This window comes from Nitrosospira sp. Nsp1, assembly GCF_900100985.1.
Classification (GTDB): Bacteria; Pseudomonadota; Gammaproteobacteria; order Burkholderiales; family Nitrosomonadaceae; genus Nitrosospira.
Window position 1 is genome coordinate 1 of the sequence record NZ_FMUF01000002.1, and the last position, 115,343, is coordinate 115,343.

The 115,343-nt window shown below is 54.2% G+C and carries 100 protein-coding genes, 1 tRNA gene and 3 riboswitches (1 of these 104 running past the window's edge); of the genes, 64 read left to right on the plus strand and 37 right to left on the minus strand.

Annotated elements, in window-relative coordinates:
- Positions 1–99 (plus strand): cytochrome c oxidase subunit 3 (locus BLP78_RS01160; RefSeq protein WP_176752749.1); only part of this gene is annotated, 99 nt, incomplete at its 5' end.
- Positions 100–123: 24 nt separating this feature from the next.
- Here the strand turns inward: BLP78_RS01160 and BLP78_RS01165 are convergent.
- Positions 124–351, minus strand: coding sequence for a twin transmembrane helix small protein (locus tag BLP78_RS01165; RefSeq protein ID WP_371128844.1), 228 nt, complete (start codon positions 349–351; stop codon positions 124–126).
- A 27-nt stretch (positions 352–378) separates the two neighbouring features.
- Between BLP78_RS01165 and BLP78_RS01170 the strand changes: the two genes are divergently transcribed.
- The 4 genes from BLP78_RS01170 (at position 379) to BLP78_RS01185 (ending at position 3,346) form a co-directional block, all read left to right on the plus strand.
- The gene (locus BLP78_RS01170) at positions 379–1,101 is read left to right on the plus strand and encodes an SURF1 family protein (protein WP_090455622.1); all 723 of its coding nucleotides are present in this window, start codon (positions 379–381) and stop codon (positions 1,099–1,101) included.
- Entirely contained in the window at positions 1,070–1,675 is a 606-nt protein-coding gene (locus BLP78_RS01175) for an SCO family protein (protein WP_176752750.1), read from the plus strand. Before BLP78_RS01170 ends, BLP78_RS01175 begins: the two co-directional genes overlap by 32 nt.
- 143 nt (positions 1,676–1,818) lie before the next feature.
- On the plus strand, positions 1,819–2,715 hold the full coding sequence (gene cyoE, locus BLP78_RS01180; protein ID WP_090455624.1) for a heme o synthase: 897 nt from the start codon (positions 1,819–1,821) through the stop codon (positions 2,713–2,715).
- A gap of 7 nt (positions 2,716–2,722) precedes the next feature.
- Positions 2,723–3,346, plus strand: a complete 624-nt coding sequence (locus BLP78_RS01185) for an SCO family protein (protein WP_090455626.1) — start codon at positions 2,723–2,725, stop codon at positions 3,344–3,346.
- 86 nt (positions 3,347–3,432) lie between these two features.
- Here the strand turns inward: BLP78_RS01185 and BLP78_RS01190 are convergent, their stop codons facing one another.
- The 3 genes from BLP78_RS01190 to BLP78_RS01200 form a co-directional block, all read right to left on the minus strand.
- Positions 3,433–4,800: an FAD-binding oxidoreductase gene (locus tag BLP78_RS01190; protein ID WP_090455629.1), complete on the minus strand. Its 1,368-nt coding sequence runs from the start codon at positions 4,798–4,800 to the stop codon at positions 3,433–3,435.
- Between the two features lie 84 nt (positions 4,801–4,884).
- Entirely contained in the window at positions 4,885–5,466 is a 582-nt protein-coding gene (locus BLP78_RS01195) for a BON domain-containing protein (RefSeq protein WP_090455631.1), read from the minus strand.
- A gap of 205 nt (positions 5,467–5,671) precedes the next feature.
- The gene (locus BLP78_RS01200; RefSeq protein WP_256329943.1) at positions 5,672–6,010 is read right to left on the minus strand and encodes a YraN family protein; all 339 of its coding nucleotides are present in this window, start codon (positions 6,008–6,010) and stop codon (positions 5,672–5,674) included.
- A 97-nt stretch (positions 6,011–6,107) separates the two neighbouring features.
- Between BLP78_RS01200 and rsmI the strand changes: the two genes are divergently transcribed.
- The 3 genes from rsmI to sixA all read left to right on the plus strand — a co-directional run bounded on the left by rsmI (position 6,108) and on the right by sixA (position 8,230).
- A complete protein-coding gene (gene rsmI, locus BLP78_RS01205; protein ID WP_090455635.1) occupies positions 6,108–6,983 on the plus strand; it encodes a 16S rRNA (cytidine(1402)-2'-O)-methyltransferase in 876 nt (291 codons plus the stop codon).
- A gap of 290 nt (positions 6,984–7,273) precedes the next feature.
- Entirely contained in the window at positions 7,274–7,513 is a 240-nt protein-coding gene (locus BLP78_RS01210; RefSeq protein WP_025042147.1) for a thioredoxin family protein, read from the plus strand.
- A 264-nt stretch (positions 7,514–7,777) separates the two neighbouring features.
- On the plus strand, positions 7,778–8,230 hold the full coding sequence (sixA, locus tag BLP78_RS01215) for a phosphohistidine phosphatase SixA (RefSeq protein WP_090455637.1): 453 nt from the start codon (positions 7,778–7,780) through the stop codon (positions 8,228–8,230).
- A gap of 32 nt (positions 8,231–8,262) precedes the next feature.
- Here sixA and BLP78_RS01220 read toward each other — a convergent pair whose 3' ends face one another.
- Positions 8,263–10,800, minus strand: a complete 2,538-nt coding sequence (locus BLP78_RS01220; RefSeq protein ID WP_090455639.1) for an NAD-dependent epimerase/dehydratase family protein — start codon at positions 10,798–10,800, stop codon at positions 8,263–8,265.
- A gap of 831 nt (positions 10,801–11,631) precedes the next feature.
- Between BLP78_RS01220 and BLP78_RS01225 the strand changes: the two genes are divergently transcribed.
- Positions 11,632–13,515, plus strand: coding sequence for a potassium transporter Kup (locus tag BLP78_RS01225; protein WP_090455641.1), 1,884 nt, complete (start codon positions 11,632–11,634; stop codon positions 13,513–13,515).
- A 74-nt stretch (positions 13,516–13,589) separates the two neighbouring features.
- Here the strand turns inward: BLP78_RS01225 and BLP78_RS01230 are convergent.
- Positions 13,590–13,666 (minus strand) — tRNA-Arg (locus BLP78_RS01230).
- A gap of 193 nt (positions 13,667–13,859) precedes the next feature.
- On the opposite strand from BLP78_RS01230, the gene BLP78_RS01235 reads away from it, so the two are divergent.
- Positions 13,860–14,438: a c-type cytochrome gene (locus BLP78_RS01235; RefSeq protein ID WP_090455643.1), complete on the plus strand. Its 579-nt coding sequence runs from the start codon at positions 13,860–13,862 to the stop codon at positions 14,436–14,438.
- Positions 14,439–14,558: 120 nt separating this feature from the next.
- Entirely contained in the window at positions 14,559–15,386 is an 828-nt protein-coding gene (locus BLP78_RS01240; RefSeq protein WP_090455645.1) for a symmetrical bis(5'-nucleosyl)-tetraphosphatase, read from the plus strand.
- Here BLP78_RS01240 and BLP78_RS01245 read toward each other — a convergent pair.
- The 7 genes from BLP78_RS01245 to gcvT form a co-directional block, all read right to left on the minus strand.
- The gene (locus BLP78_RS01245) at positions 15,313–16,116 is read right to left on the minus strand and encodes a lysophospholipid acyltransferase family protein (protein WP_090455647.1); all 804 of its coding nucleotides are present in this window, start codon (positions 16,114–16,116) and stop codon (positions 15,313–15,315) included. The two genes, BLP78_RS01240 and BLP78_RS01245, sit on opposite strands and share 74 nt — an antisense overlap.
- An 83-nt stretch (positions 16,117–16,199) precedes the next feature.
- Entirely contained in the window at positions 16,200–17,135 is a 936-nt protein-coding gene (locus BLP78_RS01250; protein ID WP_090455649.1) for a carbohydrate kinase family protein, read from the minus strand.
- A gap of 48 nt (positions 17,136–17,183) precedes the next feature.
- The gene (gene gcvPB / locus BLP78_RS01255) at positions 17,184–18,638 is read right to left on the minus strand and encodes an aminomethyl-transferring glycine dehydrogenase subunit GcvPB (RefSeq protein WP_090455652.1); all 1,455 of its coding nucleotides are present in this window, start codon (positions 18,636–18,638) and stop codon (positions 17,184–17,186) included.
- A gap of 87 nt (positions 18,639–18,725) precedes the next feature.
- On the minus strand, positions 18,726–19,220 hold the full coding sequence (tpx, locus tag BLP78_RS01260) for a thiol peroxidase (RefSeq protein WP_090455654.1): 495 nt from the start codon (positions 19,218–19,220) through the stop codon (positions 18,726–18,728).
- A gap of 59 nt (positions 19,221–19,279) precedes the next feature.
- Positions 19,280–20,638, minus strand: a complete 1,359-nt coding sequence (gcvPA, locus tag BLP78_RS01265) for an aminomethyl-transferring glycine dehydrogenase subunit GcvPA (protein ID WP_090455656.1) — start codon at positions 20,636–20,638, stop codon at positions 19,280–19,282.
- Between the two features lie 60 nt (positions 20,639–20,698).
- Positions 20,699–21,088 (minus strand): glycine cleavage system protein GcvH, encoded by a 390-nt coding sequence (gcvH, locus tag BLP78_RS01270; RefSeq protein ID WP_090455658.1) that lies wholly within the window; start codon positions 21,086–21,088, stop codon positions 20,699–20,701.
- A gap of 43 nt (positions 21,089–21,131) precedes the next feature.
- On the minus strand, positions 21,132–22,166 hold the full coding sequence (gcvT, locus tag BLP78_RS01275; RefSeq protein ID WP_371128845.1) for a glycine cleavage system aminomethyltransferase GcvT: 1,035 nt from the start codon (positions 22,164–22,166) through the stop codon (positions 21,132–21,134).
- Positions 22,167–22,256: 90 nt separating this feature from the next.
- Positions 22,257–22,365, minus strand: a riboswitch (glycine riboswitch).
- Positions 22,366–22,476, minus strand: a riboswitch (glycine riboswitch).
- Between the two features lie 215 nt (positions 22,477–22,691).
- Between gcvT and BLP78_RS01280 the strand changes: the two genes are divergently transcribed.
- From BLP78_RS01280 to gshB, 3 genes are all read left to right on the plus strand, one after another.
- Entirely contained in the window at positions 22,692–24,302 is a 1,611-nt protein-coding gene (locus BLP78_RS01280; protein WP_090455665.1) for an AAA family ATPase, read from the plus strand.
- Between the two features lie 130 nt (positions 24,303–24,432).
- Entirely contained in the window at positions 24,433–25,728 is a 1,296-nt protein-coding gene (gene gshA / locus BLP78_RS01285; RefSeq protein WP_090455668.1) for a glutamate--cysteine ligase, read from the plus strand.
- Between the two features lie 121 nt (positions 25,729–25,849).
- Positions 25,850–26,794 (plus strand): glutathione synthase, encoded by a 945-nt coding sequence (gshB, locus tag BLP78_RS01290; protein WP_090455672.1) that lies wholly within the window; start codon positions 25,850–25,852, stop codon positions 26,792–26,794.
- Positions 26,795–26,867: 73 nt separating this feature from the next.
- On the opposite strand, the gene BLP78_RS15860 is transcribed toward gshB, so the two are convergent.
- Both BLP78_RS15860 and BLP78_RS15865 read right to left on the minus strand, forming a co-directional pair.
- Entirely contained in the window at positions 26,868–28,001 is a 1,134-nt protein-coding gene (locus BLP78_RS15860) for a spermidine synthase (RefSeq protein ID WP_371128846.1), read from the minus strand.
- A gap of 361 nt (positions 28,002–28,362) precedes the next feature.
- On the minus strand, positions 28,363–28,875 hold the full coding sequence (locus BLP78_RS15865; protein WP_256329946.1) for a hypothetical protein: 513 nt from the start codon (positions 28,873–28,875) through the stop codon (positions 28,363–28,365).
- 416 nt (positions 28,876–29,291) lie between these two features.
- Here BLP78_RS15865 and BLP78_RS01300 point away from each other — a divergent pair, with 416 nt between their 5' ends.
- The 4 genes from BLP78_RS01300 (at position 29,292) to BLP78_RS01315 (ending at position 33,149) form a co-directional block, all read left to right on the plus strand.
- Complete coding sequence (locus BLP78_RS01300) at positions 29,292–29,687, plus strand: PTS sugar transporter subunit IIA (RefSeq protein WP_090455674.1); 396 nt, start codon at positions 29,292–29,294, stop codon at positions 29,685–29,687.
- Positions 29,687–29,956, plus strand: coding sequence for an HPr family phosphocarrier protein (locus BLP78_RS01305; RefSeq protein ID WP_025042130.1), 270 nt, complete (start codon positions 29,687–29,689; stop codon positions 29,954–29,956). The genes BLP78_RS01300 and BLP78_RS01305 overlap by 1 nt, the downstream gene beginning before the upstream one ends.
- Entirely contained in the window at positions 29,953–31,680 is a 1,728-nt protein-coding gene (gene ptsP, locus BLP78_RS01310; protein WP_090455676.1) for a phosphoenolpyruvate--protein phosphotransferase, read from the plus strand. Before BLP78_RS01305 ends, ptsP begins: the two co-directional genes overlap by 4 nt.
- Positions 31,681–32,021: 341 nt before the next feature.
- The gene (locus tag BLP78_RS01315) at positions 32,022–33,149 is read left to right on the plus strand and encodes a homoserine O-succinyltransferase MetX (protein WP_090455678.1); all 1,128 of its coding nucleotides are present in this window, start codon (positions 32,022–32,024) and stop codon (positions 33,147–33,149) included.
- Positions 33,150–33,258: 109 nt separating this feature from the next.
- On the opposite strand, the gene BLP78_RS01320 is transcribed toward BLP78_RS01315, so the two are convergent.
- Entirely contained in the window at positions 33,259–33,678 is a 420-nt protein-coding gene (locus tag BLP78_RS01320) for a hypothetical protein (RefSeq protein ID WP_090455680.1), read from the minus strand.
- Between the two features lie 102 nt (positions 33,679–33,780).
- Between BLP78_RS01320 and BLP78_RS01325 the strand changes: the two genes are divergently transcribed.
- On the plus strand, positions 33,781–34,575 hold the full coding sequence (locus BLP78_RS01325) for a PEP-CTERM sorting domain-containing protein (RefSeq protein ID WP_090455998.1): 795 nt from the start codon (positions 33,781–33,783) through the stop codon (positions 34,573–34,575).
- Positions 34,576–34,848: 273 nt separating this feature from the next.
- Here the strand turns inward: BLP78_RS01325 and BLP78_RS01330 are convergent, their stop codons facing one another.
- Together BLP78_RS01330 and BLP78_RS15070 are read right to left on the minus strand one after the other, a co-directional pair.
- Positions 34,849–35,346: a VOC family protein gene (locus tag BLP78_RS01330; RefSeq protein ID WP_090455682.1), complete on the minus strand. Its 498-nt coding sequence runs from the start codon at positions 35,344–35,346 to the stop codon at positions 34,849–34,851.
- A 354-nt stretch (positions 35,347–35,700) separates the two neighbouring features.
- A complete protein-coding gene (locus BLP78_RS15070; protein ID WP_143002861.1) occupies positions 35,701–35,862 on the minus strand; it encodes a phosphoribulokinase in 162 nt (53 codons plus the stop codon).
- 28 nt (positions 35,863–35,890) lie between these two features.
- Between BLP78_RS15070 and BLP78_RS01335 the strand changes: the two genes are divergently transcribed.
- Both BLP78_RS01335 and BLP78_RS01340 read left to right on the plus strand, forming a co-directional pair.
- Entirely contained in the window at positions 35,891–36,091 is a 201-nt protein-coding gene (locus tag BLP78_RS01335) for a hypothetical protein (RefSeq protein ID WP_090455684.1), read from the plus strand.
- A gap of 408 nt (positions 36,092–36,499) precedes the next feature.
- The gene (locus BLP78_RS01340) at positions 36,500–36,907 is read left to right on the plus strand and encodes a hypothetical protein (protein ID WP_090455686.1); all 408 of its coding nucleotides are present in this window, start codon (positions 36,500–36,502) and stop codon (positions 36,905–36,907) included.
- Positions 36,908–37,108: 201 nt separating this feature from the next.
- On the opposite strand, the gene BLP78_RS01345 is transcribed toward BLP78_RS01340, so the two are convergent.
- The 7 genes from BLP78_RS01345 to BLP78_RS01375 form a co-directional block, all read right to left on the minus strand.
- A complete protein-coding gene (locus tag BLP78_RS01345; protein WP_090455690.1) occupies positions 37,109–40,234 on the minus strand; it encodes an error-prone DNA polymerase in 3,126 nt (1,041 codons plus the stop codon).
- A gap of 44 nt (positions 40,235–40,278) precedes the next feature.
- Positions 40,279–41,781, minus strand: a complete 1,503-nt coding sequence (locus BLP78_RS01350; RefSeq protein ID WP_090455692.1) for a Y-family DNA polymerase — start codon at positions 41,779–41,781, stop codon at positions 40,279–40,281.
- Positions 41,782–41,794: 13 nt separating this feature from the next.
- On the minus strand, positions 41,795–42,502 hold the full coding sequence (gene imuA, locus BLP78_RS01355; RefSeq protein ID WP_090455694.1) for a translesion DNA synthesis-associated protein ImuA: 708 nt from the start codon (positions 42,500–42,502) through the stop codon (positions 41,795–41,797).
- Between the two features lie 12 nt (positions 42,503–42,514).
- Positions 42,515–43,144 (minus strand): LexA family protein, encoded by a 630-nt coding sequence (locus BLP78_RS01360; protein ID WP_090455696.1) that lies wholly within the window; start codon positions 43,142–43,144, stop codon positions 42,515–42,517.
- Positions 43,145–43,474: 330 nt separating this feature from the next.
- Entirely contained in the window at positions 43,475–44,725 is a 1,251-nt protein-coding gene (locus BLP78_RS01365) for a Mur ligase family protein (RefSeq protein WP_090455698.1), read from the minus strand.
- A 198-nt stretch (positions 44,726–44,923) separates the two neighbouring features.
- On the minus strand, positions 44,924–46,036 hold the full coding sequence (locus BLP78_RS01370; RefSeq protein ID WP_143002862.1) for a hypothetical protein: 1,113 nt from the start codon (positions 46,034–46,036) through the stop codon (positions 44,924–44,926).
- A 128-nt stretch (positions 46,037–46,164) separates the two neighbouring features.
- Positions 46,165–47,139 (minus strand): polysaccharide pyruvyl transferase family protein, encoded by a 975-nt coding sequence (locus BLP78_RS01375; protein WP_090455702.1) that lies wholly within the window; start codon positions 47,137–47,139, stop codon positions 46,165–46,167.
- A 552-nt stretch (positions 47,140–47,691) separates the two neighbouring features.
- On the opposite strand from BLP78_RS01375, the gene gspG reads away from it, so the two are divergent.
- Genes gspG through BLP78_RS01430 form a run of 11 tightly spaced genes read left to right on the plus strand, consistent with a single transcriptional unit; the run spans position 47,692 to position 57,354 of the window.
- Positions 47,692–48,126, plus strand: a complete 435-nt coding sequence (gene gspG, locus BLP78_RS01380) for a type II secretion system major pseudopilin GspG (protein WP_090455704.1) — start codon at positions 47,692–47,694, stop codon at positions 48,124–48,126.
- A gap of 6 nt (positions 48,127–48,132) precedes the next feature.
- Positions 48,133–49,317 (plus strand): type II secretion system F family protein, encoded by a 1,185-nt coding sequence (locus tag BLP78_RS01385; protein WP_090455706.1) that lies wholly within the window; start codon positions 48,133–48,135, stop codon positions 49,315–49,317.
- A 50-nt stretch (positions 49,318–49,367) separates the two neighbouring features.
- The gene (locus tag BLP78_RS01390; protein WP_090456000.1) at positions 49,368–51,014 is read left to right on the plus strand and encodes a GspE/PulE family protein; all 1,647 of its coding nucleotides are present in this window, start codon (positions 49,368–49,370) and stop codon (positions 51,012–51,014) included.
- Entirely contained in the window at positions 50,995–51,816 is an 822-nt protein-coding gene (locus BLP78_RS01395) for a hypothetical protein (RefSeq protein WP_256329947.1), read from the plus strand. The genes BLP78_RS01390 and BLP78_RS01395 overlap by 20 nt, the downstream gene beginning before the upstream one ends.
- Entirely contained in the window at positions 51,816–52,352 is a 537-nt protein-coding gene (locus BLP78_RS01400; protein WP_090455708.1) for a PilN domain-containing protein, read from the plus strand. The genes BLP78_RS01395 and BLP78_RS01400 overlap by 1 nt, the downstream gene beginning before the upstream one ends.
- Complete coding sequence (locus BLP78_RS01405; protein ID WP_090455710.1) at positions 52,334–52,903, plus strand: hypothetical protein; 570 nt, start codon at positions 52,334–52,336, stop codon at positions 52,901–52,903. Before BLP78_RS01400 ends, BLP78_RS01405 begins: the two co-directional genes overlap by 19 nt.
- Positions 52,900–53,481: a secretion system X translation initiation factor gene (locus tag BLP78_RS01410; RefSeq protein ID WP_090455712.1), complete on the plus strand. Its 582-nt coding sequence runs from the start codon at positions 52,900–52,902 to the stop codon at positions 53,479–53,481. Before BLP78_RS01405 ends, BLP78_RS01410 begins: the two co-directional genes overlap by 4 nt.
- Positions 53,478–55,742, plus strand: coding sequence for a secretin and TonB N-terminal domain-containing protein (locus BLP78_RS01415; RefSeq protein ID WP_090455714.1), 2,265 nt, complete (start codon positions 53,478–53,480; stop codon positions 55,740–55,742). The genes BLP78_RS01410 and BLP78_RS01415 overlap by 4 nt, the downstream gene beginning before the upstream one ends.
- A gap of 3 nt (positions 55,743–55,745) precedes the next feature.
- Positions 55,746–56,246 carry a type II secretion system protein gene (locus tag BLP78_RS01420; RefSeq protein ID WP_090455716.1) on the plus strand — a complete coding sequence of 167 codons (501 nt, stop codon included), beginning with the start codon at positions 55,746–55,748 and terminating at the stop codon, positions 56,244–56,246.
- A gap of 3 nt (positions 56,247–56,249) precedes the next feature.
- Positions 56,250–56,675, plus strand: coding sequence for a type II secretion system protein (locus BLP78_RS01425; RefSeq protein ID WP_090455718.1), 426 nt, complete (start codon positions 56,250–56,252; stop codon positions 56,673–56,675).
- Between the two features lie 13 nt (positions 56,676–56,688).
- Entirely contained in the window at positions 56,689–57,354 is a 666-nt protein-coding gene (locus BLP78_RS01430) for a type II secretion system protein (protein ID WP_090455720.1), read from the plus strand.
- 94 nt (positions 57,355–57,448) lie between these two features.
- Here the strand turns inward: BLP78_RS01430 and BLP78_RS15465 are convergent, their stop codons facing one another.
- Entirely contained in the window at positions 57,449–57,598 is a 150-nt protein-coding gene (locus BLP78_RS15465) for a hypothetical protein (RefSeq protein ID WP_176752751.1), read from the minus strand.
- Between the two features lie 141 nt (positions 57,599–57,739).
- Here BLP78_RS15465 and epsA point away from each other — a divergent pair, with 141 nt between their 5' ends.
- The 5 genes from epsA (at position 57,740) to BLP78_RS01455 (ending at position 73,404) form a co-directional block, all read left to right on the plus strand.
- Complete coding sequence (epsA, locus tag BLP78_RS01435; RefSeq protein WP_090455723.1) at positions 57,740–58,507, plus strand: XrtB/PEP-CTERM-associated transcriptional regulator EpsA; 768 nt, start codon at positions 57,740–57,742, stop codon at positions 58,505–58,507.
- A 308-nt stretch (positions 58,508–58,815) separates the two neighbouring features.
- Positions 58,816–58,897: riboswitch (cyclic di-GMP riboswitch) on the plus strand.
- Positions 58,898–58,948: 51 nt separating this feature from the next.
- Positions 58,949–59,845, plus strand: coding sequence for a PEP-CTERM sorting domain-containing protein (locus BLP78_RS01440; protein WP_090455725.1), 897 nt, complete (start codon positions 58,949–58,951; stop codon positions 59,843–59,845).
- 88 nt (positions 59,846–59,933) lie between these two features.
- Positions 59,934–61,433, plus strand: a complete 1,500-nt coding sequence (locus BLP78_RS01445) for a hypothetical protein (protein ID WP_090455727.1) — start codon at positions 59,934–59,936, stop codon at positions 61,431–61,433.
- A gap of 122 nt (positions 61,434–61,555) precedes the next feature.
- A complete protein-coding gene (locus tag BLP78_RS01450) occupies positions 61,556–63,124 on the plus strand; it encodes a ShlB/FhaC/HecB family hemolysin secretion/activation protein (RefSeq protein ID WP_090455729.1) in 1,569 nt (522 codons plus the stop codon).
- A 71-nt stretch (positions 63,125–63,195) separates the two neighbouring features.
- The gene (locus BLP78_RS01455; RefSeq protein WP_090455731.1) at positions 63,196–73,404 is read left to right on the plus strand and encodes a filamentous haemagglutinin family protein; all 10,209 of its coding nucleotides are present in this window, start codon (positions 63,196–63,198) and stop codon (positions 73,402–73,404) included.
- An 85-nt stretch (positions 73,405–73,489) separates the two neighbouring features.
- On the opposite strand, the gene BLP78_RS15870 is transcribed toward BLP78_RS01455, so the two are convergent.
- From BLP78_RS15870 to BLP78_RS01465, 3 genes are all read right to left on the minus strand, one after another.
- The gene (locus BLP78_RS15870) at positions 73,490–73,621 is read right to left on the minus strand and encodes a hypothetical protein (protein WP_256329949.1); all 132 of its coding nucleotides are present in this window, start codon (positions 73,619–73,621) and stop codon (positions 73,490–73,492) included.
- Between the two features lie 20 nt (positions 73,622–73,641).
- Positions 73,642–74,964, minus strand: a complete 1,323-nt coding sequence (locus BLP78_RS01460) for a glycerophosphodiester phosphodiesterase family protein (protein WP_256329950.1) — start codon at positions 74,962–74,964, stop codon at positions 73,642–73,644.
- Positions 74,965–75,062: 98 nt separating this feature from the next.
- The gene (locus tag BLP78_RS01465) at positions 75,063–77,180 is read right to left on the minus strand and encodes a PhoX family protein (protein WP_090456007.1); all 2,118 of its coding nucleotides are present in this window, start codon (positions 77,178–77,180) and stop codon (positions 75,063–75,065) included.
- A gap of 304 nt (positions 77,181–77,484) precedes the next feature.
- Here BLP78_RS01465 and BLP78_RS01470 point away from each other — a divergent pair, with 304 nt between their 5' ends.
- From BLP78_RS01470 to pnp, 20 genes are all read left to right on the plus strand, one after another.
- A complete protein-coding gene (locus BLP78_RS01470) occupies positions 77,485–79,143 on the plus strand; it encodes a DUF2341 domain-containing protein (protein ID WP_090455733.1) in 1,659 nt (552 codons plus the stop codon).
- Positions 79,144–79,154: 11 nt separating this feature from the next.
- On the plus strand, positions 79,155–79,559 hold the full coding sequence (locus BLP78_RS01475; RefSeq protein ID WP_025041348.1) for an ExbD/TolR family protein: 405 nt from the start codon (positions 79,155–79,157) through the stop codon (positions 79,557–79,559).
- Between the two features lie 3 nt (positions 79,560–79,562).
- On the plus strand, positions 79,563–80,228 hold the full coding sequence (locus BLP78_RS01480) for an energy transducer TonB family protein (protein ID WP_090455735.1): 666 nt from the start codon (positions 79,563–79,565) through the stop codon (positions 80,226–80,228).
- Between the two features lie 23 nt (positions 80,229–80,251).
- Complete coding sequence (locus BLP78_RS01485; RefSeq protein ID WP_090456010.1) at positions 80,252–81,949, plus strand: putative porin; 1,698 nt, start codon at positions 80,252–80,254, stop codon at positions 81,947–81,949.
- Positions 81,950–82,098: 149 nt separating this feature from the next.
- The gene (locus tag BLP78_RS01490) at positions 82,099–82,728 is read left to right on the plus strand and encodes a DNA repair protein (protein WP_090456013.1); all 630 of its coding nucleotides are present in this window, start codon (positions 82,099–82,101) and stop codon (positions 82,726–82,728) included.
- A gap of 594 nt (positions 82,729–83,322) precedes the next feature.
- Positions 83,323–83,667 (plus strand): hypothetical protein, encoded by a 345-nt coding sequence (locus BLP78_RS01495; protein WP_090455737.1) that lies wholly within the window; start codon positions 83,323–83,325, stop codon positions 83,665–83,667.
- 140 nt (positions 83,668–83,807) lie between these two features.
- Positions 83,808–84,572: a complement resistance protein TraT gene (locus BLP78_RS01500; protein WP_090455739.1), complete on the plus strand. Its 765-nt coding sequence runs from the start codon at positions 83,808–83,810 to the stop codon at positions 84,570–84,572.
- A 182-nt stretch (positions 84,573–84,754) separates the two neighbouring features.
- Entirely contained in the window at positions 84,755–85,108 is a 354-nt protein-coding gene (locus tag BLP78_RS01505) for a Spy/CpxP family protein refolding chaperone (protein WP_090455742.1), read from the plus strand.
- Between the two features lie 713 nt (positions 85,109–85,821).
- Positions 85,822–86,385: an anthranilate synthase component II gene (locus tag BLP78_RS01510; protein ID WP_090455744.1), complete on the plus strand. Its 564-nt coding sequence runs from the start codon at positions 85,822–85,824 to the stop codon at positions 86,383–86,385.
- 65 nt (positions 86,386–86,450) lie between these two features.
- On the plus strand, positions 86,451–87,503 hold the full coding sequence (trpD, locus tag BLP78_RS01515) for an anthranilate phosphoribosyltransferase (protein WP_090455746.1): 1,053 nt from the start codon (positions 86,451–86,453) through the stop codon (positions 87,501–87,503).
- 3 nt (positions 87,504–87,506) lie between these two features.
- Positions 87,507–88,346 carry an indole-3-glycerol phosphate synthase TrpC gene (gene trpC / locus BLP78_RS01520; protein WP_090455748.1) on the plus strand — a complete coding sequence of 280 codons (840 nt, stop codon included), beginning with the start codon at positions 87,507–87,509 and terminating at the stop codon, positions 88,344–88,346.
- Between the two features lie 263 nt (positions 88,347–88,609).
- A complete protein-coding gene (locus BLP78_RS01525; RefSeq protein ID WP_090455750.1) occupies positions 88,610–89,875 on the plus strand; it encodes a porin in 1,266 nt (421 codons plus the stop codon).
- A 499-nt stretch (positions 89,876–90,374) separates the two neighbouring features.
- Positions 90,375–91,481, plus strand: a complete 1,107-nt coding sequence (gene hpnH / locus BLP78_RS01530) for an adenosyl-hopene transferase HpnH (RefSeq protein ID WP_090455752.1) — start codon at positions 90,375–90,377, stop codon at positions 91,479–91,481.
- 283 nt (positions 91,482–91,764) lie between these two features.
- Complete coding sequence (locus BLP78_RS01535; RefSeq protein ID WP_090455754.1) at positions 91,765–92,394, plus strand: HpnM family protein; 630 nt, start codon at positions 91,765–91,767, stop codon at positions 92,392–92,394.
- 52 nt (positions 92,395–92,446) lie between these two features.
- The gene (locus BLP78_RS01540) at positions 92,447–95,104 is read left to right on the plus strand and encodes an MMPL family transporter (RefSeq protein ID WP_090455757.1); all 2,658 of its coding nucleotides are present in this window, start codon (positions 92,447–92,449) and stop codon (positions 95,102–95,104) included.
- Between the two features lie 221 nt (positions 95,105–95,325).
- Complete coding sequence (locus BLP78_RS01545; RefSeq protein WP_090455759.1) at positions 95,326–96,105, plus strand: MlaA family lipoprotein; 780 nt, start codon at positions 95,326–95,328, stop codon at positions 96,103–96,105.
- A 217-nt stretch (positions 96,106–96,322) separates the two neighbouring features.
- Entirely contained in the window at positions 96,323–98,263 is a 1,941-nt protein-coding gene (gene shc, locus BLP78_RS01550) for a squalene--hopene cyclase (protein WP_090455761.1), read from the plus strand.
- A complete protein-coding gene (locus BLP78_RS01555; RefSeq protein WP_090455763.1) occupies positions 98,260–99,003 on the plus strand; it encodes a phosphorylase family protein in 744 nt (247 codons plus the stop codon). Before shc ends, BLP78_RS01555 begins: the two co-directional genes overlap by 4 nt.
- A 196-nt stretch (positions 99,004–99,199) precedes the next feature.
- The gene (rpsO, locus tag BLP78_RS01560; protein WP_025041333.1) at positions 99,200–99,469 is read left to right on the plus strand and encodes a 30S ribosomal protein S15; all 270 of its coding nucleotides are present in this window, start codon (positions 99,200–99,202) and stop codon (positions 99,467–99,469) included.
- 122 nt (positions 99,470–99,591) lie between these two features.
- Positions 99,592–101,697, plus strand: a complete 2,106-nt coding sequence (gene pnp, locus BLP78_RS01565; protein WP_090455765.1) for a polyribonucleotide nucleotidyltransferase — start codon at positions 99,592–99,594, stop codon at positions 101,695–101,697.
- 208 nt (positions 101,698–101,905) lie between these two features.
- Here pnp and dksA read toward each other — a convergent pair whose 3' ends face one another.
- Positions 101,906–102,328 (minus strand): RNA polymerase-binding protein DksA, encoded by a 423-nt coding sequence (gene dksA / locus BLP78_RS01570; protein ID WP_025041331.1) that lies wholly within the window; start codon positions 102,326–102,328, stop codon positions 101,906–101,908.
- Between the two features lie 594 nt (positions 102,329–102,922).
- On the opposite strand from dksA, the gene BLP78_RS01575 reads away from it, so the two are divergent.
- From BLP78_RS01575 to BLP78_RS01600, 6 genes are all read left to right on the plus strand, one after another.
- Complete coding sequence (locus BLP78_RS01575; RefSeq protein ID WP_256329954.1) at positions 102,923–103,306, plus strand: hypothetical protein; 384 nt, start codon at positions 102,923–102,925, stop codon at positions 103,304–103,306.
- 180 nt (positions 103,307–103,486) lie between these two features.
- Entirely contained in the window at positions 103,487–103,876 is a 390-nt protein-coding gene (locus tag BLP78_RS01580) for an EF-hand domain-containing protein (RefSeq protein ID WP_090455769.1), read from the plus strand.
- Between the two features lie 11 nt (positions 103,877–103,887).
- Positions 103,888–104,739 (plus strand): HvfB family MNIO-type RiPP peptide maturase, encoded by an 852-nt coding sequence (locus tag BLP78_RS01585; RefSeq protein ID WP_090455771.1) that lies wholly within the window; start codon positions 103,888–103,890, stop codon positions 104,737–104,739.
- A complete protein-coding gene (locus BLP78_RS01590; protein WP_090455773.1) occupies positions 104,720–105,475 on the plus strand; it encodes an HvfC family RiPP maturation protein in 756 nt (251 codons plus the stop codon). Before BLP78_RS01585 ends, BLP78_RS01590 begins: the two co-directional genes overlap by 20 nt.
- A gap of 110 nt (positions 105,476–105,585) precedes the next feature.
- Positions 105,586–106,224, plus strand: a complete 639-nt coding sequence (locus BLP78_RS01595) for a class I SAM-dependent methyltransferase (RefSeq protein WP_090455775.1) — start codon at positions 105,586–105,588, stop codon at positions 106,222–106,224.
- 26 nt (positions 106,225–106,250) lie between these two features.
- Positions 106,251–107,444 (plus strand): BaiN/RdsA family NAD(P)/FAD-dependent oxidoreductase, encoded by a 1,194-nt coding sequence (locus tag BLP78_RS01600; RefSeq protein WP_090455777.1) that lies wholly within the window; start codon positions 106,251–106,253, stop codon positions 107,442–107,444.
- Between the two features lie 169 nt (positions 107,445–107,613).
- On the opposite strand, the gene BLP78_RS01610 is transcribed toward BLP78_RS01600, so the two are convergent.
- From BLP78_RS01610 to BLP78_RS01640, 7 genes are all read right to left on the minus strand, one after another.
- Entirely contained in the window at positions 107,614–108,948 is a 1,335-nt protein-coding gene (locus tag BLP78_RS01610; protein WP_090455782.1) for a DEAD/DEAH box helicase, read from the minus strand.
- A gap of 307 nt (positions 108,949–109,255) precedes the next feature.
- Positions 109,256–110,587, minus strand: coding sequence for an ATP-dependent protease ATPase subunit HslU (hslU, locus tag BLP78_RS01615; RefSeq protein WP_090455784.1), 1,332 nt, complete (start codon positions 110,585–110,587; stop codon positions 109,256–109,258).
- 183 nt (positions 110,588–110,770) lie between these two features.
- Positions 110,771–111,307 (minus strand): ATP-dependent protease subunit HslV, encoded by a 537-nt coding sequence (hslV, locus tag BLP78_RS01620; RefSeq protein WP_090455786.1) that lies wholly within the window; start codon positions 111,305–111,307, stop codon positions 110,771–110,773.
- Between the two features lie 80 nt (positions 111,308–111,387).
- A complete protein-coding gene (xerC, locus tag BLP78_RS01625) occupies positions 111,388–112,296 on the minus strand; it encodes a tyrosine recombinase XerC (protein ID WP_090455788.1) in 909 nt (302 codons plus the stop codon).
- Between the two features lie 21 nt (positions 112,297–112,317).
- Positions 112,318–112,983, minus strand: coding sequence for a DUF484 family protein (locus BLP78_RS01630; protein ID WP_090455790.1), 666 nt, complete (start codon positions 112,981–112,983; stop codon positions 112,318–112,320).
- A 19-nt stretch (positions 112,984–113,002) separates the two neighbouring features.
- Positions 113,003–113,830 (minus strand): diaminopimelate epimerase, encoded by an 828-nt coding sequence (gene dapF / locus BLP78_RS01635; protein ID WP_090455792.1) that lies wholly within the window; start codon positions 113,828–113,830, stop codon positions 113,003–113,005.
- On the minus strand, positions 113,827–114,102 hold the full coding sequence (locus BLP78_RS01640; protein ID WP_090455794.1) for a hypothetical protein: 276 nt from the start codon (positions 114,100–114,102) through the stop codon (positions 113,827–113,829). The genes dapF and BLP78_RS01640 overlap by 4 nt, the downstream gene beginning before the upstream one ends.
- 81 nt (positions 114,103–114,183) lie before the next feature.
- On the opposite strand from BLP78_RS01640, the gene metK reads away from it, so the two are divergent.
- Positions 114,184–115,343: the 5' portion of a methionine adenosyltransferase gene (metK, locus tag BLP78_RS01645; RefSeq protein ID WP_090455796.1), read on the plus strand. 22 nt of this gene lie beyond the right edge of the window; 1,160 of the gene's 1,182 nt are visible here — the first part of the coding sequence; it begins with the start codon at positions 114,184–114,186; its stop codon lies beyond the right edge, outside the window.

Genomic DNA, 115,343 nt, shown 5'->3' on the forward strand with positions numbered 1-115,343 from the left:
CCGGAGAATCATTTCGGCTTCGAGGGCGTTGCCTGGTACTGGCACTTCGTGGACGTGGTCTGGCTGGGCCTGTTCATATTCGTCTACTGGCTTGTATAAGCAGGTAAATCGTACCGCTGGGTATTAATGACTCAGCGGTATGAATCCCAAATAGGTCCCCAGCATGAGCATGGCAAACAGAAAAACTGATAGCCCAACGCGCAGGGTCAAGGACTTAACCGCACGTATGCCGTTTCCTTTATCCTTGATTACGTAATATAGCGCGGACGCCAGACTGCCGAGGATAAAGAGGAGAAATAGAACGACAACGATTTTCAAGGTCAGTCCTGTAGTTATTGGGTCTGAGAACAAGTTTAGCCGAGTTCTGCATACTATCCAATGACTATTTTAGGCTGGCGATTCACGCCGCAATTGTGGTCAACAGTGGCAGCCACAGCCGGTATAGTAATCTTCATACAACTCGGCAATTGGCAACTTTCCCGTGCCGACGAAAAGGAATCGCGGCAGGAACGACTTGATCTTCTTTCGAAAGAACCTGCTGTAGCGGTACCCGAAATTCCGGTCAGGGTCGAAGATTTTCAGTACCGTCAGGTCGAGGTACGAGGCGAGTATGTGCCGGCACACACGATTTACCTCGACAATAAGATATTTCAGGGAATGGCTGGTTACCAGGTAATTACCCCGCTGAGGATAGGTAAAAGCTCAATGCACGTTCTGGTGAACCGGGGTTGGGCACCAGCAAATCGGGACCGTAGTAAATTGCCAGATGTGCGTGCACCAAATGGCGAGGTGGTTGTCTCAGGATTGGCAACGATAGCGTCACAAAAAACACTGGAACTGTCAACGGAAGTTGTATCGGGTAAAGTGTGGGAAAATCTTGACCTTGAGCGTTATCGGCGCGCTACGGGATTGACGTTGCAGCCGGTGATGATATTGCAAAAAGACGATGTGAAGGATGGGTTGGTGCGTCAGTGGGTGCGGCCTGATTCGGGTGCCGCCAAGAATCTCGGATATGCGCTTCAGTGGTTTGCCATGGCGCTGGCTGTACTGATTATCTATTTGGTGTTAAGTGTCAAACGAAATCGCCCCAAAGAGAAATAGACGGACGCTGATCTTACTGCTGCTAGTGTTTTGCGCGCCCATTATTGCTTCTTATGCATTATTTTTCTCGAGCGTACGGCCTGACAGTGTTAACTATGGTGAACTACTCGAAGTTAAGTCCCTGACAGGGAGCGCTTTAAATCAAACTGACCAGACGATTTTTCGCATGCGCCAGGTTCGTGGCAAATGGGCGTTAGTATCAGTTGACTCAGGAAAATGTGACGAACGATGTCACAAAAAATTATATTACATGCGTCAGGTGCGCCTGGTGCAGAATGCCGAACGGGATCGAATTGAGCGGTTATGGCTGATCGATGATAATGAAGTCCCTCCGCCGGAACTCGCAGGTGAGTTTGAAGGCACCCTGTTTATTAATGCGAAGGATAGCGACCTGCTCAAAGCCATCCCTGCGAAGGTTTCCCAGCACGACCATATTTACCTTGTCGATCCTATAGGAAATCTTATAATGCGTTTTCCGAAAGACGTAGATCCTACAAAGATGTCGAAGGACATCAAGCGACTGCTCAAGGTTTCTCAATTGGAACATGCAATGGGAACGGACAAGCGCCACTGAGCTGATATCCGCTGGCGCCGCCGGAACATTGAAACGAAAGCCGAGGTCATTGCAATAGCTGACGAATTCTCGCGATTGCAGCGATCCCTTGAAGTCGGTAAGTGCAGGTATAGTGCCTGCGCCTGAATTAGGAGATGAACATTATGTCTACTACGAGTATTGCCTGGCAACAGACCGCCTCGCGTATGCAACACTTTTATCGGTTGACGAAACCGAGGGTTGTATCACTTATCGTCTTTACCGCGGTTATCGGCATGTTTCTCGCAGTACCCGGTGCTGTTCCGTTAAACGCGCTGATATTCGGTACGCTGGGAATTGCGCTCGTAGCCGGCGCGGCTGCGGCAGTCAATTGCCTGGTTGAGCAAAAGATCGATGCGATAATGAATCGTACACGTGGCAGGCCATTGCCGCAGGGAACAGTTACCTCCCCCGAAACCTTGTTTTTTCTTGCATTGATCGGTGGAAGCGGATTACTCATGCTTCACCAGTTGGTAAATCCGTTAACCATGTGGCTCACTCTGGGGACTTTTGTCGGATACGCGATCATATATACCGTCATACTGAAGCCCAATACACCGCAGAATATCGTCATCGGCGGTGCTTCCGGCGCCATGCCGCCCGTGCTCGGTTGGGCGGCGGTGACGGGAGAGGTGTCCTCGGACGCGCTGCTTCTGTTTCTCATCATCTTCGCCTGGACACCGCCCCACTTCTGGGCGCTGGCGTTATACCGCAAGCTTGAGTATGCAAAGGTGGGAATGCCGATGCTCCCGGTTACCCATGGCGATAAGTTCACGCGCCTGCATGTTCTGCTATACACGCTGATACTCATCGCAGTCACATTGATGCCTTATGCCACGCAGATGAGCGGGCTCATCTATATTACCGGTGCTTTGGCGCTGGATGCAGTATTTCTATACTATGCGGTAAAAATATACCTCGATTATAGCGATCAGCTTGCACGCCGGGCGTTCCGTTATTCGATCTGGTATCTGGCTGCGCTGTTTACGGTACTGCTGGTGGATCATTACATCCGGTTATAGTGGGCGTGTGAGACATTGGCAATTTCATTCGAGCACACTATGGCCAGCGGCGGCAACGCTTCTGGCCGCGCTCCTGCTCATAGCCTGCAGCAACGGCAATACCCCCAAACCGGCATTTCTCTCGACGGATATCACCAATGCCAACTTTGGTGCGGATTTCGACCTGGTCGACCAGACCGGCAAAATGCGTACGCTTGCGGACTTCAAGGGTAAAGCGGTAGTCGTATTTTTTGGCTATACCCATTGCCCCGATGTATGTCCCGCCACGATGGGCAAACTCGCAGCTGCGATGAAAGAGCTCGGTCCCGAGGCTTCGCGTGTCCAGGTATTATTCATTACCGTAGACCCTGAACGTGATACTGCAGCGGTGCTCAAGGAATACCTGTCGGCTTTTGATCCGACATTTCTTGGTTTACACGGCGATGAGCGGGCGACAAAAAAGGTTGCAAAAGAATTCAAGGCCATTTATCAAAAACAGGAGGGAGAATCCCACGGACATCACACCGTGGATCACTCTACCGGTACCTATATCTATGATACGAAGGGAAAGCTTCGGTTATACGTAAGCAGTGAGAAGGACGCCGATGTTTTCGCTCATGATCTTTCCGAGCTATTGAGAACGACAAGTTAGTATAACTATAGCAAAGGCTGATTTAGTCCCGGCTCTCCACATCATGGCGGGTCTGGAATAAACTCAGGCTGAGGCAATTCCACGATTCAAGGGAATAGCTTTCCCGGATTCAGTATATTGTTAGGGTCAAACACGTGTTTGATCGCTTTCATCAATATTATCGTTGGCGCATCGATCTCCTTCCCGACAAACGCGCGTTTTTCGCTGCCCACGCCATGCTCGCCTGAAAGCGTGCCATTGAGCTCGATCACCAGATCGAATATTTCATTCAGGCATTTTTCCGCACGGCTCATCTCATCGGCGCAGTCCGGATTTACGAGCAGATTGACATGAATATTGCCATTGCCTGCATGACCAAAATTAACATTGGCAATGCGATATTTACCGCTCAGTTGCATCAAGCCGTCCAGAAATCGAGGTAGTGCCGAAACCGGTACAACCACATCCTCATTAATCTTCTTGGGTGCGATATCGCGCAGCAACGGAGACAACGTTTTTCGCGCCAGCCATAAACTCGCGGCATCCACTGTTTCATCCGCATGGATGAGTCCCTCATTGCGGCATGCAGAAAGGATCGCCGCACGCGATTCCAAAATATATTGCTCGGACCCATCCATTTCAATCATCAGCATCGCGCTGGCGTTCGGTGGCAGCATATCGGGGAATCGGCCACGTATCAGGTCGAGTGAGCCGGCATCGAGGAATTCGAGCGCGCTGGGTGTCTGCGGCAGCGCCATTACCCGGACTATCGCTGCGGCACAGCTCGCAAGGTCCCGGTAATGCACAGTGAGGCCGCCATAAGCTTGAGGGAGCGGAGTAAGTTTGAGTGTTGCTTCCGTAATAACGGCCAGCGTACCTTCCGAGCCTATTAAAAGTCGCGTGAGGTCATAACCCACCACGCCCTTGGTGGTATAGCAACCTGTCCGGATTATTTCTCCCGCGCCCGTAACAGCTTTGAGCCCCAAAACGTGATCACGTGTCGTCCCATATTTGACGGCGTGTGGCCCTCCTGCGGAGGTCGCCAGATTTCCCCCTATGCTTGAGTAGCCCGCACTGGACGGATCAGGCGGCCAGAAGTAGCCATGAGGCTTCGCCGCTTCCTGGATCGACTGATTGATAACGCCGGGTTCCGCCACAATCACACGATTGGCGGGATCGATGTTGATAATGCGTAGCATCCGCTCCAGGGATAACGCCACCCCGCCCTGCTCGGGAAGACTTCCCCCCGAGGTTCCGGTGCCGCGTCCGCGCGGCGTTAGCGGAACCTTAAAGTCGTTACAAAGCGCCACTACCGCCTGCACTTCGGCGGTGGTAACCGGAAATACCACTGCATCCGGCGGAAAAATCTTTCGCGTGTTGTCATACGCATAGGCATAACAATCCACCGGGTCGGTATATACCCGATCCGGCGGAAGCAGACTGCCAAGTTTGGTAATGAAACCAGGCGCAATCACAAGGGACCTCTTATCACCCGTCGGCTCCGCTTTCCCATCCTAAAAAAGTACGGTATCTTGCTCGGTCAAGCCTTTCCAAAAAACTTAATCCAGGTACTCAAAAACTTTCACAACCTTGCGGACACCACTTGTAGATCGTGCAATGTCAACCGCACTGTCTGCTTCCCTGGCTTTTACAAGGCCCAGCAGATAAACCACAGCATCTTCAGTAACGACTTTAACGTGATTGACCTGAAACTCGCCGCTATCCAGAAAACGTGCTTTGACCTTGGACGTGAGCAATGCATCATTACTGCGGGAACCGAACGAACTCACGTCACCTACCGCTATCTCATTGGTGATTTTCCGTACGTTCTCCACACCCGTCACCAGTTTTCCAATCTCTTTTTTCAATCCTTCGGTCGGCGCCTCGCCTGTAAGCAGCACGTTACGATTGAAGCTGGTAACGTTGACATTAACATCCCTGCCCATCTTCTCGCTGATCCGCCGGCCGCTTTTAAACTCGATCCCCTCATCCTCCACGAACATACCACTGGTACGCCGGTCCTGGGATACCGCCGCGCCCGCGCCGACACCCGACACCACGCCGGCCGCAACCAGCACCGCACAGCCTGAAAGGAAGGGAAACAACAATATCAGCAACCACTTCAAATTCCGATTAAGCATTCATACCTCTAACAAAAATATATAACCGCATCGGCATCATGCGGCCCGGTTCCAGCAATTTTCAAGCAAACTTTCCTGCTTCACCCAGAAAAAACAAAAAAGAGGAACCTGATTCAATCAAAGTCGCGCGTCCGAGCCGCAATCATATCAGTCCCATCGATAATGCAAACGAACACGAGCCGTTTTCATCACGCATGGTATGCTGCTATTCTCCAAAAGCGTTCCTGATCCATTCAATCTCCTTACCGCCACGGCCCGATAGTAGTACCGCATCGAAACGGCACGACGGTTCGAACTTCAGGCCAGCGAGATAGTGGCGCGCGGCACATAGCAATTTTTTCTGCTTCACAAAAGTTATGCTGCTCGCCGCGCCACCAAAGGCCGGATTCGTACGCATGCGCACCTCGACGAACACCAATGTCGTACCATCCTGCATGATGAGATCAATTTCGCCAAAGCGGCAACGGTAATTCCTTTGGAGCAAAACGAGATCATGGCGCCGAAGAAACGCTTCCGCATAGCGCTCCGCCTCGTTCCCATTCAATTTGAATGCTCCATAAATGCACCGCGCAGTTATCCAGATGCCGATAAAGATATATTTTACAATACCCCGCATCCCAGCAACCGCCAAACACCGCCAAATGCAATCAAAGGAATTACCCGCGCCGGGCACGTTATATATAGTGGCTACACCGATAGGAAACCTGCGCGACATCACCCTGCGCGCGCTGGATATCCTTTCGGCAGTGGATGTGATTGCCGCAGAGGATACCCGTACTACCGCCAATTTACTGAGGCATTATTCGATAAGTAGAAAGATGATGGCCTTGCACCGCCACAATGAAAACGCCACGGTAGAAAAGGTCGTCAATTTGTTGTCGCGCGGACAAGCAGTGGCGCTCGTTACCGATGCAGGCACCCCGGGAATATCCGACCCTGGGGCCATTCTCGTTAAGCAGGTGCGGGAACAGGGACACAAAGTAGTCCCGATCCCTGGCCCCAGCGCGGCAGTATGCGCTCTCTCGGCAGCAGGAATCACCACGGCCCAGTTCCTGTTTTATGGTTTTCTCCCCGCCAGCGGCGGGCAGCGGCGGCGGGAGCTGGAAGCGTTGAAATTACAGCCATACACCATCATATTCTACGAGGCGCCCCACCGCATTCTCGAGTGTCTGACCGACTTGGCCAAGATGCTGGGTGACCAACGCCGAGTCACGATTGCGAGAGAATTGACAAAATTATTCGAGACCATCCACAGTTGCGAGCTCGGCGACGCCCTAGTCTGGCTCCAGGCTGACACCAATCGTCAAAAGGGTGAGTTCGTACTGCTGGTATCCGGCGCAGAAGCACCGAACCCGGCGGAATTGACTGAACAGGCCCAACATATACTGAAGCTATTATTGCGCGACTTGCCGCTAAAGCATGCGGTAACGCTATCTGCAGAGATCAGCGGCGAAAGCAAAAATACGCTTTATTCGCAGGCTCTTTTACTACAACGGGAGAAAAATCAACCAGAATAGCCACAGATGCCTCCAATGCCAGTAACCGCGCCCTAGCGGGGCTTATGCGGACACATCAGCGTGAACCAAGGGGGGTCAATCAATAATCCGGGTATCTGATCGAGCGTGCGCTACCTGATACTTCATCCGTTCCGGATGTGCCGTCAACGAGCTCAGGCTGAGCATAATCCTGATGAGGCTGGCGCAAGGTTGGGGCAGCGACTATAATACCCGGTCGCATGGTTACATCAACTGGTTCTTGCGAACGTGGGTAGCCCCCACTGACATTTAAATTTTTTGGAGAGTCGACTATGAAAACACCTGCTACCTTTTATCACGCTGGCTGTCCCGTATGTGTCGAAGCCGAGCGGCAGATTGCGGACGCTCTGGACACCGACCGTTACGAGGTTGAACTCGTGAATCTCGGCGAGCAAAAGGATCGTATCGCGGCTGCTGAAGCGGCTGGCGTCAAGTCGGTGCCCGCAATTGTCATCAATGGCGCACCTTTCCACATCAACTTTGGTGCACCGATGTCGGCATTGAAGTCCTAATTGCCGGGAATGGCGGGCAAACTGCTCGCCATTTGCAGGACCTTTTCCCCTTATAAAATAAGATATACATTACTTCCCACCGCTCCGCCCAAGCCCACATTCCCCGTATTTCCCCTCCCCTGGGCGCCCCTATCTGGCGAACACCGGAATTTTTTAAAAATCAGTAGCACGGCCGAGCATACGTTGACGGTATAAAGTCGAGTTTTCTTCTATACTGAGAAAATATCATCGGTATTATCATGACCACCAACTACAGGAGGAACAATGGAACTCATCCTATGGCGCCATGCTGAAGCTGAGGACGGTACTCCGGATAGCGCACGAGAACTGACCGACAAGGGGGTGAAACAAGCGCGCGCGATGGCGGAATGGCTGAAACCAAGGCTACCCAAAAACACACGAATGATAGTCAGTCCCACTGAGCGGACCCAGCAGACTGCCGCCGCACTTGACGAAGATTTTGAAACCGTCAAAGAGATTGGACCCGCCGCGTCGGCGAAAGCAATTCTTGCAGCCGCCGGTTGGCCGGATGCCAAAGGCGCAGTCGTGGTGGTGGGCCATCAGCCCACGTTAGGGGAAGTCGCAGCCTTACTTATATCCGGCGAACCCGCGGGATGGCCCATGCGGAAGGGTGCGATATGGTGGTTCAGTCATAAAACAAAGGAGGGTGCCGAGGAAACGGCGTTACGCGTCAGCATTTCACCCGATATGTTATAACGCGGTTCGCCGCTGACCTTCAAAAAAGAAGCTCACGCCGTCTGCCCGTCTCGATGTTTGGATGGGCCGATAGATATCCACCGGTCCCACGCCCCATAATGATTTTTGATTGGAGCGAGAGGCAATGCAAGCAGAATCAACAGTACGCCAGCAATAACACCCGCTGCACTTGCAAGTCCGGAATACCCCGTCAACACCCAGGGCGCCACGGTCAGCCAGGCGCCAAATAAAATATTGACAAAGCGTAACGGCAGCGCCACTTCACCCAGCGCCATGATCGAGAACGTAATTACAAGCGATCCGATCACATGATCGCTGTTGGCAGCTTCCGCCTCAGTGCCGAAAATTACCCGCGTAAACATCAATGAGATGCCGATAACGATGCTTACTGCCATTGTCCACGTAAAGTGAATCCCGGCTGACAGCATCTCGCGCAGCACGATCATGGGCGGTGCGTCAAAGCGGCCTGAATCATCGGTACTGCCGTTTTCAATCGTATCTCCATGCCACAATACATGCCATAACGACTTCCCCTTTTGTCGGCGCTCTTTCATGAATTGTAGTGTTGCGAGGATTTCATCAAACGAATACGGAATCTGCAACAGCATGGCTGCCGAGGCGGCGAGGCATAAAGTGCACCAGGTACCAATAATAATCGGTTGAATAATGATGAAATAAATGCTGACCGCGCCCAGTGGCACAATCAATATTCCGAAAAACAGTACCATCCATGGCATTGTTCGCCAACGTCGCTTATCCCCGATAATGCCGCTGACAATTTCCAATACATAAACCGTGGCGCCCAAGCCGGCATCCGCGACCGGCCACGCCTCGGACACCTCGGACGTAACGATACGCTCGGTGCCGGCGCCAAAGAACGGATCCCATGCATTATCAATATGGCCCAGCTGAAAAGCGGCCATATAGCGCGACAGGAATAAACCCACGAAGGCCAGCGCTATGATCGGAATCCGATGAATCATTTTAGACGGATTATCGCTCCATCCGGGAGGCGCATCCGGACCAGTCATTCGTGCGACCGGGCTGACACCCGATGCCGAGGGTACTCCTACCGCAAAAATAATGACGAGCGCACCGACCAGAGTGTCGTTGGCATAAGCTGCCGCGCTTGGCGTCCAGAAAACGAGCGGGGCCAGCAGTAGCCACATACCCAGAAGTGCTGTAATCCAGCGAGCCCAGCCGTGGTCGCGCGAGAGTGATAGCAAAGCAAAAATCACGATCAGCAAGCCCGTAACGACATCGCTCGCAGTCACCCAGGTAGCGGACAGCGGAAGCCCACGTCCTGAAGGTGCGGTGAGCACCTCGGCTATCATCCAGGATTCCGCCAGTCCGAAGACGAACGGACTTGATATCAGCCACGATCCAAGCGCTACATTGCCAAAGTGACACCACAAAGTGCTCAGGTGTTCGCTGCGTTCCTGCCCCACGTTATCGTCAATTAGCTTCTTACTCGGAATAGAGCTATTTTCAACGTCTTCCAGCCATAACGGCAGAGGAATTTTATTGCGCTTGTACCACTCTGCTGGGCTGAACTCCAGATGGCCGATAATTTCCGGCAACGTTTCGCGCAACGTATGCGTGGGGCGCCAATTCAGCAGTGTTTTGGCACGAGAAATATCCAGCTCGAAGTGATCGTCTGACAAAGCCACCATGAACGGTTTGACGAAGGGCTCGATTCCGCGATCAATACTATCGGGAACCACGTCTTCCATTTTGTTCTGAAGCCACGCACCGGCAACTGCCACCGTTTTCGGAACCTGATGCGTGCTCCAAGGCTCGTGATGAATCAGTTGTCCTATCAGGTTTTGCAGCCCTTCATAACTCTCTGTAGCCGTCTCCCCGATTAATATCGTGGCTTCATGGGGCAATTGCGAGCGCCGCTCGACGGCCTGTTGAAATGCGCGCCCTACATCGTCAATATGAATAAACGACTGGCCATGGCTGGGGTCGCCGGGAAATACATGGCTCTGCAACTGTCGTTCATAGATGCGTTGAATCTGGGTACTCAGGCTGGGTACTTCACTCCAATCGGTATAGACGCCTGCCAAGCGAAATATCACGAACGAAATATGCCCGTGATGAGTACGTACCTCGTTTTCTGCCGCTACCTTGGATTTGGGGTAAGGCCATTTTGGCTCAAGCGCATCGTCTTCCGCGATCGGCAGGCCCGGTTGCGTAGGCGCATGCACCAGCATAGTGCTTGCGTATATGAATTGTTCGACGTCGAAGGCCTGAAGGGCTTTTAACAGCCGCCGTGTCCCCTGGATGTTGACTTCATCATATAGCGGATTCGGCTTATCGGAAAAATCGTAAAAGGCAGCTAGGTGGATAACGGACGCAATTCGCTGGCCGTAGCGCTGACGCAATAGTTCGCACCCACTGGACATTGCCTCATCGGATGAAATATCAACGGTAATGCAATCTGTATCCGTATCGCATTTCTGCTCAAAACCGATAATTGTATAGCTATCGCCCAAGGCCCGTGCAATTGCCTTACCGATTCTGCCTTCCGACCCGGTAATAAGAACAAGTGGTTTCTGGATAGACATGGGATTTTTTTTCCATTCTCAAAGCATGCATCGGCAGCCTTTACCATCACGCTTCTCACCTGCCTGCGCCTGTTAACCGTTCTGCGGGAAAGTGTGTATAGATGGTCCGGCTTCCCGGTCACGCCCTATCAATATACGCAACTGCAGTACCACCGTTGAGGCATTGCTCCGTTATTTCGTGAATATGTTTCCAAAAAGAACCGGGGCTCGTGAGGATTAGCAGCGGAAAGCTGTTGAGAACCAGAACCCGCTGAAGATATCGCGATCAAATCCCCATGCTTATCAAGAAATCCTGATTGATCGGAGCATCAGCCGGTTCAGCGCTTCTGATGGAATAAAGTATAGGGGGATAGGACCACCTCTATCGGTACGATAGCTCACACAGAGATACCGCTTATTACTTATCGATTAGCTGGACAGGAATTGCGATCGGCGATCGTGGGGAGTCTGATAGCGACAAAGTCGGGAACATTATGCTTCCTCGCAACGCCGGTAAAATTTTGCTTCAAGGTACGGCAACAGGCGGGTTGTGCCGGCTGCATGCGGGTCGTGTACAATGCATCAACGTGCTGGGGCGGTCGGTGGTGATCATCAGATGGTGATCATTAAATCATTTACGTCCGGTATCGAACTGTCGAACCGGTTATCGGTGCGTTAAATTTAGGCTTGTCCAAAGGCGTCCGAATTTAACTAACGTATACCTACCTTTGTGCTTGCAAAAAAGCCTCCTTTGGTTTCGTGGCTTTTTGCTTACATACGACTTCCCACCCACTGCTTTTTTCTCATCAGGTGACCGTGCATTCCGGTGCACCGATCAAGACTAGCCAAAATATGGAACCAAAAAAAACCGTCGGCCACCAATCCCTGGGTTTGCTGAGCCTGGCTGCGCTGGGCGTCGTTTATGGGGATATCGGCACAAGTCCCCTATACGTCATGAAGACTGTTTTTGACCCTGTCCACGGACTTGCGGTCAACGAAGGCAATGTAATCGGCGTCATTTCGCTCATTTTCTGGACGCTCATGATTGTGGTCTCGCTCAAGTACATCACATTGATCCTGCGGGCGGACAATCATGGGGAGGGCGGCATCATGGCGTTGCTATCGTTAGCGAGCTCATCGGTCGCGGGTCGTCCGCGGCTGCGCAATTTCCTGTTTCCCATTGGCGCGTTTGGTGCCGCGTTATTCTTCGGCGACGGCGTCATTACCCCGGCTATCTCGGTATTGAGCGCCGTGGAAGGACTGGAGGTTGCAACTCCCCTTCTCAAACCCTACGTACTTCCCATAACGTTGATTGTGCTGATCGCACTTTTTTTGCTGCAGCAGCGCGGCACAGGAGGCATCGGTACCCTATTCGGACCGGTGACGCTCATATGGTTCACTACCCTGGGATTGGCCGGCCTGGCCAACATCGCTGTTGCGCCACAGATATTGGCAGCATTTAATCCCGTTCACGCCTTCGCCTTTTGCCTCAACAATGGCTGGTTTGCGTTTATTGCTTTCGGCGCCGTGGTGTTGGCGGTAACGGGCGGAGAGGCCCTCTATGCCGATATGGGACACTTTGGACCAAAACCGATACGTCTGGCATGGTATGGGTGCGTCCTTCCGGCACTCACATTAAACTATCTTGGGCAGGGAGCACTTGTGCTCTCGAATCCGCTGGCAATCGCCAATCCTTTTTTCCTGCTTTTTCCCTCCTGGGCGCTCTATCCTGCCGTAGGGCTGGCGACCGCAGCGACGGTGATCGCATCGCAGGCCGTTATTTCCGGGGTCTTTTCGGTGACCAGACAGGCGATACAGCTGGGATTCCTGCCGCGCATGCAGATCAAGCATACTTCGGATCGAACGATCGGCCAGATCTATATTCCCTTCGTCAATTGGACGCTGCTGGCAGCCGTGATCATGGCGGTACTCGGGTTTGGCTCGTCATCCAGTCTTGCGTCCGCCTACGGTGTCGCCGTGACCGCTACGATGGTAATTGAAACCATACTTACTTTTTTCGTACTTCGTTATGCCTGGAATTACCCTTGGCTGCTATGCGTTCTGGCGACCGGATTCTTCCTGACGATCGATACGGTATTTTTTGCCGCCACCATTCTCAAAATCGCTCAAGGGGGCTGGTTTCCACTCGCAATTGGAGCGGTTATCTATTTTGTCATGGTTACGTGGAATCGCGGGCGTCACATTCTGCTTGAGCACTTGCGCTCGGCTGCAATACCACTCATGCCGTTCCTCGAGTCACTGACTGCGCACCCGCCGGTGCGCGTTGCGGGGACGTCGGTTTTTTTGACGGCCGATCCGGATGGAGTACCCCACGCGCTATTACATAACCTCGCCCATAACCAGGTCTTGCACGAACGCGTAGTGTTTTTGACTGTAACGTATATCGAAACTCCCTGGATTCCAGCAGACGAGCGAATATCGGTAAAGCCACTAGTGGAAAACTGCTACCAGATTACCGTTCGATACGGCTTCAAGGATGAACCCAATCTGCCATATGCGCTGGAATTATGTGAACCCCATGGGCTTGTGTTCGAGCAACTTAAAACGTCGTTTTTTCTTAGTCGCGATATCGTGGTACCCAGCCCCGGGGCCGGGATGGCAATGTGGCGGGAGCGGGTTTTTGCAACCATGGCGCGCAACGCCAGCAATGCGGCCGAATACTTCAAGCTTCCTGCAAATCGTGTTCTTGAGCTGGGCGCGCGGGTTGAGATATAACGGGTTTCAGAATGACTTACCCGGCAACCAGCGTGCACGAAGCGGGAAGAAGAAACGCAGGATGGTTCCAGGAATGGCGCGCCCAACACGATTCGAACGTGTGACCCCCGCCTTCGGAGGGCGGTACTCTATCCAGCTGAGCTATGGGCGCTAATGTAGATAAGCTTATTGCTCAAAGAATCTCGGGTGATCCTCCACCTTTGATGGTGACGTGCTTCACGAAGAACCAATCCAAGACCCGGGCGATAGAATAGCTTTTTTTAAACCCTACGTCCAACGTAACAAATCACTTTTTGCTTCGGTAGGCATGAACCTATACAATAATCACTTTACTTGGAGTTATCGTGAGCGCCGCTGAAGACGAAGAAGAGCATTCCTCGATTATCAAAACACCAAAACAATTGATGGTGGTCGTTCTGGCCGCTTTCGTGTTTCCTGTTCTGATTATTTGGCTACTGGGGAAATATGTTACCGGAGATATCCCGATAGACCAAAACAGCCCCGTTTTTTCAAATGAAGTGGTGGCGCAACGCTTGAAGCCGGTGGGCGAACTGGTGCTTGCGAGTAACACCGCGCAGCCTGACGTGCAATCTGGGGAAGGAACCGGCGAGCCGGCGAGCGCGGTAACTCCTCCCCCGGCAGCGGATGCAGTAGCTGCTCCAGTAGCGGAAGCGGGAGGCCCGGATAAAATAAAGGCAATCTATACTGCCAGCTGCGCTGCGTGTCACACCACCGGCGCGGCGGGCGCTCCCAAGCTTGGCGATAACTCCGCATGGGGTCCCCGCATCAAGGCTGGCGACGAGGCGCTCTACAACAGCGCGCTCAAGGGCAAAAACGCGATGCCTCCGAAAGGCGGAAATGCCAGTCTCTCCGATGCCGACGTGAAAGCAGTAGTCGATTATATGGTGAGTCAGTCAAAGTGAATCTCTGAGCAATTTGCGATAATAAGATAAAGGGCGATAGGTAATTACATATCGCCCTTATTTTTATGAAGGATTCCCGCGCACGTGCATTGATCTGCCGGGATTATTGATTCCGTAAATATGGCAACGTTCGCGATCGGTGATTTACAGGGTTGTTATCGGGAGTTTCAGGATCTCCTCGAACTGGTTCGTTTTGACCCTGCAGAGGACAAGCTGTGGCTGGTAGGGGATATTGTCAATCGGGGTCCGGATTCTCTGGCTGTATTGCGCTTTGTCAGAGGGCTAAAAGATGCGGCGATAATGGTCCTGGGCAATCATGATCTCCATCTACTCATGGTGGCCGAAGGATGCGTCAAACTGCATCGGAACGACACACTGAACGATATTCTCGGCGCGCCTGATAGGGATGAGCTGCTCCACTGGCTGCGGCAACAGAAGTTGCTCCATGTGGAGGGTAGTTATGTCATGGTACACGCGGGTTTATTACCTTCCTGGAGCGTCGCGCAGGCCTCGCTTCTCGCGAAAATAGTGGAAACTGCGCTGCGTAGTCCGGATTTCCACGCGCTTTGCCGCAATATGTATGGGAACCAGCCAGACCATTGGGACAGTAGCTTCGAAGGTTATGAGCGTCTGCGAGTCATTATCAATGCCATGACGCGCATGCGTGTGTGCACTGCGGATGGAAAAATGGATTTCGGCTACAAGGGTTTGATACAGGGCATTCCGGCCGGTTATCTGCCGTGGTTCGATACCCCAAATCGCGCCAGCCAAGAGGCAACTATCATCTGTGGACATTGGTCGGCGCTGGGGCTGCAAATCAGGGACAATTTGATAGCGTTGGATACGGGTTGCCTCTGGGGCGGAAGCCTTACCGCTATTCGCCTTGAGGATCGGCGGATTTTTCAGGTGCCTTGTGCGGCAGGGGAAGGGATAAGGCATCTGCAATAGCCTGTTCCGCACCTCGCGCGAGTTCTCGCCGGTTTTTCCCGCCACTGTCGATCGGGTCGGCAAAAATCAGTTCCAAGTCAATCCACGGTTGCCTTAACATCTGCCGTAACGATTCCAACAGCGAGATTTTGACGTATGGCACTGCCCTGCTGATTTTCCCTGCTGTGTCCGTATAACGTATCGCCACTGGATAAACCAGGGCTGCAACCATGATTGCGGGCTGCAACAGCGATGCATGAAAATGTCGAAGCAAAGTACCATCGCTGGTAGTGCCTTCGGGGAATACCGCAACCCGATCGCCAATTGTTAACGCATCCCCGATATGTTCATTTATTCGGGCAGTATCGCGGCGTTTTGTGCGTTCAATGAACAACGTGCCCACGTTACGGCTCAACCAGCCGAATAGGGGCCAGTCACGAATTTCAGCTTTGGCTACAAAACGTGCGGGACATACAGCGATGAGAGCATGCACGTCCACCCAGGAAACATGATTCGCCGCCAACATCACGCGTTGCATTTCGGCGCCAGGGGGGGTACCACGACAGCGCAATCGGATACAAAGGATCGCGAGCAATCCAGCGCACCAATTTTGCGCCATACGTCTTTGTGCCGACTGACCAAGATGTGGGTAAATCGCGGATTGGATCAGACCCGAAACGATATGCAACAACAGGCGGACGGAGCGAAAAACCTGTATCAGCCGGCTATTGGTATTGATTTCGTTTTTCATGTCATTATTATTGCATCAATAATGACATGTGCCTCAGTAGCAGCGCCAGGTACTTTTTTCAGGCGGTTTCATTGCGCCTTCCGTTATAGAATGCGGCTACCGAAAATTTCAAAATATCGCTGATCTATTTCATCCCGGGTGAAGCTGTGATTCTGGCCACCGCGTTGGGCAATTTTCAACGCGCCCATCAGCGAACCCAGTTGCCCGGTGCTCTGCCAATCCAATCCATTGGTAATTCCGTAAAGCAGGCCTGCGCGAAAAGCGTCACCACATCCGGTGGGGTCCACCAGTTTATCCGCCTTGACGCTCGGAATATCGATTTGTTGACCATCAGAATAAATTACCGACCCTTCACCGCCTTTTGTGACAATAAGTCCCTTTACCAATTTTGCCAGCGCTTCCAGCGTACATCCGGTACGCTCACGCAGCAATTGGCCCTCATAGTCGTTAACGGCTACGTAATCCGCCTTGTGGACAAAATCCAGGAGCTCTTCACCGTTGAACATGGGTAATCCCTGACCCGGATCGAACATGAATGGAATGCCGGCTTCGTGAAATTCCCGTGCGTGCTGCATCATGCCTTCCCGGCCATCCGGGGCAACGATGCCCAAGCTTGCGGATTTTGCGTCCGCTACGTGATTTTCATGAGAAAAATTCATCGCACCTGGATGAAAAGCGGTTATCTGGTTATCCGCCAGATCGGTTGTAATGAATGCCTGCGCGGTAAATATACCCGGAACGCGGCGTATATGAGTTTGCACAAGATCCAGGCTCGTCAACCGGTATGCATACGGCTGATAGTCATCCCCAACGGTCGCCATAATGAGTGGCTTGCCACCTATCATTTTCAGGTTGTAGGCAATATTCCCTGCACAGCCGCCGAATTCCCTGCGCATATCCGGCACCAGAAAAGCTACATTCAGAATATGGATTTTCTCGGGCAGGATATGGTTCTTGAAATGATCGTTAAACACCATAATGGTGTCGTAGGCAATAGAGCCGCAAATGAGTGTATTCATGAGCCTGGGGGACAGTGAGAGTTTGCGTGCTTCAGGTTGGGATGAACATTAAGCGCTGTGCTGTTTCCATACCAGATCCAGCTCCCGCGCGGCTTTTACGTCGTCCAGCCTGCGCACGGGGGTTGTATGAGGCGCATTTTTTACCAAATCGGGCTGAGTGTGCGCTTCTTCCAGGATTTCTTTCATGGCTGCGACAAATGCATCGAGCGTTTCCTTGGATTCGGTTTCAGCCGGTTCGATCAGCATGCATTCCGGCACCAAGAGCGGAAAGTAGATGGTAGGGGCATGGTAGCCCTTGTCCAGCAGTCGCTTGGCCACGTTCATCGCGGTTACACCGGTGTTTTCCTTCAGGTCTTTCAATGTGATGATAAACTCATGGCTGGCCCGGCGGTTCGGATAGGCAATCTCGAAACCTGCCTTGCTCAGTTCCACCATCAGGTAATTGGCATTGAGCGCAGCGAACTCCGCCACGCGATGCATTCCTTCCGCGCCGAGCAGACGCACGTAGATATAGGCCCGGAGCAGCACGCCCGCGTTGCCCATGTGAGCCGAAAGCCTGCCGATGGATTGCGGTATCTCTTTTTCCGTGAGCCAGCGATAAAGTCCATTCTCGAGCGCTACCACCGGTACGGGCATGAACGGCAATAACCGAGGGGCAACACCGACGGGGGCCGATCCCGGGCCGCCGCCGCCGTGAGGTGTCGAAAAAGTCTTGTGCAAGTTGATGTGAATGACGTCGAAACCCATATCGCCGGGCTTCACCTTGCCGAGTATGGCGTTCAGGTTTGCGCCATCGTAATATAGCAAGCCACCCACCTGGTGGACGATTTTGCTCATCTCAGCCACGTTTTTTTCGAACACGCCCAGCGTCGAAGGGTTGGTCAGCATCAACCCTGCCGTTTGCGGACCCACCGCCGCCTTCAGCGCGTCCATGTCCACGTCGCCGTCTTTGTCGGTGGGTATTTCCACCACCTTATAGCCGCACATGACCGCCGTGGCGGGGTTGGTCCCGTGCGCCGCATCGGGAACGATGATTTCAGTGCGGGCGGAATCGCCGCGCGACTCATGATAAGCGCGGATCATCGATATCCCGATCAATTCGCCCTGTGCCCCCGCCATCGGGGTAAGACATACTCCCGCCATGCCGGTTACATCTTTCAGGATTTCCTGAAGCTCGTACATGCAGGCAAGAAATCCCTGACCGGTACTTTCCGGCGCCCGCGGATGCCGCGCCAGAAATTGAGTCAGCATCGCAAGCGAGTTGCATGCTCGAGGGTTATATTTCATCGTACAGGAGCCAAGCGGATAGAACTGCGTGTCTATCGAGAAATTCTTTTGCGACAAGCGGGTGTAGTGACGTACGGCATCCATTTCAGACACTTCCGGCAGCAGCGGCGGCGCCTTACGCAACAGGTTCTCCGGGATGCCGGCTATCTCCGCGCTTATTGCCGGGGATTGGGAATAATTGCGCCGACCGGGGCGTGAGTGTTCAAATATCAACATAGTGAAATCCGATTCTTTGCAGTAAATACTTATTGAAAGTGGGGCCCGCCAATATGGGCCGCCTCATCGTGTCGTTGGTATCCGGGCCTATTGCAGAGCAGCCAGGGCTGCGTCGTAGTTGGGCTCATCCTTGATTTCAGGCACGAGCTCGGCATGAATCACCTTATCGTTCTCATCCAGCACCACGACGGCCCGGGCAGTGACTCCAGCCAGGGGACTATCGGTAATCGCCACGCCGTAATTTTTCATGAATTCGGAACCGCGCATGGTCGAAAGCGTTACCACTTTGTCCAACCCTTCGATATCGCAGAAGCGGCTCATTGCAAAAGGCAGGTCGGCAGCGATTATCAGCACCGTCGTATTGGCCATGTTACTGGCCTTTTCATTGAACTTGCGGGTCGACATGGCACAGACCGGGGTATCCAGGCTGGGAACAATGTTGAGTACTTTTTTCTTGCCGGCAAAATCAGCTAGCGTCACATCCTTCAGATCCTTGTTTACCAGCGAGAACGCTGGTGCCTTTTCACCGATTTTCGGAAAATTACCTTCAACTTTAATCGGATTGCCGGCTAACGTAACCATATTGTTGCTCCTTGTGTGAGGGCGATATCGCTTCGCGTGGTTGAGAATCAACTGACAAGTTACAAATTATCGATGGCGTGCATCAACTTCTCGGTGTAATTTTCCAGATCAGCAGATGTCTTGGTCTCCGTGGCGCATACGAGCATCGCATTGCCAAGCTCCGGGTAATATTCGTCCAGATTCAGCCCGCCCAATATCCTCTGGCTTTTTAGCGCCTGCAGTACATCCTTGGCTGGCGCGGGTAGGGAAACCACTGTTTCGTGAAATAACGGCCCACTGAAAATTCTTTTAACGCCCTTGCAGCTCTCCAGTTTTTCCAGCAATGCCAGCGTATTCGCATGCGACTGCGCCGCAATGCGCCGCAATCCTTCCGGCCCCGTCAGGGATAGGTAAATAGTGGCCGCGGTGACCATCAATCCCTGATTGGTGCATATATTCGAGGTGGCCTTGGAGCGCCGGATATGCTGTTCACGTGCCTGCAGCGTCAGTACGAAACCGGTCTTGCCATCCACGTCCGTCGTGCGCCCGATAATGCGTCCCGGCATTTGGCGCACCAACGCCTGCTTGCAGGCCATGAAGCCGAAGTAGGGCCCACCGCTCGAAAGTGGAATGCCCAATGGCTGGCCTTCACCCACCGCAACATCGGCGCCCTTCTCGCCCCATTCGCCGGGGGGCGAGAGTATGGCGAGCGCCATGGGATTGACCACGGCAATAGCCAATGCGTTTTTGCTGTGCGCCCAATCGGTGAGGGCATCGACCTCTTCGAGCACGCCGAAAAAATTGGGCTGGGGAATGACCAGCGCGGCAAATTCTTCCTTGCCGAACTCGTCCAGCGTTTCAACCAGCACTTGACCGGTTTGCTTGCAGTAAGGTAGCTCAACAACGTCGATACCCTGGTTTTTGACGATGGCCCGCACCACGCTGCGATAAACGGGATGAACGGTCATCGGTATCAGAATACGACGTGAGGATTTGTGAGAGCGGACCGCCATCAATGCCGCTTCCGCCAGCGCGGAGGCGCCGTCGTACATGCTTGCATTGGACACATCCATACCCGTCAGCGACGCCATTATCGTCTGGTATTCGTAGAGCAATTGCAGCGAGCCCTGGCTGGCTTCAGCCTGATAAGGGGTATAAGAGGAGTAGAACTCGCCGCGAGTGGTTATCTGCCATACAGCGGCCGGGATATGGTGCTCATAAGCGCCGGCACCTATGAAATTGAGATACCGCCCATCCATCTCGGCCCGTTCCAGCATCAGCCGCGATATTTCCATTTCGCTCAAGCCGGGGGGCACACGTTTCAGGCTGCCGGTTTTGAGGGCTGCCGGAATTTCATCGAACAGGTCATCAATGGCGTTTGCGCCGATGCTCGCAAGCATCGCATTTATATCTTCTTCAGTATGGGGAATGAACGGCATATTTTTTCCGCGAAATCATTAAGTAAACGGTAAACCTGGTAAATAACCTCGAGTCATTTATCAGTCGCCCTCGGCTTCGAGTAGTTTCTGATACGCTGCATAATCGAGCAGATTATTCAGGTCGCCGGCATTTTCCGGCTTCAGCTTGAAGAGCCAGGCCGAGTAAGCGTCCTGATTTATCTTCTCGGGAGCCGATTCAAGCTCGGGGTTGACAGCGGTCACTTCTCCTGCAAGGGGCGCATACACGTCAGCCGCCGCCTTTACCGACTCGACAACGGCACATTCTTCTCCCCGCTTGAGTTTGCGTCCAACGTCCGGCGTTTCCACGAAGACCATGTCGCCCAGTAACTCCTGAGCGTGCTGGGTAATGCCGATGGTTACCGTGCCATCATCTTCGAGCCTCACCCATTCATGGGATTTGGTGTACTTCAGATTGTTTTGGGTATTCATGTCTTCACTCCAGAATTAAATGACAACCGCGTTGCCGCCAATATCAAACCAGGATTTTGCCATTTCGCACGAACGGGTATTTCACCACCTTCGCTCTCAGCATCTTGTCCCGCACCACGACTTGCACTTCATCTCCGGCAGATACGCTTAAAGGCAGGCGTGCCAATGCGATGGATTGCTCAAGCGTGGGGGAAAAGCCGCCACTGGTAATTTCACCTTCATTCTGATCGGGGCGAGTTATCACTCTCTGGTGACTGCGCAATACGCCACGATCCAATAATATCAAACCGATGAGCTGCTGTTTTACCGGCTTTTCCAGAAGTGCCTGCTTACCGATAAAGTTACGGTCGCTTTTCAACTCAACCGTCCAGCCCAACCCTGATTCCAGCGGATTGGTCGTATCATCCATATCCTGGCCGTAAAGGTTCATGCCCGCTTCAAGCCGTAGCGTGTCGCGTGCACCTAATCCCGCCGGCGCCACGCCCACAGCATGGAGCGCATTCCAGAATTCTACGGCATCCACCGCCGGCAGCATGATTTCAAAGCCGTCTTCGCCAGTGTAGCCGGTACGGGCGATAAAATATTTATCAAAAAAAGTTGCCTGGAACAGCTTCAGGTTCTCCGTTTCCGCCTGAGATCCCGCGATGACTTGCCAAACCCTGGCACGGGCCTCAGGTCCTTGCACCGCAATCATGGCGAGGTCACGGCGCGGAATAATTTCAAGTCCGGGCGCGATCTCATCACGCCGCGCCAGCATCCATGCCAGATCCTTGTCGGCAGTGCCGGCATTGACGACCAGGCGGAAATGCGATTCCGTCAGAAAATAAATGATGAGATCATCTATTACTCCACCCTCGGGATTCAGCATGCAGGAATAGAGTGCTTTGCCGGACTGCGTCAGTTTGTCCACATTGTTGGCGACCAGCTGCCGCAGGAAATCACGTGCGGTCTCACCCTTGATATCAAGGGCCAGCATATGAGATACGTCGAACATGCCCGCACCACCGCGCACCCGGTGATGTTCGTCAAGCTGGGAGCCATAATGCAGGGGCATATCCCAGCCGCCAAAATCAACCATCTTGGCGTTCATGTCGCGGTGAGTTTGATTAAGGGAAGTTGCTTTCACAGATCGATACCTCAAAAAAAAGGGTGAAGTCACGTCATATGACTTCACCCCTCTGTCCTTTTTACCTGAGAGATTACGGAATATTTGTTTCTCTACTCCGTCTGCCCCTTCGGTGGCCAACTCAATGCCGGCGCTCTCCAGATTGCCTTCTCGCAAGCGGTTCTCAGGGATCAGGATCGACCTGCTCCACGCCTGGGCGATTCCGGGGGGTTGCGCCTTCGGCGGCGACGATGAAATCGGCGCACTCTTCCGCTTGGATATAAATAAACGGCAGACTCGAACTATACTCCAGCAGTCGGGATCAAGACAAGGCATATCACATGGCGGAGCTGTTCCGGTCTGTGATTCAAAATAAGCGAATCAATGTGTTTTGACTTTAAAATGGTATCTTATTCAAGCCCGGCAGCGATTAACTTCAACCTTTGTACGGACGAAGAAGCGATTTGTCCATGATAACGGGGCTTTCTGAATGTGAGGATGAAAATGTATCCTGGCCACCCTGGGCTTTCTGAGCAGCCCTTTGCCGATTCATCGGTCACCGATTTTTTTTACGAAGGAGCCAATCGGGGCGCGACTCTGGATGCGCTCTTTTATGTGCTTACCCATGGTGAGGGGGCGGAGGGTGTCATTCAGGTCATCGGCGAGGCCGGCAGCGGTAAAACCACGCTATGTCGATCATTGATAAAACGATTGCCTGCACAAATGCAAGCTGTCTATCTCGCCAAGCCGGATTTTTCGCGAGAGGAACTTCTCCATTCAATCAGAAATGAATTGAATGCCGGAGTCGCTGAAAACACCACTGCCGCTGTGCAGACCCCTGTTGCGATAGAAGAATTACAACGTGCGTTGACCGAAAAACATGCCACCGGTGGGCAGGTCGTGTTACTCGTGGATGAGGCGCATACCCTGCCTGCGGACGCGCTTGAAGAGGTACTGGCGCTGCACGACCTGGAATCGCCTCACCACAAATTGCTTCAAGTCGTCCTGTTTGGTCAGGTTGAACTTGAAAACAGGTTGGCTTTGCCATCGATGCGCAAGCTTAAGAACCGAGTCACTGGTCACTTTGCCTTGCAGCCTTTCAATACCAAAGCCGTGGAAGAATATTTGGCGCAGCGCGTGCGGGTGGGGGGCTATCACGGCCCCGACGTCTTCTCGGCTAAGGCGTCAAAATTGATTTCGAGGGCTTCCGGCGGGCTCGTTCGCCAGTTGGACATTCTGGCGGATAAGTCCCTGCTGGCAGCATCCATCGCCGGAACTCGTGAAGTCGAAGCGCATCATGTTGAAGCAGCCATCGAGGATCTGGGAATCAAGCGCGGCTCCAGTGGGGGAAGCCAGCGAAATTGGCGGGTTTTTCTGGGCCACTGCACAGTCGATGCGATCGCCATATTTTCCACGGTCGCTGTCGTAATGCTGGGCGTGCTGGGCTGGCAGGATATTCGCTCCCCTTCATCGGAGATTACCTCGTTGGTTGCTTCGATGCCGGTTGAACCAAAAACGCCGGTACCTGTTTCAATTCCCACACCCGGTCCCGTATATTCCACCAATTCCACAGTGACCACAGCAGTTCCCCCCAGTATTTCCCCCTCAGTTTCAGCGACTGCAACAGCGCCTTCCGGCATTTCCCCTTCAGTTTCGGTAGTTGCCTCTAACCCTGCACCTTCCGAGGCTACAACAGGGATAGCATCTTCCGCAGAGAGTAAACCCGCTGCTGAGATCGGGCAGCGCAGCACGGCCAGAACGCATATTGCCGGTGTTGAGCTGGCGGGAAATGCATTGCTGGAGCAGCGAATTGAAGCGACAACCAACACCATGCGCAAGACGGATAAGAATTTCTATACGATCCAGTTATTCGCCACCGACAATATACAACCCGACCGTATGGAACGATTTCTGATACGTGCCCGGAGTCAGGTTGATTTATCCGATCTCTATGTGCATCCGGTAAGTAACGGGAATCAGGCCAAATTTATCGTCACATATGGCATTTATCCCAGCCGTGACGAAGCCGATGCGGCAGTGGCAGGACTTCCAGAGAAATATCAAAGCTCGTTTCAGCCGGCCTTGTATGCCTTGAGCGAGCTCCACTGATCCTCGTGTTCGTATGGAAATTCCCAATGGCCCGTTTTCAATATCCGCGGCGCGGCTGTTTCCGATAGCGACGGGCACGGTAATACCTGATGCTACAATGGTAATTGTCCGCTAAACATCAATCTTACTCATGCCCGCCCCCTATCTTGCCACTGCCTTGACCGGCCCGATCCTTGATCTGGAGACAGGCATCATCAATGCCATGCCTGCCATCGAGCACTGGTTGAGCAATGCGTGGCAGAAGCATACAGTGCCGTTTTATTGCTCCGTGGATTTACGCAACAGCGGGTTCAAGCTGGCACCGGTGGATACCAACTTATTCCCCGGCGGTTTCAACAATCTCAACCCCGAATTTTTGCCGTTGTGCGTACAGGCAATGATGGCGGCGGTTGAGAAAATATGTACCGGTGCGCGCAGCGTGCTGCTGATCCCGGAAAACCACACGCGCAATATTTTTTACCTGCAAAACCTGGCAGTTTTACAAGCCATCCTGCGCCATGCCGGCATCGATATTCGCATTGGTACCTTGTTACCGGAGATTACCGCGGCTACCGTGATCAACTTGCCCGATGGCGGCAAGCTTACGCTGGAACCGGTCCAGCGCAGAGGGGATCGCTTATCGATAGAAGGCTTTGACCCGTGTGCCGTGCTTCTCAACAACGATCTCTCGACAGGCATACCGGCAATTCTGCAAAATCTCGAGCAAACCGTCGTTCCGCCCCTTCGCGCGGGATGGGCGACCCGACGCAAGTCTCAGCATTTCACAGCTTACGACTACGTGGCGCGAGAATTCGCCGACCTGATCGGCATCGACCCGTGGCTCATCAATCCTTATTTTGCCGCCTGCGGCAAGATCAATTTTCGTGAAAAGAAAGGCGAAGACTGCGTCGCAAACACCGTAGACGAGATCCTGAGCGACATTCGGGAAAAATATGCGCAATATGGCGTCAAGGAAGATCCGTTCGTCATTGTCAAGGCCGATGCCGGCACTTATGGGATGGGCATCATGACTGTGAAGGATGGCGCCGAGGTCCGCGCACTTAACCGCAAGCAGCGCAACAAGATGGCGGTCGTGAAAGAGGGCCTGCAGGTGACGGAAGTCATGGTACAGGAAGGCGTATACACGTTCGAGAGCATTAATGAAGCGGTAGCCGAACCTGTAATATATATGATCGACCGTTACGTGGTGGGCGGATTCTACCGGGTCCACACCAGCCGTGGAATCGACGAGAACCTCAACGCTCCAGGTATGCAGTTCGTGCCGCTAGCCTTTGAGGATACCTGTCTCATGCCGGATCGTGAAGCCCGGCCAGGCTGCAGCCCCAACCGATTTTATGCTTATGGGGTGATAGCGCGCCTGGCGTTGCTCGCGGCAGCGCAAGAGCTGGAAAAAAGCGAAGCGCGAACCGAGGTCTTTGTCGCTTAGTGCGGCGCCATAACTCCTTCTTCAACTATTTCATCAGAACACTGAGCATGCAGGCGCATCTTGGAAAAACCGATTCGCCTTTGCATGCTGCCAGCTAGCGTAACCGACGGGTTCATAATTCATGAAAATCGCCTTCATTCTCGATCACCTCGATTCAATAAAAACATATAAAGACTCGAGCTTTGCAATGATGCGCGAAGCCGTTCTCCGCGGCCATGACCTGTTTGCCCTGCAGCAGGGCGATCTGGTCTGGAAAGGCGGCGAGACAATAGGACTGGCGCGAGCCCTGGAATTAACGAACGAGACTGATAAAGGACGTCCATGGTATCGGACGGACGAACCGGAAGAAACGCTGCTGCAGGAATTTGACGCCGTGCTGATGCGCAAGGATCCGCCGTTTGACATGGAGTATGTTTATAGTACCTATCTGCTGGAGTTGGCTGAAGACCACGGCGCTCATGTCATCAATAGCGCAAGAGCAGTGCGGGACCATAATGAGAAGCTCGCGATAGCGAAGTTTCCCGAATACACCGTGCCTACGCTGGTGACAAGGCAGGAACACCTGATTCGCGATTTTCTTGCTGAACACCGCGATATCATCCTCAAGCCACTGGACGGCATGGGCGGTGCGGGTGTGTTTCGCATTCACAGCGCCGATCATAATATAGGCGTGATAATAGAAACCTTGACGCACTACGGTACACGCACGATCATGGCTCAGCGTTACATCCCCGAAATCACCCAGGGAGACAAGCGTATTCTGCTGATAGCGGGAGAGCCGGTGCCCTACACACTCGCACGCATTCCCAAGCCGGGCGAGACCCGCGGCAATCTTACCGCAGGCGCCAGGGGCGTGGCGCAACCGCTTACGAGACGCGACCGGGAAATTGCCGAAGCATTAGGTCCCGCACTATATGATAAGGGCTTGATGCTTGTCGGACTGGACGTAATCGGTGACTATCTTACCGAAATTAACGTCACCAGTCCGACAGGGATGGCGGAAATCGCGGACCAGACCGGCTTCAACGTGGCAGGGATGATGTTGGATGCGATTGAAAAAGCATAGTCGTAAAAAAGGAATCCGGCCTGCAATCCACCGCTACACTTGGCCTCCTTAGCCTGCTAAGGAGAATATTGTTCTATTTGAGCACGTCGAACAGGTTGTTGAAATCGTCAGTCCAGGTAGCAAGGCCGAAGATCGGTTTAATCGGACTCGTAGCTTCGCGAATAGGCTGCGGTTGCAAGGCTCGTTTATCCTTGGCAATCAATACCCAATCGGTTTCTGGTAGCGATGAATTCTTGGCTTCGTCATGAATCAGTACCGAATATAACCCGTGATCCGCAGCGAGTTTTTGCACCACGGGGGCAAGCGATAGGAAAGTATTGGTAACGTGAAAGGCAATGATACCGTCCGGATTCATATGGCGTAGATAGATTGCCACCGCCTCGCCCGTAATGAGGTGTATAGGAACGGAATCGCCTGAAAAGGCATCTACCGCAAGCACATCGAATCCTTGGGGTTTCTCTTTTTCCAATGATAAGCGCGCATCACCTTGCACAATTTCGATGCGAGCCTTACTGTCGCTGATAAAGGTGAATTCGCTTCGGGCTAGCTCGATCACCTGGGGATTGATCTCATAAAAGCGATAAACATCCCCAGGCTGGCCGTACGCTGCAAGCGTACCTGCACCGAGACCAATCACGCCTACTTTTTTTCCCGGCGATCTGGTGTATGCGATGGCGAGCCCGATTCCTGCAGTGCGTCCGTAGTAGGTTGTGGGTTCTAACCTGCGATTCGGGGTCAGATACTGTCCACCATGTTTTACGGCACCATGACGGAGCTCACGGATATTATCCACCGGATTTTCGCTGATTTTATCGAAGGTCAGCAGGGTTCCATAAAAACTGCGTTCCATCTTACGAGTATCCTTGAAATCATCGGATACCTGAGCAAAGAGAAAATATCCGCATAGCAATGCAAGACAGGCAGCACCGGCAGTCAATAGCTTGCGCTCGTGGAGGAGAAAAAGCGCCGATAAGGCAATAATGATGAATCCGATGCCTAATTCATAATACGCGGGAAGGATACGTGGGGCGACGAGCCCGACCGTGATTCCGCCTAGTGCGCCTCCAAAGGAAATCATAAGGTAAAACCGCGTCAGGTATTGGGGTGCGGGCCGCATCCGGGCCAATTCTCCATGGCAAAACATACAAAAAAAGAATAGCCCTACTGAATATAAAGGAATGGCCACTTTCACGTCGTAACCAATCATGCTACCCAAACCATAAGCACAGGTTGCAAGAAATACTGCGGTGGGGATCAAGAAATGGGAGCGAACATACCACCGGTCACTTTCAAAGCAGAGAACAAAGGTGAGCAAATAGATAGTGAGCGGCAGGAGCCACAGGAAGGGGATGGCGGCGATGTTCTGGGCGATATGGTTGGTAATCGCAATCAGAAGCCATGAGCCTGTCGCGGACAGACCGAGCCACGACAGATAGTCGCGCAGGCGTGGTTTCCATCCGCTTTCATGTTTATGGCTCAGAGCAGAAGCTTCTGCCGTCAGGACCTGGGCGTGGCGAAAAAAATAGAAAGCGGAAGCAGTACAAAGGAGTGCAAATAGCGCATACACATCAGACCACGCATAGGCCTGTAAATGAAGGGAAGTTCGCGGCTCGATGAGGAATGGGTAGCTTACCAGGGCCAGCAATGAGGCAAGGTTCGATAATGCGAAGAATCGATAGACGTGAGTACCGATGAGCGTACGAGTCACCCAAGCCTGAATAAGTGGCCCGGTAGTCGATATCAACCAGTATCAAAAGCGCGGGGTCTTCCGAACCGGTGGGCTTCCATGACGGATCGGGTATGATGGGCAAGAAGACCAGGCTTACAGCAAGCAAAGCAATGTGGAGTGTTACCTGATAGAGAGGCTTGAGATGCCGCGTTATCCAGTCGGAGTACGCATACCCCGCTAGCAGTACTACCTGAAAAAATACCATGCAGGTCGCCCAGACAGCAGCCGAACCGCCAAACCATGGCAGAATATGCTTGGAAATGAGCGGTTGAATCAGGAACAACAGGAACGCGCTGGAAAAGATGGTGACGGCAAAAAGCGCCATCGTTATCGATTTTTGTGCTGAATTCATGCGCCATTCCTCGCGGAAATCGGAGACCACTCATAAAACCTTACAGTTGCGACCTTGGTCCTCAGCCTCATACAGCTTATACAGCCCGGTTTCTGCCCTCCGTTCCCGCAGGAGATATCGTCATACAGAGATATTGGTCATACAAATCAATGTACGTCGTTTTACTTTAGTCGATTTATTACAAGTTTGTTGAATAATCCTGGTCAAGCGGAAGTGGGCTTAAAAAGGGCGACCAATCTGATGCCAAGCCGTCGTTTCCCCGCTCATTTCCGATGCATCGAGGCTATCGAGGCCGGGGGACGAATCTGCCGATAATTCTCAGATGGGCAGGCTCTACATCCGGTCAGCCGCGTGATGCCGACAATGCTAGAATGGCAAGTCACCCCTCTTAGCATTTGTCAACAGCAGGGCAGAACATGATCGGAATTTTAATTATCTCGCACGGCAATTTGGGTGACAGCCTTATCCATTGCGTTGACCACGTCATGGGTCAAAAATCCGAGCGGTTGACATACCTGAGCATTACCGTTCGGGATGACCCCGACGTCGTCGTGCCCAAAGCGCTGGAATTGGTGAAACAACTTGATCGCGGCGATGGCGTGCTGGTGTTGAGCGATATCTGTGGCGCAACGCCATGCAATATCGCCAGCCGGCTCGTTAGGCTCGGCAGTGTGGAATGCCTTGCTGGGGTCAATCTGCCGATGCTGATACGAGCGCTTACCTATCGCAACGAACCGCTCTCAACCGTAGCGGAGAAAGCGCTATCCGGCGGCAGAGAAGGCGTCATGCGTATTGATGCGGGACCAACATAATGCAATACCAGGAGGTCAAAATCCTGAACAAATTGGGTCTTCATGCGCGTGCTTCCGCGAAGCTCACTCAGTTGGCCTCTCGATATCGCAGCGAGGTCTGGCTATCGCGGGACAGCCGTAAAGTTAATGCGAAAAGCATTATGGGCGTGATGATGCTCGCTGCCAATCAGGGTGTCATTCTAGGCATTGAAACCACCGGTACGGACGAGGCCGAGGCCATGCAGGCGCTGGTGAATTTGATCGAGGATGGTTTCGGGGAAAGCGAATGAGCTTTGTGCTGCACGGAGTGGGCGTTTCCAGCGGCATTGCCATAGGACATGCATATCTCGCTTCGCACGCCGCACTGGAGGTGGCGCATCACATCGTGCCGGAGGATCAAGTCAGCAATGAAATATCTCGGCTCGACATCGCATTCAATGGTGTCCGTGAGGAGCTTGAAGCACTGAATGCTTCCGTGGTCAGCGGCCCCGCCACGCCGGAATACGGCGCGTTTCTTGAATTGCACCGGATGATTCTGGACGATCCCACTCTCTCCACCGCTGCTAAAACTTATATTGCCCAGAACCAGTGCAATGCCGAGTGGGCCATTACCCAGCAGATGGGCGTATTAATGGCGCAGTTTGAAGAAATTGAAGATCCTTATCTGCGCGAACGCAAGACCGATGTGATCCAGGTAGTCGAACGCGTGCTGAAAATCTTGCTGGGGCATCCGGGTTACGTTCCGATCCCATTGAAGCATGATGGCGACAGCATTCTGGTTGCCCATGATCTCAGCCCCGCTGATGTGATTCAGTACAAGCAGCACCGTTTTACCGCGTTCCTGACCGATCTGGGGGGCTTGACTTCGCACACGGCCATTGTGGCACGCAGCCTCAACATCCCTTCTATCGTTGCGCTTCATCACGCACGCGGGTTGATCCGCGACAATGATGTTCTGATCGTGGACGGCACTCTGGGTGTGGTAATAGTGGGCCCTGACGAGCATGTGCTGACGGAATACCGGCTTCGCCAGAACGAACTGGAGCTGGAAAAGCAGAAACTGAAGCGCATCAAGGCGACCCCCGCCACGACCCTCGATGGTACCGCCGTGGAATTGCAAGCCAATATAGAACTACCTCAGGATGTCGAGCAGGTAAAGGAAAACGGAGCCACCGGCGTTGGCCTGTTTCGTAGCGAATTCCTGTTTCTCAATCGCGATAGTTTGCCCGGCGAGGACGAACAGTTCGAAGCTTATCGTACCGTGGCGCGAAAAATGCGGGGAATGCCGGTAACGATACGCACATTTGACCTGGGCGCCGACAAGAATCTCGACAATGCAAAACGCGTAGCTGCCAATCCGGCATTGGGATTGCGCGCTATTCGCCTATGTCTTGCTGAACCTCAAATGTTCAATACGCAGTTGCGTGCGATTCTGCGCGCTTCCCGTTATGGCCAGATTCGTATTCTGGTGCCGATGCTCTCCAGCGTTTCTGAAATTGTCCAGACATTGCAATTGCTGGAAAACGCCAAGCAAAGCTTGCGCCAGGAAAAAATTCCGTTCGATGAGAAAATTCAGATAGGCGGTATGATAGAGATTCCCGCCGCAGCGCTATGCCTCGATGTTTTCATGCGCAAGCTGGATTTCCTGTCCATCGGAACCAACGATTTGATTCAGTACACGCTGGCCATAGACCGTGCCGATGATTCTGTGGCGCACCTCTACGACTCGCTGCACCCTGCGGTGCTACGGTTGGTGGCTCACATCATACGCACCGCCAACCGAACCGGAGTACCGGTGGCGATCTGTGGCGAGATCGCGGGAGACATCTTATTTACCCGGCTTCTGCTTGGTTTTGGGCTGCGGACGTTTTCCATGCACCCGGCACAACTGCTGACCGTGAAAAGAGAGGTATTGAGAAGTAATCTGCCTGATATCATACCGCTTGCGCAAAAAATACTTAAAGCCGATGACCCGGAGCGAATTCAAGGGTTGTTGACAAAGCTGAATGGCTGATTTATACCTGCAAGAGATTCATACCGATCCAGATAAACCGCTTACCGGCTACGCATGAAAATAAACTGGCGCGAGAGGTGGAGATTATATGTACGGAAACATTTTTGCTGAATGGAAAGCATACTTACAGCGACGCGTAATTGGCGGCAGGTTAAGTGTGCCTGCCGGCTACCGATAGTGTTAATACATGTGCTCTGTTAACCTTCCAGGTCATGCTGAATTTTTAGCCGTACGATGCAGGAAACCGATGTCGGTATCATTTATTCTACTAGGCATGTCACGGAACATGTATTTGCAGACCGTTAGCCCTATACAATTCTGCTGACGATCCTTTTACGTTAATGCAAGATTCCGATTCAATTGACATCGTCGCTCCGCAAACCGCGCGTTTCGACACACCGCTGCATTTAAAAAGCGGACCTGTGCTCGAGAATTACGAGTTGGTTTATGAAACCTACGGCCAGCTCAATGCAGCCAAATCCAATGCTGTCCTGGTTTGCCATGCACTCTCCGGTAATCATCATCTTGCGGGGGTTTACGCGGACAATCCCAAGAGCGGTGGGTGGTGGAATAATATGATCGGTGCGGGTAAATCCATCGATACGGACAAGTTTTTCGTAGTGGGAGTCAACAACCTTGGCGGCTGCCATGGTTCTACCGGACCTGCCAGCATCAATGCAAGGACCGGCAAATGTTATGGCGCGAATTTTCCGTTAGTGACAGTGGAAGATTGGGTAAGAACACAGGTGCGATTAGCGGACTACCTGGGCATCGATCAGTTCGCCGCAGTGGCGGGCGGCAGCCTCGGCGGGATGCAGGCGTTGCAATGGACGCTCGATTTTCCGGACAGGGTGCGGCACGCGTTGATTATTGCCGCTGCGGCAAAGCTGACTGCGCAAAATATCGCTTTTAACGATGTAGCGCGCCAGGCCATCATCACCGACCAGGATTTTCACGGCGGAGATTACTATTCGCACGGTGTGGTGCCGCGGCGGGGTCTGCGGCTCGCACGCATGCTGGGGCATATTACTTACCTATCGGATGACGCGATGGCGGCAAAGTTCGGGCGTGAGTTGCGTAACGGCGCGCTTGCATTCGGTTTCGACGTGGAGTTCGAAATAGAATCCTATCTCCGTTATCAAGGGGATAAATTTGCTGACCAGTTCGATGCAAATACTTATTTGCTGATGACCAAGGCACTGGATTACTTTGACCCGGCGCACCAGCACAACAACGATTTGAGTGCGGCATTTCGCGCCGCCAAGGCGAATTTCCTGGTGTTGTCATTTACCACTGACTGGCGTTTTTCGCCAGAGCGCTCCCGCGCCATTGTCAGGGCATTGCTGGATAACGAATTGAATGTCAGTTATGCGGAAATCACGTCCAGCCATGGCCATGATTCCTTCCTGATGGAAGATCGCCATTATCACAAGCTGGTGCGTGCTTATATGGACAATATTGTCATATAAGCCGGTTGGGGCGGCTCATATCATACGAATCAGGATCGAGGCGGTGCCTTTGAGGGTGCCATAGTAAAAGACCAGTGGCTGATTGCGTCTTTTGGTGAGCCACCCTGGGTCAGGGGCCATAAACATCAACTCCGCCCGAATAGTTGGCCAGATAGACCCTGCCACTCGGCATTCCACCCACGTCTCCCGTATTCGGCGATGCCGTTTCGTCGCTCGATGCCAGGAAAGTCAGGGTAAGGTTCGCATTCACCTTCCAGGCGCGCAGACTCGCATTCTCCCCCCCAGCAGAACACCATCCACCCTTGTACCGGCGACTTGTAGACCACGGGCGTCGAGTGCCGGTGTGCGTCTTGCCGTCGAACAGCTTGTTGAGCCGGGTCATGTCGATTGGAGTCGGGCTGACGTCGAAGCCGGGGAAGAATGTGAACCAGCCGATATATTTTGCCTTCGCATAGTTGCTGGCGATCTTCGCTATCGCCGCGCCTGTATTGGCCTGCGACAATTTGCCGCATGCGGCAATATGCCACATTGATTTATCGATATGGATAATGAATACTCAGCCGCATCGGTCCCGCCCACGGGCATGCCGATGCTAATGACATTTAATATCATCCATGAACAGGGACTACACATGAAAAAAAACCTCAGATATGCACTTTTTCTCGCCGGCATGACTTCCCTGCCGGCATTGGCTCACGTCGGTTATACCGGCCGCAACTTCGGCATTTTCGATAATACTTATGCCATATCCAGCATATCGAATCAGGCGGTTACCGGGAATTACGGCTGGATCGACGGCACGGATGCGGATTACGGCGATGCGCATAAAGCACTGGCTTACCGGTTTACTTTACTGAGTCCGACAGATGTGGCGCTCTCGTTCGCTAGCCAGGTTTACACCGCGGCAGCGAGTGCTGCTCCCGTGCTCGATGGATTGACGCCCGGTTTCTCGCTCTATCAGGGCCTTGCGCATGTTGCACCGATCGGAGCGGATTATGATTCCTCGGATATCTCAAAAGCAAACCGGCCCGCTGACACCGAAGGCTCGTTCAGAGCATTGAATGACTGGAAAATCGGCAATGCGCCTGATCCGGTAAAAGATTTACCCGCTGCCCTGAGCTTTTTTAAATATGTTGGCCATGCTTACGACGGAACGGGAACGATCCCCGGATTCGACGGTGTAGCGGATGGCAAGGTTTCGCATACTTTCATGAACCTGGCCGCAGGTGATTATTCGGTGTTCGTGGGAGGGTCGGATTATCTGGCTCAGGATATCGCCAATCCACATCTTCTGGATAAGTATGGCGTTACAGGCACCTTGGTGGCAGGCGTGGTACCTGAACCGGAAACCTACGCCATGCTGCTGGCGGGCCTGGGGCTGATGGGTACTGTCGTTCATCGGCGTAAATCGCGACAGGCTCTGTAGATGAGCCGCATGACAATTGTCTTGATACAACCGGGCTTTCCAGTCGTTACTAATCCCGCTTTTGTTGTTCAGGTTCAGCGCGTACTTCGAGGAGTTCGTTTTTTTAATGAATGAAATACATCCGATACCGACTCGGCCTTCGATTCGGCGTCGGACGCGTTGTTTTAACGCGAAGAAGATCGGCCAATAACGCGCAGCGGGTCAGTCGCCATCCCGCAGCGCGTTGTCGAGGCAGCTTATGCGACCATACCACCGGCTTTGCCGCGCTAAAAATTATCCGGCATACGCACGCCTTAGTTCGTCAATATCCATCTTCTTCATATGAAGCATTGCTTCCATGGTCCTTTCGGACTTTTCCGAATCGGCATCATTCAGCATCTCGAGTAGAACGCCGGGAACAATTTGCCATGATGCGCCGTATTTGTCCTTCAGCCAGCCGCACTGCTGTGCCTTTTCGTCTCCGCCTTCGGACAGTTTCTCCCAGTAATAATCCACTTCTTCCTGCGTGTCACAATTGACCTGAAATGAGATGGCTTCGTTGAATTTGAACGTTGGGCCACCGTTAAGCGCGGTGAATGCCTGTCCATCGAGTTCAAATGAGACGGTCATTACTGTTCCCGCCGGTTTTCCGTGGATTTCATATCCCGCCTCTCCATAGCGAGAAATGTTCAATATCCTCGAATTCCGAAAAACACCGGTATAAAACTCAGCCGCTTCTTCGGCCTGATCATCGAACCACAAACATGGGGTAATCTTTTGAGTGTTTTGCATGGTATTTCTCCAAGGACTGGTCGTTTGTGAAATCCTGATATCGACAAGGCCGAGCTAACAGGATTGATATCATTCCGGCGATCAACCGGTTACAAGTTCCAGCCTATTTAACATGGAGACTTGTAAAGCCAGAAGCTGGCGTGGTTGCGAGCTTTCCCTTTCCAGGTATAGGTGTAGCGGCCCGATAACATAAATCGCAGGAACATCCGTTTTTCGGGATCACATTCGGTGAGAACATCGGAGCACTCTGGCCCACATTAAGTGAGAATGAGACCACATTAGTTGAGAACAGCCCGATAACATCCGCCAGGAATCACATTAGCCGAGAATGGGAAAAGTTACCAATATTCCATATTATAGTGGTACGCCGACAGCGAGCAATTGATCGTGGAGTTCCTGGGTTCGCTCGGGCGGTAGCTGCCCGTTCAGGAAAGCCCGGATTTCCTTTGGTTTGGCGGTGAGTATGTCTGTCAACTGCTTGACGTCGTAACCGTTGCGCGTCAGGCGTGCCTCCATCCAGGAAGCTCACCGCGCGGCCGAGCGCATGATCCAAGCGGAAACCGAGCGCGACACCATCCGCAAGGAGGCCGCCACCGCCCGTGAGGAAGCTGCCAGACTGCGCGGCCAGGTGGAGGTATTGCAGACTCAAGCCGCCGACCTTATGCGTGCCCTGGCGGCGCTTCACGCCGCCGAGGGCGAGGCTAAGCCCGCAACGCCGCCGGTTAAGGGAAAGAAATCAGAATAAGCGCAGGCATGCCGAGGACCAACAGCCGGCCTAGGCGAACGAGACCGCAAGCACTTGCCGAGGGCGCTTCGGCCAAGCGGTTTTAGAGTCAGCTTCGTATAGGCTACCTCGCTCTATCTCCGCCCATCCTTGGATGATCATCTGTGGAGCAGATTCATAAGTTGGGCGATATAAGTCTTTGTCATTTTTGTCAAGGCAGCGGAAGGTCACATCGTGTAGTAGTCCCCATTCAACCGGACACGGATGAATTGGGGGCTACTACACGTCTATCTTGAGGCAATACGCGGTTGCTATCTAAAAAGGAGCCACTTTCTTCGGATTTGCAAGCTGCATATTCTTACAGCTATCCAACTCACCCATTCAAGCGCTTAATGCTGTCGTTTTAAACAACAGAGGAGTGAATAACTTATGTCTCCAGTACCTAAGGTAATAATCACCAGCGAGAGTCTTGCGATTGAGGCTGGCCCAGATATGTACTGCTATGCCCAAGTACCAAATATCTCAAACCCACATCAGCAATGGCGGCTTATTTACTACCCTGAAAAAGATGCTGTCGCGCTACTAATTGATATTAATAACACCACATTTGCGCTTAGTGCACTATCTGGTGAGAAATACCCGAAGTTGCGCCAGTTCATTTGGGACGACAGTTACCTTTGGAGGGTTGCTCCTCTAGGTGGTAATTTAGGTATTCCTACCGTGCGTGATCAGTCTCATTGCTTAACGTGGGAAGGCACAAAATGGGCGCCAGGTACTAAATTACAATACTGGCAGTGGCATGATCAAGGCAATCAAAAATGGAAAGTAACGCGGTAAGGTGCGGTAAGCTGTCATAGGGTGTGGTGAGGAATGGATTGCACCGTTCCCGTATGCGGAGGGAGGGTTATTAGGTGTAGCGGCCCGATTTATGTTATCGGGCCGCTACATATAGGCATACAACTTGTGTACGGCTTTTGCCAATTCCAATTGAAATATAGTCGTCGGGAGAAGCGCTTTCGAGAGAACCGGATTCATGGGTTAATGAAAGTCCCGGCTCTCCACCATGAGATTGCCCAGCAAATGGCTATGGTCTACCAGCCGCTTGGCAATCAGATGTTTAACTTCGCCTTCGCGTTGCCACACCCCATACACCGTTAAAAGCCTTGAGTTTAATATTTCACGGCGTTGTTTCCGCACAAGCTGGCTCCATACCACGACGTTCGTTATCCCGGTCTCATCTTCGAGCGTAACAAAGACCACGCCGCTTGCCGTTCCAGGACGCTGACGGCAGGTCACAATGCCGGTGGTTCGCACCAGCCGCCCCGTTGGGAAATTGTCCAGCTCCAATGCCGAATGTAAATTCATCCTGGTCAACTTTGGCCGCAACAAGGCAAGGGGGTGTCTGCGCAAAGTGAGCTCCGTGCTGACGTAATCAGCCGTAATTTCCTCTCCTTCACGCGCAGCGGTAATATTGGGTAGCGTTTCCTTCACGGGGGCATCGCGCATCAGATCCAGTTGTTTTATGTGAGACGCCACCGCCCATAAAGCCTGCCGCCGATGACCCGACAGCGCGTGCAGCGCATCGGAGTGGGCGAGGGAGCGCATCTCGGCGGTATTCAAGGACGCGCGACCTGCCAAATCGCTCGTATTTTCAAATGGTGAGATTTTTCTTGCCTCAACGATATGCCGGGCAGTTTTAATGCCGATCCCATTTACCCTATTCAGGCCCAGCCGGACAGCGAGTTGAAAAGGTTCATCCATCTGTTCTTCAAGCGTGCAATCCCAGTCACTGATTGTCACGTCCACCGGCCTGACTTGAACGCCATGCCGCTGCGCATCCTGGATTAGTTGCGACGCGCTATAAAAACCCATGGGCAAGCTGTTCAGCATGGCGCACAGGAAGGCAGCGGGCTCGTGGCATTTGAGCCAGGCCGATACATAAACCAGCAGTGCAAAGCTTGCGGCATGAGACTCCGGAAACCCATATTCGCCAAAACCCTGGATTTGGCGGAAGATCCGTTCAGCAAAATCGAGGGTGTAGCCTCGGCTGGTCATTCCTCCGATTAATTTCTGATGGAAAGAACCGAGCTCCCCTTTTCTTTTCCAGGCGGCCATGGAACGCCGCAACTGGTCTGCCTCGCCCGGAGTAAAGCCAGCGGCCAGCACTGCCAGTTGCATCACCTGCTCCTGGAAAATCGGGACGCCGTAAGTTCGCTCCAAAGCGGTTTTGACTTCCTCGCTTGGATAGCTCACCGGCTCCAGCCCTTGACGGCGCCGTAAGTAGGGATGCACCATGCCTCCCTGAATCGGCCCCGGACGAACGATGCCGACCTCTATTACCAGATCGTAGAAATTCCGCGGCCTCAAGCGCGGCAGCATGGACATCTGTGCCCGGGATTCGATCTGGAAAACACCGATGGTGTCGGCTTTGCAGATCATGTCGAAGGTGGTTTCATCTTCCGCCGGGATATCCTGCATCTGGAATGGCTTGCCGTGCCGTATGGAAACCAGATCGAGCGTGCGGCGGATGGCCGATAGCATACCCAGTGCGAGCACATCGATTTTCATCAGCCCTACCGCTGCAAGATCGTCCTTATCCCATTGGATGATGCGGCGATCCGGCATGGCGGCATTCTCGATCGGGACAATGCGGCACAGCCTGTCGCGGGTAATGACAAAACCGCCTACATGCTGCGATAAATGGCGTGGAAACCCATATAAGGCCGGGATCAATTGAATCAGCTTTCGGATGACGGGACTATCGGGATCGAAGCCGTTTTCAATGAGCCGCGTAGAAATATCCGAGGTCTTGTCCCACCAGGCAAAAGAACCGGATAACCGTTTGATGCGTTCGATATCGAGCCCCAGCGCTTTGCCGATGTCCTGGACCGCCGAGCGTGTACGGTATGTGATTACCGTTGCCGCTATCGCCGCACGATCCTGGCCATACTTCCGATAGATATGTTGAATAACCTCTTCCCGGCGTTGATGCTCGAAATCGACATCGATATCGGGGGGCTCATTACGTTCTTTCGAAATAAACCGTTCAAACAGCAGGCTGCTGCGTTCCGGATCAATCTCGGTAATACCCAGGCAATAGCAGACCGCCGAATTGGCCGCCGATCCGCGTCCCTGGCAGAGAATGCCGCGCGACCGGGCGAACTTTACGATATCGAATACCGTCAGGAAATAGGGCTCGTAGTTCAGGTCGGCGATCAGCTTCAATTCATATTCGACCTGTTTCCTGACTTTGACCGAGGCGCCTTCGGGAAACCGTCTTGCCATGCCCTCCTCGACTACGCGTCGAAGATAGGCGGCATACGTCTCGCCGGTTCCTGCTAGTTCATCAGGATATTCATAACGCAACTCGTCCAGCGAGAAAGTACAACGCGCCGCGATCGAAACGGCCTCCTGCAAGAGTTGCGGCGAATAGATTTCCGCCAATTGCAATCTTGTACGCAGATGCTGTTCCGCATTAGGCTGGAGAGAATAGCCGCATTCGGAAAGCGGCTTGCCGATACGAATGGCCGTCATCGTATCGTGAAGAGGTTTGCGGGAACCGTCATGCATGGTGACATCGCCGGCGGCCACGAGCGGTATCCTTGTGATAGCCGCAGCCTGCCGTATTCGTTCGAGCAGGTGATCCTCGCCGGCATGAAGCAATAGCTCGACAGCAGCCCAGCAGCGGCCAGGAAATAGCGACAGTGCCCAGTGCATGTCATTTACCAGACAGGTTTCTGTTTGAGTAGAACGAGGAATCAATAAAATCAGACAATCTCGCAACTGGGCAAGATGAGGCGCATCAGGACAGCTTTCAAAATCCGCGCGGCTTATACGATAAGCCCCTTTCCTGTCACGCTGTCTTGCCAGCGTTATCAGTTCGCATAGATTGCCGTAGCCTTCCCGATTCATGGCCAGGCAGACCAGCCGCAGCCCATCCTCCAGGATAAATTGGCTTCCGATCAGAAGAGGTAGGCCGGTTTTTTTTGCTTCGGAATGGGCTCGGACCACCCCCGCCATGGAACACTCATCCGTTATGGCCAGTGCGCTATAGCCCAGTCTTGCCGCGCGTTCAACCAGCTCTTCCGGAAAGGAAGCACCTTTCAGAAAACTGAAACTGGAGCAGCAGTGCAGTTCAGCGTAGGAAGGAGGGAAAGAATACATGTTCAGAAATAACTCAGAATGCCCGGGATAGAGGCAAAGCCGATTTATCCAAATAGCCCCTGCAAATACCAGTCTTTTTTCTTATTTTCCCTTGCTGGGTCGTGCTCGCAGTAAATCCATAACAATTGGCCAAGATTATTTTCCGCAATAAAATAGTCGCGTGTGATCGCGCCATCGTCCCACCAGCCTGCCTCGATTCGCTCCGGTCCTGAAACTAATTTCAATAGCGATCCGTAAACCGGCCGCTGGCGTTGCAGCTTCAGTTCCAGCGGTGTTTCCACTAACCAGGCGGGACGGATTAATTCCGATGAAATTCTGTTCCGATGCGTTCCCCGGCATGAAAATCCACCTATTCCTGAAGCATCGAATCTTTGGCTGCATTCCGGCCGATAGTCGGAGACAATTTCCAGACTCGTGATGGCTTGCGGCCCCAGGCGGGAGGAAAGTTTTTCAATAAACCGGCTCAATGAAGTCGCTTCCGATTGCGCGGTCGGGAACAGTTCCAGATTGGCCTCCATTCCCGTTGTTATTTCGTCCGCTATCAGCTCCAATCCACAAACCGGAACCATCAGTTTTGTACGCTCCAGGCGTTCACGGAGCAGAATCATTAAATGACCGGGATCATTACTTTGCTCGGAAAGCCGTATGTTTATGGGCGTGGATCGATGTGGCTGCCGGAGAGAATATTCATGGTGCAGAATGAGCGAGAACGCTGAAACCGCTGTATAGCGTGAAGCCAGCCAGCCGCACATTTGCTCGATCATCCGCTGTACGGGAAGCAGCAACATGCCGGCATTTTCAACTTGCGCCATTAATTCCATCTTTCGCTGGAAATATTCCGGTGCTTCAAACCATTTTTGAGGGTCTGGCGAGTCGCCGTAAGCCTGATCCAGTTCCATCAGAAGATCCGTGCCAAATCGACGCGCCATTCCTCCACGTGGCAATCGCCGTAAATCAGCCAGTGTTTTGCAGCCTATGCCGCGAATGACTTCAAGATGAGCCTGGGCCGACTCCAGCAAACTGACGGGCAGGAAGTCGAGCAATAAGTGGAATTTAGCCCCCGCGCCATTGATGACGGTGTGCGGTGGCGTGGACTGTGCGAGAAGCCATGCTCCTTTGGCAGTGGGAGCCGCGCCCACGCAGAGTTGCAAGCCTTGTGCGGTCACTGCCCGATTGAGTAATCGGCACAATTTTTTCAGGCCGCCAAACAGCTTCAGGCTTCCGGAAACCTCCGCGATCAGGCCGCTGCATTGCAGCACAATATTGGGGGTGAAACGCAAAGCGGCATATGCAGCTTCCTGCAACGCTTTCATTTCTTCATTTGGGTCATGCTCCAATACCACCAGGTCGGGAAAAAGAGACAGGGCGCTTGCCAAGGGTTGATGAGCCGTTACTCCCCATTGTTGCGCCGGCTCATTGGCCTGCTGGATATAAGCCTGATTACCCTTGCGAACAGTCACCGCCATTGCGGGGATCAGTGCGGCAGGAAACCGGCGTTCAATCCAGTCGAGCGATAATGTTGGACAATGCAGGGCGATCCATAACATTTTGATTCAAGGCTCAACAATGGGCTAAAGCAGGTCCGGATACAGCGGAACTGGAGAAGGGCTTTATCTGAGGGAGGACGATGTAAATGGGCAGGACAGCCGGAGCACCCCGTCGTTTCAGCAAGCGCACAGAAAGCGTATGCTGCGCTACCGGACTGAGCCATATTCTAAGCGGGGCCGCGGAGGGTTCGAATTGCGCGCTCACCGGTCTGAACAAGAAAACCAGGCTGGCAACAGTTCGCGCGATGACCTGTAATCTGCGCGTCGTTTGCAGGCTGGATTCGGGCAGCCAGCCGATAACAGCGCCGAAAGCGGCGCTTTTGATCCCTTGTTCAAGTACCCATAATCGCTCGGCCGGTTTGTCGACTCTGGCAATTACAATACGCCGACTATCAATATGCAGGTTCTCCCACGCATGCATATAAGGAACATAAGGCGGACCAACCAATAGAATATTCTTCCCATCTCCGGTGATCTGTTCAAGCGGTCGCCCCAATAATCTGATTTCTCCCAGTCCTTCTGCCGGTAGCAGCAATTCCGTCAGATTGCGAACAGGCCATCCCCCTCCGGGCAAAGCTTTATCCAGTTCACTGAAACCACTGGAAACAACCGGATCCGCTGAAGATCCCGATGGATCGCCCCGCCATATCCTGTTTTTGAATCGAGCTTCGATTTGCGAAAGCGATAGCGGCGCAGAGGGTGAGGAAGCAAGCATCGACATGGCGCAGTTCCATTAACCACGGCTGGGACCGAGGTGGTGGTTGCCGGCAGTGGGGGCTTTTCGAAACAGGCCAACATAAAACCCGTAGATTTCCAGTTTCTGCTCGGGCCGGATAGGCAGGTACTCCTTGCTTCGCCTATCATTACGCGCTTCCAGGTAATAGCCTTCCTTGTCCCTGGCCAGAACCTTGAGGGTGAATTCGTTATCCACGATAGCCAATACGACCTGGCCAAGTGAAGCTGAATTGCTGCGTTCAATAACCACCATGTCGCCTTCGAGTATTCCCAGATCGATCATCGAATCGCCCTTGACGGGAAACAGGATGGTTTGAGAAGGTTTTTCGATAAGATAATCGTCTATGCGCAATAATTCAGGCTGAACGTCGGGAGCCTCTTGAGGCAGCCCTGCACGGACCGTATGCCCGACCGCTCGCTCGAAAAAGCGAGGCCCCGGACGCAATCTCCCGCCCGGACCATTTTCCAGAAAACCCTCTTCTTTTAAACGCTGGACGATCCGGTGTGTCCAGGAACGGGCCTTTCCGTTCCATAGCACAGATAATTGAGTTGTCGAGGGAATGATTCTTTCCCGGACGTAGTAATCCTGAAGCTTGCCAAGATAAGAAGAAATGTCGAGTTGCTGCATGGCGAGAGCTGAATAGAGAACGATTGTTCTTATTATAGAGAACAATCGTTCTCTATTCAAGTTGCTCCATATTTGCTGTTTTTCTACCCCAAACTTCTGCAATAAGGCAGCAATGTTCGCATTCAAGAATAGAGCCGGCGACAGGGTTGATTGCGGCTTTAATACATAAATCTGAATTGGCTTACGTCCGCCGAAAGGTGGGCTGGGACGACGATATCCCGTTAGACTTTAGATATTGCTGCTGAGCGAGCAATTGGGCTTAAGTAGACCAATGACCCGAGTAGGATATTGCCGACACGGGCGTGAACATGCCCATGTAGGGGAGGCGCTTCAGGGATTTAGCAGAATCCGGTCACACCTGAAACATTCTGTCTTCATGCGGCAGTCGTTATTCCAGCAAGCAACTTTTTTATCGTAGTCTATGGCAACTCGCTCCAGGTGATCGATGTATGCTGATCCCTTCAGGAGTATTACTTCCCCGGGTATCATGGTTTGGCGGATCAGATCACGTAACTCCACAATGTTTGACACAAATTGAGCACGTCCCGCTATCAAATCTCCATCCTCCGGTCTTGCGTGAGAAGCCTTGTCCCCAAAGAAAATTACTCTATCGGCCAATTCCCGGGCGAGTTGATAAGCGGGTTTATAGTGGGTAAAAATCCCTTTCTTGGATTTATCGGAAACGGTTCCAAGTACGATTGTTCTTCTTGGCGCCTGTGGAAAGTGACTTATCGTTTGTAAAGCGAGGTTTAGTGTCTCAAATGGTGCTTTCGTTGTATCACAGATAAAAACAGGCGCATTCGGACTGGAGTGTAGAGAGCAGCGTCCTTCTGTCTGAGTAAAAGTTTTACCGCGCTGGGCCAATGAAGACAGGGAAATGCCAAGTTGGTGTGCACAAGCAATAGCTCCCAGCACTGGCGTGATAAAGTGTAGTCCTAATAGCCCCACATCAAATTGGGCGGATTCTTCTCCATGATGGCATTTGAATTGTAAGCGTCCGGCAGCTGAAATGATCAGGTCTGTGGCACGATAATCCGACTCTTCTGATCTCCCGTAGGTAAATACTTTTGCTCTGGACCTCGAGCGCATATCAAGAACCCGGGGATCATCCGCATTCAGAAATACCCGCCCATCCGGCGGAATATTTGATACCAGGCAGCTTTTTTCCCGAGCGATCTCCCCGATGCCATGAAAGTTTGTAATATGATCGCCTGCAACTACCGTCACTATTCCAAGCTGTGGCTGGATATATCCACAGGCGGCATCTATCGCCCCCTGCTTGTCTCCGCTGATCTCGAAGACTGCGTATTTGATATTTTTTTCAAGCTTTCGCATGCCTCCTATGATTGAGGGAAAGGTATTGTCGAATGCGGATAAAGTGCACTTGTCTTTTTCACTTAGCAGGTGATGAATAAAGCGGGCTGTAGTGGTTTTGCCGCCGCTACCCGTTATCCCTACAAATTTTGTGGAGCCCATTTTGGAGCGCTTAAGAAGAACGAATTTCTCCATTTCCTCGCTGGATGGACGCTTTCCTGATTTCAGTAATGTTTTAAGCTTGAACCACTTGTAATCCAGAGCCATACCCAATTACCCTACCCATGATTTTTGAAAATGAATTCGTTGCCGTTTTCTATAGTCATAATGCACGGGTGACAGCAGGTTTGCTGATATGGATGAGCAATTTTCGGGAACCTGTGATTTGTAAACCTATGTGGCTCGGGACAATCGCAACAATGTACAGACCTGCCTGCCTCGATTGATCGCAATGCCGGAAAGCTTTCAAGCATCTGCTGTATCACGGTTAATAATTTCTTCTGACCGCTGAATCAGCTTACGCAATGCTCTATCAACGGGCGGATCAAGATGTCCCGCCAGCTCTCTTCGAAAATTAAGCGATAAATCATCCGTTATTGGAGGCAAAGCCTCAATAGCTTGAACCAGCGGTATATCTTCCGGCAAAGTATCGAGCTTGAAATCAGGGGCATGCCAACTCAAGGTCATGCGCAGCAGGACGCATTTATGGCAATAACCGCAGTTCCCAAGTGATGTCGGGTGTTCCCAGCATACGCGTAGATGGCGCTTCAGAAGTGGCTTGGCAATAACATGATTCACCAACCGCTTTATCTTCTCTGATCGAGAAAACTCATATCCTATGCTTTTGACCGAAAGTCGGCTGGAAGACCAGTAAGGATCGAGATCAGGGTGCGAACCCCAGGGACCCAGATGATCTTGGTCATGGCTCGATGAAATAAGCAAGGAACCGATGCGTTCTTGCAGGAGATGCCCTAAAAACGCAACCGCACTCCCATGGGAGTGTTCCCAGGATAATCTTCGAAAAAGACGATGCCTCCTGAGATCAGTCTCGATCATTGTCCAATCTTTACCCGTTGCCTCGGCTACTGCGGCTAGGGAATTACACATCGGTGCAAGGATATCTTTTCTTTCTGGCGGGATATCGAATCCGGAAGCCAGAATTAAAAGATCGGGTGCCGGATCGGCAAAAAAGCTGGAGTAAAACGAATCAACCCCTAAGCTGAACGCCAACCCGACCCCCTGGCTTGGCCGACCGGGGTTACCGGGTGCAAAGTCAGGCTGAACTGCCCCATAATCCCACCACGCATTTACCTGGTCGAGTATGCGTTGCGTATTCTCCAGCCATACCGGGTCGCACGACTCCCCGACAAGACGTCTGCCCATCGCGACAGTAGGCAGCAGGAAAGCAGTACCCAGTGCCTCCGGGGATAGAACAAGTTTCGTGCGTTGACTTCGGATACGCAGAAAATTACCGTCTATCCTGGTGCATAAATCATTGCCGTGCTTTATAACCCCTGGCATATGAACAGGGATATCGAGAAAACGCGCTATCCGATCACGCAGTTTTGACTTGGGCATAATAATAGGGGTTATTACCTGGGGAATTGAGCAGACGCACGCAAGCATCGTGAAGCTGGATAAGACAGCCCGCCCTCTCCTGGCAGCTTGCCATCATTCCTCTTCCGGAAGAGGATTATTCTTCGGTTTTATTCAACGCTTTTCGCTCGGTAATCCACGATACTGCTCGACCCGGTCCACGCAGCGACATAAGAATAATTCTTGCCATAAGAGTTATTCAAGACCGTATTCGGAATCCCCATCAGACAAGACAGGATGTGGGCATGCAACCGGTCAGTCGTAACCACCTCGAATCTGCTGAAAAGATCGATCGCCTCGCCAACCAGTTTCGTTGCGTATTTGATCCACAAGTCCATCTCAAGGGACAGGATACCCGAGTCGAGGTGCACCCGGTGCAAGGCAGCCAGCACTCCCCGCATCATCCGAATCCAGGTATTTTTATGCCTGACCAACTCCCGCCAGTCAGCACGCATATCAAAATCGACAACCTCGCTCCCTGCGGACTCGACATCAGCTCTCAATAGCGCGAGACGATGGCCCTCGCAATGCCGGGCTTGTTGTATCGGCCATAACTGATGCGCCATATCCGGGAGAAGATAAACATGCCGCGACATGGGAGCCGCCAGTTCAAATGACTTATGGTCCCTGACACAAATATGGAGATCGGGGTGCTTTGCAAAAATCCTGCAGCATTGCGCATACGCATCCGGGGAACGGAAGTGAATGGTCTGTGGGAAGATAATTATCCTGTTCCCTGGCAGCTTCTCGACCACATGTTGGCGCATCTGCTGCGGCCCTGCGTAAAGATCGCCAAGATTACCGCCGCCCTGGAATACGATCACATCCCCGGCTCTTGCCCAGCTTGGGCGGTAGGTAAAATACGCCGCCTTCAGACTTATCTTCAACTCATGGAGCGCGAAGAAACGGAGCGTGCCCAGCATGATCAGCAGGTCACCTATGTTCCTGTGAACAGGTAAATCGACGTAATGAACCGGAGCTGTCCCAATCAAGCCGGCGAGGACATGGTGCTTACCCGCCAGAGAGTGCATTAATTCAGCATGAGGTGCATCGTTCATTGTTTTTATCTGTTCGATTAGAGTCATCCCTCCTTGATCAATTCCCTGTTGAATATCTCGACATAATAGTTACCCATCGGCTGCCAGACCGGCTGAAATCCTTCCGCCTCACTCTGAAGCTCAAGCAGAAGGAGCGCAACGCACGCTATCGTAAACGGGACCGCACACCAGAAATGCCTTATCAGCGCGCCATGGATTGCGAGAGTGTAACCGAAGAGGCCAAGTCAAAACTGCGAACACTGCACGAAATACTGAACCCATTTGATCTGAAACAGCAGATCGATGCCAAATAAGTTACATCTTTTCCATGGTCCCAAGTTACCTCGGTTATGAGGCAACGATCTGACCTTCGGTATCCTTTTGTGATGAGGAAACGCGTTGAAATCTCTGCGGAGCATAACAGTGCCGGGAGATCAAGGATCAGGCTTGTAAACACCGTCAATACGCCGCCCGCGGCGCTTCGTTTCTAGTCCAATCGCTTCAGCTATCCCGTCATTTCCCTGTAATGGATTTGTCATGTAAGACGCTTACACTTCGTATCGTTTTGCAAAGTCTACTAATGGATTCGAGGATACTGAGATGAAGCGTTGGCGTATCCAGCGGCGTACGCATGCGGCATATGGATTCACACTGCTCGAGTTGCTGGTCGTAATGGTCATTATAGGATTGCTGGCCGGCTATGTGGCGCCCAAGTATTTTTCGCAAGTGGGCAAGTCCGAAATAAAAGCGGCTCAAGCCCAGATTGATTCCCTGGAAAAGGCGCTGGATCAGTATCGCCTGGATACCGGTCACTATCCAGCTACCGAACAAGGACTGATCTCTCTGGTGACGCGTCCTACCAATGAACTGAAGTGGCAGGGGCCTTACCTCAAGAAGATGGTGCCGCCAGATCCCTGGGGGCGACCATATGTCTATAAATATCCGGGCGAACGCTCGGAGTTCGATTTGTATTCCTATGGCAAGGACGGTCAACCCGGCGGTACGGGTGAGGCGGTCGATATCGCGAACTGGTAGGCTCGGATGCACTACGAAGTGAAGGCCGTACTTGTTGGACAAGGCATGGTATTACTGAAACTCGAGGCGGATAGCGAGAAGGATGCCCGTCTCCAGGTAATGGCGCAGGGCGGCATGGTTTTGGACATACGCCGGCGGTTTACCGGTTGGATACCGAAACCCGGACTACGTTTTCCACTGGCGCATTTCAGCCAGGAGTTGCTCTCCCTGTTGGGGGCGGGGCTCAGCCTGGTAGAGAGCATCGAGACGCTGTCGGAAAAAGAGCAGGACGCCGGCGTACGTAAAATCATGGGCGAACTGCTTGAGCGACTTTATGAGGGCATGACTTTCTCGCGGGCATTGGAACTTTATCCGCAGGCGTTCCCGCCTCTTTACGTCGCCAGTGCGCGCGCAAGCGAGCGCACTGGCGATCTGCCTGAAGCCTTGACGCGTTTCATGACTTATCAGGCGCAGGTGGATCTGGTCCGCAAGAAACTGATTGGCGCCTCCATCTATCCGGTTCTCCTGCTGGTGATAGGGCTGCTGGTGGCAATGTTCCTTCTGGTTTTTGTGGTGCCGAAGTTCAGCGCTATTTATGAGGATCTCGGATCCGATTTGCCGTGGCTCTCCGTACTTCTGATCCAGTGGGGGCATTTCGTGCATGACCAGGGATGGCAATTGGCGGGTGTGGTGACAGTCACGCTAGGAATTGCCACCTACAGCCTGACGCGGCCGCTGTTCAGAATATGGGTGTCGCAACAATTATGGCGCATTCCGGCCATTGGAGAACGCATGCGCGTTTATCAACTTGCCCGGTTTTACAGAACGCTCGGTATGCTGTTGCGTGGGGGTATTCCGGTGGCAAAGGCGCTGGAAATGGTAAGCGGTCTGCTACAGCCGCATTTCAGGCCAAAAGTGCACGCGGCCGCTGCCAGTATCCGCGAGGGAAAAACGATCTCCAGTGCGATGGAGGCGGAAGGACTGACGACGGCCGTTGGCAGCCGCATGCTGCGGGTCGGGGAAAGAACCGGTTTGATGGGGGAAATGATGGAGCGAATCGGTAATTTTCATGATGAAGAAATTGCGCGCTGGGTCGAGTGGATGACGAAGCTGATCGAGCCCTTGTTGATGGCGGTGATCGGTGGCGTGATCGGTGGAATCATCATCCTCATGTATATGCCGATATTCCAGTTGGCGGGAAGCATCAATTGAGCTGCGTGATTGAATCCACGTTACAGCCATCGGCATTGCAGCCGATCGATATGCGCCAGCTTGGCGAGGCACGCCGGGAAGCGTCGAATCGGGGTGTTTCAGTCATGGCGGTTCTGGAAGAAGCTTGCAGCTATGCACCAGGCCAGTTCGTTACGGAACTTGGCAGGCTGCTCAGGATGCCCGTGTTGACAATGGAGGATCTGCGGACATGCGATCCCGTATTCGAGATGCTGTCTTTTAACGAAGCGGTCACGCAGGAGTGCGCGTTGTTCCGGCGGGAAGAAAAATACCTTCTTGCTGTCGGTAATCCATTTTCGCCCAATCTGAGAGCATGGGCAGAAGAATGTATCGATGTCGCAGCCACGTGGCATCTGGTGCATCCCGCCGATCTGGCCGCCTTTTTTGCGCAACAGGAAAAAACGATGCGCGCGATGGATAGCGTGCTTTCCGCGGCGGAGCGCAGTGCGATACAAGTGGGAGAGGAAGATCTTTCGCTCAAGACGATTAACGAGGGTACCAGTCCGGTGGTGCGGCTGGTTCACTCCACGTTATATGACGCTCACAAATCCCAGGCAAGCGATATTCATCTCGAAATGGGGATGGGCGCCCTGTCGATCAAATACCGGATCGATGGCGTACTGACGCTGATCGGCGTGATGCAGGGCATGGAGCTGGCGGAACAGGTGATTTCCCGCATCAAGGTAATGTCCGATCTGGATATTGCCGAGCGTCGCGTACCGCAGGATGGCCGCTTCAAAATTTCCATCCAGGGGCGGGAGATTGATTTTCGTGTATCGATCATGCCGAGTATTTTCGGTGAGGATGCGGTGCTGCGTATCCTCGACCGGCAGGCCCTTGCCGATCATGTCGAGGGGTTGACACTCGATCATCTTGGTTTCGATCAGGACACGATGGCGAGTTTGCGCCGCCTCAGCGCCGAGCCCTACGGCATGTTATTGGTGACCGGTCCCACCGGGAGCGGCAAAACGACGACGCTTTATGCCGCAATTTCGGAAGTCAATGATGGTCAGGACAAAATCATCACAATAGAGGATCCCATCGAGTACCAGTTGCCGGGTGTGCTGCAGATACCGGTCAACGAGAAAAAGGGTTTGACCTTCGTGCGCGGTTTACGCTCGATCCTGCGCCACGATCCGGACAAGATCATGATCGGCGAAATCCGCGATCCCGAAACGGCGCAGATCGCAATACAGGCCGCGTTGACGGGGCATCTGGTGTTTACCACGGTCCATGCCAATAGCGTATTCGACGTGATCGGGCGTTTTGCGCACATGGGCGTGGATCCCTACAGTTTTGTTTCCGCCTTGAACGGAATCGCCGCGCAAAGGCTGGTTCGTCTGCTTTGTACGCATTGCGCGGTGGAAGAGCGCCCGGACGAGCGGTTGATTGCCGAGTCGGGCATTGATCGCGCTGGCGCGGGCACCTTCCGGTTTCGTACGGGTAAAGGGTGCGGCCAGTGCCGCGGCAGTGGATACCGCGGACGCAATGCAATCGCAGAGATGCTGGTGCTGAATGATGAAATCCGCGAACTCATCGTAGCGCGGGAACCCATACGCCGGATAAAGGAGGCCGCGAAGCGAAGCGGTACCCGTTTCCTGCGTGAAGCCGCGCTAGCGATGGTGATGAAGGGGCAAACGAGTTTACAGGAGGCCAATCGTGTCACCATTGTTGCGTGATCGGATACAGGTTTTTTTTGCCCCCGATCGGATTGACCTGGTGCGATCCTTCCGCGGAATAAAGCCGAAGGAGGACCTCAGGCTCGTGGCGCCTTGCGAACGCGAGCCGAGCTTGCCTGCCTGGGAACCGCCCCTCGGGCAATTGGAGCAGATGATCGAAGATGCTGCTGGCGTAGACATGAGCATCACGATTTCCAACGATCTTGTGCGATATGCCGTGGTATCGGCACAGACGCAAATCGCGAGCCCCAGTGAACTGTATGCATACGCGGCTTTTCACATGCGCGAGGTGTACGGAGAGCGCGCAGGGACATGGGCGCTCAGCATCAGTGCCTGGGATCCGTGTGGCGGGGCCGTCTGTGCCGCGATCGAGCGCAATCTGCTCGAGCGATTGGGGGACATCGCCATCCGGCGCAAGGTAAGGTTGAAAAGTATAAAGCCTTATCTGACGAGCGCATTCGATCAATGGCGTAAACGGTTTGATGGATCACAGGTGTGGTTTGCCCTGATCGAAACCGGGCGTCTTTGTGTTGTCTTGCTGTCGAATGGCGCCTGGCACCGCATAAGCAATCGAAGGATGCTGCATCGCCCCGAAGATGAACTGCTTGCGGCACTGGACCAGGAAGCGCTCCTTTTCTCGCGACAGAAAGAAGAGGTCCAATCGGTCTATCTGTTTGCACCGGAGCATCCCGAAATGAGACTGCCGAGCGACTGCGGCTGGCAAGTTGTCCCCTTGCTGACGGAGGGTAAGCCTGCGCCACCGGATTACCCGTCTGCCCTGATTTTCGGCAGGGGAAACTGATGCGCAGCTTGAATCTGAATTTCCCGGATGGCGGACAGGAAGCGCGCAGCGCCGGATTTATCGTGTTGCTGCTGGGCATAGCTGCTTTGACAGGTGTGCTTTACCAGTTCAAAGCGGCCATGGAAGAGGTGGCCTACTGGGATTTGCGCATTGCGGGCATGGATCGCCGGACGCAACGAAAAACGCTGCCGCAGGGTGCATCCACACCCGGAGGCCGGGAAATAAAACAGGAAATAAAAAGAGCCAACGCAGTACTGAGTGAGATTGATTTGCCCTGGGAGGCTCTCTTTGATTCTGTCGAATACGCGACCGGTCACGACGTGGCTCTGCTGTCATTCCAGCCGGATGCCTCCGGCCACACGATGCTGATTGGCGGCGAGGCAAAAAATATGCTGGCGCTGCTAGATTTTGTCGGCGCCCTGGAGCGCGAACCGGTTCTCAAGGATGCGTATCTGCTCAAGTATGAAATCAAGCGGGAAGATCCGCAGCAGCCGGTTATTTTTTCCCTGACGGCATCATGGATCGAGATTTCCTGAGGAATACCTTGCTGCGAGTGCGCTGGCAGACGGCGCGACTCGGTACACCCGGAAAAATAGGTTTCGGATTGATGATCTTTTCAGTCGTTTTTTTCATTGTGGCAGTTTTGCCGCGCCGCGCGGAATCGAGCGCACTGATGGACAAAGCCGAAGCGATGAAAGTGCTTATGCAAACAAAACCTGCAATGGCACCGGGCAGAAAAATACAAGGCGATGAGGCGCTGCAGGCTTTCTACGCCTTTTTTCCGCATATCGATTCCTCGCCATTCTGGATCAAGGAACTGGTGCAGGTTGCGGGGCAGCACAATGTAGAGGTCAACGGGAGCGACTATCGCATGGTCCGTGAAAAAAACTGGAAGCTTGCACGCTACGAAATGGCATTGCCCGTCCGTGGCAAATATTCCCAGGTACGTGGTTTTGTTGCCGATGCCTTGCGTGCCGTGCCTGCAATGGCCCTGGTGAATATCGCCATCAAACGTGAAGGTGTGGACTCCGAATTGCTCGAAGCAAGTCTCAAATTCAACCTCTATCTGAGCGAAGACAAGAGATGAAAGGAGCCGTGCAAGGACGCACATTGTGGCTGGGCGGCGCGTTGTTGGCAGCGCTCCTTTCCGCCCAATGGGTGAGTGGAGAAGAGGGCCACTCGGACACGACCCAACCCGCGTCTGGAGAAACCCGCCCGATTTCGGTGCAAGGCGGCGCTTCCGCGGATCGCGCGGATTCGGGGTCATCGGCATCCGGAGAAAGGACCCTCCAGGAGGGACTATTCACGAAAGATGAATCCGGTCAATTGGAACTCGAGCGGTTGGAACGTAGAAAATTCGGCGCACAGGCAGGTGATATTTTCACCCGTAAATCATGGATACCGCCGCCGCCAGCCATGAAACCCCAACCGCCATCGCCGCCGCCCCTATCGTTCAAATATCTCGGCAAGGTAACGGAGGGAGATGAAACGCGAGTGTTTCTTTCTCTTTCCGAACGTAATTATGTGGTCAAGGCCGGGGAAAACATCAACGATCGATATCGGGTGGAAGAAGTCAGCGATCACGCGATCATCCTGACTTATCTACCCCTTAACATAAGACAGACTCTTGTCACCACCAGTGGAACGGCAGGAAATTTCCAATGAGAGCGGTTGGATGCATCATGACCGTGCTGATGTTGGCCGGGCTTGCCGGATGCGCTTCGGACAAGGCGTTCGAGGAAGGGAAACGGCTTATTGCGGAGGGCAAGATGACACCGGGCCTGACAAGTCTGGAACAGGCCGCGCGCGAGGAGCCGGACAATCTCGAGATCCGGACGGTGTTGGCGCGCCAGCGTGAGGCGGTAGCCGGACGTCTGTTGACCGACGCCGACAATGCCAGGCTGTCAGGCAAACTGGATGCCGCCCAACAGGGATACCATGACGTGCTTGGGATAAACCCTCGAAACGAGCGTGCACACGCAGGCCTGGCCGCGCTGGACGTGGAGCGCCGCCATGCAGCCAAAATCAAGCACGTCGAAACGTTGCTGGCGCACCACAATCTGTCCGGGGCCGAAACCGAGATTCAATCGGTACTCCAGGAAAACCCCATGCAGCGAGATGCCCGTCGGCTCATGAAGCAAATTACCGAGGAACTGGCGGGAGAAAAAACAGAGACGGTATTAAAGACCGACTTCAAACAGTCGCTGACCCTGGAATTTCGTGATACTCACCTGAAATCCGTCTTTGAAATCATTGCCCGCACCGCAGGGATCAACTTCGTTTTCGACAAGGACATCAAACAGGATACGAAAATCACGATTCTGATCCGTAACAGTAATATCAACGATGTACTCAAGCTGTTACTCATGACGAATCAACTCGCTTACAAGGTGCTCAACGAAAACTCATTGCTGATTTATCCCAACACGGCGGCCAAGCAGAAGGAATACCAGGAGTTGATGGTGCGCGGGTTCTATGTGGCAAATACCGATGTGAAGCAGATCGTCGCCATGGTCAAGGGATTGGTCAAAACAAAAGATATTTACGTGGACGAGAAGTTGAATCTTTTTGTGATGAAAGATACGCCGGAGGCAATCCGTCTGGTCGAACGACTGGTTGCGTTGAACGATCTGGCCGATCCCGAAGTCATGCTGGAAGTCGAAGTGCTTGAAATCGCCCGTAATCTCTTGCTCAATCTTGGCTTGCGCTATCCCGATTCAATCAACGTCAGCATGCTCAATGCGGCCGGCGCCGCCGCCGGCCTTCCGAATCCCATACCGCCTTTCCAGATCAACAGTGGCGGGATCAATGGCAATGGGTTCAGCATCGACGGATTAACCGCGGTTATTACCAACCCGGCAGTCTTGATTAACCTCAAGCAACAGGACGGGATTATCAACGTGCTTGCCAATCCACGCATCAGGGTGAAGAATCGTCAGAAAGCGAAGATTCTCATTGGCGATAAAGTGCCGGTGGTTACCACGACCGCTACCGCCAACGTTGGTGTTGCGTCATCGGTGAGTTATCTCGATGTCGGGCTCAAACTGGATGTCGAGCCTATCGTTTCGCTAGGGGACGAGGTGTCGATCAACGTCAGCCTCGAAGTAAGCAATATCGTCAAGGAAGTACCGATAACCAACGGGGGGCTTGCCTATCAGGTAGGCACACGCACCGCAACCACGACGCTGGCGTTGAAGGATGGGGAGACACAGATTCTGGCAGGCCTGATCAATGACTCCGAGCGCACCACTTTCGACAAGATACCGGGGCTGGGTGATTTGCCATGGGTCGGCAGGTTGTTTTCGAGCCAGAACCATACTCGCAACAAGACAGAAATCGCTTTGCTCATTACGCCGCGCATCGTGCGCAATATTGCACGCCCATCGAGACCGGATAGTCAACTTTCATTTGGTACCGAGAACGCCGCAGGAATGTTTCCGGTAACCATTGCCAAGATGGCGCCAAGATCGCTTGCGATGTCGTCTTCTTCCTCAGCGGTCGTAGTTGCCAGACCCGTTGTCCGGCCTGAAGAGCCATCCGATGAGCCCAAGGCGGAGCCTGCCCGTTCTGTCGCCCAGACTGTACCAGTCCTTACCCTGATGGCACCCACGGAGGCATCCCCCGGCAAGGAATTTACGGTAAATATAAGCCTTGCGGGTGGCGAAAGCATGCCAGCCGCGGAACTGGAACTTAATTACGATGCGAGTGCGCTCGAAGCGCTGGATGAAGGGGCAAAAACGGGGGCGCGGCTGTTGCAACTGAGCAAGAGCGAAGGTGCTGCGGCAACTGCCGAGGTGCGGTTCAAGGTTATCGCGGTGGAATCAGGCTCAACCCGGATCACTGTCCAGAATCTTTCATTGCCGGGTGAAAGCGAAATGGCGGCACAGGTTACCCTGCCGCCCGCAGCGAACATCGATATCCGGTAAGGCATGGCAAACGGCAGCTTGACAGCGAATCCATCATCCAGTCGGGGTTTCACGCTGGTTGAACTGATGATCGTCATGGCGGTCATGGCGGTGCTGGCTTCCGCGGCCATGCCCTTATACGAACTCACCTCGCAGCGCGACAAGGAAAAAGAACTGCGAACAGGGCTGAGGCAAATACGGGAAGCCATCGATGCATACAAACGGGGGGTAAACGATGGACGTATTGCCCGGAATGCTGATGAATCCGGTTATCCGCGCAAATTGGAGGATCTCGTCGCGGGGGTGCCCGATGCGAAGGATCCGGAAAAGCGCAAAATCTATTTTTTACGTCGATTGCCGCGTGATCCCATGACCACCGATTCCGGACTTACCGACGCCGGCACCTGGGGTAAGCGTGCTTATGGAAGTCCACCGGATAGTCCTCAGGAAGGAGACGACGTTTTCGATGTGTACTCACGTTCGCAACAGGCTGGTTTGAACGGCATTTCCTATGACGCATGGTGAATTATGCAGAGAATACGGCCGACGGAGAAAACAAAAGCCAACGCGACGCTACCGATCAACCGGAGTTGCTCCGGTTTTACCCTGGTCGAATTACTGGTAGTGATGGCGATTATCGCCACTTTGCTCAGCATCGTGGCGCCAAAATATTTTAATTCACTCCATCGATCCAAAGAAACGGTATTGCGGCAGGATCTGAACATCATGCGCGATGCCATCGACAAATTCCATGCCGATACCGACAGCTATCCCGGCACGCTGGTCGAATTGGTGGAGAAACGATACTTGCGCAACATTCCGGTGGATCCGCTGACGGAGAGTGCGGAAACCTGGATCGTGGTTTCCCCTCCCGGTGATCTCGATGGGGTTTATGACGTGCGCAGCGGTTCGCCTGAACAGGCAAACGATGGAATCTCTTATGAGGCGTGGTAAGCGAGAGTGAGGCATGCGCGGGGAAAGCGGTTTTACCTACATCTGGATGCTATTCGCGGTCGCATTGATCGGTATCGTGGTGGCCGGCGCAGGCCAGATATGGCAAACCGAAGCACGACGGGAAAAAGAAGTGGAGCTCATGTTCGTCGGCGAGCAATTCAGGCTGGCGATAGGGTCGTACTACGAGAATTCACCGGGGATGCCCAAGCGCTATCCTGATTCTCTGGACAAATTGCTCGCGGATGATCGCTTCCCGATAATCAAGCGGCATTTACGCAAAATCTTTTTTGATCCTGTGACAGGCGTTGCCCAATGGGGGCTGATCAAGCAGCCAGGCATGGGAATTATCGGCGTGCACAGTCTCTCGACCCGGAAGCCATTCAAGCGAGCTAATTTTCAGGAACGCTATGCCACTTTCGCGGAAGCGGTAACTTATCAGGATTGGAAGTTCATTTATTTGCCAGGAGAAGCCGGCGGATCCCCGCCGCAATCGGAATCACAGCCCCAGGCAGACCCACAATCACAGCCCCATTCTCAGCCGTGGAACGAACCAGGGCGAGACTTTCAACCCCGGGCGCAACCGGAACAATCACCACTCCCGGTTTCTCCCGATCCATCGGCTGAAGCCGATCCCGTTCCCCAGCCGCCAGGTTTTCCTTCCGGAAACGCACAGTACTAACAACCTGTCGGACTTGAAGAATCGCAGCGAAATATGAACCGCCCCGACGCTTTTGCAGCTGATTTCCTTTGAGTCCGGCAGGCTACCAGTCATGTCATGGGCCGTGATGCCGTCGGGCAATGCCTATGGAATTGACGACGATTCCCGCCAACAATTTTCCATGCCGCGCAAAAATGACGTCGTCACAGGCTGTTGCCTGCGCAAGCAAGTGGGCATGATCCTTTCTGCCCAGTGTCATGTTCATCTATTTGACACGCTTCCTTAATTATCCCGTCATGCAACATGCTGAGAATGAGCGGGCTGCCGAGGTTGAACAAGAACAGCGGTGCCAATATCGTTGCCGGGCATGCGGCACAAATAAAAATCAAGGCACGGGAGCCGGTATATGAGGAGCATTACGCTGACAGAGAGAGAAACAGAATATCTGTTTCGGATTATTGATTCATCGACAGCTATTTCCTTGCGTCATCAATTTTTCCTGTGGGCCCAAGGCGAGGTGCAAAGTCTTTTACCGCATGGCATGCTCATATGCATATTCGATGAAGGATCCGGCCAGTCGGTCAGCATGGAAAAATTCAGCCGTACCAGCATAAACGATGCTACGTTTTCCGAGCTTTGCCGGCCGGATGGCGGTGTCATGACCCGCGTCATGTCGGCATGGGCCGCAGGCAAGAACCAGCCATTCCTGCTGTGTCCACAAAACTCGAACGGCATTGCATACAAGCTTTTCGCAAACGACCTCAAGCGTGACAATCTGGAACGCATCGCAGCGCACGGCATGTTCGATGTCAATGGCCGGGTCCGGAGTCTGTTCGCCTTTACGCAAATTTCCTGTGCATTAACCGAGCGTCACGCCTATTTTCTCGAACTGCTGATGCCTCACATGCATATCGCGCTGGTACGCATGCTGTTCCACGAGCGCGATTGCAAGCACGGCGTTACGATGGAAAAAAGCAGGAAGCTCATCACGGACCGGGAGACGGAAATCCTGCGCTATGTGCAAATGGGCAAGAACAATCTCGAAATTTCGCATTTGCTCGATATCAGCCCGCTTACCGTCAAAAACCATGTTCAAAAAATTTTGCGCAAGTTAAATGTCAACAACCGGGCTCATGCAGTAGCCAAGGCAATGGCGTTGAAACTCACGCTTTAAACGGCACTTCGCAGGGGTATCGCAGCTTCCTTCCCTGCCCCTTCTACTCAGCGCGCCAAGTTCCGGTTCCTGCCGCATAGTCCGAACGCTTCATGAAAAGCCGGGCGAACTCCCTATCAATCGTCATATGGCATCTCTAGCATTGGGACCGGCAAGACCAGGTGTCGACGACGGTTAAGCGTGGCTGCCACGCACAGAAAAAATGGACAAAAAGTACTACAAAAACCACGGAATCGTTTCACGCGCGCTTCACGATGGCTGCATATAGTGGCAAGGGTTCGGTAACAGGCGCAAGCGCTTGAGCCGTTCAGGAACAAAGCCAAACCTGTCGCGAGGCGGGGACGGAAAGCTGCGGGTCTACGCACAAGCGGAGGCAGCCGGGTTGCTCCAATAGGTTGATCTGAATGTTTGCAACATTAACTATTTAGGGAGTATTCGGTAATGAAAATGAATTTCAAGCTTGGCGCACTCGCAGCCGCCGTCATCATGGGAGCCTCGGCGCCGGCCTTTGCCTTCATGGAGGGCGGCGCTGGCGGCAATGGCGAATTGCTGCTCAACGTGCGTTACTACGGCGGCACATCCGCCACCTCCGGCGGCGACGACATTTCCGCCTTGTTCGATCTCGGCATGCGGATGGACGATATGATCGCCGCCAATGGCCAGGCCGGCTTTAGCAAGGCTTGGGATCTTACCACCGGCACCTACGGCGCTTCCTGGAACCAGTTGTTGAGTTTCGCTAGTCCCGCCAACGCAAGCCGTATCGAGTTCAGCGTCATCGCTCTGGATAACACCGATTACGACACTGTCGGTGGGAGCCGTTATCTGAGCACCATGAATGTCGAGAAAGTTCCAAGTCTGACGAATGCCAACCTGAAGGGGTTTCAGAATATGGAACAGTATATCAATGTCAACAACAGCCGTGATACCCACGCCACCGATGCCAATGGCGCCAGTGTCGCCATGCCGACCGATCCATCCAATACTTTCTTCGGTGCTATTGGAGGGTCGGGGCAAGGTGATAACTGGGTGGCAAAAACTACGGTCGATACGACCCAGTCGTTGGGCACGGAACAGAATTTCTGGTTTCTGACCACCGGCCCTGCTGGCTCCACGGGCCCTGCTAGCCCCTTCGGCCAAGCTGTCAAGACCCCTTTCGGTGTGGACCTGAATCACGACGGCGTTATCGGTACGGGCGAGTTTAGCAAATTTACCCTGAACGAAGCCGGTGTTCTCAGCTTCTCGGCGGTAAGCGCCGTGCCTGAAGCGGATACCTGGGCCATGCTGCTGGCAGGCCTCGGAATGCTCGGCATGATGGTTCGCCGCCGCACCGGGGTCTAGGATTTTCTCTGCCTGCCCATGTCCCCGTTGGAGAATCGGAAAGACACAGGCTCATTGGCTGTACCAATCAGTTTAAAAGGATATCAAGATGAAAATGAATCTGAGCAAGATCGCTGTGGCTGTGGCTGCGCTTGGCGCCGCCCAGGCCGCGTTCGCATTGACCCCCGCCCAGGTCAACGCAGGCCCCACCACCTACGTGTGGCTGTCCGGCGCGTCGGCCCCCACCAATGCCGTGTTCCGTAGCGTAATGGCGCTTTGCAATGGCTTGGCCGGCAACGGCGGCGCAAACGACGCACATATGTATCTGGAAGGCGCGGGTACCGAGCCCGGCAAGAGCAGCGGCGACCGGGTCGCCTATGCCTGCACCATGAGTTCAGCCGCGGGTTCGCTGGCGGGGAAGAAAGTGGTGGTGTATCACACTGTGGAAGGCGGTTCCTTCAACGCCTACGCTCCGCACCTGAGCATGGCGGGTGAGCCGAATCCCCATGGTTATCTGCCGGGCAACCTCAAGCGCGTCAATGACTTGAAATCCCTGGGTGCGGGTGGCAAATGTGCGGCCGGTACCCCTGCAATCACAAATGTCACGCTCAACGGGGTGGCTTACCCCATCGGGCGCTACAACAATTGTAGCGACACTATCAGCAAAACCTTCACTGCTTCGCTCAAGGGCGATGCGGCGGGCAAGCCTGGGGAAAGTTACCCCGATGGCGGCTTTTCGGATACCGAGTATCTGATCAACCGGCAAAATCTCGATATCGGGCTTGACCTGGGCGCAATCGGCGGTGAAGTGGCCACGAACGTCGGCCAGGCTTTTGGCGTGGCGGTGAGCTATCCGCTGTACCACCAGTTGCAGAAGAACGACGTCGCCAGCGGTATACTGGCTTCGACCTGCGACGACGGTTCTCCCACCGCCCCTGTTCTCACACCCGCCTCCTGCCAGCCCAACCTTCCAGCCCAGCGCTATAGTGCTATCGCCAACAGGGATACGGTTGGTAGCGTGGACGGCAGCCTGTTTGGCGGACCCGCGGGTTCCATCGTCAATCTTGTCCGGCGCGTTCCCACTTCCGGCACCCAATCCGCTTCGAACATGCGTTTCCTGGCCAAGCCCTGCTCCACCGGATTGTCTGTAGGTTCGCTGGAGCCCGCTCGGGCGATAGGCAGCACACCGACGGTAGTGATAACCGAGCAATCCAGTACCGGCGGCGTGAAGAGTGCATTGAATACGGCAACCGGCGCGGGCCAATTCGCCCTGGGCGTGGTATCCGCGGAAAATACCCCGGCGCCCACCGCCACGGCCGACCGCTGGGCCTTCGTCAAGCTGGATCGCGTGTCACCCAACTCCGATGCCCAACAGCGCGCGGAGGCGATGGATGGTTCTTACTCCTTCTGGTATGAACTGGCGGCATTTACGGCCGGGGGCTCGGTCAGCCCTGCCAGCGCTGCGGGTACGGACCTGATCGCCGCGGCCGCCGCCACCCTGGGGGAAAGCGATCTGAAAGGTATCTTCGCCACGCCGGCCGCCGGTTCAAGCGGCCCCACCTCCAAGGGCGCGCGTCTCGGCAACTCCTGCCAGCCTGCAATCCAGTAGGCATCGCGCTCTAACGGCGGTGCAACGCTGCCGGTAAGTTGTTCGGGACAACCCATTCCGGGTTGTCCCATTTGTATTTATGTAAAAAAGCGGTTTGAGCCCAGCTTGTGAATATTGATCGAATGTGGCGAACAGTAAATAAAGTATTGCGGGTGTACTGCCTGTTTTGTCTTGTTGGATGGATGCAGGCATCCCATGCGCAGGATGCGCAATTCGATGTGTTCGAATACCGGGTCGAAGGCGCGACATTGCTGCCTGTCACGGTGGTGGAACAGGCGGTTTATTCTTACCTGGGTGAAAATAAAACGCTGGCGGATGTGGAACAGGCGCGCGATGCGCTGGAACGCGCCTATCACGACGCGGGTTATCTGACGGTGCTGGTCAGTATCCCTCAGCAAAAGGTAGAGGACGCAGTGGTCAGGCTGGCAGTAACCGAGGCGCCGGTGAGGCGTATGCGCGTGGTCGATTCGCGCTATTTCAGCCCGGCTGATATCAAGGCCGCGGTGCCTGAGCTGGCCGAGGGGAATGTGCCAAACTTCAAGGAAATGCAGAAACAGCTTGCCGGCTTGAATCGCTCGGCCGATCGCAGGATCACGCCGGTATTAAGGGCTGGCAAAACACCCGGCACCGTGGAAGTCGATCTGAAAGTGAAGGATCAGTTGCCGCTGCATGGCAGCGTGGAACTGAATAGCCGGCAGATCCCGAATACGACGCTGACACGGCTCAGCGCGAACCTGAGCTGGGACAACCTGTGGCACAGGCAGCATAGCCTGGGGTTGACCGGGCTCATTACGCCGGAGAACCCGGACCAGAGCAAGGTATTTTCCGCCAATTACACGCTGCCGCTGGAATCCGGCGGGTTTCTCGCCTTATATGGCATCTATTCCGCATCCACCGTCGCCTCGCTGGGTACGCTCAATGTGCTTGGGAATGGCATGATATTCGGGGGACGCTACATCCTGCCGCTGCCGGGCGGCGCGAAATTCTTCCATACCGCAACATTTGGGATGGACTACAAGGATTTTACCCAGAAAATCAATCTCATTGACGGCGGCAACTTCAATACGCCGATCAGTTACATGCCTTTCACCGTGGGCTGGGATGGCACCTGGATGGGAGAGGGGCGTACTACCAAACTGGGGCTGTCGTTGAATTTCCACGTGCGCGGACTGGTGGGAAGCGAAACGGAATTTGCCAACAAACGCTTCAAGGCGCATTCGAACTACTTATTTCTGCGTGGTAATTTTTCGCATACCGAAACCATGCGCCAAGGCTGGGGCGTGACCGGTCGGGCGACCTGGCAGATTGCGGCGCAACCGCTTATCAACAATGAGCAATCCATCGTGGGCGGGATAAGCACGGTGCGTGGCTACTATGAAGTTGCCGCATTGGGCGACGATAGCGCGACCGGGCAGCTGGAAGTTTTTACCCCCGACTACGCCAGCTATCTGCTGGAGGCACTGAATGAGTTTCGCCTGCTGGCTTTTATCGATGGTGGAACCGTGCGTGTGCAGCAGCCATTGCCGGGACAGAAGGACCGGTTCGATCTGGCGGGCACCGGGATGGGTCTACGGATCAGAGGGTGGGACAGCATATCGGCCGACTTTAGCTGGGCCGTCGCGCTGGAAGAAGCCGGCAGAACGAAAGCGGGAGATAAACGTGTGCATTTTCTGGTCCGGCACGCATGGTGAAGCATGAATGACCCATACGAGAACCGGCTACATAAAGCCGCACGGCAGGCCATCTTTGAAGGAGCTGACGGATGAATCGCAATATATACCGGTTGATTTTCAACCCGGCTTTGGGAATGCGGGTTCCCGCAGCGGAAACGGCGCGTAGCCGTGGCAAGGCGGCAGGCGGGAAGGTGTTGCTCCTGACGGGACTTTTGCTGGCCGCATCCGCGCAGGCCGAGTTGCCGGTGCCCTGCGGGGGCGGGTGCGGCGCGGGAGTGCCGGGCTTTGTCACCGCAGGTCAGGCGAGCTATCAGGACCATGGTCATCAGGCGGTGATCAACCAGGTAGGCGAAAAAGCGATCCTCAACTGGGAAACGTTTAATGTCAGCCCCGGACATTCGGTACAGTTTCAGCAGGTGGAGAGCCTTGCCGCGCAGAATCTGGTGCAGGGCGCGAATTTCACCACCCTGAACCGCGTCTGGGACAGCGACCCCAGCGTCATAGCCGGCATTCTCACCCAGGCAGCCGGACAAAATGCTAACGTCATTCTTGTCAATACAAACGGAATTGCCTTCATGGGCTCATCGCAAGTGAACCTCGGCAGTTTTACCGCCAGCAGCCTGGATATTCACGACAACTTCATTCTTAACGCTTTTCTGACCACGCAGAAAACGGTCCCCCAATTCGAAGGCGCGGGCGGGTTCATCAAGGTATTCGAAGGCGCGCGCATTACAGCCGGGAGCCAGGGACGGGTGATGCTGATCGCCCCCACGGTGATCAACAAGGGCACGGTGGAAGCACCTGACGGGCAGGTGATCGCCGCTGCCGGCATCAAGGTATTTTTACGTTCGGCGTCCGCCGAACCGGTGGATGCCAATGTGCGCGGCCTGCTGGTTGAAGTGGAGAGCCCGGCCGGCCTGGGAGATTTCGACACGGCCAACACCGATATCAAGGATGGCGTTCTGGATGGCCGGGCCGTGTCGTTGAAAGAAGGCGCGCTGGACAAACTCGGTCACGTCACCAACCTGGGTGAACTGAGCACGCCGCGCGGCAACGTCACCATGGTGGGGTATGCCGTCAACCAGAAGGGTATCGCGCGGGCAACGACCTCGGTAACCGCCAACGGTTCGGTTTATCTGCTGGCCAAGGACGCCGCAACCGCGCAGGATAATTCGACGCGCGCGGGCCGCGTGGTTCTTGCCGGTGGCAGCCTGACGGAGGTGTTGCCGGAGGTGTCGGACAAGACCGGTCTGGTGGATGGACTGACGGGTACGGGCCTCGTGCTCCCATCTCAGGTGAGGGTGCTGGGGCAGGACATACGGATGGAAAACGGGGCAGTAATCAATGCACCAGCGGGTGAGGTGAATTTTATCGCCATCGATGATCCCGGCATGGTCGTGAATAATGATCCGTTCAAGCAGCAATTTAATTTGCCTGCCTCCGGCACGGCGCGCATTCATATCGCCAGCGGTGCCCGCATCAGCGTATCCGGACTCGAAAACGTGCAGGTTTCCACGGCACGTAACGGCGTGGAAGTCGAGTTGCGAGGGGACGAATTGAAGGATTCCCCGGTGAATCGCGACGGTCCGCTGCGTGGCCAGAAGGTTTATGTCGACATCAACCGTGCCCTGAACAACGCCAATACAGGCATGCCCACCCTGATCGCCAAGGATAGCCTGCAATCCTATCAGGCGCGTCTCGAGCGCACCGTCGCAGAGCGCTCGACCCAGGGCGGCACAGTGCGCCTGAACTCGCTGGGTGAAGCCATCATCGAATCCGGGGCGGTGGTCGATCTATCCGGCGGTAGCCTGCGCTATACCCCGGCCAGCGTACCCACCACCCTCGTCATGTCTCGCGGTGTAACGACCGATATCGCCAGTGCGCGTGCCGATGTGCGTTACGACGGCATTGCCACCCGTTACATCCAGAATTTCGGACGCTGGAACGTAAAAGAGGTGATCGATCTGGGGCAGAGCTACAATTATGACCCAGGCTATACCGAAGGAAAGAATGCGGGTGCCCTGGAAGTAATCGGTCTGCGCGCCATAGCGATGCAGGGGGAAGTTCAGGGCCGCACCGTTGTCGGCGAAGTGCAGCGTGATGCAGGTGTCATGCCAGCCGGCGCCCGCCTGACCCTGGGCACCGGGGCAGTTACCCATGCCACCAGCACCGGAGATGACTATAAACTAAACCAGTTGGTCGAGCTGAGCAGTACCGGCGCCACGCTGCCGGATGGGTTCAGGTTTGGTGATGCGCTTTCACCCGATCTCGTCAATACCCTGCGTCTCAGCCCGATGCTGCTGGGCAGGGATAAGGTCGCCAACCTGGAGATTTTCAGTAATCAGGCGGTAGCGGTGCGCGAGGCGTTGCGTACTCCGCAAGGCGGCAGCATAAATATTACCGCACAAGGATTGACGGTCGATGCAGATATCGTGGCGCCGAGCGGTTCGATTGTGCTCGATGCGCGCAGGAACGACGTCAATATCGCTTCCGGCCCTGTGGATATGGTCGTGGCCGATGGCGTGACACTTTCGGCACGAGGCGCCTGGGTGAACGAATTGCGCGGTGTCCCCGCGGGCTCGGGCGAGGTTGCGCTGCCGCATGGCGGGGAGATCACGCTCTCGGCTTCCGATAATCTCGCCCTGGGGCACGATACACTGATGGATGTCACCGGCGGCGGCCGGCTCAAAGTCGATGGCCGAGGCAAGGTCATTGCAGGGAATGGGGGTGAAATCAGACTGTCGGGCAATGCCTTGTCGGGCCTTGGCGACAATGTGCGCGGCCATGGCCTCGGCGGTGGCGGCACGCTCATTGTTTCCAGCAACAAAATACAGATAGGCGGCACGCCGGACAATAATTCCGGCACAGTGAATCTGGATACGGGATTTTTCGAGCGCGCGGGTTTTGCCAACATCAATCTTGCCGGAATCGAGAATGTGACGTTATCCGAGGGGGTGCGGATCAAGCCGACCGTTCTCAGCCTGGAACTGCTGCCCGAATATACGCTACGGCCGAGCGGTAGCCAGATCGAAGGTTTCAGCCACAAGGTTAAACTAGATGATCTGGTGCGCCAACCGGTAAATCTGAGTCTTGTAGTGAGAAATCCCGACGAGCAGGGGGCGGCCGATCTGTTGATCGGCGCAGGCGCGCATATCGAGGCGGACCCCAAGGCTGAAATCATGCTTGCCGCCGATCGGCTGGTGAACATACAGGGACGGATCACCGCTCCCGGCGGCAGCATTACGGCGACGCTCGATCACAGCCACGAGTTCAACTTCAATGCCGGCAACGGTATCTGGCTGGGCAAACAGGCCGTACTCGACGTATCCGGGGCGGCGCTGACCTATCTCGACAACCAGCGGTTGACGCAGGGTGAAGTGCTGAGTGGCGGCAGAGTAGCCTTGAACGCGCAGTTCGGCAATGTCGTAACCGAATCGGGTTCGAAAATCAACATTGCCGGCGCCGTGCCGGTCCGGCTGGATATTCTGAACGCGGCCGGAGGCCTGGGGCAGTGGGTGGGCAGCGACGCCGGTTCCGTCAGCATCGTTGCGCGTGAAGGCATATTGCTCGACGGGGGCATCATGGCGCGGGGAGGCAGCGCGTCGAATCGCGACGGCACGCTTGATATCGTCCTGGGGCTTGTGGATGTGAGTAATCCGCAGGACAAAGGATTTCCCGCCGGCGAGCGCGTATTGAGCCTGGCGCAGACAGTGGCGCCTCAGGCAGGCGGCCTCATTCCGGGCGTCGCTCTCCCCGCCGGACTTGGACGGCAGGCCCGGCTGGGCGCCACGGCATTCGACGCAGCCGGTTTCGACCGCATTGCGCTGAAAAGCCTGGATGCAATCCGCCTGGAGAACGACCTGAACCTGGGCGCCAATCGAGACCTGCCATTGAAAGAGCTGGTGCTCGATGCGCCGCGCATCGAGACAGCGGGAGGCGAAGCCGCGCTGAAAGCGGAAACCATCCGGCTGGGCAATTTCGATGTGGTGCTTCAGGATCGGGTGAATACACCGGTTGCGGGCACCGGCAACTTCAGGGCTGACGCGCAGTTGCTGGAGCTCGCGGGCAATCTCAGCCTGACCGGCATGGGGCGTTCCGAATTCAGAGGCGCTCGGGAAATAAGGCTTTCAGGGGTGAGCACAGGCGCCACACCGCGTCCGACAGCCGTGCTGTCGAGTGCGGCCGATCTTGTTTTTCATGGTGCGGTGGTTGCTCCTACGACCTATAGTCAAGTCGATATTCAGGCGCCAGGGCAAACGGTCACATTCAGCGGCAATACTACGCAGCCGCCGCAGCCGTTATCCGCCTTGGGCAGCCTTGCGATAACCGCCGCGAATATCATCCAGGGCGGCAATATATGGGCGCCGTTCGGCCAACTGGTTTTCACTGCTGCCGATACACTTGTTTTCAAGGACGGAAGCCTGACTTCCATCGCTGCCGTTCCCGGTAGCCTGATTCCGTTCGGCATGACCGTGAATGGCCGTAGCTGGTTATACAGGCCGGACTCACAGGATATCCCGCAGCTTGCATTGGCTGAAAAATCCATTCGTACCCAGGCGGCGAATATCGACATGCAGGCGGGCGCCACGGTTCATCTCGCGGGTGGGGGAGATTTGCAGTCTTACGAATTCAGCGTGGGACCGGGAGGGGCGCGCGACATTCTGAACGATCCGGGCATCTATGCCATCCTGCCGGGCTACGCGAGTTCCTTTGCACCCGGCGACAGGCAGGAAAACACCGGTTTCGATCGCACGGCAGGCGATGCCGTCTATCTTTCCGGCATACCCGGGCTGTCTGCGGGCACCTACACGTTACTACCTGCCCACTACGCACTGCTGCCCGGCGCTTATGCGGTTCGGCTCAACCCGGACGTATCCAATCTGCTGCCGGGGCAGGCTTACAGTAGACAGGACGGCATTCAGGTTGTGCCGGGCTATGTAACGGACAGCCGCGCAGCATCGGGCGGCCCGCGTGATGCGCTGTGGAGCGGATTTGAGGTGCTGACCCGCGATCAGGTTTTGCAGCGGTCGGAAATTACGCTTACCCGCGCGTCCGATTTTTTTGCAAACGACTCCAGCCGTCCGCAGGACGGGGGTCTGCTCACCCTGGAGACCACCGGCGGCTTGACGCTGGATGCCATTTTCAAACTGGCCGCAGCCGAAGGCGGCCGCAGGGCGGCAGTGGATATCAGCGCGCCCGACATTGTTGTCACCAGCGGCAACCCATCGGGAATCGATCCCCTGGCCACCCGCATCGAGGCTGCTACACTCAACGCCATGGGCGCGGCCAGCCTGTTGCTGGGCGGCACGCGCAGCGCAGGTGTCGCGAACCCTGCCACCGGCGGCACTACGATCGACCTCACGGTTGGCGCGGATAAGGTGACATTGGCCAATGACGCCGGTCACGCCCTGAAAGGCGATGAAATCATCCTTGCGGCGAAGGATACCCTCACGCTCAAAGCCGGCAGCGCCATCGAAGCGCAAGGCAACGCGATGAGTGCGGGTGGAATGCGCAGCTATAGCACCGATGGAAACGGAGCGATGGTGCGGGCGGCTTCCACGGTCGCCGGTTTTTCGCGTAGCGGCAGTCCGGATCAGTCCCGGGGTACGCTGATCGGGGAAGCCGGCAGCATCATTCATGCATCGAATTCGATTACGCTGGATGCCACCCATCAGAATACGTTCGCGGGCACCCCCGTTTTTGCGGATGGCAAAGGTAATCCGGTCGCTGGAAATTTGTCGATTGGCGCAGCACGCGTTAATTTTGGCGATGCACCGGCAGGTTCCGACGGCCTGACTCTCGGCCAGGGCGAGCTCGATGGGTTGAACAGTCTGAATTCACTGACGCTGACGAGCTATAAGACATTCGACCTGTATGGAGATGTCAGCATTGGTGGGGTAAACGCGGACGGCAAACCGACACTGCAAGCCCTGAATCTGCAGGGCGCCGGGCTGGCCGGCCTCGACAATGGCGATAAAACCGCACATCTGCGTGCGAACAGCATCGTGCTGTCAAACCCGGCGGCAGCGGCCTTCACACCCGGCGGAGCGCTCGACAATGGCATGCTGGCAATACAGGCGAATAAACTGGTGTTGGGCGAAGGCGTCAAAGCCATCCAGGGATTTTCCCAGGTTGATGTCACGGCGACCGAACTGATCGGACGCGGTACCGGCAGCACCGATATCGGCGCCACCGGAAACACGAATCTGAACGTGGCGCGGATCAGCGGCGAGCAAGGCGCCGATCAGACGCTGACTGCAGGCGGCAGGCTTGATGCCGCTATGAGGGCGCCCGATCGTGTTCTTGCGGCGATAAACACGCTGGGTGCGAAGTGGGCGCTGTCGGGTACGGAGGTGATGTTCGATACCCAGGCAATTCTCCCATCAGGACAGCTCAAACTTGCGGCGACCGCTGGAAATCTGGTGCTGGGCGCAAATGGCGAATTGAACGTGACCGGCCGGCCGGTGGTTTTTTTCGATGCGATCCGTACAGCACAAGGCGGCATGATCGAATTGGCAAGCGATAACGGAGACATACTCGTGCAAGACGGCGCGCGGGTGAATGTATCCGGCGCTGAGGGCGGCGATGCCGGCAAAGTAATCATGCGCGCAGCCAATGGTACCGCGAACATTGCCACGAGCAGCCTGCAGGGTTCGGCCACGGCGGATAGCAGCGGCGCGAGAGGCGATGGGGCGCGTTTTGAGCTGGATGTGGCGATGCTGCCGGATTTCTCCACACTTAATACGGCACTCAACCAGGGTGGATTCGATGGCGCAAGAACGCTGCGCGTGCGCACGGGCGATATCCATCTGGCGGCAGCCGATACAGTCAAGGCAAAAGAAATACACATCGCGGCGGATGGCGGCAAATTGGATGTGGCCGGCCACATTGACGCCTCAGGCAAGGATGCGGGCAGTATCGATCTTTACGCGAGGAATGACGTGACCGTGCTGGCGGGCGCCAGGCTCGACGCCTACGCAACGGATTCGAATAGAAGTGGCGGCGAAGTTGAGATCGGTACGACGGAAGGCAAGCTGAACCTGGTCGCGGGAAGTGTGGTGGATGTGCATGGCGGCAGCGGCAGCCAGCCCGGCGAAAGTGGCAAGGTATTGTTGCGCGCCCCCCGTTCGGGTGCAGGCGATGAGGTGGGAGTGAGTGCCATCGACAGCAGTATCAGCGGAGCCGGATCGGTCGTGGTGGAAGCGGTAAAGGTGTACGACAATATCACTACGCTCACCGATACCGGCACAAGTAGCGGTACAACGCTGAGTCTTGCCACAGTGAACGCCGATAACACCAGCTTTGCGTCCCACGCTGGCGCGATCGCATCGCGCCTGGGCAAGACCGGCGATACCCGTTTTCATGTGCGTCCCGGTGTCGAGGTACGATCGGCAGGGGATATCACCCTCAGCAAGGACTGGAACCTCGGCGTAAGCCGCGCGGGTGGCGAACCCGGCATGCTGACCCTGCGTGCCGGGGGCAACCTCAGGATTAACAGCAATCTGTCGGATGGATTCAACGTCGCGACCCCATTCAGCAGCGGTACGACCCCCGCAACCCTGCTCGCGGGAGATTCCTGGGGTTACCGGCTGGTTGGCGGAGCGGATACCGGCGCCGCCGACCCGCTGGCAGTGAAGGCGGGCGGTGGCGATATCACTCTGGCAGCAGGCAAGCTGATACGCACCGGCACGGGAGATATCCGCACGTTCGCCGGACGCGACATCAAGCTTGCTGACAGCAAGGCGGCGATATACACCGCTGGGCGCGTGGCGGATGTGGCCGGTGGTTTTATTACGCCTGCCGATGCCCAGTTCAGCCAGGGCGGGGGAAGCATCGGCATGACGGCAATGGGCGATATCATCGGATCGCCGTCGGCGCAACTTTATTCCAACTGGTTATTCCGCCAGGGCCGGCTGAATGAAACCACCGGAGCGTATACGCTCCAGCCTGCCTGGTGGGTGCGCTTCGATCAGTTCCAGCAAGGCGTCGGCGTGCTGGGCGGCGGCGATGTCACGCTGACCGCAGGCGGCAGGATCCAAAACCTCTCTGCCAGCACGCCGGCCCAGGCGCGCATGACGGCCATGGCACCGGATGCAGGCAGGCTGGTGCAGACGGGTGGCGGTGACGTGCGGGTGGAAACCGGCGGCGATCTGCTGGGTGGGCAATACTATGCGGATCGCGGAGATCTGGTAGTGAATGCGGGCGGCAGGATAGACAGCGAGCAGAACGCGAATGGCAAACCGCTCTACACTATCCTGGCTTTAAGCGACACGCAGGCGCGGGTGCGCGCGCAAGGAGATGTCAACATTCATTCCGTGCTGAATCCGCATCTCGTGATTCAGGCCACCGGCAGAGGGACGACATTCAATCTCAATGCCAGCGCGCCCAGTTCCACCAATCCGAGCTGGAGCCTGTTTTCGTCTTACGGCGAAGACAGCGGCGTGCATCTGCAGAGCTTGGATGGAACGGTGACGCTGCACAACGATACCAGCGTGCTGGCAAATGCTTACCGGGCGCCGCTGAGTTTTAATGTATCCGCCAATACCTATACGACTGAATTGTTGTCCATCCTGCCGCCCAGCCTGTTGGTTACGGCGTTTCAGGGAAGCATCGTCCTGCCGGATACGCGCACAACGGTGCTGAGCCCCGCAGGGCGCGGGAACCTGGAGCTGCTCGCATCGGGTTCCGTCAATATTCATACGCCGGTTGTCATGAGCGACCGGGATCCGGCACTGATCCCGACTGCGATCAGGCCGGGTATAAAACCGAATCAGTTTCCGCTTTCCACCGTGAGCCCTGCCGACCGGGAACTTGTCCATGCCGCCACGCCTGTCCATGCGGGCGATACGCGGCCGGCGAGAGTCTACGCCGTTGCGGGTGATATCCAGGGTAATTTCAATGAACTGACCCTCGACCTTGCCAAGGCGTTTCAGCTCCGTGCCGGGCAGGACATACGCGACGTGGGCATCGTTGCGCAGCACGTCAACGCGGGCGATCTCAGCCGCGTGGTGGCGGGCAGGGATGTCGCCTTCACCTCCGGTAACGACCGGACAGACAATGCCAGGATATGGGTGGGCGGTCTGGGCCGGCTGGAGGTGACCGCGGGACGAAATATCGATCTGGGGACGTCGGCGGGGATCGTCAGCCGCGGCGATCTCGACAATGCGCAACTGCCCCGCGGCGGCGCCGATATTCATGTCGCAGCGGGAATGGGCGCACAGGGAATCGATTATACCGGCGCTGTCGACCGACTGGTAGCTGAACTGGAAAAGGCGGGCGGCAGCCCGGATGACGCCCTGTTGTGGCAGGCGCGCTGGCTGGTGGGGAACGATGCCCTGAGCGGTTCCGATGCGCTGCAAGCAGTGAAAGCGGTACAAGCGCTGGATGGGGAAGCCCGGCACGGCTTGGTGCGCGAGATGATTTATTCGGCGTTGCTCGTTACCGGACGGGACTCGAACAATCGCGAAAGTCCTTATGCCGCCGACTATGAGCGTGGTTATGCGGCGCTGGAACTGGTGTTCCCGGGCATACGGGAACAAAACCCGGACGGAAGCTTCAAGAATTATCAGGGAGAGATCAACTTGTTCGCCAGCCGCATCAAGACCGAGCGCGGCGGCAACATCGAGTTCATGGCACCGGGAGGAGGCGTGATAGTTGGCCTCAGCAATACGCCGGAAGTACTGATAAACACAGGCAACGATGTGTTGGGCATGGTGGTGGTGGCTGACGGCAACATTCGCGGCTTCGCCCGCAACGACATCCTCGTGAATCAGTCACGCATCCTTACCGTAGGCGGTGGCGATGTCCTGCTATGGTCGAGCGAAGGCGATATCGATGCCGGTAAAGGCAAGAAGACCGCGGCCGCGGTGCCGCCGCCGGTCGTCAAGGTGGATGCGCAGGGCAATGTAACCCAAGAACTGCAGGGAGCTGCATCAGGCAGCGGGATCGGGGCGCTTTCCAGCGGCGGCGTAGCCGCAGGGGACATTGATCTGATCGCGCCCAGGGGCACGGTGAATGCGGGTGATGCCGGCATTCGGGCAGCCAACCTCAATATCGCCGCACAAGTTGTGCTGGGCGCGGATAACATTTCCGTATCAGGCACTTCCACCGGCACGCCGGTAGCGGACGCCAGTGCAGTCACCGCCACCACCTCGGGTGCTACATCGCAAGGAGACGATGTGGCGAAGGCGACCGCTGCGTTATCGCAGAATCTGTCGGATGCCGCACGAACATCCGACGAGATGAGGAAGCTTAAACCTACCTTTATTTCAACCGAGGTGATCGGCCACGGGGAGTAAGGGTGCGGCAACATGCCGCTATGCCGACGCACAAAACGCCTGGCAGCCTGCCGGACTTAAAGAAAATCGGCTGCAAAATCTGCCCTCATCCAGTCACTTTTTCGCTGCGATTCTTTAAGTCCGACAGGCTGCCAGTGACCACGGCGTTCTTGTACGGAAATACCAGTTGGCCGGGACCTTGCATGGCGCATATCCGGCCGGTATCAGGCAGACACATCCGCTATCCGCTATCGGCGATCAGCGAAGGTTCATACAATTGGCATAGTAGCTCACGGTTGCCGGCCAGTCGCTGAAGATGCCGATAATGCCGATATCCTTCGCAAGCACGTCCAGCACTTTCATCACATCGCCTTCGCGCGTGATCGCCGAATCGAAAGTCTGATAATAAAAACCGTTGTCGCCATCCGCCAAAATTCCCGAACGTTCCAGCGTCCAGGTAATAATGTCGAGTCCCGCAGACTTTGCCTGTCCGGCGTACCTGGAGGGCACGATGTTGCCGCTGCCATCGGCAGCCATCAGGGCAAACAGGGGCGGAGCAACGATATTGATGCCCTCGGCCTTGTATGCGGCCAGTTGCGCGGCCTGGGGCAGATCGGCGACGACGATGGCATCGTCAAGATAAACCGCCTGTTTGCCGAACCGCGGTTCATTGGCGATCCAGTAGCGTATGTCGCGGATATCGAACGACTGGACGTAAACATTCCGGGGATTGACATCCGCAGCCTTGTATTCGTCGATCATCTGTTGAGCGTAGTCCTGCTGTGTGTAGTCGCCCACACCATCGCCATCGCTGTCGTAAGGCATCGCCATGCCGGTGCTCTTGAGCTCAGGCATCATTTTTACGCCCAAGTCCGTGAACAGTCGTATGCTTTCTTTATGGGTAAGGAGAGTTCCGCTGGCGGGGCCGGCATACAGGCCCGTACGCCAACCCGGGATGCCAGCCAGATATTCCGGGACACTCCTCGCTACGGGGTTGAAGCTGTCCATTTTGCCTTTGAGACTTTTGAATTCGTCCACGGTGAGATCGCTGGTGCAACATCGAGCGGACGCCTCCCGAACAAGATTTCCCGAAGCATCGAACTGAGCGGGTGTGAAAGGCTCGCTGCATTTTTCCGCCAGCGGTGTATTGAGAATATTGGTCGTCGTATGCAGGTCGCATTGCGAATGACTGCAGACCAGTTTCTTGTCCCGAGTAAAGGTTACGTCGCACTCCACAATGCCCGCGCCCATGCGTGCGGCTGCCTCATAAGACTCTTTCGTATGCTCCGGAAACTGCAGGGCCGCGCCACGGTGGCCAATCGAAAAATCGGTTTTACGGAATGGTCCGTTGCCGCAGCACTGCAGCCTGCTCTTGAGTTTGCCGGGCTCCATGTCTTCGACGAGGAAAAAAGGACGCGGGCCGAGCTGGATATTCATGCCGCCTTCCGTCTCGCGATCATGGCGGGCGCTTTCTCCTCCGTTATCGCTTTCGCCCGCTGATGCAGGCGCGATAACGATGGATAGTGCGGCCAGCATGAAGCGTGTTATCAATGCCGCCAAGACGAAATTGTGCGAGGGCATGCCGGGCTCGGTTTAGCGGGCGAATTTTTTGGTCAGTGCGGGTGCTGCCTCGAATATGGAGTCGCGATTACTCAACGCTCAGCAGCCTTCACAAGGGATCAGGAGCCGATCACGCCGCCGTCATCCTTGGTGATGACCACTACGGCGGAGCGTGGTTTCGATACCAGCTGGCGACCGCTGGCTGTGGTCGAGCCGTTGACCCCGCTATCGGGCCAGGTTGAGTTTTCGGTAAAATTATCGCTCCAATCCTCACCAGGGTGCTGAATCCCCAGGAACATGGTTTTTCCGTCCGGGGTTGTAGTCACACCGGACACTTCGCAATTTTTCGGGCTGGTGAGAAAGCGCCTGGTTTCTCCGTTGGCGGGGTCGGCACACATCATCGCATTGCCACCGATATTGATCCAATCACCCGTGGCATCGCCGGCCTGGTCGGTCTGAATCCACAGGCGTCCATCCTTATCGAACCAGAGACCATCCGGAGAGCCGTAGTCATCACCGTGGATGTTGCCGGCATAATCGTCATGACCGGTCTGATTGTAGCTGGCGCCAAGGTTTCTGTTCGCTCCGCCGCCAACCTTGTCGCCGCACTGCACGAAGACATCCCATTTGAAGGTGGTGGCGGTCAGCTTGTCCATGTGCTCACGCCAGCGGATGATATGGCCATAGATATTATCGGGGCGGGGGTTGACCGCATCCACCGGGGGATTGGCACGTGCGACGGTACTGGTGCCATCGGGCGCGTTGCTGGAAACCGGGCTGTTACCGCGACGATTGTTATTGGTCAGAGTGAGGTAAATTTCCCGCGTGAAAGGATGCGCAGCGGTCCACTCGGGCCGATCCATCATGGTGGCGCCGACGCGGTCGGCAGCCTGGCGGGTTTTGATCAGCACCTCCGCCTGACTGTTGAAGCCATTCTCCGGCGTCAGCCCATTCATGCCCCAGATCAGGGGTAACCAGGTCCCGGACTCGTCGCCATCGAACCTCGCCACATATAGCGTGCCCGAATCCAGCAAATCACGATTGGCCTGGGGATTTTCAGGGCTATAGGTTTTACTGCAAACAAACTTGTACACATATTCGTTGCGCTCGTCATCGCCCATGTAGACCGCGACCCGGTTTTCGTCGTCAACGACAACCCACGCGCCCTCGTGCTTGATACGGCCAAGGGCGGTACGCTTGACAGGAATGCTATAAGGATCCCAGGGATCGATTTCAACCACCCAGCCAAAGCGGTTGGGTTCATTGCAATGGAGATCGGCGCGGAAGCGCTTGTCCACCTCGTGCCAGCGATAGCCAAAGCCTCCCTTCACAATGCCATAGCGATTCTGGCTGGCGAGAATGTCGGCTTTCCGAGCAGGGTCGCTTATGCCCGCAACGTTTCCGGTCTCATTGGAAAAGTAACTATTCCAGTTCTCCTCGCAGGTCAGATAGGTGCCCCACGGCGTATAGCCATGGGCGCAGTTGCTGAGCGTGCCCTGTACATTCAGACCGGCAGGATCGGCGGAGGTGGTCATCAGATCGTGTCCCGATGCGGGACCGCTAAGCCTGCAGAGTGTATTGCCAGTAATGCGCCGGTTGAAGGGAGACTGGGATACGACCCCCCAGGCACCCTTCTCCCTTTGGACCGTGACAATGCTCACGCCATGAGCGGCCTGCTGGGCGCGCACCATTTCCAGCGTCAAAGAAACAGTTTTATACGATGATGCCGGCTTGATGTTATTCACCAGGGCCGGGTCGCAATACTCGTTGCCGGCCACGAGCAACCCGCGCGAGTTGCCGAGGTTACCCGGGAACGGAGAGAAATGTATCCCATCGGAATGAGCACCGAAGGAGTGCAACTGGGTCGCCTCGTCCATTGCATCCACGGTATCCCAATGGGACGCCGCGGTGAGGGAATCACCCCAGGCTACAAGTACCTTGGCGCTGTATCCGCTCGGAACCGTGACCGCGTCGGTCATGGGCGCAATATTGGCTGGAACCGGCGTGAAGCCGATGCCGTTCCGGATAGAGGAAGCGGCCCGGGCGTGGTAGCCTCGTCCGTCGAACCAGCATCCACCGAATAACGAAAGCATGGTTACGCCGAAGGACCCCTGGAGAAATCCCCGCCGGGAAAGTTTGCGCGCGTCAATCAGATTCCGGATGGACTCGTTGTCTGATTCGTTGCAACTGGTCAAACCGGAGTTTATGCTCCCGTCGGGATGTAAAGCGCTGGTCATGATGTCTCCTTTGCCGATGAACGGTTTCGATTGTGGCTGTGCTGTCGGCATGGATACCGTACATGGGCTATTTTCATCATCCAATGTTACAAAAGTTATATTGTCATTCAGACAAAACTCATACCTGATAGACCAGACCCCACCGCGCCGGTTTCATCGCCTGCGCCACTGCTTTCCCGCAACCCGCTCCGTTTCCAACTGTTTTGCCGCCGTCGTATGATGATCCGTTCGGACCATATCTCTGCCTAATGGCTGTAATCTGGTGCATGGATAATCGCTGATTATTTTATTCAGGCGGATATCCATGCGCGTCCTTGCGCTTCTTCTTGCTTTCGTGTTGTGTAGCTTCTCGCTGTCCAGTCATGCCTGGTGGAACGATGGATGGACGGCGCGCAAGAAAGTCACGCTGACGAGCGCGGCCGGAGAAGTGGCGGATGTACCGGTACTCATCCGCTTGCATACAGGAAACTTCGATTTTTTTTCGGCGAATGATGACGGTAGCGATCTGCGCCTGGTTTCCGGAGATGACAAGGCTGAACTGAAATTTCATGTCGAAAAATGGGATAGCGCGAATCAGCTGGCGTTGATCTGGGTGAAGGTACCCAGGCTTTCCGCGCAGACAGAGCTTTTTCTCTATTTCGGTAATGAGAATGCGGCATCCGCGGTAGACCCCAAAGGAACGTACGATGCCAGCAGCGTCATATACCATTTTGCCGAGCCGGAAGGGAATCCGCGGGATAGCGGTCTCAACGGTCTGCATGCGCAATCCTCTGTACAGCGGGTTGCCGCGTCGTTCTCGAACGGCGGCGCGGGATTCGACGGGTCGCAAACCCTGACGTTGCCCCCGGTGAATGCGAGCACCGGGTACAGCTTCTCGGTATGGATCAAGCCTTCGTCGCTCAAGGGCACGCTATTCCAGTCCGACAATGTCAGCTTGGTGCTCGAGGGCGGCCTGGTCAAAATAAAGTCGGGTGCGGCAAGCGTTGCTTCAAGCACGGCGCTTGGCGCAGGCCAATGGCGCCACCTGGGATTCACGGTCGCGGACGCACTGCGCGTATATGTGGATGGCAAGCTGGCGGGCGAGTTGCCGGGTGCCGCGTTACCGTCGGGAAGCGTCGTGCTGGGCGCCGGCTTTACGGGCGAAATGGATGAGGTGCAAATATCCGCGATCGCGCGCAACGCGGAATGGATGGCGGTGCAGGCGGCACAAGGGCCGGATGGCAAGCTTGTCACGATGGGCGAGGAAGAGACCGCCGAAGGTGGTGGCGACGAAGCTTCGCACTTGGGCATCATCCTGAAATCGTTGACCGTGGATGGATGGGTTGCGATTGGACTGCTGGCGGTCATGCTGGTGATCGCGATCTGGGTGATGTACAGCAAAACGGTCTATATCAACCGTGTGGATAAATCCAACAGCCGTTTCATGGACAAATTTCGTGAGCTTTCCACCGATCTGACGACGATAGATAAAGCGCAGGGACTGGGGAAAGACTTCAAATATTCGCCGCTCTACCGCATTTACCACATCAGTGCGGTTGAATTGGCGCATCGGTTCGATGACACCGATGCAGCGCATCTTTCCAAGTCGCTGTCGCCGCAATCGCTCGACGCGATCCGTGCCAGCCTCGACGCGGGGTTGGTGGAGGAGATTCAACGCATGAACAGGTTCATGGTACTGCTGACCATCGCTATCTCCGGCGGACCCTTTATCGGGTTGCTGGGTACGGTGATGGGGGTAATGATCACATTTGCGGCGATTGCCGCCGCCGGGGATGTCAATGTCAACGCAATCGCACCAGGCATTGCGGCGGCGCTGGCTGCAACGGTGGCCGGCATGGGCGTGGCGATCCCTTCGCTGTTCGGCTACAACTATCTGGCTTCGCGCATCAAGGCCACCGTATCAAGGATGCATATTTTCGTCGACGAGCTTGTTACCAAACTTGCCGAAAACTACAGTCGCTGATCGGGATTGTCATGAAACTTCAGGAAGACAACGAGCTTTACGACGAAATCAATGTCGTGCCCATGCTGGATCTCGCCTATGTGTTGCTGGTAATTTTCATCATCATGACAACAGCATCGGTACAGGGAATAAAGGTCAATTTGCCCAAGGCCAGCAATTCTCCCAGTCTGGCCAAGCCCCAGACCAAGGCGATCACGATCAACGAAAGCGGGCAGATTTTTCTGGATGCCTATCCGGTAACGCTGGATGAATTACGAACCCGGTTGGGCGAATTGAGAGCTGCCAATCCCGAGCTGCCGGTCGTGGTCAAGGGAGATACGGTAGTGCAGTACGGCAAGGTAATGGAAGTGCTTGAATTACTGGGGCAACTGGATATTACGCAGTTGGGCCTTGTCACCCAGAGACTGGTGAAGTAGTGCATGGAAGAATCAAGCGAAGACCAAAGGCCGGCCTGGGTGCGCTGGGGCGTCGTTTTACTTGTCGTGAGCGGCGCGGTCACGCTGGGATTGTGGCTGAAAGATTTTCTGGGAAGTGACCAGCCGCCGCCGAAGCCATCGCTTCAGCAGATCACCTTGATCAAGCCGCCACCTCCGCCACCCCCTGAGCAAAAGCCGCCGGAGCCTGTTGTAAAGGAAGAGATCAAGCTTTCCGAGCCCGATCCTGAACCAATGGATCAGGCGGATGAACCGCCGCCAGGGCCGGATCTGGGTGTGGATGCGGAGGGAACCGGCAGCGGCGATGGGTTTGGGCTCGTAGGAAAAAAAGGCGGGGCCGATTTGATCGGTGGCTCCAAAGGGAATCCATGGGCCTGGTATGACGCCATAGTGAACGATGCGCTGAATTCCGCTTTTCAGGATGCGTTGGCGCGCGAGAAGGCGCTCAAGGACAAAAGCTACAAGGTGGTGGTGAAGGTGTGGATCGATGCCGGAGGGAAAGTGGCGCGAATTATGCTGGTCGATAACACCGGAGATGCAAAGGTTGATGAGTTACTCAAGGATGTGCTGCAGAACCTGCGGGCCATGCGAGAGGGTCCGCCTGCCGATATGCCGCAGCCGTTGAAAATACGCGTGACCTCGCGCGCCTGATGGGTCTGGAGAAGAAAAATAAAATGAAGATCCTTATGATGCTCTCGGCTGCCGTCGTGATAGCGGTATTTGCGAGCGGCGCCCAGGCAAGAACCGAGGAGCGCCAGAAGGTCGAGATTCTGTATGAGACCACCTTGAATCTGATCCATCTTCTGGTTGAGCAGGGCGTGATCAAGCGGGAGGCGGCTAACGAAATGATCCGAAAGGCGGAAGAAAAAGCCAGGGTTGCGCAGCAAGCCCAGGAAAAAGCCTCACCACCCGCTGTCGAGGGACCGAAAAAGGGTGAGGTGCGCGTTACTTATGTGCCCGAACATATCAAGAAGGAAATTCGCGATGAATTGCGCGACGCGGTGGTGGGACAAGCCAAGCAGGAAGGTTGGGGCGATGTGAATGTCGTACCCGAGTGGGCTAGCCGCTTCAAGCTGGAAGGAGACATACGCCTGCGCGAACAGGCCGACTTTTACGCCAGTACCAATGCGCCCGCCGCTAATTTTCAGGCCATTGGCCAGCAGATCGACAATACCACCGAGGACAGCCTTCACCGCGAAAGGCTCCGCATGCGTCTCGGCATTAATGCCAACGTCACTCGTGGAGTGGATATGGGGTTGCGCTTGACCACCGGTAATATCAATGATCCCGCGACGACGGGGAGCATACTGGGAGGGCCGTTATCCATGGGATCTCCCACATCCACCCTTCAGACGCTGGGAACATTCAATAGTAAATTCGGCTTTGTGCTGGATCAGGCTTACCTCAAGCTCTCCCCCTGGGACTGGATCACGGTTAAAGGTGGACGTTTCCCCAATCCCTTTTTCGTCGGCACCGTGGGAGACGTATACACCGGCACCATCAGGGACGTGCCTCACACGATACCGACGGCCGGGGTCATACATACCGATCTGTTATGGGATGCCGACCTGAACTTTGAAGGTCTTGCGATCAATCTTCATCCGTGGCTCAAAGAAAACAGAACCATGAAACCGTTCCTCAACGCAGGGATATTTCCCTTGCAGCAAATCAACCAAAGCGAGACGGTCAAGGCTAAGGATAAATGGTTCTACGGGGCTCAGGCGGGCGTGGAATGGATCCCGGACGAACTCGACACTAAAGTCAGGGTTGGAGCCGCTTATTACGACTACCGCAATATCAGCGGGGTCCGCAACCCGGCCTTCGGAGATACCCTGTTCAATCAGACGGCCACCCTGTTCCGGCAGAAAGGCAACAGCCTCTTTAACATCGATAACGATGGGGATCCCACCACCAACCTATGGGCCCTGGCAGCGGATTATCGCATCGCCAACGTCACCATGGTGGCTGACTACTCCCGATTCAAGCCCATCCACGTTGTTGGAACCGTGGACTATGCACGGAATGTGGGCTACAACCAGAACAGGATATTCACCCGTACCGGGCAGAATATCAAGCCCGAAACCGATGCCTATCAGATTCGCTTGACGGTTGGCTACCCTGTTATCTCGGAGCGGCACCAATGGCAGATCTTCGGCTTCTATCGTTATTCGGAGCGGGACTCGATGCTGGATGCCTTTACGGATTCCAATTACCTTTTGGGCGGTACCAATCATAAGGGCTACACCATCCATGGTTTATACGGCGTGGCCCATAACACCTGGTTTGGACTTCGATATAACTCTTATAACCAGATTAGCGGCTTGCCGCTGGGCATCGACTCGATCAATCTGGATCTGAATGCCAGGTTCTGAAGTGCGCGACCGTATGACGGCGATACAGCGCTGTCATTGTGGGCATGGTGGATGTGGTGCGTTTTGCGGCGGCGAACTTAGTGCCTTTATTACGTGGCGTTTGTTTCATCGGTGATCATCGTTTCGTTGCAACCGGGAAAGGTTCCTGTATGAATAACGGTAAGGCAGTGGGTTTGCGCTTGTTGTGCCAGGTAATAGCTGTCGCGCTTCTGGCGACCTCGTGGCCATCCGACGCCATCGCTGCCAATGATAAGGATCAAAAAAAACAGAGGCAGGCGCTACGACGCATGCAACAGCAATTAAGCGAGATCCAGCAGCAACGATCGGCGTTGGACCAGGAGAAGACAATGCTGGAGGAAACGTTAAAAAAAACCCGCGATGAAACCGAATCTCACAGGCGATCCGCCGCGAGTGTTGCCGCCAAAATCCCTCGTCTTGAAAAAGACCTCGATGCGGCAAGCACGGAAAGAAAGGAATTGCGCTCCCAGCTTGATGAAGCGACCAAGCGGAATGAAGAATTATCCGGTCAACGGAATCAACTGGAACAGGACCTGAAGAATTCCACAACCGTGCTCGGGAAGCAAAACGACCAAAGGAAGCTCTGTGAAAAAAATAATGACGAGCTTTATCGAATAGGCCGGGAACTGGTCGATTGGTATGGCGGCAAGGGGACCTTGAACGCCATCCTGGAGGTGGAACCTTTTACTCAGATCAAGCGCGCCGAAATGGAAAATCTGCTTGAAAACTATCGCGACAAGATTGAAGACCAGCATTTGTAACTTCACTGAGTCATTAATTCATGTACAGAATCGACCGGCGGATTCGATGATTTGATCGGCGGTTTTATGCCAGACGAAAGGAGTCGGTGTTGGTTATAGACCGCAAGATAATCGCGGATGGCGCGCAAACCAGGTGCGCACCGACGGGGTTTTTCCTTCGCCGGCACACGAGTACGTAAAGAAAAGCCTTGATCTCAATACCTTCCCTTCCTGATAAAGGAGCCACCGGTTTTAACGCGACAATCACGTTTCCCTCTTTAGTCCCCGGGCACCGCTTTGTTTAAAGAATCTGTTCCGGCATTCTTTTTCAGGAATTTGATAATGCCGCGGAAGGGTTAATCACAGTGTTAATTTCTTGATCTTAGCAATTAATCGACCTATCGGTGGACTGGAACAATTCCGCCGTTCCGGAACCGGAAATCTACGCTATGTTGGCTGGATTAATCGAAACATGGAAACGACAAAGTAAGTAAAAAAGTAGAGTTGCTTGTTCGAAAAATTACATTGCGCACTTGCTGTAAATAAAAAATTTACGTTCCAAAAAAACTTACTTATACTCAGCAGTAGGGATATTAATCAGATTGGAGACATGAAATGGTAACCACGGGTAATAAGAACGTTTTCTACGGGTTTCTGCTTTTTGCTTTCACACAGAGCGCTGTTGCATGGTCACAGAATCTGGAGGAAATCCAGAGGCGATTCAATGAGGAAACAATTTCCAAGCCCTTTATTGTTCCGGATGATGCGAGCCTGACAGCATCCCTCAAAGCTGCGACGGAGAGGGGAACGCCGACCAAATCTCCTGCCTATGTTGTGCCCAACATGCCGTTGCTCGGCGGGTATGGTTACGGGGGGTATGGTTATGGCGGTTATGTTCGCCCTTATTATGGCGGACTTTATGGAGGGGGCTACAGCCCATTCTACGGAGGCTGGTGGTAAAATTTTCCGGAAGTATGGATTCATCGGGAAGATCCGTGTAGTTCAATAGCATACTGGCGGCAGTTGAATAAGAAAAATAATAAATGCTTTCTTATTAGCTCAGTCCGAAGTAATTTAGTCATTAATAAAAAGGGGAGAAAATGAGTTACTTGAAAGGTAAAGGTATTACGCTGGCCGGTTTCATGGTGTTTTCGATGATATTAAGCGGTTGTGCCGCCGTGCATACGTCAATAGCCAAAAAGGATCTGGACGTTCAAACAAAAATGAGCGATACCATTTTTCTTGATCCAGTTGAGCCGGATCAAAAAGTTATTTATTTAAATGTCCGGAATACGTCCGACAAGGCAAACTTTGATATCGTCGGTCCTGTTGCAAGAGTGCTTGAAGGAAAAGGCTATACCATTACCAATAATCCGAAAGCGGCCCATTATTGGCTCCAGGTAAATGTCCTGAGCGTGGACAAGGCCAGCCCAACAGCTGCGCAAGCTGCTTTGGGGGCGGGCTATGGCGGCAGTATTGCTACCGGGGCTGCAGTGGGCATGGCAACGGGCGGCGCGCTGGCCGGTTGGGGGGGCGCCGGTATCGGCGGATTGGCCGGTGCCGCGGCTTTTGGTATCGTGGACACTGTCGCGAGTGCCGCAGTGAAGGATGTCATGTTCATGGCCATTACCGATGTTGAAATCGCCGAACGGGCCGAGCAAGGCGTTGTCATTCGACAAGATAATCAGCAGGATGCCAAGCAAGGGATCGGCGGATCAAGAAGGCAGTCATCTACCAAGGTCAGCAACATGAACAAGTATCGCACTCGTGTTGTCAGCACGGCCAATAAGGTAAATCTGGTGTATGACGAAGCGGCCCCGGATTTGACGAATGGATTAACGCGCTCTATTTCTGGACTTTTCTAGTTTTTCTGCTGGAGTGACTTCAGTTACGATGATCGTAACCAAAGTCGCTCCTGTCTCCGCCAGCGCTCGAATCATATCCACCTTTCTTTATCGGGAACCGCCTGATTCCGGTCAATTCGGGCGATTACTCCACCATAAGTCCATAAGTAAATAATCACCATATAAAACCAAGAGAAATAATAATGAATAAAAAACTGATAAATATCTCACTGGTTTTGGGCCTTCTTTTGACTCCTGTTGCCAGCCATTCTCAACAAAACGACACGGCATCTGCTGATAGGAAAAAAGGAATCGAGCACATGAGTAAAGAGCTGGGCTTTAGCGCAGACCAGCGAACCAAGGTTGAAGTCATTTTCGATACGGAGAGAAAGAAAGTCGATGCTATTTTCGATGAGGAAAAGCAAAAATTGCAAAAAGTGCAGCAGGAAACGCGGTCAAGTCTCCAAGGAGTGCTCACGCCGGAGCAGATGAATAAACTGGATCAAAAGATGCGTCAAAATGCTCAGCGCGATCCAAAGAAAAAAGCAGGATCGTGAAAACCGGGCTCTCGAAAATTGAGGTTTGAAACGTGGAGTGTCGAGACGAGGCGGTTCCGCATTTCAAGAAGATCGACGAGACTCCTTCAAGTAGGTACATGACCTGCTCCTTTCATTTGCTTCATAACGTAGTAGAGTCCGATTCTCAGGAAAGCAGTACCCAGCGCCTCTGGGGATAGAACAAGTTTCGTGCGTTGACTTCGGATAGCAGAGAATTACCGTCGATCCTGGTGCATAAATCATTACCGTGCTTTTAACCCCTGGCATATGAACAGGGATGTCGAGAAAACAAGCTATCCGATCACGCAGTTTTGGCTTGGGCATAATAATAGGGGGTTGTTACCAAGGGAATTGAGCGGACGCCAAGCATCGTGAAGCTGGATAAGCCAGCCCGCTCTCTCCTGATAGCTTGCCGTCATTCCTCTTCCGAAAGAGGATTATTCTTCGGTTTTATTCAACGCTTTTCGCGCGATAATCCACGATACTGCTCGACCCGGTCCACGCAGTGACATAAGGGCCGTCCCTGAAATACATGGATACGGATACCTTTGGTATTTTTATTCCCCATTCTTCGGTCATCTCATCTTATCCTTGTCCGGTCGTTGCGGAGCAGGGATAATATCAAGTTCTCTTCCATGCTCTTCTCCTATGCCCGACATGAAAAGGCGAGACATAAAGGATTTTTATCTATTTTCCCAGGATAAGTTTCCATAATGCTGTTGATGATCGACAATTACGATTCTTTCACCTACAACCTGGTACAGTATTTTGGCGAACTGGGCGAGGAAGTGAGGGTGTTTCGCAATGATGAAATCACATTCGATGAAATTGCGCGGCTAAAGCCCGCGCGCATCGTGATTTCACCGGGTCCCTGCACGCCAGATGAAGCAGGCATATCGGTATCGTTAATTGAGCATTACAACAGTCAAGTTCCCATACTGGGCGTCTGTCTGGGTCACCAGAGCATAGGACAGGCTTTCGGCGGGAAAATCATCCACGCCAGACAGCTCATGCATGGCAAAACGTCGCTTATCTTTCACAGTGGCGCCGGCGTATTTCGTGATTTGCCAAACCCGTTCACCGCGACTCGCTATCATTCGCTGGTCATAGAGCGCGAGAGCCTTCCAGCGTGCCTTGAAATCACTGCATGGACTGAAGATGGGGAGATCATGGGCGTGCGCCACAAGACTCTGCCGGTCGAAGGCCTGCAATTTCACCCGGAATCCATCCTGACGGAATACGGACACCAGTTGCTGGAAAACTTTCTGAGCCAATAAGGGCAATCTGAATGGCCTTTGGATAGGCCATGTGAAGCGGATGCACTCCGGAAAAGGAAGGATTTATGAAGCCTCAAGAAGCGCTGGCCCGCATCATCGAACATCGTGAAATTTTTCACGATGAAATGCTTTCACTCATGCGGCAGATCATGCGTGGCGAGTTGTCACCCGTACTGATCGCTGCTATCGTCACCGGACTGCGGGTTAAGAAAGAAACCATTGGTGAAATCGCCGCCGCGGCACAGGTGATGCGCGAATTTGCTACCCGCGTGGAAGTAGCGGATAACCGGCATCTCGTGGATACATGCGGGACCGGAGGCGATGCCGCCCACACTTTCAATATTTCAACTACCGCGGCTTTTGTCGCGGCGGCTGCGGGGGCACGGGTCGCCAAGCACGGTGGGCGCTCCGTCTCCAGCAAATCGGGTAGTGCGGACGTGCTTGAGGCTCTTGGTGTCAACCTCAACCAGACCCCTGGTCAGGTAGCCGAAGACATAAAGGAAATCGGCCTCGGATTCATGTTCGCTCCCAATTTTCACAGCGCCATGAAACATGCCGCACCGGTGAGGCGTGATCTGGGCGTGCGCACCCTGTTTAATATCCTGGGGCCGCTGACCAATCCTGCCGGGGCAAGAAATCAGTTGCTGGGCGTATTTCATCCCGATCTCGTCGGTATATTGGCTCGGGTACTGCAGCGCCTGGGCAGCCGCCACGTGATGGTGGTCCACGGCAGAAATGGGCAAGGTGGATTGGACGAGATCACCATCGCCGGCGAAACCTGGGTAGGTGAACTCAGGCACGGCGAGGTGATTGAATATACTATCAAACCCGAAGATTTCGGCATGAGTACCGCTGCCATTGAGTCGATACAGGCACAAGATAGTATTCAATCCAGAAAGATGTTGCTGTCGGTGCTGGATAATCAACCCGGCCCGGCCCGCGATGTCGTATTGCTCAACGCAGGCGCGGCGGTCTACGTTGCCGGTGTAGCGGAATCACTGGAGCAAGGTTTGGAAAAAGCCCACGTCGCGATAGAGAGCGGTGCAGCCAAGGCAAAATTGCTGGAGCTGGTCGAATTCTCAAATCGTGAAAATCGGAATGAAGCTTCCCGGGTTTAGTCTATGGTCGACATTCTGCAAGAGATTTTAGCCGTCAAGCAGCAGGAGATCGCTGCCGCAAAGGCTGTGAGGCCGCTTGACGAATTGTATCGCGAAGCCGAGGCCGTGCCCCATCCCAGGGATTTTGCCGGGGCACTCCGCAATAAGATGGGTGCCGGGTTGCCGGCGGTCATTGCGGAAATCAAGAAAGCCAGCCCCAGCCGAGGTGTCTTGCGGGAGCAGTTCGACCCGGCTGCCATCGCGGCCACCTATGCGAGACATGGAGCAGCCTGTCTGTCGGTATTAACCGATAACCGGTTTTTCAGCGGTTGCGCGGAGTATTTAAGGCAGGCCAAGGCCGCTTGTGATCTGCCGGTATTGCGCAAGGATTTCATGCTGGATCAGTATCAGGTGGTTGAGGCCCGCGCGATGGGAGCGGATTGCATCCTGGTTATCGTGGCGGCCTTCCGCAAGGCTTCTCTCATGACTGGAGAGTGCCGGCAAGAGACGGAAATAGTAGCTCGGATGCTCGAGCTTGAATCGCTCGCGCACGCGCTCGACATGGGGGTGCTGGTTGAGGTACATGACGGTGCGGAGCTGGAGCTCGCGTTGCAATTAAGTTCCTCCCTGATCGGCATCAACAATCGCAACCTGCATACGTTCGAAACTCGCCTGGACACTACGCTGCAATTGCTTGATCGCATTCCGCCCGATCGCATTGTAATAACCGAAAGCGGCATACTCGTACCCGCCGATGTCGTGCTGATGCGCAATCATCAGGTCAATGCCTTTCTCGTGGGCGAAGCTTTCATGCGCGCCGATGATCCGGGGGCGGAGCTGGCGCGACTGTTTGGGCAGGATTGACACACAAGCGTTACGGTTTACCATGCCCGAACCGGCGCTTACCTTTTACCTGGATCGCGAGCCGAACCTTTTTGTTGCAAAAAAGCAACACATACATCTTCCATACTTCGAAAGTCTCGTTATTTCCTTGCTAGCCGTTGCTACGTTAGGCACAATCTCTCAACCCTCTCATTCAGAGAGGTCCAAGCAGCGGGACACTACATCACCGAAATAGGGTCGGTGAGAGGCACCCCACCGTTTCAACTTTAAAGGAGATTTTCCATATGAAAAAGAAACTGATTGCACTGGCTGCTGCTGGTGCACTCGCGGCCCCGGTGGTTGCATCCGCTCAGGGGACGAACGTCACAATTTTTGGCCGGGTACAAGCTGAATACAGCCTCGTCGATTTTGCTAGCCAACCCAGCCAAGGATCGCTGCAAGACAACTCCCGCTCATCACGTTGGGGTCTGCATATTACCGAGGATCTCGGCAATGGATTCAGGGCAAATGCCCGTCTGGAAATGGGCTTGAACGCCGGTTCCGGCTCAGCCACCACACCTCGTGAGCAATGGGTGGGTCTTTCCAGCAACCAGTGGGGTGATGTCAAATTTGGCCGCGTTCAATCTCCCTTCAAGGACTTCGCCGGTGGTATGACCATTGATCCGTTTGCGTACACCACGCTGCAAGCCAACGGTGCCGGCGGTACCATGTCTGCTGGCGCCAACGGTATGGGTTCCGGTGCAAATGGCTTTGTCAACAGTGCCATCCGCTACGACTCGGCAACGATAGAGGGTTTCTCTTTTTCCGGCCTGCTTATGCCGGGTGATGCAAACACGCTCGATCCCCTGCAATCCGGCAGCCTGATTGCTGGTTTCGCTCCGGGTGGATTGGGCAGCCAAGGCAATACCGGCGGTAGAAACGGTGAGTTCGACGGCCAGGCTGCTGCCAAATATCATGCCGATTTCATGGGCATGGGGTTTGATGTGTTCGGTGGTTACTCCAGGGACAATGCCAATGGAGTACAAAAGAGCATCGGCCTCAAAACGGAAGAAGTATGGCGAGTTGGTGCTTCATGGGCCTGGGAGAACTTCAAGCTCAGCGGCCAATATGAAAATATCAACAATGCAATCGGCTCCGCCACTTGTACCACAGCTGCTGCGCTGGTAGCGAATCCGCTCGACGCCGCTGGTAGCGGCACAGGACAGTGCAATTCCGCAATGAACTGGGGTGGCGATGGCAACATCTGGTTTGCAGGCGCGCAATACAAATGGGGCAACACCACTTTGGTAGCTCAAGGCGGTATGACCAAAGCCCACGCGGGTGGCGTCAATAATGCAGCAGCACGCAAGGCTGATAGCTTTACGGTAGGTGCAATCCATAATCTGAGCAAGCGCACAAGCGTGTTCGGTGGTTATCAGCACGTGTATGTGAGCAATCCGAATGGTTCAGATGCAAATAATCTTGGCACCTCTACTGTCAGCTACGCTGCTCCCAGCTATGCAACAGGTAGTCGTGCTACCTACACGATTGGCATCCGTCACAATTTTTAATTGAAACGAACCAGTTGAGAATGGGGCGCCTAGGCGCCCCATTTTTTTCCTTCTTTTATGGAATCGGCTCCTCCCTGAAAATCGAAGCGGAAGGGGATCGAGCATAGCGAAAAACCGCCATTACGTCCGCGTTGAGGGTTGTTCGGAGCCTCATTAGACCCTGAAAATGTTGTGTGTTTAGTTTGAAAAATATCCGTGCTAATATGCTGTTGTAACAAGAATGTAAGCGAAAAAAATGACTGGAACCTGATCTGTCGCAGGGCGCTTCGATGTAGCGGAATGAACAGCTTTTTGACCCGGAATGCATGATGGGTCAGGGGTTGGAAACCGGAGTACTGGCGAGCAACTTGCAAGTATGCAAGAGTGGGATATGGGATCGTCCGGAGATCAGAACGTATTCTGACTATCAAGTTCGGTATGGGAAAATAACAGAAAAAACTGGGCACTTATTGCCTGTGGCTATCAATCGGTTTTATACAAGTTTTTGGAGGGTTTACTCATGGGAGTTCCTTTACGTCAACAAATAGCTGTAGGCACTTATCTGCTCAAGCAAAAGTTGAAAGGGGTAAAAAAATATCCTATGGTTCTGATGCTGGAGCCTCTGTTTCGTTGCAATTTGGCTTGTGCAGGCTGCGGTAAAATAGACTATCCGGACCACATCCTGGACCAGCGGCTTTCTGTTGAACAATGCATGGAGGCGGTTGATGAGTGCGGTGCGCCAATGGTATCCATTCCCGGGGGGGAGCCGCTGATACATAAGGAAATGCCGCAAATTGTTGAGGGTATCATTGCGCGGAAGAAGTATATTTACCTGTGCACGAATGCGCTCCTGTTGAAGAAAAAGATGGACGACTATACGCCGTCGCCTTATCTGACTTTTTCAATCCATCTGGATGGCCTGAAAGAGCGGCATGATGCTTCGGTTTGCCAGGATGGTGTTTTTGACCGGGCAGTTGAAGCCATAAAAATGGCGGTGGCAAGAGGGTTCAGGGTCACCGTAAACTGTACCCTGTTCCAGGGCGAGACGCCCGAGGATGTTGCCGAGTTTCTTGATTATGCCATGGAGCTAGGTATCGAAGGCGCAACCATCGCGCCGGGATTCAGCTATGAACGCGCCCCGAGACAAGACATCTTTATCAAGGGGAAGGATACCAAGAATCTATTTCGAGGTATCTTCAAGTTGGGCAAGACGCGGAACTGGAAATTGAATCATTCCTCGCTTTATCTTGATTTTCTTGCAGGTAACCAGAATTATCAGTGTACCCCTTGGGGCAATCCGACGCGCAACGTGTTCGGATGGCAAAAGCCTTGCTACTTATTGTCGGATGAAGGATATGCGTCCAGTTTTCAGGAACTGCTGGAGGACACCCCGTGGGAAAAATACGGTAACAGTAGCAATCCCAAGTGTGCCCAGTGCATGGCCCATTGTGGCTATGAGGCGACCGCCGTTGAAGATATGTTACAGCATCCGGTGAAGGCATTACTCACCTCCCTCAGGGGTCCGAGAACCACTGGTCCGATGGTGGCTGAGTCCACACCTAAATGGGCGTCCGAAAAACTGAAATCTCCAGCAACACTCGCTGGAATTCCTGTTAAGGTAGAATGATAAACCAGGGTTATTGTCGTGCCCTTAAAGCCCGCACGCCGGCTTTAAGGGCACCGGAAACCCGGTTTCCTCATGATGACTCGCTGTCCACAATGAGTCCATGGGGCGCGGCCTTTATCGACGCTTGTGACTCCCGGCCTTAAACAGATGGGGCAGCCATGGCAGGTTTAATCCAGTCATGGTAGCGCCCAGCCCATCGGGTATAACGTTTGGCCGACTGATCAGGCCTCACTTCGGCGCTACGGCGTATAGCGCGATTAGCGTTGCTATAAAGGTTGTCAATATGAAAATCCTGCGCGCCATTACGTCCGCTTTGAAATTTCAGGTGATAGCAGTCATGTTGCTGGCTGCGCCTGTATCCTGGGCCGAGACCCAGGATACCTCCAGCCCGGAACAGGTAGTGAATGACCTGCACGAGTCGCTTATCAAGGCGATGCGAGAAGGGCCGAAACTCGGATATGAAGGTCGCTATGAATTGCTGGCCCCTGTTATTGATCGCACCCACGATCTTGATTTTATCGCCCGCACTACGCTAGGGGCTAACTGGACTCAACTGGATGCCGAGCAACAGCGCACGTTCAAGGACATTTTCCGAAAGCTCAGCATTGGTACCTACGTGGGTTGGTTCAAAAGTTACGAAGGTGAGCGGTTCGAATTTATAGAGCAACAATCGATGCCGCGGGATCAGATAATGGTACGCAGCAAGCTTTTTTTACCGACCGGCGAGCCCGTACGTTTCGACTATATCCTCCGGAATGGGAAGGATGGATGGCGCATTGTCAACGTCCTGGCTGACGGCGTCAGCGATCTCGCACTGAAACGGGTCGAGTACCGTGCTATCCTCCAGCGTGATGGTTTCGCGACACTCATCGACATGCTCAAGAAAAAGATCATCCTGACCGAGCAAGGTTAAAAAAAACCTGGGCAGCACCGAGGATTGATCGTCCTAAATTGCTTCCTCAAGGATGGCCATACCAACCAAAGCTTCTCACAGCCGCATATACGACATCTTCGCGCGCTGGTCCACACTCTCTTACCAATACGCCGCCTGGATTCTTCTGGGGGCTTTGTTGGTCACTGTCGTATGCGGATTTTATGTTTCGCGTAACCTCGGTATAAACACCGATACCACGGACATGCTCTCGGAGCATCTGCCGTTTCGCGTCAATATGAAGCACTACAACGAGACGTTCCCGCAGGACATGGAAACCCTGCTGGTGGTGCTGGACGCTCCCACGCCCGAGCAGGTATATCTGGCAACCGAACGTCTTGCCGCACAGCTTAAAAAAGATACCGCCAGTTTTTACGATGTCTACACGCCTAATGTGGACGTTTTTTTTGAGCGTAACGGCTTGCTCTACGAAAGTATTCCCGAGCTGGAACAAATCACCGATCGCCTGGCCGCGGCACAACCGCTCATAGCGCATATCTCCGAAAACCCCACCTTGTCGTCTTTTGCTTCCGTGCTTGCCCGAGCCGTGGACGAGTTGCGCGAGGGACGCAGCATGGAGCTTCAACCCGTGCTGAACGGGATAAGCGCAACTTTTGACGCACGGCTCAATGGATCGCCCCGGGCCTTATCGTGGCAATCACTGTTCAACGGAGAACCGCAGAAGAATAAGTACCAGCAGTTGATCGTAGTTAAACCGAAACTTGATTACACGCAGCTATCACCGGCGGAGCAGTCCATCGCAGCCCTTTATGCAGCAGCAAAAGATGTCGGCGTGTCGGAAAATGGACCGGTTCGGTTGCGAATTACCGGCGAGGTAGCGCTGGCTGAGGAGGAGCTCAACAGCTCGCTGCGCGGAATGGAGTATGCCGGGATCATTACATTTGTAATGGTCGCCATCGTGCTCTACTTCGCGATGCATAATGCGGGGCTGATAATTAATGTGCTCGTTTGCCTGACGATGGGTTTGCTTCTTACCGCAGCGTTTGCCACTGCGGCGGTCGGCCACCTGAATCTGATCTCTATCGCATTTGCAGTGCTATATATCGGCCTGGGGGCCGATTTTGCCATCCATTTTCTGCTCCGATATCGTGAGATCCTGGAAAGCGGTACTTCGCCGGCCGAAGCCATGCACCTGTCCGGTGGTGATGCCGGGGCGGCACTGACCGCGTGTACGATCACCAATGCCATCGGTTTTTACGCATTCATGCCTACCGATTATAGCGGGGTCGCGGAATTGGGGATCATTTCCGGTACCGGCATGGTGATCAGTCTGCTCGTTACCCTTACCATAGGGCCCGCTCTGCTACGTTATTTTCCCAGGAAGTTGTCAACCAAAGCCACCACAAAGAGCTCAGTGGGGAAAGTGCTTGAGCTATCCTTGAAGTGGCACAAGTTGACTTATGCCGTCACTTTCGTCGCTTTGGTTGCTGCTCTTGCAATACTGCCTCGGGTAACATTTGACTATAACCTGCTGAATATGCAAGCGCAGAATGGAGAAGCGATACGGACATTCAAGGAACTTCTTCTGGACGTCGACAATTCCCCCTGGCATGCGACTGCATTGGCCCGCGATCGAAAAGAAGCAGAACGTCTGGCGCAGCAGCTGGCCAAGCTTCCTGAAGTAACCAAGGTGGTCACCATCTTCGACCTGGTGCCAGCAGAGCAGGAAGAGAAAATTTCGCTTATCGAGGAAATGGCTCTTACGATGGGACCGATAACGAATACAACGCAGGCTCGGCCGATGGGCGGTGAAGCCCAGGTAAATCAACGTAAATCCTTGGATACGCTGGCCGCCACATTGGATCGATTTATTGCCGAGCGTCCCGATCATCCCGCATTGGCAAGTGTTCGTGCTCTCAAAGCATCTCTTGCCGCTCTGCTTGTCCGACTCGATGCGGCGAGTGCCGACGAGAGGAGTCACTTGCTGCAGTCAGCGGAGGCCGATCTTCTGACTACACTGCCATCCGCTTTGCAGAGCTTGCGGATTGCTACCGAAGCTGTCCCATTTGGCATGAAGGACCTGCCGGAATCGCTAAGCAGCCGGTGGGAAAGCCGCTCGGGCGAGTACCGGATCGCGGTTTATCCGGCTGAAGATCTTAACGACAACGATGCATTGCGGCGTTTTGTGCGTTCGGTGCAACAAGTCGCGCCGAACGCCACAGGGGCGCCCATGGTGAGCCTTGAAGCAGGTGAGGCGGTGGTGCAGGCATTTATCCAGGCATTCCTGCTGGCGCTGGCGGGGATTGTCATCGCACTGCTGATAATATTGCGCAGCATGAAGTATACCCTGCTGGTGCTGACCCCGCTTTTGCTGTCCAGTTTATTCACTGCCGCGTTCACCGTCGTGTTGAATGTACCGTTCAATTTTGCCAATATCATTGCTTTGCCGCTATTGCTTGGTCTCGGTATCGACAGTAGCCTGCACATGGTGCACCGAAGCCTGAATAACGAGATGGTGAGCGAAGTCTTGATCCACACCAGTACCGCAAGGGCTATTTTCTATAGCGCCTTGACTGCACTGGTCGATTTCGCAAGCCTCATGTTTTCGTCGCATGAAGGTACCGCCAGTATGGGAATAATGCTTACCGTGGGACTGACTTTTACGCTCCTCTGCACCTTGGTAATACTGCCGATCTTATTGAAGGCGCCCGCTCAAAGCATCAAGGTATGATCAAACCTGATGCCGCTGGCGAATGAGTCCGGGAATGAGGATGAAGGGTTGAGAGACCTGTTACCGCCTCTGTCCCGGCGGGCTTATTCTCCCTTTGTTTACGTAAGCGAAGTTATACGCTAAATTGTCATTTATTGTTTATACTCCCGACTTGGAGCGACCGCTGCATTATTAAAGTAGCAATGCCTGGAGATTAGCAGTCATGCCTATCTTAACTGATCATGATACATAACTACCGGACAACCGTTCTGCTGGCAATATGTGCCGTATTGTTCGCGGGATGCGCTACCACACGAACGAGCGACTCCGGTATAAATCCGATTGATCCTAACGAAGAAACCAATCGCAAGTTTTATAACTTCACGGATACGATCGATCGAAACCTGCTGGCGCCAGTTGCTGATGTTTATATAAAATACATACCTGACCCCATGGTGCGTTCGATTGGAAATTTCTATGACAATCTCGCGTATCCGAACGTTATCCTGAACGATTTTCTGCAAGGAAAAGTCCGTCAGGGCTTCCAGGACAGCCTCCGTTTCGTCGTTAATTCAACGGTCGGCCTGGGCGGCTTCTTCGACATGGCGGCGCCCATGGGCTTGCCGCAACATGACGAAGATTTTGGGCAAACACTTGGCGTATGGGGTGTCAATACGGGATCTTATCTTTTTGTTCCTTTGATCGGCCCCAGCACCTATCGTGATGCGCCGGGAATACCTGTAAGCGTTTTCAGCAACCTTTTATTTTATGCGGGCACCTTCGCCAGTAGCGCTATCGTAGGTCCCGTCACGGTTTTAAGCATTATCGATAAAAGAGCAAGGTTATCCGGCCCTATGCGAGTGCGTGACCAGGCGGCGCTGGATCCTTATCTATTTGTGCGAGAGGGGTTTTTGCAACAACGCAAGCATTTGATTTATGATGGAGACCCGCCGCCCGAGAGCTACGAGGACCCGATGGACGAAGACCTCGGGGACGTTCCAGAAGCGGCGGCATCACGCTGAAACCAACGCTCGCAATATGCTTGATTGGCTTGAGGACCGGCCAACATCGATCTCATCGTAAGGCATTTCTCCCTCCCAAGCATCAAACGCGCGTAGCGGCATGGCGCATAGCAAATCCATGCAGAACACAATTTCATGAATTTCTTTCGTTATTTTCTTATCATATGGATGGATTGCATCCTGAATTCCGCCAGAAATTCGACTTGGGTAAAAATTAGTGAATAGATTCGGAGGTACCGCCACATTGTCATCTCAACAGGTTAGCCCAGCCAGCAAGACGTCGCTGGAAGATGGATTGACAGCAGCGCGTGATGCGTTGCTGTCGCTACAGAAACAAGACGGTCATTGGTGTTTTCCGCTGGAGGCAGACTGCACGATCCCGGCGGAGTATGTATTAATGATGCACTTCATGGACGATGTCGATGTAGACCTGGAAGTCAGGCTCGCCCGATTTATCCGTGAAAAACAGGATCTCGATCATGGTGGCTGGCCATTGTATTATGGAGGCCATTTCGACCTCAGCTGTACGATCAAGGCATATTATGCTTTGAAGATCGTAGGTGATTCGCCCGATGCGCCGCACATGACGCGCGCCCGCGCCGCCATTCTAAAACATGGAGGGGCCGCACGGGCGAATGTGTTCACTCGCATACTGCTTGCCATGTACGGTCAACTTCCCTGGCGCGGCGTTCCATTCGTGCCGGTGGAGATCATTTTGCTGCCTCGCTGGTTCCCTTTCCACCTGAGCAAAATTGCTTACTGGTCTCGTACCGTTACAATACCGCTGTCCATTCTATGCAGCTTGAAGGCGCGTGCGGCGAATCCGCGCAAGATTCATGTCCGTGAACTGTTTACGGTACCTCCGGAGGAAGAGCGTGACTATTTTCCGGTTCGCACCCGTCTCAACCGCCTGTTTTTAATAATTGAGCGTACCGCTTCGCTATTCGAGCCGTTCATTCCACAGGCCCTGCGCCGTATTGCAATACGGCGAGCCGAACAGTGGATCGTGGAGCGGCTAAACGGCGAGTGTGGTCTGGGAGGAATTTTTCCTGCCATCGTGAACGCCGGCGAGGCACTGGCATTGCTGGGCTATGCCTACGATCATCCCTATCGGGATCAATGCCGCCAGGCGCTACGCGGGTTGCTGGTGGAGGAAGGCCAACGTGCCTGGTGCCAGCCGTGTACGTCGCCCGTGTGGGACACCGTCCTTACCTGCCTCGCCATGCAGGAAAGCGCCGATGTGGATCAAAAGCCCGTCCGTGAAGCGCTCGACTGGCTCATCCCCAACCAGATACTCGATGCGCCTGCGGATTGGCAGGAAGACCACCCCAACTTGCCAGGCGGTGGCTGGGCCTTCCAGTATGCCAACCCGCATTACCCGGATCTGGACGACACCGCAGCCGTGGCGTGGGCGCTATACCAGGCGGATCCTCTAGCTTATCAGGGGAGTATAGTACGCGCTGCGGACTGGCTTGCGGGAATGCAGTCGCGCGACGGCGGTTTTGCGGCCTTCGACGCCGACAATACCTATTATTATCTCAACGAAATACCATTTGCCGACCATGGCGCATTGCTTGATCCGCCGACCAGCGATGTCACTGCGCGTTGCACCGGTTTTCTCTCATTGTATGGTGAACCCAGGCATAAGCCTGTCGTGGAACGAGGCCTCGCCTATCTGTTTCGCGAGCAGGAACCCTGCGGAGCCTGGTTTGGGCGCTGGGGAAGCAATTATATCTACGGCACCTGGTCAGTCATGGAGGCGTTCCGTTTGGCCCGCGTTGATACCGATCATCTCGCCATTCGCCGTGCGGTGCAGTGGCTGAAGTCAGTGCAGCGCGATGACGGAGGCTGGGGCGAAAGTAACGATACCTACTTCGAACCTCAGCACGCGGGGCAGTTCGAGAGAAGTACCTCTTTTCAGACGGCCTGGGCGCTGTTGGCCCTGATGGCGGCAGGAGACGGGCACAGCCAAGAAGTGCGCAGGGGCATAGAATATCTGCTGCGTGAGCAGGGCACCGATGGATTATGGAATGATCCCTGGTTTACGGCACCGGGTTTTCCACGGGTTTTTTACTTGAGATATTATGGTTATACCAAGTATTTCCCGCTGTGGGCGCTGGCCAGGTTCCATACTTTGACGCGGAAGACCTCTACGTGAGGGAGGTTGGCATCATCACGGCGATGCGGGTGGAAGCTCGATGCATTACCTTGCTCCGTCTGCCCTTCAATCAAAGGATCAGCTTGGGGGAAAGCGCTGCGATCTGGCTTTGCGGGATGGGCGAAGAGGCTGCTCGCGAAGCCGCAGCAGGGTTGAAAATGGGCGGCGCGCGTGCCTTGATGAGTTTTGGGTTTGCCGGCGCATTGGATTCCAGCTTGCGTCCGGGGCACTTGATATTGCCTGAGTCCATCCATGCCCACCAGTCACTGCAAGTCGACCTGAGCTGGCGTGACAGCTTGCGGCAATGTCTGCCTGCCCACCTGAATGTTACCGGCGGCATATTGGCTGCGAGCCGGGGGATGCTGACCTCGGCTGTTGCCAAGCATGAGTTGGCGCAGGCGACCGGTGCTTGCGCAGTGGATATGGAAAGCGGTGCGGTGGCGGAAGCTGCCGCGCATGCGGGCTTGCCATTTCTGGCCATACGGGCGATCTCGGACCCGGTCGACTTTTCGCCGCCTCCAGTTCTACTCGATGCAGTGCGCCCGGATGGAAGCGCCGATCTCGTTCGCCTTCTGCCGCTGCTGGTACGAGGTTCTGTAGCTGTCGGCACGCTGCTTCGCCTGGCGATGGGCTCGCGTGCAGCATGCTCTACCCTGTCGACCGTAGTGCGATATGCCGGCGCGGAAATGGGCGTGAGCACACGCAATTCTGCATCACCTCACGGATATGTGTCAGACTGACAAGCTGGCCGAGTATGATTTCGAGAGGGTACGTAAAGACGGCTGTGGCGCGCTGGAGCAAAATTGCGCCCTGGCAAACCCGACGTCACCTACCGCCTGAATTCGAAAATGAAATAAAGTCATCACATTACTTGAGAGTTGACCCTGTTAAAGAGTAAAATGTCGCCCTTTCCTATTGGGCGTAATGGAGAGCAGTATGGCAGTCAAAACCGAACAAAAAGCGCAAGTGGTGCGCGACTATCAACGAGCAGACGGAGATACAGGTTCTCCCGAAGTGCAAGTGGCGTTATTGACCGCTCGCATCAACGATTTGGCCGGTCATTTCAAAGCACACGTCAAGGATCATCACTCACGCCGCGGCTTATTGCGTATGGTGAGTCGTCGCCGCAAGCTGCTGGATTACCTGAAGCGTAGCAGCACCGATAGCTATCGGGCGCTGATCGAACGCCTTGGCTTGCGCAAATAGATATCGAGCAGCGGTGAGATAGCAGTGGCATGAACGAAATCGCTGTTTCCATCAAGCCTGGCCGGAGCTATAGCCGTTGATCTGACGTCAACCGGCATGATTTTATCGAAAAGGGCAGTTAATTGAAAATCAAGAAAAGCATTACTTACGGATCTCATCAACTAACACTCGAAACCGGGGAAATAGCAAGGCAGGCGCACGGCGCAGTGATGGTTACCATGGACGACACCGTGGTTCTTGTTACCGTGGTGGGTGCAAAAAACGCTAAACAAGGGCAGGATTTTTTCCCCCTGACCGTGGATTATCAGGAAAGGACCTACGCCGCCGGTAGAATACCCGGTAGTTTTTTTAAGCGCGAAGGCCGTCCATCCGAGAAGGAAATTCTTACCTCCCGCCTTATCGACCGCCCCATTCGTCCGTTATTCCCGGAAAGTTTTTATAACGAAGTTCAGATTGTGGCCACGGTCCTGTCCTCCGATAACGAGGTGGATGCGGATATACCCGCCCTTCTGGGCGCCTCCGCCGCACTGGTTCTTTCCGGCATACCATTCGATGGTCCGATCGGCGCGGCCCGTGTAGGCTATATCAATGGCGAATATATCCTGAACCCGAGTACCACACAGCTCAAGCAGACTCAACTGAATCTGGTGGTTGCGGGTACTCAGCGAGCTGTGCTGATGGTGGAGTCCGAAGCGCTGGAGCTATCCGAGGAAATCATGCTGGGTGCCGTCGTCTACGGCCACCAGCAAATGCAGGTAGTGATCGATGCGATCAGCGAGCTGGCCGACGAAGCAGGAGTTACCGCATGGGATTGGGCCCCGGTATCAAAGGACGCCGCTCTTGCCGAGAAAATCGCCGATTTGGCGGAAAATGACTTGCGCGCCGCATTCCGGCTAAAGCAGAAGCAGGCGCGATCGGAAACCATAGACAATATCTGGACAAGAGTCTTTACCGAAATGGGTGTCAATTCAGAGGAAGGGCCGGACGCGCAATCCGTAAAGGAGGCCTGTTTTGCGCTGGAATCAAAGATTGTACGAACCCAGATATTGGATGGCGAGCCTCGTATAGATGGGCGTGATACGCGTACCGTCCGGCCGATTACGATCCGCAATGGCTTGCTGCCGCGTGCCCACGGCTCTGCGTTGTTTACCCGAGGGGAAACTCAGGCGCTGGTGGTTGCAACGTTGGGCACCGGTCGGGATGAGCAGAAAATCGATGCGCTGCAAGGTGATTACTCCGAACGCTTTATGCTCCACTACAATATGCCGCCTTATGCGACTGGCGAGACCGGCCGCGTAGGCACGCCCAAACGCCGTGAAATCGGCCACGGACGCCTTGCCAAGCGGGCTTTGGTTGCTGTGTTGCCCACTCCGGAAGAGTTTGGTTATTCTCTCAGAGTGGTATCGGAGATTACCGAATCGAACGGATCCAGTTCCATGGCGTCGGTTTGCGGTGGTTGTCTTGCATTGATGGACGCGGGTGTACCACTGAAAGCACATGTGGCGGGTATTGCCATGGGACTGATCAAAGATGGCAACAGATTTGCGGTGTTGACCGATATCCTGGGAGATGAGGACCATCTGGGTGATATGGATTTCAAGGTGGCCGGTACCGAAGCAGGTATCACTGCGCTACAAATGGATATCAAGATTCAGGGCATCACCAAGGAAATTCTGCACGCGGCACTGATACAGGCAAAGGAAGGCCGTCTGCATATTCTTGGGATCATGAAACAGGCTTTGCCCACCACGCGCGAGGATATTTCGGAACATGCGCCGCGTATCATCAAGATAAAAATCAATCCAGAGAAAATCCGTGATGTGATCGGTAAGGGCGGCGCAGTAATTCGTGCGTTGACGGAAGAAACCGGAACCACCATCGATATCACTGACGACGGTACTGTGATGATAGCGTGTATCAGTGCCGAAGGTGGCGAATTGGCAAGAAAGCGCATCGAAGATATTACGGCCGAGGTTGAGGTGGGAAGAATTTACGACGGAACCGTTTTGAAACTTCTGGACTTCGGAGCAATCGTCAGCGTCCTCCCCGGCAAGGACGGGCTGTTACATATCTCGCAAATCGCCAACGAGCGTGTCAATAGCGTTACCGACCATCTCAAGGAAGGTCAGGTGGTGCGTGTTAAAGTTCTGGAAGCCGATGACAAGGGTCGTTTACGCCTGAGTATGAAGGCTGTCTCCACCGAGGTCACCGACAACCCGGTAACGTAAGTGTAGGATAACTTCTTGCGAGAACTGCGGCTCTTCAAAAAGGAGCGCAGAGCATATACTGCTCTCCCTCGCTGGAGGGCAGATCCAACCTGGTTTCCAAGGAATAAAAAAAGCCCTGATCGCGAGATAGGGCTTTTTATCTTACAACAATAATATTCGATTCAACTACATCTGCAGATGTATTCTTGTAGAAGCGAGCCGAAAAATATTATTTGGCGACCTGCTTTTCCCTTATTTCATCCAAGGTCTTGCAATCAATACAGAGAGTGGCGGTGGGCCGGGCTTCAAGTCGTTTAAGACCGATTTCTACGCCACAACTTTCACAATAACCGTAATCGCCAGTATCTATTTTTGCGATAGTCTCGTCAATTTTCTTGATCAGCTTGCGCTCACGATCCCGGTTCCGTAACTCCAGCGCCATATCAGATTCCTGACTGGCACGATCGTTAGGGTCGGCGAAAATCGTGGCTTCGTCCTGCATGGTGTGAACCGTGCGATCTATATCTCGTCCCAGCTCAAACTTGATGCCTTCCAGTATATTGCGGAAATGCATAAGCTGCCCGGAACTCATGTAGGTTTCTCCCTTCTTCGGTTTATAGGGACCAGCCTGTTTATGCAGTTCTTGCGGCATATTAATATTCCTTTTCCATTTCTGGTGATCTGTGGTAACACTTACAGAAAAAAACATTATACAGCAAGTAGCTTGACGGTTCGTCTGATGTGGTTTCAGAGAACTTGACCGAGCGTCAGCGTGATCGGTTAACGAGGTAAGTTGAGGCCGTATAACCTCGCTCTTGAGATTCAGACGGCTTCCGGCCAATCCGTTTGCATGAAGTCTACCTTACATCGGTAGCGGGAATTCTTGCAGAATTCCCATCGCTTGAATACCCCCAAAAGGAAATAAATAACCCCATCAATTTAATGTCGAGAAACGTTTGCGCTAAACTTGGCAGGCCGTTGTCCTATTTCTCCGTGAAGCGTTGCCATGATCGGATAGGTGCGGCAATTTGTCGCACCTATCCCAAAATTTGTGCTATGTTTCTTAGGTCATTCTTGTCTTCCGGCGATATTCGCATTATTCAAGAATGGCGGAGGTTGGTTTATATCGGGTATCTGCGTCCGCGTCGAAACCGGTCGCAAAAAAGGAACTGGTCGATAAAAGTCGGCGCGACAATCTTTCTTTCGCTGAGTCGCGTTGTAACATCCCTAACATATATAGGAGAACATGATGTCCAACAAAAAATCCCTTATTTCTATCGCCATAGGCTCCGCTTTTGTCGCTACGCTCGGTGCTGTACCGGGTGTTTCTGCCGCTGATAATCCATTTACCATACAGCCCTTAGATAAAGGTTACATGGTGGCCGATTCCCATAAATATGGCGAAAAGAAAAGTGGAGAAGGTAAGTGTGGTGGTGAAGGCGCATGCGGCGAAGGCAGGTGCGGCGCGGCTATGGCGGACGCAAACGGTGATGGGAAGATCACCAAGGAAGAATGGACCAAGCATCACGACGCCATGTTTGCACATATGGATACCGACAAGGATGGCGTTATCAGCAAAGATGAGATGAAGGGCAAAATGAAAGATGGCAAGTGCGGTAGCGGTAAATAACTAAAGATACCTCTGAACTGTTCAGAGTTACTATCGAATCCGTATCTCCTTTGTTTTGAACGGCCTGGCCCGCTTTCCTGTGCACCATCGCACACAGGAAAGCGAGGCTCCAGCTAAGCCAATCCCCAATTCATTCGAATTGTGACATAATATTCCATCCAAAATTCAGGAGAAAATACTGTGCGCAACAAGAAAACCATGATTTCCCTAGCCGTTGGTTCCGCTCTTGCCGCTACACTTGGCGCCGTACCGCTTGTCTCCGCAGCAGACAGCCCCTTTACCGCTCAATCCCTGGATAAGGGCTATATGCTGGCGTATGCCGATAAGGTAGATCCCAACAAATATGGCGGTGGAGCAAAATCCGGCGAAGGTCGATGCGGCATGTCGATGGTGGATGCCAATAAGGATGGCAAGGTCACCAAGCAAGAATTTCTCAAGCATCATGAAAACATTTTCGACAGGATCGATGCCAACAAAGATGGGGCGGTGGATCAGCCTGAGGCCGATAGCTATGGGGGAACCAAGCCGAGTGCGCCGAATACAGCTCCGCATGCTGGAATGAAGAAGTAATCTTTCCCGTCGTGGAATTCCTGCCACCCGCCAGCGTTGGCCTCGGTTTTCGGCGGGAATTGATCCCGGCATTAAAAACCGGTGTTCCCGATGCCATCGACTTCTTCGAGATTGCTCCAGAAAACTGGATCGATCTTGGCGGCATCCTGGGGCGCGATCTGCACATTTTCACTGAACGCTATCCCTTTGTCTGTCATGGCCTTTCGCTATCGATCGGCAGTCCGGCGCCGCTGGACGAGGTATTATTGCAAAAGATCCGGCAGTTTCTGGATCGACATCAAATCCGCCTCTATACCGAACATCTTTCCTATTGTTCCGACGATGGCCATCTATACGATCTGCTTCCAATACCGTTTACTGAAGAAGCAGTAAAGTATGTCGCGGCACGGGTTCGCCGCACCCAGAATATTCTGGAGCGACGCATCGCACTGGAAAATGCGTCGTTTTATGTGCAGGCACCCATCGCCGAGATGAGCGAAGCGGACTTTATTCGCGCTGTATTGGTCGAGGCGGATTGCGATCTGCATCTCGACGTCAATAATGTATACGTCAATAGCATCAATCACGCCTATGACCCGATTGAATTTATTCGTGCGATGCCTACCGAGCGCATCGTTTATATGCATATGGCCGGTCATTATAATGAAGCGGAGAATTTGATCATCGATACGCATGGCGCGGACGTGATCGATCCGGTATGGTCATTACTCGAACAAACTTACCGTATTCACGGCGTGGCGCCCACTCTGCTGGAACGCGATTTCAATATCCCGCCCCTCCACGAACTGGTGCGCGAAGTCGAGCGCATCGGCTTGATCCAGACCCGGCATTACGGGTCTGGCCATGAGTATGCCGCTTCCTGAATTTCAGCGTTTCCAGTACGCTTTCACTGCGCATATACGCAACCCCAGGATAAACCCTTGCCCGCGCGGTATTGACAGGCGGCGCATGGAAATATACAGGAAGCTGGTTTACAATAATCTGGAGAGCTTTCTCCTTACCTGTTTTCCCGTGCTCAATAAAGTGCTGGGAAAACGGCGGTGGACTCGACTCATGCGCAGTTTTCTTGCCACGCATCGCAGCCGTTCGCCTTTTTTTCGCCAGATACCCGATGAGTTCATCCAGTTCCTGCAAAGCGAAGAGGCGATATCGGCAAATTATCCGGAATTCGTGCTGGAGCTCGCGCACTACGAATGGGTAGAACTGGCGCTTTCCATTTCAACCCTGGCTCCGGCGTGGGAAGCAATCGACCGGGAAGGTAGCTTGCTGGAGCAGCGCCCGGTTTTGAATCCCGTTTTTGCCAATCTTCGTTATAGCTGGCCAGTGCACCGTATTGGTCCCCGCACACGAGTCACACCAACTGAAACCTGGCTGCTCGTATTTCGCAATGCCGATGATCAGATCCAATTCACCGAGATAAACGCATTTACGTCACGCCTGATAAATCTCCTCGCTTCTGACGAGCATACGGGCAAAGCGGCGCTTCAAATCGTTGCCATAGAAAGTCGACATCCCTCGCCCGAGGTCGTGATTCAGGGCGGGCTTGAAATCATGCGCGATTTGATGGCGCGTGGCGCCATACTGGGCGTCTTCAAATAATAAATCGTCATTGTTCTCTGTACACTATGCAATTGAGTGAGTCATAACCGCTTGCCCACGGAATAAATCGCGATAAATTTTTATATTACATTCGATGAGAGTCGCCCGATATGAAGCCAAATTTGCTGGATCTCGGGGAAATCACCGACCTTACGCTGACTCACTACAACGAACGTGCCAAGGCTTTCTGGACGGGAACGAAAGACCATGATGTCGGGCAAAATATCGCCGCCCTGCTTCAATATATCAAGGCTGTTCCGCCCTTCAACCTATTGGATTTCGGCTGTGGGCCAGGCCGTGACCTGAAGGTTTTTGCAGAACTAGGCCATATCGCAACAGGACTGGAGGGGGCGATGACTTTTGTCGAGATGGCCCGCAGTCATAGCGGTTGCGAGGTATGGCATCAGGATTTTCTCAGACTCGATTTGCCGGATGGATACTTCGATGGCATATTTGCCAATGCTTCACTGTTTCATGTTCCCACTTCCGAGCTATCGCGTGTATTGAAGGAACTTTGGGCAACACTGAAACCGGACGGGGTGTTATTCAGCTCGAACCCCCGGGGAAATAACGAGGAGGGCTGGAACCAGGGGCGCTACGGCGTATACCACCATATCGAAAGCTGGCGGCACTACCTCGCCAATGCCGGGTTCGTCGAAATTACCCATTACTATCGCCCTGCGGGCCTTCCTTTCGAACAACAATCATGGCTGGCCAGCGTGTGGCGTAAAGTGACTGCATTACGCTGAGCACTGAGCATGGCTGCAATGCGTACATGAACTCAAAAAAAGATGTAGTAGTGATAGGTGCCGGGGCGGCCGGCATGATGTGCGCGATTGAAGCCGGAAAGCGCGGGCGATCCGTTCTGGTATTGGAACATGCAAGCAAGCTGGCGGAGAAAATCCGAATCTCCGGTGGCGGACGTTGTAATTTCACCAATCTCCACACCGGCCCGGAAGCTTTTCTCTCACAAAATCCGCATTTCTGCCGATCGGCATTGTCCCGCTTTACGCCCCAACACTTTATCGCGCTGATGGAAAAGCATCGGATTCGCTATCACGAAAAGAAACTGGGGCAATTATTCTGCGATGACAGTTCCCAGCAAATCATCGACCTCCTGCGGCGCGAGTGCGATAGTGTCGGCGTCAAGTGGGAAATGCCGTGCCAGGTGAGTAATATAGCCCTACTCGGCGTCAACGGTTCCAGGTTCGTGCTGGAAACCGACCGTGGCGTATTGGCAACGGATGCAGTGGTAATTGCTACCGGCGGCCTCTCCATTCCACAAATTGGCGCAAGTCCCTTCGGGTATCGCATCGCGGAGCAATTCGATATCGCGGTTACCCCCCTGCGACCAGGATTGGTTCCGTTGATTTTCGCACCCCAGCAGCTGGCCGGTTTTTCAGGAATTCCTGGCGTTGCGCTTGATGCAGCGGTGAGTTGCAATGGCGCTCGATTCCGCGAGAATCTGTTGATCACGCACCGCGGCTTGAGCGGTCCCGCGATATTGCAGATTTCTTCATACTGGCGGCCGGGATTACCGCTGCATGTCGACCTGCTGCCGGATCTTGACGCGGCGGCGTGGCTGCTCGATCATAAACATAGCACCATGCTGTTATCCAATCTGTTAGCACAGCATCTGCCTCGGCGTTTTGTGCGGGTCTGGTGCGAAACGGTCATGCATGGGCAGTCAACCGCGCCGGTAAACCAGTACAGTGACAAGCGCTTGAAACAGATCGCCGCACAATTGCACGACTGGCAGGTTATTCCGGATGGGACTGCGGGCTACAGAAAGGCGGAAGTCACGCTCGGCGGCGTGGATACCCGGGAATTATCATCCAAAAGCATGGAAGCGAAAAAGATGCCCGGGCTTTATTTTATAGGCGAAGTGGTCGACGTAACGGGACATCTGGGTGGGTTCAATTTCCAATGGGCCTGGGCATCCGGGTATGCCGCCGGCCAGTTTGCATAGTTCCGCCTCCGTTCATCATTGCTTCACGAAGCGCATTCTCCGCCGTATCGATACCGGTATTTTCCCGCCGAGCAAAGTTCATCCCCAACGGTTGAAAATGGTACTGCGTCGCAAGTTTCCCCGGATCATCGAGCAACGCTTGGCATACCCCGGAATGGAATGGACCATATCAACGGCCACGCCCGCCTGAACGCTGCAGTGCGGGCATGCGACCGGCAGCAGGTCCCGTAGATAATCTGCCGGATGGCAGCTTGTTACCAGGCTGGCCGCCTCTTCGTTGACTCCGTCCGGGAAGTCCGGGTGGCAAGCGGCGCTGTCCTCCGCCGCTCCCATTCACGATCGGTTCGGCCTTGATTCGCGGGTCTGGCTCGAAACCAGCGATAATTTTGCTGGGCAAATCCCGTTTGATCAGCCTTTCGATATCCGTCAACAGCTTGAGCTCGTCCACGCATACCAGCGACACCGCATCTCCTTCCGCCCCCGCCCGCCCAGTGCGTCCGATACGGTGAACATAATCCTCCGCCACGTTGGGCAATTCAAAGTTGACTACATGCGGTAATTCGCTGATATCGATTCCACGTGCGGCAATATCGGTGGCTACCAGTACCTGCAGGCTGCCAGTCTTGAATTCCGCCAGTGCCCGCGTGCGCGCGGACTGGCTTTTATTGCCGTGTATGGCAAGCGATGGAATGCCGCTCGCGACCAGATGTTCAGCCAATTTGTTGGCGCCGTGCTTGGTACGGGTGAATACCAGCACCTGCGACCAGCGGTGCTGCTTGATAAGATGGGCAAGCAGGTCACGCTTACGCTCACGGTCAACCGGATGCACGATATGCGTCACATTGGCAGCGGTTGCGTTGCGTGCCGCAACATCGATCATGGCCGGCTGGTTGAGCAAGCCTGCCGCCAACGCACGAATGCCGTCTGAAAAAGTGGCGGAGAACAGCAGATTCTGCCGCTGTGCGGGCAGCAGCATGAGTATTTTTTTAATGTCGCGAATGAAGCCCATGTCGAGCATGCGGTCAGCCTCGTCCAGCACCAGGATTTCAACGTGCGACAGATCGAGCGTTTTTTGCTGCACGTGATCCAGTAGGCGGCCGGGGGTGGCGACCAGAATATCCACACGGCTCTTTAGGCGGGTGATCTGCGGATTGATATTGACTCCGCCAATCATTATCATCGAACTCAGCTTCAGGTATTTGCCGTATATGCGTATGCTTTCCTCCACCTGTGCTGCCAGCTCGCGCGTAGGGACGAGAACCAGCGCGCGTATCGGCGGCCTGCCGCTGGATGGCCCCTTGACGCTCCTGTCCGACAAACGATGCAGGATGGGCAAGGTAAATGCGGCGGTCTTGCCAGTGCCGGTTTGCGCCCCGGCCATTAAATCGCCGCCTGCCAGTACTGCGGGGATGGCTTGCAGCTGAATGGGCGTCGGATCGGTATAGCCACGTTCAATTACGGCACGAAGGATTTCATCGGACAGGCCGAAGGTAGAGAAAGACATAAAACTCCAAGGTAACATCGGCCTGTCGCCTCGATTGCGAGACGCCAGTCTTAGGCAGACGGGTAAGTTCGAAAAACAGAATGGACGGCGTGAAGACGTGGAGCGAACGCCGCAGGCGGGAATTGTAACAGATCAAGCCCCGTCGCGCCGTCTGGCGAAATGCTTTTCTGCTACACGAAGACGGAATGAAAACCGCTCGAGGACACCGGGTTTTGCCAGTTAGCAGTCTGTCGGACTTGAAGAATCGCAGCGAAATATAAACCAGCCAGACGCTTTTGCAGCCGATTCCCTCAGGTCCGGCAGGCTGCTAGAGCACGTAGCGTGCCAAGTCTTCACTTTGCGATAAAGTGTTGAGCCGTGCATCCACATACGCCGCATCGACGACAACTTTAGTATCACGATGTTTTTCGGCATCGAAGGATACCTCTTCCAGAAGCTTTTCCATCGCGGTATAGAGACGTCTTGCGCCGATGTTCTCGGTTTTCTCATTAACCGCAAACGCAATCTCCGCCAAACGCTTCACCGCATCGGGTGTGAATTCCAGCTTGATGCCTTCGGTTTCCAGCAGCGCCTCATATTGACGCGTCAGACAGGCGTCCGTATTGGTGAGGATCTGCACAAAATCGTCAGCGCTAAGACTCGCGAGTTCGACACGAATCGGAAAGCGCCCCTGCAATTCTGGGATCAGGTCGGAAGGCTTGGCAAGATGAAATGCACCGCTCGCAATGAACAGGATATGATCTGTTTTGATCATGCCGTACTTGGTTGAAACGGTGGTGCCCTCCACCAGCGGCAGCAGGTCACGCTGAACGCCCTGGCGCGAGACATCCGCGCCGGAACTTTCGGATCGGCTTGTGATTTTATCGATTTCGTCAAGGAATACGATACCGTTCTGCTCAACATTCTGCACCGCGTGAAGCTTCAATTCTTCATCATTGACGAGCTTAGACGCTTCCTCATCGATAATGATTTTCAATGCTTCCCGAATTCTCAGCTTGCGGGTTTTCTTCCGCTCTCCGCCGAGGTTTTGGAACATTCCTTGAATTTGGGTCGTCAGTTCCTCCATTCCGGGGGGAGCGAAGATTTCCATATGGGTGTGCGCGGCCGACACCTCTATTTCGATTTCCTTATCGTCGAGCTCACCTTCACGCAATCTTTTGCGGAATTTCTGCCGGGTGGTGTTTTCCATCTCCCCCACCTCCGTCTGCACGCCCATCTCTCTCGCGGCAGGCAGCAGAACATCGAGGATGCGCTCTTCCGCATGATCTTCCGCGCGCGCGCGCATTTTATGCGTTTCCTGCTCACGGGATTGCTTGACGGCGGCTTCCACCAGATCGCGGATGATCGAATCGACATCCCGCCCGACATACCCCACCTCGGTGAATTTGGTCGCTTCCACCTTGATGAAGGGCGCACCGGCCAGTTTAGCCAGGCGTCGCGCGATTTCGGTCTTGCCAACCCCGGTCGGGCCGATCATTAAAATATTTTTTGGCGTAATTTCCTGCCGTAGGGGATCCATTACCTGTTGCCTGCGCCAGCGATTTCTCAGGGCAATGGCCACGGAGCGTTTGGCGCTGTCCTGGCCGATGATGTGTTTATCCAGTTCGTGAACGATTTCCTGCGGGGTCAGTTGTGACATGATTTCAGGTTGGTGATAAATGCGAGGGGAACGAAGCCAAAGTGAACCAAGGTGGAAGTATGCAATATGTGCGGCTATGCTGTCCCGCGCTCATTTGTCGAGAGGCATATATTTTTACCCCTGTCATTCAGGTCCTCTTCCACGGATATATTCCTCGACTACTCATGTTCTTCAGTTTGGAGTTTACCCGAGTACCTCGATTACATGGTTTTGATTGGTATAAATACACAGGTCGCCCGCGATGACCAGCGCTTTCTTGACGATTTCCTCCGGCATCATGCTGGTGTTATCCAACAGGGCACGTGCAGCGGAGTGAGCGTAAGAACCGCCACTACCAATCGCAGCAATACCGAACTCGGGTTCGATCACGTCGCCCGATCCCGTTATGATGAGCGTAGTAGTCAGGTCGGCGACGACGAGCATCGCCTCCAGTCGCCGTAAAATTCGATCGGTGCGCCAGTCCTTCGCCAGCTCAACCGCTGAGCGCATCAGGTGTCCCTGGTGCTTTTCAAGCTTACCTTCAAACCGCTCGAACAAGGTAAAAGCATCGGCTGTTCCCCCTGCAAACCCTGCAAGTATCTTTTCATGGTAAAGCCTGCGTACCTTGCGCGCGCTCGCCTTGGCGACAACGGCGCCTAAAGTTACCTGACCATCCCCCCCAAGTGCGACCTGGCCGCCTCGTCGGGCGGAAAGTATGGTTGTACCGCGATGTTCTAGCATGGAAGTTGGCACGTGATGATTGAGCGAAGATTATAACGCTGATCCGCAGAAAAAACGCAAGCTGTATGGTTACTGAAGATTCAACTTTTTTCCTTCTTCCTGGCACGTGGATGGGCCGCATCGTAGATCTTCGACAAATGCTGGAAATCCAGATGGGTATAAACCTGGGTAGTGCTGATGCTGGCGTGTCCCAACATCTCCTGCACAGCCCGTAAATCGCCGCTGGATTGCAACAGGTGCGAGGCGAACGAATGCCGCAGCACGTGAGGGTGAATATTAGCGCTGATTCCCTGACGCAGCGCCTGGATTTTCAGCCGTTGATCAATTGATCGGCGGCTGATATTCTTGCCATACCGTGACATGAATAGTCCCGTTTCGCCGGGTTTAGCCAGGGTCTGGCGTTGCTTCATCCATTCGCGCAAGGCTTGCGCCGCTTTGCTGCCGACGGGCACGATGCGCGTTTTTCCGCCTTTGCCGATAACTCGCGCTGTGCCGTCGTCCAGACTCAAATCCTCGGGTTTCAGGCCAGCGAGCTCTCCCAGCCGTAGCCCGGATGAATAGCACAGCTCGAACATGGCTTTGTCGCGCAATGCCATTAAATCGTCGGAGGCGGGAAACTCAAGCAGCTTCGCGGCCTCGTCGGGTGAAAGGGTGTGCGGCAAGGTTTTTGGCGATTTTGGCGCGCGTATCCCGTCGCAGGGGTTGGACGCATAGCCGTGATCCCGCGTCAGGTATCTGTAAAAGCCTCGCCAGGCCGATAACATCCTGGCTAAACTCCTGCCGGAAAATCCTTCTCCATGTAGCTGAGCGGCAAACCGGCGGACGTGATGAATTTGCAATCGGTCGAGGGGTGTTTCTTGCGCAAGGTTCAGCAAAGCACGAATATCGCGGGCGTAACTTTCACAGGTAAGCGGTGACAAACGCCGTTCTTTAGCAAGATGGAAGAGATAGGCCGAGGCAAGTTCGGCCTGGTGATTACCCGATGTCATGTTGATGGCAGTACGCTTTTCTTATCCTTCAGCCCGTGTGAAACGTTTCAATGCGGCGCTTACCAGTTCGCCCAGTTGCGCCAGGTAAATCGTTCCCATCTCCGGGTAAAATCGCTGCGGATCTTCGCTGGCCATCACCAGCAGACCGATGGTTTGCTCCGCCGACAGGGACACCATCGCAAATGAGCGCAGGCGAACAGCATCTTCTCCGAACCAGTCTCTGATCTCGTCCAATACGTGAGAACCGCAGTAAGGGCGCGACAGGCTTTCAGCCAGGGCGCGGATATCAGCGCCGGTTGGCGTGAATTCCGGTAGTGCGGGGCCTTCGGCAGTCATGTTCCACAACCGTAGGGCCATATGAGGTATGGAAAAATCTTCGCGCAAATGAAAGTTCAACCCATGTAGAAAATCAGCCAGGTGAGTGAATGTGAGGAGCGCTGCTGCCAGACGGTGCATTTTTTCGGTAATAGCGCCGTTTTCCTCACCGAATCTGATCAACTCGCCTAATTTATCCTGCAAGATGCGATTCTTGTCCCGAAGCGCGACGATCTGGCGTTCGCTAATGGGAATGGCTCTGCCGCCATGAGGATGCGGAATCTGAATCTCCGCCAGCACATCGGCATATTCTTCAAAAAATTCAGGATGTGTGCGCAGGTATTGAGCGACTTCTTCCGGACTTGATTCCATATTTCTCCCTGTCTGAACTCTATAAGTCGATCTCTCCATCGAACACGTTGACTGCGGGACCTGTCATCCAGACCGGTTGATTTTCGCCTTCCCATCGGATAAATAAATCGCCGCCGCGAAAACTGACCTCCACTGGTGACTCAAGCACGCCCCGTTGAATTCCCGCTACCACTGCGGCACAAGCGCCAGTGCCACAAGCCAGCGTTTCGCCAGCGCCGCGTTCATATACGCGCAGCCGGATATGATGTCGGTCGATAACCTGCATATAGCCGGCGTTCACCCGCTGAGGAAAACTTGGATGACCCTCGATCATCACACCTTCGGTCAATACTGGCGCATCATCTATATCCGGCACCAATTGCACGGCGTGGGGATTGCCCATCGATACAACGCTGATCTCCAGTTGCTTGCTGTCGATATCGAGCGGATAAGTCGGTGCACGTTTTTCGGCGACGAAGGGGATTTCCCGAGGTTCGAATTTGGGCGCGCCCATATTGACAGTGACTTCTCCATCGGCCTCCAGCCTTGGAATTATCACGCCTCCCAGCGTCTCCACGCGGATTTCGCGCTTGCTTGTCATTCCGCGATCATGCACATAGCGAACGAAACAGCGCGCGCCGTTGCCGCACTGCTCCACTTCGCCCCCATCCGCATTGAATATACGATAGCGATAATCAGCATCGCCTTCCGCAATTTCTATGAGGAGAACCTGATCACAGCCGACGCCAAAATGGCGGTCGGCAAGCCGCTGTAATTGTTCCGTTCCGAGGGAAACCGACTGACTGACACCATCAATCACAACGAAATCATTGCCGAGGCCATGCATTTTGGAAAACTTGATTCTCATCTGTGACGTGCCGAACTGAATGTAACGTCCGTGTATATGGAACGCTTCACACGGCCAGGCGTAAAGGGTAGCAGTGTCGCGGAGAGCGTCAATAAGCGAAGCGCACTGAGTCGCATGAGAAAGCCCTCGGTATTATTGCCATGCCCGATTCCCTCGCCATCCCTGGCGAACCACTCGCATCCGTGCCTGGCGTACCTTTGCGGTATCCAATCCCGCAATGCCATCGTTATGCAGGTGCGGAAGGTGTTCAAGGATTCCGCAGGAATAAACATGGTTTCACTATCATTGATCTTCTTAATACCCGAGTAATTTGGTATTCTACAGTCCTTTTACCACTATAGCGGCTGGACAACATGAGCGAATATCTTTTTACTTCCGAATCCGTATCCGAAGGTCATCCAGACAAGGTAGCTGATCAGATTTCCGATTCAATTCTGGATGCTATCCTCACCCAGGATCCCAGTGCACGGGTAGCCTGCGAGACGCTGTGCAGTACAGGCCTGATCGTGATGTCGGGTGAAATTACCACCACAGCCAACGTCGACTATATGCAAGTTGCGCGTGCGGCGGTCAAGCGTATTGGTTACGACAGTTCCGATATCGGTTTCGATTATCGTACCTGTGCTGTGCTTACCGCGTTCAACAAACAGTCTCCCGACATTGCGCAAGGAGTCAACCGCACCAAAGAAGAGGAAATGGATCAGGGCGCGGGCGACCAGGGACTCATGTTCGGCTATGCCTGCGACGAGACGCCGCAATTGATGCCGATGCCGATTTACTATGCCCATCGTTTGATGGAGCGGCAAGCGGAACTGAGAAAAGATGGGCGCCTGCCGTGGTTGCGCCCAGATGCGAAGTCGCAAGTATCGGTGCGCTATGTGAACGGCATACCGCAGCGGATCGAAACCGTGGTGATATCTACCCAGCATCATCCGGATATTCCTCACGCGCAACTGAGCGAAGCGATAATCGAAGAAGTCATCAAGCCGGTGCTTCCGAAAAAAATGCTGAATGGCGAGAGTCGCTACCTCATCAATCCTACCGGACGTTTCGTGGTAGGGGGACCGATGGGCGATTGCGGCTTGACGGGTCGCAAGATCATCGTGGACACCTATGGCGGTACGGCGCATCACGGTGGTGGCGCATTCTCGGGTAAGGATCCTTCCAAGGTCGACCGTTCTGCAGCCTATGCAGGGCGTTACGTGGCCAAGAACATCGTTGCCGCCGGCATCGCCAGCAAGTGTGAAGTTCAGATAGCCTACGCCATTGGCGTCGCGCGTCCTGTCTCACTGATGGTGGAAACTTTCGGAACAGGAAAAATTTCCGACGCGAAAATCATCAAGCTGATCGAGCGTCATTTTGATTTGCGGCCCCGTGCTATTATTCATACGCTTGACCTGCTGCGCCCGATATACGAGAAAACCGCCGCCTATGGCCATTTTGGGCGTGACGAGCCGGAATTCACCTGGGAAGCCATAGATAAAGCCGCATTGCTGCGCGACGAAGCAGGAAT

Bases quoted from the DNA above. Each gene is read 5' to 3' on its own strand.
- BLP78_RS01170 (WP_090455622.1), top strand. From the start codon at position 379: ATGACTATTTTAGGCTGGCGATTCACGCCGCAATTGTGGTCAACAGTG.
- cyoE (WP_090455624.1), top strand. From the start codon at position 1,819: ATGTCTACTACGAGTATTGCCTGGCAACAGACCGCCTCGCGTATGCAA.
- BLP78_RS01195 (WP_090455631.1), bottom strand. From the start codon at position 5,466: ATGCTTAATCGGAATTTGAAGTGGTTGCTGATATTGTTGTTTCCCTTC.
- rsmI (WP_090455635.1), top strand. From the start codon at position 6,108: ATGCAATCAAAGGAATTACCCGCGCCGGGCACGTTATATATAGTGGCT.
- BLP78_RS01210 (WP_025042147.1), top strand. From the start codon at position 7,274: ATGAAAACACCTGCTACCTTTTATCACGCTGGCTGTCCCGTATGTGTC.
- sixA (WP_090455637.1), top strand. From the start codon at position 7,778: ATGGAACTCATCCTATGGCGCCATGCTGAAGCTGAGGACGGTACTCCG.
- BLP78_RS01220 (WP_090455639.1), bottom strand. From the start codon at position 10,800: ATGTCTATCCAGAAACCACTTGTTCTTATTACCGGGTCGGAAGGCAGA.
- BLP78_RS01225 (WP_090455641.1), top strand. From the start codon at position 11,632: ATGGAACCAAAAAAAACCGTCGGCCACCAATCCCTGGGTTTGCTGAGC.
- BLP78_RS01240 (WP_090455645.1), top strand. From the start codon at position 14,559: ATGGCAACGTTCGCGATCGGTGATTTACAGGGTTGTTATCGGGAGTTT.
- BLP78_RS01245 (WP_090455647.1), bottom strand. From the start codon at position 16,116: ATGAAAAACGAAATCAATACCAATAGCCGGCTGATACAGGTTTTTCGC.
- BLP78_RS01250 (WP_090455649.1), bottom strand. From the start codon at position 17,135: ATGAATACACTCATTTGCGGCTCTATTGCCTACGACACCATTATGGTG.
- gcvPB (WP_090455652.1), bottom strand. From the start codon at position 18,638: ATGTTGATATTTGAACACTCACGCCCCGGTCGGCGCAATTATTCCCAA.
- tpx (WP_090455654.1), bottom strand. From the start codon at position 19,220: ATGGTTACGTTAGCCGGCAATCCGATTAAAGTTGAAGGTAATTTTCCG.
- gcvPA (WP_090455656.1), bottom strand. From the start codon at position 20,638: ATGCCGTTCATTCCCCATACTGAAGAAGATATAAATGCGATGCTTGCG.
- gcvH (WP_090455658.1), bottom strand. From the start codon at position 21,088: ATGAATACCCAAAACAATCTGAAGTACACCAAATCCCATGAATGGGTG.
- gcvT (WP_371128845.1), bottom strand. From the start codon at position 22,166: ATGGTTGATTTTGGCGGCTGGGATATGCCCCTGCATTATGGCTCCCAG.
- BLP78_RS01280 (WP_090455665.1), top strand. From the start codon at position 22,692: ATGAAAATGTATCCTGGCCACCCTGGGCTTTCTGAGCAGCCCTTTGCC.
- gshA (WP_090455668.1), top strand. From the start codon at position 24,433: ATGCCCGCCCCCTATCTTGCCACTGCCTTGACCGGCCCGATCCTTGAT.
- gshB (WP_090455672.1), top strand. From the start codon at position 25,850: ATGAAAATCGCCTTCATTCTCGATCACCTCGATTCAATAAAAACATAT.
- BLP78_RS15860 (WP_371128846.1), bottom strand. From the start codon at position 28,001: ATGATTGGTTACGACGTGAAAGTGGCCATTCCTTTATATTCAGTAGGG.
- BLP78_RS15865 (WP_256329946.1), bottom strand. From the start codon at position 28,875: ATGAATTCAGCACAAAAATCGATAACGATGGCGCTTTTTGCCGTCACC.
- BLP78_RS01300 (WP_090455674.1), top strand. From the start codon at position 29,292: ATGATCGGAATTTTAATTATCTCGCACGGCAATTTGGGTGACAGCCTT.
- BLP78_RS01305 (WP_025042130.1), top strand. From the start codon at position 29,687: ATGCAATACCAGGAGGTCAAAATCCTGAACAAATTGGGTCTTCATGCG.
- ptsP (WP_090455676.1), top strand. From the start codon at position 29,953: ATGAGCTTTGTGCTGCACGGAGTGGGCGTTTCCAGCGGCATTGCCATA.
- BLP78_RS01315 (WP_090455678.1), top strand. From the start codon at position 32,022: ATGCAAGATTCCGATTCAATTGACATCGTCGCTCCGCAAACCGCGCGT.
- BLP78_RS01320 (WP_090455680.1), bottom strand. From the start codon at position 33,678: ATGTGGCATATTGCCGCATGCGGCAAATTGTCGCAGGCCAATACAGGC.
- BLP78_RS01325 (WP_090455998.1), top strand. From the start codon at position 33,781: ATGAAAAAAAACCTCAGATATGCACTTTTTCTCGCCGGCATGACTTCC.
- BLP78_RS01330 (WP_090455682.1), bottom strand. From the start codon at position 35,346: ATGCAAAACACTCAAAAGATTACCCCATGTTTGTGGTTCGATGATCAG.
- BLP78_RS15070 (WP_143002861.1), bottom strand. From the start codon at position 35,862: ATGGAGGCACGCCTGACGCGCAACGGTTACGACGTCAAGCAGTTGACA.
- BLP78_RS01335 (WP_090455684.1), top strand. From the start codon at position 35,891: ATGATCCAAGCGGAAACCGAGCGCGACACCATCCGCAAGGAGGCCGCC.
- BLP78_RS01340 (WP_090455686.1), top strand. From the start codon at position 36,500: ATGTCTCCAGTACCTAAGGTAATAATCACCAGCGAGAGTCTTGCGATT.
- BLP78_RS01345 (WP_090455690.1), bottom strand. From the start codon at position 40,234: ATGTATTCTTTCCCTCCTTCCTACGCTGAACTGCACTGCTGCTCCAGT.
- BLP78_RS01350 (WP_090455692.1), bottom strand. From the start codon at position 41,781: ATGTTATGGATCGCCCTGCATTGTCCAACATTATCGCTCGACTGGATT.
- imuA (WP_090455694.1), bottom strand. From the start codon at position 42,502: ATGTCGATGCTTGCTTCCTCACCCTCTGCGCCGCTATCGCTTTCGCAA.
- BLP78_RS01360 (WP_090455696.1), bottom strand. From the start codon at position 43,144: ATGCAGCAACTCGACATTTCTTCTTATCTTGGCAAGCTTCAGGATTAC.
- BLP78_RS01365 (WP_090455698.1), bottom strand. From the start codon at position 44,725: ATGGCTCTGGATTACAAGTGGTTCAAGCTTAAAACATTACTGAAATCA.
- BLP78_RS01370 (WP_143002862.1), bottom strand. From the start codon at position 46,036: ATGCCCAAGTCAAAACTGCGTGATCGGATAGCGCGTTTTCTCGATATC.
- BLP78_RS01375 (WP_090455702.1), bottom strand. From the start codon at position 47,139: ATGACTCTAATCGAACAGATAAAAACAATGAACGATGCACCTCATGCT.
- gspG (WP_090455704.1), top strand. From the start codon at position 47,692: ATGAAGCGTTGGCGTATCCAGCGGCGTACGCATGCGGCATATGGATTC.
- BLP78_RS01385 (WP_090455706.1), top strand. From the start codon at position 48,133: ATGCACTACGAAGTGAAGGCCGTACTTGTTGGACAAGGCATGGTATTA.
- BLP78_RS01390 (WP_090456000.1), top strand. From the start codon at position 49,368: ATGCGCCAGCTTGGCGAGGCACGCCGGGAAGCGTCGAATCGGGGTGTT.
- BLP78_RS01400 (WP_090455708.1), top strand. From the start codon at position 51,816: ATGCGCAGCTTGAATCTGAATTTCCCGGATGGCGGACAGGAAGCGCGC.
- BLP78_RS01405 (WP_090455710.1), top strand. From the start codon at position 52,334: ATGGATCGAGATTTCCTGAGGAATACCTTGCTGCGAGTGCGCTGGCAG.
- BLP78_RS01410 (WP_090455712.1), top strand. From the start codon at position 52,900: ATGAAAGGAGCCGTGCAAGGACGCACATTGTGGCTGGGCGGCGCGTTG.
- BLP78_RS01415 (WP_090455714.1), top strand. From the start codon at position 53,478: ATGAGAGCGGTTGGATGCATCATGACCGTGCTGATGTTGGCCGGGCTT.
- BLP78_RS01420 (WP_090455716.1), top strand. From the start codon at position 55,746: ATGGCAAACGGCAGCTTGACAGCGAATCCATCATCCAGTCGGGGTTTC.
- BLP78_RS01425 (WP_090455718.1), top strand. From the start codon at position 56,250: ATGCAGAGAATACGGCCGACGGAGAAAACAAAAGCCAACGCGACGCTA.
- BLP78_RS01430 (WP_090455720.1), top strand. From the start codon at position 56,689: ATGCGCGGGGAAAGCGGTTTTACCTACATCTGGATGCTATTCGCGGTC.
- BLP78_RS15465 (WP_176752751.1), bottom strand. From the start codon at position 57,598: ATGAACATGACACTGGGCAGAAAGGATCATGCCCACTTGCTTGCGCAG.
- epsA (WP_090455723.1), top strand. From the start codon at position 57,740: ATGAGGAGCATTACGCTGACAGAGAGAGAAACAGAATATCTGTTTCGG.
- BLP78_RS01440 (WP_090455725.1), top strand. From the start codon at position 58,949: ATGAAAATGAATTTCAAGCTTGGCGCACTCGCAGCCGCCGTCATCATG.
- BLP78_RS01445 (WP_090455727.1), top strand. From the start codon at position 59,934: ATGAAAATGAATCTGAGCAAGATCGCTGTGGCTGTGGCTGCGCTTGGC.
- BLP78_RS01450 (WP_090455729.1), top strand. From the start codon at position 61,556: ATGTGGCGAACAGTAAATAAAGTATTGCGGGTGTACTGCCTGTTTTGT.
- BLP78_RS01455 (WP_090455731.1), top strand. From the start codon at position 63,196: ATGAATCGCAATATATACCGGTTGATTTTCAACCCGGCTTTGGGAATG.
- BLP78_RS15870 (WP_256329949.1), bottom strand. From the start codon at position 73,621: ATGTGTCTGCCTGATACCGGCCGGATATGCGCCATGCAAGGTCCCGGC.
- BLP78_RS01460 (WP_256329950.1), bottom strand. From the start codon at position 74,964: ATGCCCTCGCACAATTTCGTCTTGGCGGCATTGATAACACGCTTCATG.
- BLP78_RS01465 (WP_090456007.1), bottom strand. From the start codon at position 77,180: ATGACCAGCGCTTTACATCCCGACGGGAGCATAAACTCCGGTTTGACC.
- BLP78_RS01470 (WP_090455733.1), top strand. From the start codon at position 77,485: ATGCGCGTCCTTGCGCTTCTTCTTGCTTTCGTGTTGTGTAGCTTCTCG.
- BLP78_RS01475 (WP_025041348.1), top strand. From the start codon at position 79,155: ATGAAACTTCAGGAAGACAACGAGCTTTACGACGAAATCAATGTCGTG.
- BLP78_RS01480 (WP_090455735.1), top strand. From the start codon at position 79,563: ATGGAAGAATCAAGCGAAGACCAAAGGCCGGCCTGGGTGCGCTGGGGC.
- BLP78_RS01485 (WP_090456010.1), top strand. From the start codon at position 80,252: ATGAAGATCCTTATGATGCTCTCGGCTGCCGTCGTGATAGCGGTATTT.
- BLP78_RS01490 (WP_090456013.1), top strand. From the start codon at position 82,099: ATGAATAACGGTAAGGCAGTGGGTTTGCGCTTGTTGTGCCAGGTAATA.
- BLP78_RS01495 (WP_090455737.1), top strand. From the start codon at position 83,323: ATGGTAACCACGGGTAATAAGAACGTTTTCTACGGGTTTCTGCTTTTT.
- BLP78_RS01500 (WP_090455739.1), top strand. From the start codon at position 83,808: ATGAGTTACTTGAAAGGTAAAGGTATTACGCTGGCCGGTTTCATGGTG.
- BLP78_RS01505 (WP_090455742.1), top strand. From the start codon at position 84,755: ATGAATAAAAAACTGATAAATATCTCACTGGTTTTGGGCCTTCTTTTG.
- BLP78_RS01510 (WP_090455744.1), top strand. From the start codon at position 85,822: ATGCTGTTGATGATCGACAATTACGATTCTTTCACCTACAACCTGGTA.
- trpD (WP_090455746.1), top strand. From the start codon at position 86,451: ATGAAGCCTCAAGAAGCGCTGGCCCGCATCATCGAACATCGTGAAATT.
- trpC (WP_090455748.1), top strand. From the start codon at position 87,507: ATGGTCGACATTCTGCAAGAGATTTTAGCCGTCAAGCAGCAGGAGATC.
- BLP78_RS01525 (WP_090455750.1), top strand. From the start codon at position 88,610: ATGAAAAAGAAACTGATTGCACTGGCTGCTGCTGGTGCACTCGCGGCC.
- hpnH (WP_090455752.1), top strand. From the start codon at position 90,375: ATGGGAGTTCCTTTACGTCAACAAATAGCTGTAGGCACTTATCTGCTC.
- BLP78_RS01535 (WP_090455754.1), top strand. From the start codon at position 91,765: ATGAAAATCCTGCGCGCCATTACGTCCGCTTTGAAATTTCAGGTGATA.
- BLP78_RS01540 (WP_090455757.1), top strand. From the start codon at position 92,447: ATGGCCATACCAACCAAAGCTTCTCACAGCCGCATATACGACATCTTC.
- BLP78_RS01545 (WP_090455759.1), top strand. From the start codon at position 95,326: ATGATACATAACTACCGGACAACCGTTCTGCTGGCAATATGTGCCGTA.
- rpsO (WP_025041333.1), top strand. From the start codon at position 99,200: ATGGCAGTCAAAACCGAACAAAAAGCGCAAGTGGTGCGCGACTATCAA.
- dksA (WP_025041331.1), bottom strand. From the start codon at position 102,328: ATGCCGCAAGAACTGCATAAACAGGCTGGTCCCTATAAACCGAAGAAG.
- BLP78_RS01575 (WP_256329954.1), top strand. From the start codon at position 102,923: ATGATGTCCAACAAAAAATCCCTTATTTCTATCGCCATAGGCTCCGCT.
- BLP78_RS01590 (WP_090455773.1), top strand. From the start codon at position 104,720: ATGAGTATGCCGCTTCCTGAATTTCAGCGTTTCCAGTACGCTTTCACT.
- BLP78_RS01595 (WP_090455775.1), top strand. From the start codon at position 105,586: ATGAAGCCAAATTTGCTGGATCTCGGGGAAATCACCGACCTTACGCTG.
- BLP78_RS01600 (WP_090455777.1), top strand. From the start codon at position 106,251: ATGAACTCAAAAAAAGATGTAGTAGTGATAGGTGCCGGGGCGGCCGGC.
- BLP78_RS01610 (WP_090455782.1), bottom strand. From the start codon at position 108,948: ATGTCTTTCTCTACCTTCGGCCTGTCCGATGAAATCCTTCGTGCCGTA.
- hslU (WP_090455784.1), bottom strand. From the start codon at position 110,587: ATGTCACAACTGACCCCGCAGGAAATCGTTCACGAACTGGATAAACAC.
- hslV (WP_090455786.1), bottom strand. From the start codon at position 111,307: ATGCTAGAACATCGCGGTACAACCATACTTTCCGCCCGACGAGGCGGC.
- xerC (WP_090455788.1), bottom strand. From the start codon at position 112,296: ATGACATCGGGTAATCACCAGGCCGAACTTGCCTCGGCCTATCTCTTC.
- BLP78_RS01630 (WP_090455790.1), bottom strand. From the start codon at position 112,983: ATGGAATCAAGTCCGGAAGAAGTCGCTCAATACCTGCGCACACATCCT.
- dapF (WP_090455792.1), bottom strand. From the start codon at position 113,830: ATGAGAATCAAGTTTTCCAAAATGCATGGCCTCGGCAATGATTTCGTT.
- BLP78_RS01640 (WP_090455794.1), bottom strand. From the start codon at position 114,102: ATGTTTATTCCTGCGGAATCCTTGAACACCTTCCGCACCTGCATAACG.